This is a genomic window from Streptomyces sp. NPDC015139, from assembly GCF_043079785.1.
GTDB lineage: Bacteria > Actinomycetota > Actinomycetes > Streptomycetales > Streptomycetaceae > Streptomyces > Streptomyces albidocamelliae.
This window is the reverse complement of sequence record NZ_JBIBUW010000002.1, coordinates 842,897-924,647: the sequence shown is the minus strand read 5'-3', so window position 1 is coordinate 924,647 and position 81,751 is coordinate 842,897. Positions and strand designations below refer to the sequence as shown.

69 protein-coding genes, 11 tRNA genes, 1 other RNA gene and 1 riboswitch (1 of these 82 only partly in view) are annotated in these 81,751 nt (G+C 72.5%); of the genes, 46 read left to right on the top strand and 35 right to left on the bottom strand.

Annotated elements, in window-relative coordinates; genetic code table 11:
* Positions 1-300: hypothetical protein (locus ACF08B_RS08745; RefSeq protein WP_392316674.1), on the top strand; the 300-nt coding region annotated here is incomplete at its 5' end.
* 237 nt (positions 301-537) lie between these two features.
* Here the strand turns inward: ACF08B_RS08745 and ACF08B_RS08740 are convergent.
* The gene (locus ACF08B_RS08740; protein WP_093476539.1) at positions 538-1,086 is read right to left on the bottom strand and encodes a MarR family winged helix-turn-helix transcriptional regulator; all 549 of its coding nucleotides are present in this window, start codon (positions 1,084-1,086) and stop codon (positions 538-540) included.
* Between the two features lie 134 nt (positions 1,087-1,220).
* Here ACF08B_RS08740 and ACF08B_RS08735 point away from each other — a divergent pair, with 134 nt between their 5' ends.
* Positions 1,221-2,477, top strand: a complete 1,257-nt coding sequence (locus ACF08B_RS08735) for an MFS transporter (RefSeq protein ID WP_392316706.1) — start codon at positions 1,221-1,223, stop codon at positions 2,475-2,477.
* 72 nt (positions 2,478-2,549) lie between these two features.
* Here the strand turns inward: ACF08B_RS08735 and ACF08B_RS08730 are convergent, their stop codons facing one another.
* Both ACF08B_RS08730 and ACF08B_RS08725 read right to left on the bottom strand, forming a co-directional pair.
* Entirely contained in the window at positions 2,550-4,196 is a 1,647-nt protein-coding gene (locus ACF08B_RS08730; RefSeq protein ID WP_392316673.1) for a SpoIIE family protein phosphatase, read from the bottom strand.
* A gap of 134 nt (positions 4,197-4,330) precedes the next feature.
* Entirely contained in the window at positions 4,331-5,707 is a 1,377-nt protein-coding gene (locus ACF08B_RS08725; RefSeq protein ID WP_392316672.1) for an NAD(P)/FAD-dependent oxidoreductase, read from the bottom strand.
* Positions 5,708-6,084: 377 nt separating this feature from the next.
* On the opposite strand from ACF08B_RS08725, the gene ACF08B_RS08720 reads away from it, so the two are divergent.
* Positions 6,085-6,873, top strand: a complete 789-nt coding sequence (locus ACF08B_RS08720; RefSeq protein WP_392316671.1) for a TetR/AcrR family transcriptional regulator — start codon at positions 6,085-6,087, stop codon at positions 6,871-6,873.
* Positions 6,874-7,177: 304 nt separating this feature from the next.
* Positions 7,178-9,112 carry a sigma-70 family RNA polymerase sigma factor gene (locus ACF08B_RS08715; RefSeq protein WP_392316670.1) on the top strand — a complete coding sequence of 645 codons (1,935 nt, stop codon included), beginning with the start codon at positions 7,178-7,180 and terminating at the stop codon, positions 9,110-9,112.
* A gap of 3 nt (positions 9,113-9,115) precedes the next feature.
* On the opposite strand, the gene ACF08B_RS08710 is transcribed toward ACF08B_RS08715, so the two are convergent.
* Together ACF08B_RS08710 and ACF08B_RS08705 are read right to left on the bottom strand one after the other, a co-directional pair.
* Positions 9,116-12,448 (bottom strand): ATP-binding protein, encoded by a 3,333-nt coding sequence (locus ACF08B_RS08710; RefSeq protein ID WP_392316669.1) that lies wholly within the window; start codon positions 12,446-12,448, stop codon positions 9,116-9,118.
* A 161-nt stretch (positions 12,449-12,609) separates the two neighbouring features.
* The gene (locus ACF08B_RS08705) at positions 12,610-14,685 is read right to left on the bottom strand and encodes an asparagine synthase-related protein (protein ID WP_392316668.1); all 2,076 of its coding nucleotides are present in this window, start codon (positions 14,683-14,685) and stop codon (positions 12,610-12,612) included.
* Between the two features lie 747 nt (positions 14,686-15,432).
* Here ACF08B_RS08705 and ACF08B_RS08700 point away from each other — a divergent pair.
* From ACF08B_RS08700 to ACF08B_RS08685, 4 genes are all read left to right on the top strand, one after another.
* Complete coding sequence (locus ACF08B_RS08700; protein ID WP_093476525.1) at positions 15,433-16,857, top strand: MFS transporter; 1,425 nt, start codon at positions 15,433-15,435, stop codon at positions 16,855-16,857.
* A 58-nt stretch (positions 16,858-16,915) separates the two neighbouring features.
* Positions 16,916-18,133 carry an L-2-hydroxyglutarate oxidase gene (lhgO, locus tag ACF08B_RS08695; protein WP_392316667.1) on the top strand — a complete coding sequence of 406 codons (1,218 nt, stop codon included), beginning with the start codon at positions 16,916-16,918 and terminating at the stop codon, positions 18,131-18,133.
* Between the two features lie 39 nt (positions 18,134-18,172).
* Positions 18,173-18,997 carry a tRNA (guanosine(46)-N7)-methyltransferase TrmB gene (trmB, locus tag ACF08B_RS08690; protein ID WP_392316666.1) on the top strand — a complete coding sequence of 275 codons (825 nt, stop codon included), beginning with the start codon at positions 18,173-18,175 and terminating at the stop codon, positions 18,995-18,997.
* 110 nt (positions 18,998-19,107) lie between these two features.
* On the top strand, positions 19,108-20,421 hold the full coding sequence (locus ACF08B_RS08685; RefSeq protein ID WP_392316665.1) for a PrsW family intramembrane metalloprotease: 1,314 nt from the start codon (positions 19,108-19,110) through the stop codon (positions 20,419-20,421).
* Between the two features lie 53 nt (positions 20,422-20,474).
* On the opposite strand, the gene ACF08B_RS08680 is transcribed toward ACF08B_RS08685, so the two are convergent.
* The 4 genes from ACF08B_RS08680 to ACF08B_RS08665 form a co-directional block, all read right to left on the bottom strand.
* Complete coding sequence (locus ACF08B_RS08680; protein ID WP_392316664.1) at positions 20,475-21,419, bottom strand: aldo/keto reductase; 945 nt, start codon at positions 21,417-21,419, stop codon at positions 20,475-20,477.
* Between the two features lie 67 nt (positions 21,420-21,486).
* Entirely contained in the window at positions 21,487-22,533 is a 1,047-nt protein-coding gene (locus ACF08B_RS08675; RefSeq protein ID WP_392316663.1) for a M23 family metallopeptidase, read from the bottom strand.
* 7 nt (positions 22,534-22,540) lie between these two features.
* Positions 22,541-22,709, bottom strand: a riboswitch (cyclic di-AMP (ydaO/yuaA leader).
* A 333-nt stretch (positions 22,710-23,042) separates the two neighbouring features.
* A tRNA-Met gene (locus tag ACF08B_RS08670) sits at positions 23,043-23,116 on the bottom strand.
* 90 nt (positions 23,117-23,206) lie between these two features.
* Positions 23,207-24,340 carry a dihydrofolate reductase family protein gene (locus ACF08B_RS08665; RefSeq protein WP_392316662.1) on the bottom strand — a complete coding sequence of 378 codons (1,134 nt, stop codon included), beginning with the start codon at positions 24,338-24,340 and terminating at the stop codon, positions 23,207-23,209.
* A 77-nt stretch (positions 24,341-24,417) separates the two neighbouring features.
* Here ACF08B_RS08665 and ACF08B_RS08660 point away from each other — a divergent pair, with 77 nt between their 5' ends.
* From ACF08B_RS08660 to ACF08B_RS08650, 3 genes are all read left to right on the top strand, one after another.
* Positions 24,418-24,978, top strand: coding sequence for a MarR family winged helix-turn-helix transcriptional regulator (locus tag ACF08B_RS08660; protein WP_392316661.1), 561 nt, complete (start codon positions 24,418-24,420; stop codon positions 24,976-24,978).
* 81 nt (positions 24,979-25,059) lie between these two features.
* A complete protein-coding gene (ribA, locus tag ACF08B_RS08655; protein ID WP_392316660.1) occupies positions 25,060-25,707 on the top strand; it encodes a GTP cyclohydrolase II in 648 nt (215 codons plus the stop codon).
* Positions 25,708-25,803: 96 nt separating this feature from the next.
* On the top strand, positions 25,804-26,388 hold the full coding sequence (locus ACF08B_RS08650; RefSeq protein WP_392316659.1) for a TetR/AcrR family transcriptional regulator: 585 nt from the start codon (positions 25,804-25,806) through the stop codon (positions 26,386-26,388).
* A 125-nt stretch (positions 26,389-26,513) separates the two neighbouring features.
* Here ACF08B_RS08650 and ACF08B_RS08645 read toward each other — a convergent pair.
* From ACF08B_RS08645 to ACF08B_RS08625, 5 genes are all read right to left on the bottom strand, one after another.
* Positions 26,514-26,586 (bottom strand) — tRNA-Lys (locus tag ACF08B_RS08645).
* Between the two features lie 99 nt (positions 26,587-26,685).
* Complete coding sequence (locus tag ACF08B_RS08640) at positions 26,686-28,191, bottom strand: amino acid permease (protein WP_392316658.1); 1,506 nt, start codon at positions 28,189-28,191, stop codon at positions 26,686-26,688.
* Between the two features lie 167 nt (positions 28,192-28,358).
* Positions 28,359-30,455, bottom strand: a complete 2,097-nt coding sequence (locus tag ACF08B_RS08635; RefSeq protein ID WP_392316657.1) for a DEAD/DEAH box helicase — start codon at positions 30,453-30,455, stop codon at positions 28,359-28,361.
* 268 nt (positions 30,456-30,723) lie between these two features.
* Positions 30,724-31,239, bottom strand: coding sequence for a hypothetical protein (locus ACF08B_RS08630; RefSeq protein ID WP_392316656.1), 516 nt, complete (start codon positions 31,237-31,239; stop codon positions 30,724-30,726).
* Between the two features lie 99 nt (positions 31,240-31,338).
* On the bottom strand, positions 31,339-31,689 hold the full coding sequence (locus ACF08B_RS08625) for a metallopeptidase family protein (RefSeq protein WP_180361919.1): 351 nt from the start codon (positions 31,687-31,689) through the stop codon (positions 31,339-31,341).
* 116 nt (positions 31,690-31,805) lie between these two features.
* Between ACF08B_RS08625 and ACF08B_RS08620 the strand changes: the two genes are divergently transcribed.
* The 5 genes from ACF08B_RS08620 (at position 31,806) to ACF08B_RS08600 (ending at position 34,199) form a co-directional block, all read left to right on the top strand.
* On the top strand, positions 31,806-33,398 hold the full coding sequence (locus ACF08B_RS08620; protein WP_093696805.1) for a metallophosphoesterase: 1,593 nt from the start codon (positions 31,806-31,808) through the stop codon (positions 33,396-33,398).
* An 80-nt stretch (positions 33,399-33,478) separates the two neighbouring features.
* A tRNA-Glu gene (locus ACF08B_RS08615) sits at positions 33,479-33,551 on the top strand.
* 36 nt (positions 33,552-33,587) lie between these two features.
* A tRNA-Asp gene (locus ACF08B_RS08610) sits at positions 33,588-33,662 on the top strand.
* A 24-nt stretch (positions 33,663-33,686) separates the two neighbouring features.
* A tRNA-Phe gene (locus ACF08B_RS08605) sits at positions 33,687-33,760 on the top strand.
* A 115-nt stretch (positions 33,761-33,875) separates the two neighbouring features.
* On the top strand, positions 33,876-34,199 hold the full coding sequence (locus ACF08B_RS08600) for a hypothetical protein (RefSeq protein ID WP_392316655.1): 324 nt from the start codon (positions 33,876-33,878) through the stop codon (positions 34,197-34,199).
* A 29-nt stretch (positions 34,200-34,228) separates the two neighbouring features.
* On the opposite strand, the gene ACF08B_RS08595 is transcribed toward ACF08B_RS08600, so the two are convergent.
* On the bottom strand, positions 34,229-35,284 hold the full coding sequence (locus tag ACF08B_RS08595; RefSeq protein WP_392316654.1) for an ABC transporter permease: 1,056 nt from the start codon (positions 35,282-35,284) through the stop codon (positions 34,229-34,231).
* A 150-nt stretch (positions 35,285-35,434) separates the two neighbouring features.
* Between ACF08B_RS08595 and hrpA the strand changes: the two genes are divergently transcribed.
* From hrpA to ACF08B_RS08580, 3 genes are all read left to right on the top strand, one after another.
* Positions 35,435-39,391, top strand: a complete 3,957-nt coding sequence (gene hrpA / locus ACF08B_RS08590; RefSeq protein WP_392316653.1) for an ATP-dependent RNA helicase HrpA — start codon at positions 35,435-35,437, stop codon at positions 39,389-39,391.
* A 96-nt stretch (positions 39,392-39,487) separates the two neighbouring features.
* Positions 39,488-39,562: transfer RNA gene (locus ACF08B_RS08585), tRNA-Asp, on the top strand.
* Positions 39,563-39,715: 153 nt separating this feature from the next.
* Entirely contained in the window at positions 39,716-39,907 is a 192-nt protein-coding gene (locus ACF08B_RS08580) for a DUF6274 family protein (RefSeq protein ID WP_392316652.1), read from the top strand.
* A 417-nt stretch (positions 39,908-40,324) separates the two neighbouring features.
* Here the strand turns inward: ACF08B_RS08580 and bldC are convergent, their stop codons facing one another.
* Both bldC and ACF08B_RS08570 read right to left on the bottom strand, forming a co-directional pair.
* Positions 40,325-40,531: a developmental transcriptional regulator BldC gene (gene bldC / locus ACF08B_RS08575; RefSeq protein ID WP_003949541.1), complete on the bottom strand. Its 207-nt coding sequence runs from the start codon at positions 40,529-40,531 to the stop codon at positions 40,325-40,327.
* Between the two features lie 518 nt (positions 40,532-41,049).
* Positions 41,050-41,892 carry a hypothetical protein gene (locus tag ACF08B_RS08570; protein ID WP_093476495.1) on the bottom strand — a complete coding sequence of 281 codons (843 nt, stop codon included), beginning with the start codon at positions 41,890-41,892 and terminating at the stop codon, positions 41,050-41,052.
* Positions 41,893-42,091: 199 nt separating this feature from the next.
* On the opposite strand from ACF08B_RS08570, the gene ACF08B_RS08565 reads away from it, so the two are divergent.
* Both ACF08B_RS08565 and ACF08B_RS08560 read left to right on the top strand, forming a co-directional pair.
* Positions 42,092-43,189 (top strand): Leu/Phe/Val dehydrogenase, encoded by a 1,098-nt coding sequence (locus ACF08B_RS08565; protein WP_392316651.1) that lies wholly within the window; start codon positions 42,092-42,094, stop codon positions 43,187-43,189.
* Positions 43,190-43,509: 320 nt separating this feature from the next.
* On the top strand, positions 43,510-43,761 hold the full coding sequence (locus tag ACF08B_RS08560; protein ID WP_392316650.1) for a DUF3073 domain-containing protein: 252 nt from the start codon (positions 43,510-43,512) through the stop codon (positions 43,759-43,761).
* Positions 43,762-43,827: 66 nt separating this feature from the next.
* Here the strand turns inward: ACF08B_RS08560 and purM are convergent, their stop codons facing one another.
* The 7 genes from purM to purS all read right to left on the bottom strand — a co-directional run bounded on the left by purM (position 43,828) and on the right by purS (position 51,702).
* Complete coding sequence (gene purM / locus ACF08B_RS08555) at positions 43,828-44,895, bottom strand: phosphoribosylformylglycinamidine cyclo-ligase (protein WP_093476489.1); 1,068 nt, start codon at positions 44,893-44,895, stop codon at positions 43,828-43,830.
* A gap of 35 nt (positions 44,896-44,930) precedes the next feature.
* Positions 44,931-46,460, bottom strand: coding sequence for an amidophosphoribosyltransferase (purF, locus tag ACF08B_RS08550; protein WP_392316649.1), 1,530 nt, complete (start codon positions 46,458-46,460; stop codon positions 44,931-44,933).
* Positions 46,461-46,661: 201 nt separating this feature from the next.
* Positions 46,662-47,096: an META domain-containing protein gene (locus ACF08B_RS08545; RefSeq protein WP_392316648.1), complete on the bottom strand. Its 435-nt coding sequence runs from the start codon at positions 47,094-47,096 to the stop codon at positions 46,662-46,664.
* A 56-nt stretch (positions 47,097-47,152) separates the two neighbouring features.
* Positions 47,153-47,950 carry a sterol carrier family protein gene (locus tag ACF08B_RS08540; RefSeq protein ID WP_392316647.1) on the bottom strand — a complete coding sequence of 266 codons (798 nt, stop codon included), beginning with the start codon at positions 47,948-47,950 and terminating at the stop codon, positions 47,153-47,155.
* A gap of 547 nt (positions 47,951-48,497) precedes the next feature.
* A complete protein-coding gene (gene purL / locus ACF08B_RS08535; RefSeq protein WP_392316646.1) occupies positions 48,498-50,756 on the bottom strand; it encodes a phosphoribosylformylglycinamidine synthase subunit PurL in 2,259 nt (752 codons plus the stop codon).
* Complete coding sequence (gene purQ, locus ACF08B_RS08530) at positions 50,753-51,433, bottom strand: phosphoribosylformylglycinamidine synthase subunit PurQ (RefSeq protein ID WP_093476479.1); 681 nt, start codon at positions 51,431-51,433, stop codon at positions 50,753-50,755. Before purQ ends, purL begins: the two co-directional genes overlap by 4 nt.
* Positions 51,430-51,702, bottom strand: coding sequence for a phosphoribosylformylglycinamidine synthase subunit PurS (purS, locus tag ACF08B_RS08525; protein WP_392316645.1), 273 nt, complete (start codon positions 51,700-51,702; stop codon positions 51,430-51,432). The genes purQ and purS overlap by 4 nt, the downstream gene beginning before the upstream one ends.
* Positions 51,703-52,012: 310 nt before the next feature.
* Here purS and ACF08B_RS08520 point away from each other — a divergent pair, with 310 nt between their 5' ends.
* From ACF08B_RS08520 to ACF08B_RS08485, 8 genes are all read left to right on the top strand, one after another.
* A complete protein-coding gene (locus tag ACF08B_RS08520; RefSeq protein ID WP_031164632.1) occupies positions 52,013-52,330 on the top strand; it encodes an Lsr2 family protein in 318 nt (105 codons plus the stop codon).
* A gap of 168 nt (positions 52,331-52,498) precedes the next feature.
* Positions 52,499-52,570, top strand: a tRNA-Gly gene (locus ACF08B_RS08515).
* Between the two features lie 82 nt (positions 52,571-52,652).
* Positions 52,653-52,725, top strand: a tRNA-Gly gene (locus ACF08B_RS08510).
* A gap of 125 nt (positions 52,726-52,850) precedes the next feature.
* Positions 52,851-53,789: an ABC transporter ATP-binding protein gene (locus tag ACF08B_RS08505; RefSeq protein WP_392316644.1), complete on the top strand. Its 939-nt coding sequence runs from the start codon at positions 52,851-52,853 to the stop codon at positions 53,787-53,789.
* A 65-nt stretch (positions 53,790-53,854) separates the two neighbouring features.
* The gene (locus tag ACF08B_RS08500) at positions 53,855-54,664 is read left to right on the top strand and encodes an ABC transporter permease (protein WP_392316705.1); all 810 of its coding nucleotides are present in this window, start codon (positions 53,855-53,857) and stop codon (positions 54,662-54,664) included.
* Positions 54,665-54,695: 31 nt separating this feature from the next.
* Positions 54,696-55,949, top strand: coding sequence for a sensor histidine kinase (locus tag ACF08B_RS08495; protein ID WP_392316643.1), 1,254 nt, complete (start codon positions 54,696-54,698; stop codon positions 55,947-55,949).
* Positions 55,946-56,560 carry a response regulator gene (locus tag ACF08B_RS08490; protein WP_392316642.1) on the top strand — a complete coding sequence of 205 codons (615 nt, stop codon included), beginning with the start codon at positions 55,946-55,948 and terminating at the stop codon, positions 56,558-56,560. The genes ACF08B_RS08495 and ACF08B_RS08490 overlap by 4 nt, the downstream gene beginning before the upstream one ends.
* A 23-nt stretch (positions 56,561-56,583) precedes the next feature.
* Positions 56,584-56,659 (top strand) — tRNA-Gly (locus ACF08B_RS08485).
* A 68-nt stretch (positions 56,660-56,727) separates the two neighbouring features.
* On the opposite strand, the gene ACF08B_RS08480 is transcribed toward ACF08B_RS08485, so the two are convergent.
* The 6 genes from ACF08B_RS08480 to ffs all read right to left on the bottom strand — a co-directional run bounded on the left by ACF08B_RS08480 (position 56,728) and on the right by ffs (position 65,563).
* On the bottom strand, positions 56,728-57,627 hold the full coding sequence (locus ACF08B_RS08480) for a phosphoribosylaminoimidazolesuccinocarboxamide synthase (RefSeq protein WP_392316641.1): 900 nt from the start codon (positions 57,625-57,627) through the stop codon (positions 56,728-56,730).
* Positions 57,628-57,719: 92 nt separating this feature from the next.
* The gene (locus ACF08B_RS08475) at positions 57,720-59,222 is read right to left on the bottom strand and encodes a N,N-dimethylformamidase beta subunit family domain-containing protein (protein ID WP_392316640.1); all 1,503 of its coding nucleotides are present in this window, start codon (positions 59,220-59,222) and stop codon (positions 57,720-57,722) included.
* 279 nt (positions 59,223-59,501) lie between these two features.
* Entirely contained in the window at positions 59,502-61,415 is a 1,914-nt protein-coding gene (locus ACF08B_RS08470; protein WP_392316639.1) for a hypothetical protein, read from the bottom strand.
* Positions 61,416-61,718: 303 nt separating this feature from the next.
* Positions 61,719-62,969, bottom strand: a complete 1,251-nt coding sequence (gene purD, locus ACF08B_RS08465; RefSeq protein WP_392316638.1) for a phosphoribosylamine--glycine ligase — start codon at positions 62,967-62,969, stop codon at positions 61,719-61,721.
* A 134-nt stretch (positions 62,970-63,103) separates the two neighbouring features.
* Entirely contained in the window at positions 63,104-65,398 is a 2,295-nt protein-coding gene (locus tag ACF08B_RS08460; RefSeq protein ID WP_392316637.1) for a DNA polymerase III subunit gamma and tau, read from the bottom strand.
* A 68-nt stretch (positions 65,399-65,466) separates the two neighbouring features.
* Positions 65,467-65,563, bottom strand: an RNA gene (gene ffs / locus ACF08B_RS08455) — signal recognition particle sRNA small type.
* Positions 65,564-65,660: 97 nt separating this feature from the next.
* Between ffs and ACF08B_RS08450 the strand changes: the two genes are divergently transcribed.
* Both ACF08B_RS08450 and ACF08B_RS08445 read left to right on the top strand, forming a co-directional pair.
* A tRNA-Ser gene (locus ACF08B_RS08450) sits at positions 65,661-65,748 on the top strand.
* A 173-nt stretch (positions 65,749-65,921) separates the two neighbouring features.
* A complete protein-coding gene (locus tag ACF08B_RS08445; protein WP_093476460.1) occupies positions 65,922-66,140 on the top strand; it encodes a hypothetical protein in 219 nt (72 codons plus the stop codon).
* A 331-nt stretch (positions 66,141-66,471) separates the two neighbouring features.
* On the opposite strand, the gene ACF08B_RS08440 is transcribed toward ACF08B_RS08445, so the two are convergent.
* The 3 genes from ACF08B_RS08440 to ACF08B_RS08430 all read right to left on the bottom strand — a co-directional run bounded on the left by ACF08B_RS08440 (position 66,472) and on the right by ACF08B_RS08430 (position 71,275).
* The gene (locus ACF08B_RS08440) at positions 66,472-68,406 is read right to left on the bottom strand and encodes a copper resistance protein CopC (protein WP_392316636.1); all 1,935 of its coding nucleotides are present in this window, start codon (positions 68,404-68,406) and stop codon (positions 66,472-66,474) included.
* 111 nt (positions 68,407-68,517) lie between these two features.
* A complete protein-coding gene (locus ACF08B_RS08435; protein ID WP_392316635.1) occupies positions 68,518-69,105 on the bottom strand; it encodes a GNAT family N-acetyltransferase in 588 nt (195 codons plus the stop codon).
* Positions 69,098-71,275: a penicillin acylase family protein gene (locus ACF08B_RS08430; protein ID WP_392316634.1), complete on the bottom strand. Its 2,178-nt coding sequence runs from the start codon at positions 71,273-71,275 to the stop codon at positions 69,098-69,100. The genes ACF08B_RS08435 and ACF08B_RS08430 overlap by 8 nt, the downstream gene beginning before the upstream one ends.
* A 76-nt stretch (positions 71,276-71,351) precedes the next feature.
* Between ACF08B_RS08430 and ACF08B_RS08425 the strand changes: the two genes are divergently transcribed.
* The 5 genes from ACF08B_RS08425 to ACF08B_RS08405 all read left to right on the top strand — a co-directional run bounded on the left by ACF08B_RS08425 (position 71,352) and on the right by ACF08B_RS08405 (position 74,285).
* Positions 71,352-72,074, top strand: a complete 723-nt coding sequence (locus ACF08B_RS08425) for a siderophore-interacting protein (RefSeq protein ID WP_392316633.1) — start codon at positions 71,352-71,354, stop codon at positions 72,072-72,074.
* A 251-nt stretch (positions 72,075-72,325) separates the two neighbouring features.
* Positions 72,326-72,919, top strand: a complete 594-nt coding sequence (locus tag ACF08B_RS08420) for an HhH-GPD-type base excision DNA repair protein (protein WP_392316632.1) — start codon at positions 72,326-72,328, stop codon at positions 72,917-72,919.
* Between the two features lie 66 nt (positions 72,920-72,985).
* Positions 72,986-73,654, top strand: coding sequence for an HdeD family acid-resistance protein (locus ACF08B_RS08415; protein ID WP_392316631.1), 669 nt, complete (start codon positions 72,986-72,988; stop codon positions 73,652-73,654).
* A gap of 130 nt (positions 73,655-73,784) precedes the next feature.
* A complete protein-coding gene (locus ACF08B_RS08410) occupies positions 73,785-74,105 on the top strand; it encodes a hypothetical protein (protein ID WP_392316630.1) in 321 nt (106 codons plus the stop codon).
* Between the two features lie 54 nt (positions 74,106-74,159).
* Positions 74,160-74,285 carry a hypothetical protein gene (locus tag ACF08B_RS08405; protein ID WP_256339545.1) on the top strand — a complete coding sequence of 42 codons (126 nt, stop codon included), beginning with the start codon at positions 74,160-74,162 and terminating at the stop codon, positions 74,283-74,285.
* 21 nt (positions 74,286-74,306) lie between these two features.
* On the opposite strand, the gene ACF08B_RS08400 is transcribed toward ACF08B_RS08405, so the two are convergent.
* A complete protein-coding gene (locus ACF08B_RS08400; protein ID WP_392316629.1) occupies positions 74,307-75,878 on the bottom strand; it encodes a helicase HerA-like domain-containing protein in 1,572 nt (523 codons plus the stop codon).
* 114 nt (positions 75,879-75,992) lie between these two features.
* On the opposite strand from ACF08B_RS08400, the gene ACF08B_RS08395 reads away from it, so the two are divergent.
* Both ACF08B_RS08395 and ACF08B_RS08390 read left to right on the top strand, forming a co-directional pair.
* Positions 75,993-76,289: a type II toxin-antitoxin system VapB family antitoxin gene (locus ACF08B_RS08395; protein WP_004943146.1), complete on the top strand. Its 297-nt coding sequence runs from the start codon at positions 75,993-75,995 to the stop codon at positions 76,287-76,289.
* A gap of 98 nt (positions 76,290-76,387) precedes the next feature.
* The gene (locus tag ACF08B_RS08390) at positions 76,388-77,026 is read left to right on the top strand and encodes a LytR C-terminal domain-containing protein (RefSeq protein WP_392316628.1); all 639 of its coding nucleotides are present in this window, start codon (positions 76,388-76,390) and stop codon (positions 77,024-77,026) included.
* Between the two features lie 190 nt (positions 77,027-77,216).
* Here ACF08B_RS08390 and upp read toward each other — a convergent pair whose 3' ends face one another.
* Positions 77,217-77,852, bottom strand: a complete 636-nt coding sequence (gene upp / locus ACF08B_RS08385) for a uracil phosphoribosyltransferase (RefSeq protein WP_392316627.1) — start codon at positions 77,850-77,852, stop codon at positions 77,217-77,219.
* A gap of 94 nt (positions 77,853-77,946) precedes the next feature.
* Between upp and ACF08B_RS08380 the strand changes: the two genes are divergently transcribed.
* From ACF08B_RS08380 to ACF08B_RS08345, 8 genes are all read left to right on the top strand, one after another.
* Positions 77,947-78,195, top strand: a complete 249-nt coding sequence (locus tag ACF08B_RS08380; RefSeq protein WP_093476450.1) for a hypothetical protein — start codon at positions 77,947-77,949, stop codon at positions 78,193-78,195.
* A gap of 325 nt (positions 78,196-78,520) precedes the next feature.
* A complete protein-coding gene (locus tag ACF08B_RS08375; RefSeq protein ID WP_392316704.1) occupies positions 78,521-79,051 on the top strand; it encodes a hypothetical protein in 531 nt (176 codons plus the stop codon).
* Between the two features lie 65 nt (positions 79,052-79,116).
* Positions 79,117-79,548: a tRNA adenosine(34) deaminase TadA gene (gene tadA / locus ACF08B_RS08370; protein WP_241840762.1), complete on the top strand. Its 432-nt coding sequence runs from the start codon at positions 79,117-79,119 to the stop codon at positions 79,546-79,548.
* A 45-nt stretch (positions 79,549-79,593) separates the two neighbouring features.
* Positions 79,594-79,678, top strand: a tRNA-Ser gene (locus tag ACF08B_RS08365).
* A gap of 198 nt (positions 79,679-79,876) precedes the next feature.
* A complete protein-coding gene (locus tag ACF08B_RS08360; RefSeq protein WP_073887058.1) occupies positions 79,877-80,056 on the top strand; it encodes a hypothetical protein in 180 nt (59 codons plus the stop codon).
* A 10-nt stretch (positions 80,057-80,066) separates the two neighbouring features.
* On the top strand, positions 80,067-80,360 hold the full coding sequence (locus ACF08B_RS08355) for a Dabb family protein (protein ID WP_392316626.1): 294 nt from the start codon (positions 80,067-80,069) through the stop codon (positions 80,358-80,360).
* A gap of 174 nt (positions 80,361-80,534) precedes the next feature.
* Positions 80,535-81,371, top strand: coding sequence for an RNA polymerase sigma factor SigF (locus ACF08B_RS08350; RefSeq protein ID WP_093696842.1), 837 nt, complete (start codon positions 80,535-80,537; stop codon positions 81,369-81,371).
* 360 nt (positions 81,372-81,731) lie between these two features.
* Positions 81,732-81,751 carry the start of an RNA polymerase sigma factor SigF gene (locus ACF08B_RS08345; protein ID WP_093476444.1) on the top strand. Its footprint extends 928 nt past the window's final position, so only the first 20 of its 948 coding nucleotides appear in the window; its start codon is at positions 81,732-81,734; the stop codon falls past the right edge of the window.

The following is an 81,751-nucleotide window of genomic DNA, read 5'->3' as shown; positions in this document are numbered from 1 at the left end:
GTGATGACCGGAGACGGGGTATCAACTAATCTGGCGTTGATTTTTGGCACGCTGTTGAGTTCTCAAGGAACGGTCGCTTCCTTTGTACTCACCCTCTCGGGCTTTCCTCCGGGCTTCCCTTCGGTGTTTCCGACTCTATCAGATCTTTCCGATCCGATTTCCTCGGTGCTTTCCAGGTTCTCGCTTTCGCGTTTCCCTTTCCGGCGGTTCCGACTCTATCAGATCCTTTCGGCGTCTGATCCCCAGTCAGCGGGGGTTGTCTTCCCGGCCCTTGGGCCGTTCCGACGTCTCAAACCTTAGCGGATCCGGCCGGCGATTCCCAATCGGGCGACCGGCCCTCCATTCGAATTGAATTCGGGCGCGCCGAAATCAATCTCGTCAGAGGATCTTGCTGTGGTGTGAGTGCCGCTCGAGGCGGCGGAGTGTTGCCGGTGAACCGTTACGGCTCGCTGACAACCCGAAGAACTTTACGGATCGGCTGGGGGCGTGTCAACCCCCTCCTGTCAAGATCTTTTCTGCCCGGCCGCCCGGCGGGCATCAGTCCAGGTCGCTGAGCCGGCCGCCGGCGTCCGGCTGGGCGTGCTCGACCCTGCGCAGGAGCGTCGTCAGCACCTCGCCGAGGACCGCACGCTCCGAAGGAGTGAGGTCCTGGAGCAGGTCCTCCTCGAAGACGGTCGCCAGACGCATGGCCTCCAGCCACTTCTCCCGGCCCTCGGGCGTCAGCTCGACGATGACCCGGACCCGGTTGGACTCGTCCCTCTCCCGGGTGACCAGCCCCTCGGTGACCATGCGGTCGATCCGGTGGGTCATCGCGGCCGGGGTGAGACCGAGCCGCTTGGCGATGTCGCTGGGGCCCAGTCGGTACGGGGCGCCGGAGAGGACGAGTGCCTTGAGGACCTCCCACTCGGCGTTGCTGATGCCGAGGGCGGAGGTCTGGCGGCCGTAGGCGACGTTCATCCGGCGGTTGAGCCTGGACAGCGCCGACACGATCTTCTCGACCTGGGGGTCGAGGTCCTGGAACTCGCGCTGGTAGGCGGCGATCTGTTCTTCGAGTGTCGGCTCAGGGATGCCGGGGGTCTCGGCCATGGCCGCAGTATGACACGCAGCTCCTTTGCCTTGAAGTCCTTCACTGTGTACTCTTTAGCTTCGAACTTTAGCTTTGAAGTCTTCAGGCTTAACTAGTGAGAGAGGTGAACGTGACCAGGGCGATGGGCGCAGCGATGCGCCGGATCCACGTGGGCAACGCACTCAGCGCATTCGGGCTCGGCTTCACGGTCCCCTACCTGTACGTCTATGTGGCGCAGGTGCGGGGCCTGGGGTCGATGACGGCGGGACTCGTGCTCGCCGTCTTCGCCGTGGCCGCGCTGATCGTGCTGCCGTTCGCCGGCCGGGCGATCGTGCGGCGCGGCCCGCTCCCGGTCCTGCTCGCCGCCCTGGTCTCCGCCGCTCTGGGATCGCTGAGCCTCGGCCTCGCGGGCAACGCCACCGCCGTACTGCTGGCCGCCGCGGCGCTGGGTGCCGGTCAGGCCGTGATGCAGCCGGCGCTGGCGACGATGATCGTGGACTGCTCCACGGCGGACACCCGCTCGCGCGCGTTCGCCACGCAGTTCTTCCTGCAGAACCTGGGGCTCGGCGTCGGTGGACTCATCGGCGGTCACCTGGTCGACACCACGCGCGTGTCCTCGTTCACGCTGCTGTTCGCGATCGAGGCGGCGATGTTCCTCGTCCTGGTCGCGGTGATGGCGACCGTGCGGATGCCGCACTCCCCGCGGATGGAGGACGCGCCCGTGCCGTCGGCGAGGGGCGGGTGGAAGCAGCTGCTCGGGAACCGCGCGATGGTGCAGCTGTCCGTCCTGGGCTTCGTGCTGTTCTTCGCCTGCTACGGCCAGTTCGAGTCGGGGCTGAGTGCCTTCGGGGTGGAGGCGGCCGGGATCTCGACGTCCGCGCTGGGTACGGCGCTGGCGGCGAACACGCTGATGATCGTGGTCGCCCAGTTCGCCGTGCTGAAGTTCGTGGAGCGGCGCCGGCGGTCCCGGGTGATCGCCGCGGTCGGGCTGATCTGGGCCGTGGCGTGGGTCGCGGCCGGGTACGCGGGGCTGGGCCACGGCAGCCAGGAGATGGCCACGGCCGCGTTCGTGTCGACGTACGCGCTGTTCGGTCTGGGTGAGGCGATGCTGTCGCCGACGGTCGCCCCGCTGGTCGCCGATCTGGCGCCGGAGGGCATGGCCGGTCAGTACAACTCGGCGTTCGCCCTGGTCAAGCAGCTGGCGCTGGCGGTCGGGCCGGCGGTGGGCGGGCCCATGGGCGCCTCGCTGCACGCGCCGTACATCGTGACCTTCCTGCTGTTCTCGCTGGGGATCACCGCGCTGGCGCTCCGGCTGGGACGGCGGCTCACGGATGCGCAGGACCAGCCCTGGCTGCGCACCAGCCGCGTCGTAGCCCGGGGCGAGGCGCCGGCGGAGTCGCTGGCCGCCTAGGCGGTGCACAGGCCATACGCGGGCCGTACAGAGAGGGGCGCGGACCGAGATCGGTTCGCGCCCCTTCGGCGTCTAGCCCTTGGGCAGGACGAACTCGCACCAGACCGCCTTGCCCCCGCCCGGGGTCCGTCTGGATCCCCAGCCGGACGCGATCGTGGCCACGATGGCGATGCCCCTGCCGGACTCGTCGGCCGGTTCCGCCCGGCGGCGCCTCGGCAGGTGGTCGTCGCCGTCGGTGACCTCGATGATCAGACGGCGGTCGGTGCGGCGGAGGCGGAGCCGCATGGGCGGGGTGCCGTGCTGGAGGCTGTTGGCCACCAGCTCGCTGGTGGCGAGGACCCCGAGGTCGTGGAGCTCGACCGGGAAGCGCCAGCTCGTCAGCACGCCGGAGGCGAAGGCACGCGCGCGGGGGGCCGCCTCGACGCCGCCGAGGAGTTCCAGGGCCGCGTTGCGGAAGAGGTCGCTCTCGTGGCCCGTACGAGCCGGGTGCTGGAGGACAAGGACGGCCACGTCGTCGTCGTGGTCGGCGGTGACGCCCGCCGAGCGGACCAGCCGGTCGCAGACGACCTGCGGGGTGCCGGTCGCGCCGGCGAGAGCTCTTTCCAGGGCGGCGATGCCCTCGTCCAGGTCCTCGTCGCGGCGCTCGACGAGGCCGTCCGTGTAGAGGACGGCCGTGGCACCGGGGCCGAGGGCGATGGAGCCGGAGGCGTGCATCCAGCCGCCCGTGCCGAGCGGCGGGCCGGTGGGCTCGTCGGCGCGGGAGACCGAGCCGCTCTCGTCGCGGACGAGGATCGGCAGGTGGCCGGCGGAGGCGTACACCAGGCGGCCCTCGTTGGGGTCGTGGACGGCGTAGACGCAGGTGGCGATCTGGTTGGCGTCGATCTCGGTGGCGAGGCCGTCGAGGAGCTGGAGGATCTCGTGCGGTGGGAGGTCGAGGCGGGCGTAGGCGCGCACGGCCGTGCGGAGCTGGCCCATGACCGCCGCCGCGCGCACCCCGCGGCCCATGACGTCGCCGATGACCAGGGCGGTGCGGCCGCCGCCGAGGGTGATCACGTCGTACCAGTCGCCGCCGACCGCGGCTTCGGTGCCGCCCGGCTGGTACGTGGCGGCGATGCGCAGGTCGTCGGGCTGCTCCAGTTCCTGCGGGAGCAGGGAGCGCTGGAGGGTGACGGCGGTCTCCCGCTGGCGGCGCTCGCTGGCGCGCAGCCGTTCGGCCGCCTCGGCGTGGTCGGTGACGTCGGTGGCGAAGACCAGGACCCCGCCGTCGCGGTCGCCGCCCTCGGTGACGGGGGTGCAGGTGAACGTGTACGAGCGGCCGTCCACCGCCTTGCGGGACTTCAGGGTGCGGGGCTTCCCGCTGCGCAGCACCTGGTCGAGGAGCGGGAGCAGCCCCAGTTCGGCCAGTTCGGGCAGCGCCTCGCGGGCGGGCGCGCCGGTGGGCCGGGTGCCGAAGGCGGTCGCGTAGGCGTCGTTGACGTAGGCGAGGCGGTGGTCGGGGCCGTGGAGCAGGGCGACGAGGGCCGGGACGCGGTCGAGGACGTCGCGTGCGGGCAGTTCGTCGACGGCGGGCACCACGGGGGTGTCCTCGGTCGGCTGTTCGGCGCGGGCCGCGGGCACCGCGCCTTCGCCCCGCCGGTCCGCGGAGACCGCGGTCTCGGTCCGCGCCGCGGCGCGGCGCTGCGTTCCGGGGAGCCGGGCGCTCCAGCGCGTGAAGTTCACTGTGGGGAAGGCCTCGTGGGTGCTAGGGCGGGCGGGTGGCCCGTCCGACGTCGAAGGGCAGTCTGGCAGGGAGCGGGCCGCGGCGAAGGACATCCGTCAGACGCCGGGGCGGGCGGTGGAGTTCCTGGGTCCGGTCAGGACGACCCCTTCGGGTCGCCGGAGGGACTGTGAGGAGGCTTTCCACCGGCCGCGAGTTCGAACTCCGCTCGCGGATGTTCGAGGGATCCGAGCGAGACGATCTCCCGTTTGAAGAGCCCGGCGAGCGTCCATTCGGCCAAGACGCGGGCCTTGCGGTTGAAGGTGGGCACCCTGCTGAGGTGGTAGACGCGGTGCATGAACCAGGCAGGGTAGCCCTTGAGCCTGCGCCCGTAGACCTGGGCCACACCCTTGTGCAGGCCGAGGGACGCGACGGAGCCGACGTACGCGTGCGCGTACGTCTCCAAAGGTTCGCCGCGCAGGGCGTGGGCGATGTTGTCGCCGAGGACCTTGGCCTGCCGGACGGCGTGCTGGGCGTTGGGGGCGGTCTCGGTGCCGGGTTCGGCCGCGGTGACGTCGGGGACGGCGGCCGCGTCGCCCGCCGCCCAGGCGTGCTCCGTGCCGTCGACGGTCAGCTGGGCGGTGCACCTGAGGCGGCCGCGCGCGGTGAGGGGCAGGTCGGTGGCGGCGAGCAGCGGGTGCGGCCTGACGCCGGCGGTCCACACGACCGTGCGGGTCGGGAAGCGCTGGCCGTCGCTGAGCACGGCGACGCGGTCGGCGCAGGACTCCAGGCGGGTCTCCAGCAGCACCTGGATGTTGCGGCGGCGCAGCTGGGTGACGGTGTAGCGGCCCAGCTCGGCACCGACCTCGGGGAGGATGCGGTCGGTGGCCTCCACGAGGATCCACTTCATGTCCTCGGGGCGGACGTTGTGGTAGTAGCGCGCGGTGTAGCGGGCCATGTCCTCCAGCTCGCCGAGCGCCTCCACGCCCGCGTAGCCCCCGCCGACGAAGACGAACGTCAGAGCGGCGTCGCGGATCGAGGGGTCACGGGTGGAGGAGGCGATGTCCATCTGCTCGATGACGTGGTTGCGCAGCCCGATGGCCTCTTCGACGGTCTTGAAACCGATGCCGTACTCGGCGAGGCCGGGGACGGGCAGGGTGCGGGCGACCGATCCGGGGGCGAGCACGAGCTCGTCGTAGCCGAGGAGTTCGGCCGCCCTGCCCTCCTCGGCGGTGGCCAGCGTGGTGACGGCGGCGGTGCGCATCCGGTGGTCGATGGAGGTCACTTCGCCGACGACCACATGGCACTGGTCCAGAACGCGGCGCAGCGGTACGACGACATGACGAGGGGAAATCGAACCGGCGGCCGCTTCGGGGAGGAACGGCTGGTACGTCATGTAGGGATCGGGAGTGACGACGGTGATGTCGACCTCGCCCCGCCTGAGCTCGGACTTCAGCTTCCGCTGGAGCCGCAGGGCCGTGTACATCCCGACGTAGCCGCCGCCGACAACCAGAATGCGCGCACGTTCCTTCACCGTCCCATGACGCACCCGGCGCTGTTGTTTGTCCACAGCCCCGGCAGATTGTGTGACCGGCGGCCGGGCGGGCGCGGAGCCGGCCGCGCCGTCGGGGCAGGACGAAAGGGACCAGGTCAGCGGGGACGGACGACAGGGAGCGAAGGTGCGGAATCGGGACGTACATGACCCGTACTCCGATCGGGGGGCGCACTGTGCGGAACCTGCCCCTTCTGAATTGACTCCCTCTCAACTATGTTCGTGTGTCGACGGAGTGTAGGGAATGTGGTCGAACGGGTCCGCGACGGGCGGGTCCGGTCGGGACCGACGCCGGTTCCGCGCGCTCCGGCATTCAGGCGGGGAGTCTCCGGGGGGAGACGTCATTACCGGGGGAACACATGCATGTTCAGGACACGCATTGGTCATCTGCAACCGCTGTCGCGCCGCATGGCGGCGCGATGAGCGCGGCGGGCAACGGACGCGCGGACGGGTCGCGTACGGCGCCGCTGCGCGTGGACGCACAGCGCAATCTGGAACACGTGCTGCGTGCGGCGCGTGAGGTGTTCGGCGAGCTGGGCTACGGCGCGCCGATGGAGGACGTGGCGCGGCGCGCGCGGGTCGGTGTCGGCACGGTGTACCGGCGCTTCCCGAGCAAGGACGTGCTGGTCCGGCGGATAGCCGAGGAGGAGACGGCACGCCTGACCGAACAGGCACGGACCGCGCTCGGGCAGGAGGACGAGCCGTGGTCGGCGCTGTCCCGGTTCCTGCGGACGTCGGTGGCGTCGGGGGCGGGGCGGCTGCTGCCGCCGCAGGTGCTGCGCGTCGGCTCCACCGGTCCGGCCGACTCCGGTCTGCCGGAGGTGCCGGGTGGCCCGGCGGGCTCCGTCGACGCGGCGCGGGTGCCGCAGCAGCGGATCCAGCCCGGGGGCGGTGAACTGCGGCTGGTGACCGACGAGGCCGCGGTGGCCGCCGACGACACCGGGATCGGAGCGCTGCTCGAGGTCGTCGGGCAGTTGGTGGAGCGGGCGCGGGCGGCGGGTGAACTGCGGACCGACGTGTCCGTGTCCGACGTGCTGCTCGTGATCGCCACGGCGGCACCCTCCCTGCCGGACGCGGCGCAGCAGGCGGCGGCGTCCGCGCGACTGCTGGACATCCTGCTGGAGGGACTGCGGTCCCGGCCGGCGTGACAGCCGCGGGGCGCGCGCTCGGGGCGCGCGCCCTGTCCGCACGCCCCAAGTCGCACGCGCCGTTCGCAGCGGCGCCGGGAATCCCGTCCGCCGTCCTCGCCGTCCGCGGCCTTCGCGGTCGGCGCGGGTGGCGGAACGGGTTTCGCGGGGATCGGCAGCTCGTTCGAGTGGGTTTCTGCAGGAGCTGCTGACAAGTCCGCTCGGACGAGTGGATGGGGTGTGACGACGGCCCTCGGGTGGGGGGCCGTGTGTCACTCTGAGCCGGTGACGGGATGGGCTGGGCCGGTGTCGGGGGCTTTCCGCGATGAGCGTTGACGGGTGGGACGAGTCCCGCGGTGACGGTGACGCGGAGACGGCCGGGCTGACCTCGCCCCAGGTGCCGAGTCAGGGTGGCCGTGCCGCGAACTCCGGTGTGCCGGACGGCAGGAGCGTGCCGGCCGACGAGAGCGTTCCGGCCCAGCGTGGGGGGAGCGTCCTGCCGCCGCCCCGGGACGCACCGCCCGCCGACGGTGAGCTGATCGCGCGGATGCGCGGCGGTGACGACTCGGCGTACGAGGAGCTGTACCGCCGGCACGCGGACGCCGTGCGCCGGTACGCGCGGACCTGCTGCCGGGACGGGCACACCGCCGACGACCTCACGGCCGAGGTGTTCGCCCGGATGCTGCAGGCCGTGCGGGGCGGGTCGGGACCCGAACACGCCGTCCGCGCCTATCTGCTGACCTCCGTACGACGGGTCGCCGCGCACTGGACCAGGTCCGCACGGCGCGAGCAACTCGTCGACGACTTCGCCCTCTTCGCCCAGCAGGCCGCCCAGGCCCCCGAGGTGCCGGACGGCACGGCGTCCCTCGGTTCCCTCGGCGCCGACGTCCGCGCGATGCACGACGCCGAGCAGTCCCTGGCGATGCGGGCCTTCCGCTCGCTGCCCGAGCGCTGGCAGGCCGTGCTGTGGCACACGGAGGTCGAGGACGAGTCGCCGAGCGAGGTGGCCGTCCTGTTCGGGCTGGACGCCAACGGCACCAGGGTGCTGGCCAGCCGTGCCCGGGAGGGCCTGAGGCAGGCCTATCTCCAGGCCCACGTCAGCACCACCCTCACCGACGACGAGGAGTGCGCCCGCTACGCCGACCAGCTCGGCACGTACGCCCGCCGGAAGCTGCGCATCCGCGCCGAGCGGGGCCTGCGCAAGCACCTGGAGGAGTGTGCCCGGTGCCGGCTGGCGGCCGCGCAGATCGAGGAGGTCGCGAGCGGTATCCCCGGTGTCGTCCCGGTCGCGGTCATCGGCTGGTTCGGTGCCGCCGGGTACGCCAAGGCCCTGGGGATCGTGGCCGGCGGCGCGGGCGTCGGAGCCGCGGGTGCCGCGGCGGCGGCCGGGTCGTCCGGCGGAGCGGGCGGCGCGGGGGCCGGGGCGGTGGCTTCCGAGGGCCTCGGTGCGCCGGTGAAGGCGGGCATCGCGGCGGGTGTGGTCGCGGTGACCGCCGCGGCGGTGGCGCTGGCCCTGGTGAACGACGGCCGTCCGGCGAAGGAGGTGGCCGAGCCGTCGCCGCCCCCGCCCGTGATCGGGTCCGGGGCGCCGGCGCCCACGCCCACCCGGACGCCGAAGCCCCCGAGGAGGAATCCGGCACCGGTGCCGGCGGTGCTCGTCCCCGCGCCGACACCGACACCGACCCCGACGCCCACCCACGCGACGGCGCACAAACCGGCGCCGCGGCCTGCTCCCCCGCGCACGCCGACACCGGCACCGCCCGCGACACCCACGCCGAGCCCGACACCCACACCGCCCCCGACACCCGCTCCCCCGCCGGAGCCCGTCGTCTACGAGTTGAGCGATCTGCGCTACGACGTCCTCGGGGACGCCAGCCGGCCGGAGATCGTGCTGCGCGGCAGCAGCTGGGTGTGGCAGCGCCACGGCATGTGGATCGGCGGCGAGCGGTACGCGCGCGGAGCGACCGTCCACGGCCGGTCCTCCGTCACCGTCGCCCTCAACCGCCGGTGCACCGCCTACGACGCGCTGGCCGGTGTGGACGACATGACGCTCGGTCTCGGCAAGGTGTCCTTCTCGGTGTACGCCGACGGGGTCCGGCTGTGGCGGTCGGGCACGGTCGGGGGCCGCGACCGGGCCGTCCCGGTCCATGTGGACCTGACCGGGCGCAGGACCGTCCGGCTCGTCGTGGAGCCGCACCGCGACGTCTTCGACAAGGCCGCGCTGGCGGACTGGGCGGAGTCCCGGTTCACCTGCGGGTAGCCATCACCCCTGGCCCGGGGCGACCGCGGCCGCCTTCCCGTCCAGCTCGCGCAGCACGTCCGTGACGTCCATGGTCGCGCCGCGGGCGCACTCGGCGGCGAAACGCCCGGCGGTCAGGGCCGTGCGGGCACCGGCGTGCACCCGGGCGGCCTCCCCGCGCTCGGGCTCGGGACGCGGACGGCCGTCGCGCCAGTGGTCGGCGGCCGCGAACAGCCGGAGCGCGCCCGGCAGATCACCGAGCCGGGCCAGCAGACCGGCACCGATGTCCACCAGACCCGCGGTGATCGACTCGGCGCAGCGCAGGTCCACGGCCTCGCGCAGCGCGTCGGCGACGACCGGCAGTCCGTGTTCCGGGCCCGACTCGGCGGCCGTGACGAGCGCGTCGACGGTCCGCAGGGCGGCCACGAACTGCGGTGGCGGGGTGCCTCCGCGGGTCACCGCGAGGGTCGCCTCGTACAGTTCGCGGGCCCGGCCCGGCAGGCCGTCGTGCAACGCGATGTGGGCGCGCATCAGCAGCGCGAAGGCGCGGGACTCCGGCACCGCGTACCGGTCGGCCGCCGCACCGGCCTCCTCCAGGGTGGCCAGCGCGGTGTCCCGGTCGCCGGAGCGGTAGGCGATCTCGGCGAGCCGCGCCATCAGGAACGGCGACTCGGCGTACGCGCCCACCTCGTAGGCGAGCCGCAGCGCCTCCTCGTACTCGGTGCCGGCCTCGTCGAACCGGCCGCGCGCCATGGCCGCCTCGCCCGCCGCGCTGCACACCTGGGCCCGCATCCAGCGGTCGCCGACGCGCCGGCTGAGGACCCGCAGCTCGGCCAGGTCCTCGTCGACGCCGCGCAGGTTGCCCGGCGAGTCGACGGCCACGTGGGCGCGGTACATGAGAGCGACCCCGATCTCCCAGTCGCCGCCGTGCCTTCGGCAGTTGGCCACGGAGGCGGTCATGTCGGGACCCACGTCCGCCGGACCGCCCAGGTAGTAGGAGGTCAGCGGCCAGACGATGCCCGGAAGCCGGGCGGCCTGCGGACCGCCGTGCTCGTAGGCGGCCCGTACGCGCGCGATGTACTCCGCGGCCCGCTCGTCGGTCGCGAGGTTCTCCGCGCTCGACTCCGACGTCAGGAACAGGTCGAGCATGCGCAGGTCCATGCGCAGCTCCCGCAGGGGATGCCCGGACTCGCCCTCGGGGGCGGCGAGGAAGGCGCCGACCGGGTCGGCGGACTCCGCCCGTGCCGTCAGCTCGCTCCCGGACGCCGCCGCGGGCGCGCCGTCCAGGGCCACCCCGAGGCGGAGCACCCCCCGGACCCGGGCGACGGCCTCCTGGCGGTAGTTGCGCAGCCACCAGAACCAGCCCATGGACAGGGCGATCGCGCCGGCCTCCGCCTCGTCGCCGGCCCGCGCGGCACGGTCCAGGGCCGCCCGGATGTTGTCGAGTTCGGTCTCCAGGCGGGAGATCCACGGCAACTGCTCGGCGGACCGCAGCAGGGGCTCGGCCTCCCGCACCAGCGCCCGCACCCACGCGCGATGCCGGCGCTCGGCCGCGGTCCGCAGACCGGGGACCTCGGCCGCGCGCTCGGTGGCGTACTCGTGGATGGTCTCCAGCATGCGGTAGCGCATACCGGTCGCCGGGCCGTCGTCCGCCGGGCCGTGCGGGGCGGCCACGACCAGGGACTTGTCCACGAGCGCGCCGATCAGGTCCGGCGCCGGGCCGGTGCACACCGCCTCGGCGGCGGCGAGGTCCCAGCCGCCGGCGAACACCGACACCTCGCGCAGCACCGTGCGCTCCCGCTCGTCCAGCAGCTCCCAGGACCAGTCGACGACCGCGCGCAGGGTCTGCTGGCGGGGCAGGACCGTGCGGCTTCCGGTGGTGAGCAGGCGGAAGCGGTCGTCGAGCCGGTCGGCGATCTGCCGCGGGGTCAGCAGCCTGAGCCGGGCGGCGGCCAGCTCGATGGCGAGCGGCAGCCCGTCGAGACGGCGGCAGATCTCTCCCACGGCGTCGGTGTCGGCGAGCACCGCGCCGGCGTCGGGACGGACGGCCTGCGCGCGCTCGGTGAACAGGCGGTGGGCCTGCTCCGGGACGAGGGGTTCGACCGGGCGCACCGACTCGCCGGGGACCCCCAGGGGTTCGCGGCTGGTGGCGAGGATCGTGAGCCCCGGGCAGTGGGTGAGGAGGGTCTCGGCGAGGGCGGCGGCCGCGCCGATGACGTGCTCGCAGTTGTCGAGGATCAGGAGTCGGCTGCGCGGGGCGCAGTACTCGATCAGCTGGGCCGTGGGGTCGGCCGGTCCGGTCGCCAGGTCGTTGGCGAGCAGCACGGTCTCGCGCAGACCGAGGGCGCTGACCACCGCGCCGGGCACCGCCTCGGGGTGGTCGAGCGGGGCCAGCTCGACCAGCCATGCATGGGAGAGCCCCGCGGCGGCCTCCTCGGCGAGGCGGGTCTTTCCCGAGCCGCCCGGTCCGGTGAGCGTGACCAGGCGGGCCCTGTGCAAGTCGGAACGAATGGCCGTCAGTTCCGGTTCCCGGCCGACGAAGGAGGTCAGACGGGGGCGGAGGTTGCCGGTGCGCTCCGGGGGCTGGGCGGGCGCGGTCGCCGCGGCCGGCTTCGGCGGGCGGTGGTCCGGTCGCGGGTCCGGCCGGTCCAGCAGCGAGGCGTGCAGCGCTCTGAGTTCCGGGCCGGGATCGGTGCCGAGGGCGTCGGCGAGGGTGCGGCGGGCGGCCTCGTAGGCCGTGAGGGCGTCGGCCGGGCGGCCCGTGTCGCGCAGGGCCCGGATGAGGAGGGCGTGCAGCGGTTCGTCGTACGGGTGCGCCGTGGTCAGTTCCCGCAGTTCCGGTACGGCGTCCTGGGCTCGGCCGAGGTCGAGGGCCGCGGCGGCGCGGGCGCGGGTCGCCTCCAGGCGCAGGGCCTCCGGGCGGGTGGCGGCGGTGCGGTCGGGGAGGTCGGCGAGGGCGGGGCCGTGCCAGAGCGCGAGGGCACGGGTGAGGGTGCGGTGCGCGGTGGCGGGGTCGCCGTCGGCGAGGGCCTTGGTGCCGGTGTGGGCGAGCCGTTCGAAGACGTGCAGGTCCACGTCCTCCGCGGTCGCCTCCAGGCGGTAGCCGCCCGGGGCGGAGGCGATCGCCCGCCGGCCGAGGGTGCGTCGGAGGCGGCCGACCAGGGCCTGGAGGGCGGCGGGGGCGTCCTGGGGCGGGTCGTCCGCCCAGATCTCGTCGATGAGGGTTTCGGGGGTGGTGGTGCGGCCGGCGCGGAGGGCGAGGGCCGCGAGGAGCGTGCGGAGGCGTCGGCCGCCGACGGGCAGGGGGGTGCCCTGGTCGTCGGTCGCCTGGGTCGGGCCGAGGATTCTGTACCGCACCCGGTCATTGTGGCGGTGCGGTCCGGGGTGGGGCACGGGGGATTCGCCGGCGGGGCCCGTGCGGGGTGCGGTGACCGCGTTCCCGGGGGTGAGCGATCCGGACGGGCGGCCGCGGCGGATCCGCGGGCCCCACGGGGTGGAGGCCGGGCGGGCCGGACGGCTCACGCCCCCGACGCCAGCGCTCCTCTGCGCGGCTGGATCCCGGAGGGCACCGCGCGGGCGCGGGCCGGGGTGCCGGTCCAGCAGGTGCCGCGGCGGGACAGGAGGCGGCGCAGCCAGAGTTCGAGGGAGACCAGGTCGGCGAGGCCGTCCAGGGGCAGGGGTTCGCCCGCCGCCGCCGCGCGCAGCGCCTTGCGGACGACGCGGGCCTCCACCAGCCCGGCGTCGGCCAGCAGCGGGGTGGAGAAGAGGTCCAGCAGCGGGTCGGTCTCGACGCGCAGGCCCACGCGCGCGGCGGCGGACGAGGCGTGGGAGGGGGCGCCCCAGCCGGGCGGGAGGTCGGTGACCCCGGCGCCCTCCAGGACCGTGCGGAGGATGGCGGACCGGGCGCCCGGCTGGACGCGCAGGGCCTCCGGCAGGGCACGGCAGGCGCGGACGACCTGGTTGTCGAGGAAGGGCGCGTGCAGGCGCTGGGAGCGGATCTCGGCGGCCTGTTCGAGGACGCGTAGATCGGCGGCGTACCGGGCGAGGGCGGCACGCGCGCGGTGTTCGCCGGGGCGGCGGTCGGGTCCGGAGGCCGAGCGTTCCGCCGCGCTCTGCAGCAGAACCGATACTTCAGCCAGTGCCTCACCCGTCAGCCACCGGGCGGCCGGCCCGGGTCCGGCCCAGGTCAGCGCGGCGAGGGACGCGCCGACCGCCCCCTCGGACTCGTCGAAGCGGCGCCGCATCAACCGCTCCGCCAGCTCCTCCAGGCCGGCCCGGTAGGGGGTGCGGGCGAGGCGCCGGGCCGCGCCGTACACGCGCGCGGGGACCAGCACCGAGCCGTCGGCCCGGGCGAGGGCGGCGACCGGCCGGACCAGATGGCGCCGTCTTCGGTCCATGAGGAGGTCGGCGAGGCGGGCGGGGTGCGCGTCCAGGACCTGCCGGGCGCCGTGGCCGGTGAAGTGGTCGGCGCTGCCGGCGGCGAGCCGGGCGCGGTGCCGGAACGCCGAGACCAGCGAGGGCCCGGGCTCGTCGGTGAGGGGGCCGTCGAGTTCGGCGTACGGCAGGGTCTCCTCGCCGCCGGTGACCACGACGTGGTGCAGCCGGGGATTGGCGGCGAGCGTGCCGGCGCGTTCGACCTCGGCCTCACGGCCGGCCACGGCCAGGTCGTTGAAGGTGACGGCGACGAGCCGTTCGCCCGCGCCGGTGCCGTGGCCGAGGAGCGTGCCCGGTCTGCCGGGCAGTCCGGCGGCCAGCAGCGCGAGGGTGCCGGAGGCCGGTCCGCCGGACAGGTCGGCGCCGATGCCGGGCACCGGCATGCCGCGCGCGGCCCGCCGCTCGGCGGGCCCCATGCCGGGCACCGGGCCGGGATCGAGGTCGGGCACGTGCCGCGGCGCCGAGAGCCGGGTGCGGACCGCCTCCACTAGGGCGTCCCGTACGGCGTCGACCGCGCGGTCGGGGTCGGCCGGGGGTGCGGCCACGGCGAGGGAGGCGACCGGCTCGTACCCGGTGACCTCGCGCACTCCGGCGCGCAGCACCAGCGCGTGCCCCGGCGGGATACGCCGCACGCCGTCGTACGGGGTGGTGTCGCGCAGCGCGGCCGGTACGTCCGGGGCGGCGAGCAGGGCGGCCAGGTGGCCGAAGTCGAGGTTGGCCTCGATGAGGTCGGCGAGGGGCAGTGCGGCGGTGGCGTAGGCCGTGCCGCCTGCCCAGGGGGTGTGGAACACCGGCCGGGCGCCCGCGAGATCGCCGCAGACGGTGATGCGGCGGCCCACCTGGACGACGGCCGTGTAGCTGCCGGACCAGGTCGTCAGATGGCGCAGTGCGCCCCCGCGCGCGGTGACCAGGGCGCGGCGCAGTTCTTCGTCGGTGGCGCCGCAGATGCCGAGGACGGCGATCCGGTTCTGTCCGTCGGCGTGCACCAGGCGCACCTCGTCCGGACGCCAGTCGCCGACGGCCCACAGCGGGTCGGGGTCGCCCCACAGCAGTTGGGAGCCGACCGGGTGCAGGGTCTCGCCGTCGTGGCCGAGGGCGCCGGCGGTACCGAGCCCGGAGGTGCCCGCGGCGGTGCTGCTCCACCCCACCAACCACCGCATCGACGCCTCCACAGGCTGTGGACCACCAGTGCACCGTACGAACCGGGTCCCCATGCTGCCATGAAGAACGCGCTGTGGAGGGGCGGTGGCGCCGCCTTCGATCGAGGGAAAATCCGCGGGGCACGACGCGGGGCACCGGGCGGGAGACATGGTCACCGGGCGGGGAGTTGGCGGGTGCGGGTCCGGCCGGGTCGCGTGACGCCCTGATCATCGCGACTTGAATGCGCCCCCGGTACGCTCCCCCAAAACGCCCTTCGCGCCCTCAAGTTGCATGGTGGGAGCAGGAATCAACCACGACGCGCAGGGTCGATTTTCGGCCAAATCCCGGGATCGCCAACGGATATGAGCACGCTCCGTACAGGCCTGCGGAGCGCGCGGCGGAGCGTTCACGCGCACAGTCCGGGAGGCGGGCATCGCCTCCCGGACCGGTCCGCCACCCGCGGGGATGTAGGTGGCGGTGTCCCCCAGCCCACTGGATCCAGTACAGCGGGCCGACCCACGCAGGACCCATGGAACCGCTCCCCGGATGGCCGGAGAAGAGCGCACGGGCGGGCGCACGGCCACACGCACGGGGGCACGCGGCGACAGGCCGTGCACGGTGCGTACATGCCCGCACCTCCGTACCGACCACAATCCCGCCATCCGGAACAAAGCCCCTTAACGCTTGGGATCCGGCGAACTACGCTGGGTTTACGAATGCCGCGTGGTTATGCCAGCGCGGCAGCCGTCTGTGTCGAGGGGTGGCGCATGTCCAGGGAGCAACGCGGGCCGAACGAAAAGCTCGGCGCCGTTCTCGCCCTCGCGGGAATCAGCAACGCAGGACTCGCGCGACGCGTCAACGACCTTGGCGCTCAACGCGGGTTGACTCTTCGCTACGACAAGACCTCCGTGGCGCGCTGGGTGTCGAAGGGCATGGTGCCGCAGGGTGCCGCGCCCCACCTCATCGCGGCCGCCATCGGACAGAAGCTGGGCCGCCCGGTGCCGCTCCACGAGATCGGCCTGGCGGACGCGGACCCCGCACCCGAGGTGGGCCTGGCCTTCCCCCGGGACGTGGCACAGGCGGTGAGGTCGGCGACGGAGCTGTACCGGCTCGACTTCGCCGGGCGCCGCGCCGGCGCGGGCGGCATCTGGCAGTCGCTCGCCGGATCGTTCGCGGTGAGTGCGTACGCGACGCCCGCCTCACGATGGCTGATAACCCCCGCCGACAGCTCGGTCGCGCGGGACACGGACTCCACCGAGGGCTCCGGCGCACCGATCAAAGTCGGCCACAGCGACGTGCAGAAGCTGCGGGAGGCCGCCGAGGACGCCAGGCGGTGGGACTCCAAGTACGGGGGCGGGGACTGGCGTTCGTCGATGGTGCCGGAGTGCCTGCGGGTGGAGGCGGCCCCGCTGCTGCTCGGCTCCTACTCCGACGAGGTCGGCCGCGCCCTGTTCGGCGCCTCCGCGGAACTCACCCGGCTCGCCGGGTGGATGGCCTTCGACACCGGGCAGCAGGAGGCCGCGCAGCGGTACTACATCCAGGCACTGCGGCTCGCGCGCGCGGCGGCCGACGTCCCACTGGGGGGCTATGTGCTGGCCTCCATGTCGCTCCAGGCGACGTACCGGGGCTTCGGCGACGAGGGCGTCGACCTGGCGCAGGCCGCGCTGGAGCGGAACCGGGGACTGGCGACCGCGCGCACGATGAGCTTCTTCCGGCTGGTGGAGGCCCGGGCGCACGCGCGCGCGGGGGACGCGCAGGCCGCGGGCACCGCGCTCAAGGCCGCCGAGGGCTGGCTGGAGCGGTCGCGGGAGGGCGACAACGACCCCTCCTGGCTCGGCTTCTACGGCTACGACCGGTTCGCCGCGGATGCCGCCGAGTGCTACCGGGACCTGAAGGCACCCCGGCAGGTGCGCCGCTTCACCGAGCAGGCGCTGTCGAAGCCGACGGAGGAGTTCGTGCGGTCGCACGGGCTGCGCCTGGTGGTCTCGGCCGTCGCCGAGCTGGAGTCCGGGAACCTGGACGCCGCCTGCGAGCAGGGGGTGCGGGCCGTGGAGGTGGCCGGGCGGATCTCCTCGGCGCGGACCACGGAGTACGTGAAGGACCTCCTGCACCGGCTGGAGCCGTACGGGGACGAGCCGCGAGTGGTGGAGCTGCGGGAGCGGGCCCGGCCGCTTCTGATGGCACCGGCATAGCCGACACCGGGGCGTTTGAACGCGTTGTCAGTGGCGCAGTGCACTATCGAGGTGGGAGGTGGTGCAGGTGCGGCAGGGCGCGTACGACTGCGACGTGCTGGTGATCGGCGGGGGCATCGTCGGGCTGTCCACGGCGTATGCGATCACCCGGGCGGCGCCGGGTACACGCGTGACCGTGCTGGAGAAGGAACCGGGACCGGCCCGCCACCAGACGGGGCGCAACAGCGGGGTCATCCACAGCGGGATCTACTACCGCCCGGGCTCGCTCAAAGCGCGGTACGCGGTGCGGGGCGCCGCCGAGATGGTGAAGTTCTGCGCCGAGTACGGCATCGCGCACGCCGTCACCGGCAAGCTGATCGTCGCCACCGAGCGCGAGGAGCTGCCCCGGCTGCACGCGCTCGTGCAGCGCGGCCGGGAGAACGGCATCCCGGTGCGGGAGCTGGGTCCCACCCAGATCGCGGAGTACGAGCCGGAGGTGCGCGGCCTCGCGGCGATACACGTCGGCACGACCGGCGTGTGCGACTTCGTCGGGGTCGCGCGGCAGCTGGCCCACGCGTCCGGCGCGGAGATCCGGTACGGCGCGCGGGTCGTACGGGTGGACCGGCGGCCGGAGCGGGGCGTGGCCGTGCTCACCGCGAGCGGGGAGATCGTCCGCGCACGCGTGCTGGTGAACTGCGCGGGGCTGTACTGCGACGAGGTGGCGCGGCTGACCGGGGACGAGCCCGGGGTGCGGATCGTGCCGTTCCGCGGGGAGTACTACGAGCTGGCGCGGCCGGAGCTGGTGCGCGGGCTGGTGTATCCGGTGCCGGACCCGGCGTTCCCGTTCCTCGGGGTCCACCTGACCCGGGGCATCGACGGAGGCGTGCACATCGGTCCGAACGCGGTCCCGGCCCTGGCCCGGGAGGGGTACGACTGGGGAGTCGTCCGGCCCCGGGAGCTGGCCGGCACCGTGGCCTGGCCGGGGTCCTGGTCGATCGCCCGGCAGCACTGGCGGTACGGCGCGGGGGAGCTGCACCGCTCGCTGTCGAAGGAGGCGTTCCTGAAGGCGGTGCGCAGACTGCTGCCCGCCGCCGAGGCCGGTGACCTGGTGCGGGCGCCCGCCGGGGTGCGCGCGCAGGCGGTGCTGCGGGACGGGACGCTGGTGGACGACTTCCTGATCCGCGAGGGGACGCGGGCCGTGCACGTGCTCAACGCACCGTCCCCCGCGGCGACCGCCTCGCTCCCGATCGGCCGGGAGGTGGGACGGCGGGTGCTGGATCTGCTCGGTTCGCTGTGAGCGGGCGTGCCCGCGGGGCCCCGTAAAATCTGTCTCACTGTGTCTGACTTCCTCAACGCTCCCGAAGCCCCCTCGCCGGCCGCGCACACGCCCGGTGTGTCCGTGCGGCACACCCGGGCCAAGGGGGAACCGCGGTTCCCCGACGGGCCCAAGGCCGATCCGGCCGGGTCGCACTTCGAGCGGCGGATCCGCAGCTTCCAGCCGCGGCGCAGCCGGGTGACGGCCGGGCAGGCCGACGCGCTGCAGCGGCTGTGGCCCAAGTGGGGACTGGACATCGACGGGCAGGGGGTCGTCGACCCGGCCGAGCTGTTCGGGAACGCCAACCCCGTCGTGCTGGAGATCGGTTTCGGGATGGGCGAGGCCACCGCGCAGATGGCCGCCGCCGACCCGGACACCAACATCCTCGCCGTCGACGTGCACACCCCGGGGCAGGGCAACCTGCTCAACCTCGCCGACCACAACGGGCTGACCAACGTCCGGGTGGGCAACGGCGACGCCATCATCCTGCTGCGGGAGATGCTCCGGCCCGACTCGCTGGACGGGCTGCGCGTCTACTTCCCGGACCCCTGGCCCAAGAAGCGGCACCACAAGCGGCGGCTCATCCAGCCCGAGTTCCTGGCGCTCGCGGCGACCCGGCTCAGGCCCGGCGCGATCGTGCACTGCGCGACCGACTGGGAGCCGTACGCGGAACAGATGCTCGAGGTGCTCAGTGCGCACCCCGACTTCGAGAACACGCAGGCGGAGGGCGGTTACTCGCCACGTCCCGAGTTCCGGCCGCTGACCCGTTTCGAGGGACAGGGACTGGACAAGGGACATGTCGTGAACGATCTGCTCTTCCGGCGCGTACCGCACCAGGATCGATAGTCGCCGTCGACGACAGCTCGGGGCGGGGCCGACGGCCGGGGCGGCCGGTGCGGCCTCCGGTCCGGTAATCCGCTCCAGTCCGTCGTTCCGTGACCGTTAGGGTCGATGCCGTGGCCACCAGTCCTCCGTACCCCACTCCCCCCGCGGGCCCCGTTAACGGGGAGCTCCGCCACCCGCACTGGTGGCAGCGCGGATGGGTGCGGTACGGGGCGCTGATCACGCTGCTGGCGCTGTCCGGGCTGGTGATCCTCGCGCTCGTGCGGCGGCAGACCGGCACGGAGGGGTTCCTGGTGGGCCTCGGGCTGGCCGTGCTGCCGGTGCCCTGGCTGACGGCCGCCTTCCGGTGGCTGGACCGGGTGGAGCCGGGTCCCTGGCGGAACCTGGTCTTCGCCTTCGCCTGGGGGGCGTGCGCGGCGGCGCTGATAGCCATCGTCGCCAACAGCTTCGCGACCAAGTGGATAGCGACGTCCACCGCGGATCCGGCCGGCGCCGACACGCTCGGGGCCACGGTGATAGCGCCGATCGTGGAGGAGTCCGCCAAGGCCGCCGCCGTGCTGCTGGTCTTCCTCTTCCGCAGACGGGACTTCACCGGGCTGGTGGACGGCGTGGTGATAGCCGGGATCACCGCCACCGGGTTCGCGTTCACCGAGAACATCCTCTACCTGGGCACGGCCTTCGGGACGGACCAGCTGACCGGCGGCCGCGGTGTCGCGTCCGTCACCGCCGCCACCTTCTTCGTGCGCATCGTGATGTCCCCGTTCGCGCACCCCCTGTTCACCGTGTTCACCGGCATCGGCTTCGGCATCGCCGCGCTGTCCGGGGAGCGGCAGCACCTCAGGCGGGTGCTGCTGCCGGTGTGCGGGCTGCTGCTCGCGATGAGCATGCACGCGTTCTGGAACGGGTCCTCCACCTTCGGCCCGCTCGGGTTCTTCGCCGTCTACGGCGGCTTCATGGTGCCCGCCTTCGCCCTGCTGACCTGGCTCGTGATCTGGACGCGGCAGCGGGAGCTGCGGACCGTGCGGGAGGAGCTCCCGGCGTACGTGCTGGCCGGGTGGCTGGGACCGGCCGAGCCGTACGCGCTGGGGTCGATGCGGGCGCGGCGGATGGCCCGCGACTACGCCCGGCACCACTTCGGGGGTCGGCCCGCGGCACGGACGGTGGCCCGGTACGAGGCGTACGCGACCTCGCTCGCGTTCCTGCGGCACCGCGGACGGCAGGGGCGGGCCCGGGCCGACTTCGTCGTACGCGAGCGGGAGTTGCTGACCGAGCTGTGGCGGCGCCGGGAGATGGCACGGCCGGCCCTGGAATACGCGGCGCGGACGCTGGCGCCGGCGGCCCGCCCGCCGTACGGCGCCCCGGCACCCCACTGGTACGCCGGCCACCCGGCGGGCCCCTACTCGGCGTACAACCCGTACCGCACCTGAGCCCCCCCCCGGCCGGCAGCCCGGTCCAGCGGGGCCGGCCGGTCGGGGCGGTGTCAGGCCGACGCGTCCGTCAGTTTCTTCAGGTCGTCGTCCGTCAGGGTCAGGTCGGCGACGCCCAGGAGGGCCGGGAGCTGGTCGACCGTGCGGGCCGAGGCGATGGGGGCCGTGATCGTCGGCTGGGCGGCGAGCCAGGCCAGGGCGACCGTGGCGACCGGGGCCCCGTGGGCGGCGGCGATCTCGTCCAGGGCCGCCAGGACCCGCCCGCCGCGCTCGGACCGGGCGTACTTCGCGCCCGTGCCGGCGCGCGGGCTGTCGACGGTCGTACCCGGGCGGTACTTGCCGGTGAGGAAGCCCGCGGCGAGGGAGTAGTAGGGCACCGCGGCCAGGCCCTCGCGGGCGGCCAGGTCCTGCAGCGGGCCCTCGTAGGTGTCGCGGGAGACCAGGTTGTAGTGCGGCTGGAGGGCGACGTAGCGGGCCAGGCCCTCGCGGTCGGAGAAGTCCAGGGAGGCCCGCAGCCGCTCGGGGCTGATGTTGGACGCGGCGATGTGCCGGACCTTGCCCGCCCTCACCAGCTCGTCCAGCGCGCCGATGATCTCCTCGACCGGCACCTCGGGCTTGTCGAAGTGCGTGTAGTAGAGGTCGATGCGGTCGGTGCCGAGGCGGCGCAGGGAGGCGTCGGCGGCGGCCTTGATGGTCGCCGCGGACAGGCCCTGGTACTCGGGGTGCTGGCTGACCTTGGTGGCGATGACGACGTCGTCGCGGTTGCCGCGGGCCTTGACCCACTTGCCGATGATCGTCTCGGACTCGCCGCCGGCGTTGCCCTCCACCCAGGCGCTGTAGCTGTCGGCGGTGTCGACGAAGTTGCCGCCCGCGGCGGCGTAGGCGTCGAGCACGGCGAAGGAGGTCTGCTCGTCGGCGGTCCAGCCGAAGACGTTGCCGCCGAGGGAGAGGGGGAAGACCTCGAGGTCGGAGGAACCGAGTGTGCGCAGAGAAGTCATGCTCCAAGTCAACGCCGACGGCGAATGATCTCTTCCGCCGTCGGCGCCGAGTTCCCGCGAACGGGTGTCAGGGGGTGAGGCCCTTGCCCCGCAGCCAGGCCATGGGGTCGATCCCCGTGGCGTCGCCGCCCGGGTGGACCTCCAGGTGGAGGTGCGGGCCGGTGACGTTGCCGGTCGCGCCGACCCGGCCGATGAGCTCGCCGGTGGAGACCTTCTGGCCGACGGAGACGCTGATCGAGGACTGGTGGCAGAACCACAGCTCGGTGCCGTCGTCCAGGGTGAGGACCGTGCGGTAGCCGTAGGAGCCGGCCCAGCCCGCCTGCGTGATCGTGCCGCTGTGGATGGCCTTGATGAGGGTGCCCGTGGGGGCCGCGAAGTCGAGGCCGGTGTGGTAGCCGGAGGACCACATCGAGCCGGCCTGGCCGAACGTCGAGGTGATCGTGTACGAGGACGTCGGCAGCGTGTACTGCTTGGCCAGCTCGGCCAGCCGCTTCTCCTCCGCCGCCTTCTTGGCCTCGGCCTCCGCCCTGGCGGCCGCGGCCTCGGCCTTCTCCTTCGCGGCGGCGGCCTTCGCGGCGGCTTCCTTCTCCGCCTTCGCCGCCGCGTCGGCGGTCAGCTTCTCGGCGGTGGCGAGCCTGGCGGCGGTGGCCTTGCTCTCGGCCTGGCCCTTCTGCTGCTCGGCCTGGGCCATGATCCGGCTGCGCAGGGCCTCGCCCGCATCGGTGTCCTGCTCGCTGCCGGCGGAGGTCACCCCGACGTCGCTGAGTCCGGTGGCCTCGGAGGTCTTGGCGGAACCGTCGTCGAAGAGGGAACCGACGCTCGGCAGGTCCGGCAGGGAGATGGAGACCGGCGGCTTGCCGGTGTTGGCGCTGGCCATCCCGCCCGCGCCGACCGCCGCGATCACGCCGACGCCGAGGACGGTGGAGCTGCGGGCGAACCCGCCGCGCTGCTTGGCCACGCGGTGCCGCCCGCGGACCGGGGTGAGGGACTCCTCGGTGGGGTTCCACTCCTCCCAGGGGCCCTCCTCGGCACGGTAGGAGGCGTAACCGAAGGTCTCGCTCTCACGCTGAGCCGGTATGAACGGGGCTTCTGGGGCAGGCCGGTTGGACGCCACGCGGGCGCGCTCCTTTCCTTCCTCCGCCTACCGGGTTAGCTGACGGGTTCGGAGCAGGAAGGTCTCCTACGCGCGTATACCTGGCGTGGACTCGAGGAGTTCACATCAGTAGCCGCGTGATTCACCCCAGGGTGGTGGTTCCCCGGTTCCCTTACGGGATTCGGCGCGTGCGCACGGAGCCGTCGCGGGTGACGGCTGGGACGACCGCGCTGCGTTATCGAACGTTAATAGACCCGCGGGGCACTTTCCAAGCCGTACGGCTTGATCATTAACGTTTTCCGCCGCGGACTTAACCGCTGCCATCCCTGCAAACCGGGCGAGTTGGCCGCGATTCAGGAGTCACAGAAGTTTTGATGGTGACTCAGATGTCATGCGCTCGGCGCTCGACCGGTCACTGTCGGTGAAGTGCCGCGAGGTCCGCCCGTCACCGGGGCCCGAGGTGGTCGGCCGGGGCCGGGAAACACTCAGGGCCGGGATCCATGAACTGGATCCCGGCCCTGAGCCTTCAGTAGCGGGGACAGGATTTGAACCTGCGACCTCTGGGTTATGAGCCCAGCGAGCTACCGAGCTGCTCCACCCCGCGTCGTTGTGTCTTCAGCATACGTCATGCACGGGACCAGGAGCCAATCGGTTTCCCGGGGCCCCTTTCCGGCGCGCCGCGGGGCAGGGCCGGTCAGGCCGTCAGGTGGGAGTTCGGGGCCTTGGCGAGGGCCTCGAACTCGGGGAGCACGACGACCTCGGCTCCGCCGTCGCGCAGGACGCCCGTGCCGTCGGCCGCGGCCACGAAGGTGTCCGGCTCCCGCCAGGCGGTGACCACCCGGCGCGCCCCGGACCGCAGGATCAGTTCGGCACAGGGGGCGGGCCGGGAGGCGCGGCGGGCGCAGGGTTCCAGGCTGCTGTAGACGGTGGCGCCGGGCAGTCCCGGGTCGGCCGGGTCGACCTTGGCCAGGGCGGCCTCCTCCGCGTGGACCACGGGGTCGCCGCCCTCCCGGGAGTGGCCGCGGGCGAGCTCGGTGCCGTCGGCGCCGACCACGACCGCGCCGACGCTGAACGCGGTCTCCGAGGGCGGGCACTGGGCGGCGAGCTCACAGGCGGTGCGCAGCCAGCGGCGGTCGGCGGCGGTGGGGACCGGGCCGGTGCCGGGGGCGGTGGGCTCGTACCGCATGAGGACGACGTCCTCGATCCGGCGGGTCTCGACCAGGCGCAGCCGCCCGCCCTGGTACTCCCCGGGGCCGAACAGCCGCGGGGCCGCCGGGTCGCCGACCAGGAGCGGGGCGAGGACCAGCTGGAGTTCGTCGGCGAGACCCTGCGTCAGCAGCTGGGTGTGCACCCGGCCGCCGCCCTCGACCATGAGGCGTTCGACCCCGCGCACGTCGTGCAGGTGCTCCAGCAGGGCCCGCCAGTCGAGGTCGGCGCCGAGCGCGACGACGTCCGCGGTGTCCCCGAGGAGGCGGGAGGCCACCTCCGCGCCCTTGTCGGTCGTGCAGACCAGCTTCTCGCCGCCGGTGTGCCAGAAGTGGGCGTCGGGGTCGAGTTCGCCGGTGGCGGTGACGGTCACCTTCAGGGGGTACGCGGGCCGGCCGGACGCCACCCGGGCGGCGCGCCGATCGGCGGAGTTGACCAGCAGCCGCGGGTTGTCGGCGCGGATGGTGCCGGCGCCGATCAGGATGGCGTCGACGGAGGCCCGTACCGCGTCGACCCGGTCGAAGTCGGCCGGGCTGGAGAGCAGCAGCCGCTCGGGGCCGGTGTCGTCCAGGTAGCCGTCGAGGGAGACGGCGGCGGACAGCAGCACGTACGGCAGGGGCATCGGCGCACTCCCTCACGGTGACCCGGCGCACCTCACCGGATCTTGGTTCAACTTTGAAACAAACTTACACTGGCAGCATGACGACCCGCTGGCTCACCCCCGAGGAGCAGCGCGCCTGGCGCGCCTACATGGCCGCCTCCCGCCTCCTGGAGGACGCGATCGACCGTCAGCTCCAGCAGGAGGGCGGCATGCCCCACCTGTTCTACTCGGTGCTGGCCAACCTCTCCGAGGCGCCCGAGCGGCGGCTGCGCATGACCGACCTCGCCGAGACGCTGAAGATCACCCGCAGCAGGCTGACGTACGTGGTGACCCGGCTGGAGCGGGACGGACTGGTGCGCCGGGAGGACTGCCGCTGGGACAAGCGCAGCAGTCTCGCGGTGCTGACCGACGCGGGGACGGCCGTGCTGGAGCGTACGGCACCCGGGCACGTCGACACGGTGCGCGCCACCCTCTTCGACCGGCTCACGCCGGAGCAGGTGGGGCAGCTGGAGGAGATCTGCACGGGGATCGCGCGCGGGCTCCAGGGGGCGGACGACGAGCGGCCGACCACCGAGGACGTGCCGTGGCGGCGACGGTCCTCGTCCTGCTCGGGGCCCCAGCCGGAACCGCCGGCGGGACGCTCCCGCGAACATCGTTGATTTAACTTTGAAACATGCGATAGGGTCCCGGCCGAGCGTCTGCTTCAAATCTGAAGCAGACGGGACGAATCGGAGGCTCGCATGCCCGACACCCCCGCCGCCACCCCGCGCGCCCGCGTCCGGGTGCCGCTGCGCTTCCCCGACGGCTACAGCACCGACGCGGAGCTCGTCACCTTCCACGGGCTCGCCGACGGCCAGGAGCACGTCGCCGTCGTCCTCGGCGACCCCGGCCCGGTCCCGCTGGTGCGCCTGCACTCCGAGTGCCTGACCGGCGACGTCTTCGGTTCGTCCCGCTGCGACTGCGGCCCCCAGCTGCGCGAGGCCGTCGAGCGCATCGCGGAGCGCGGCGGTGTACTGCTCTACCTCCGTCAGGAGGGGCGCGGCATCGGCCTGTACAACAAGCTCGACGCCTACGCCCTCCAGGACCAGGGCCTCGACACCTACGAGGCGAACGCCGCCCTCGGCCTCCCGGAGGACGCCCGCGACTACACGGCCGCCGCGCAGATGCTCGCCGCTCTCGGCATCGGGGAACTGGACCTGTTGTCCAACAACCCCGACAAGGCCGGGCAGTTGCGCGCCCTCGGCGCCGTCGTCCGGGACCGGGTGCCGACCGGTGTCTTCACCACCGCCCACAACGTCCGTTACCTCCGCGCCAAGGTCCTGCAGACCCAGCACACGCTGCCCCTGGCCGAGCTGCAGGAGCGGAACGAGCTGAGCCCGGCGGGATGAGCCGAGCCGGACGGGCGCCAGGAGCCATGGACAACTTCAGGTGCAGTACTCTGCCCGCAGTGGTGTAGGCGTGTACCGCACAGGGAGTCGTGAGCCATGGTGAGACGGAACGACCAGCGGCGCGCCGCGCTCGTCGACGCCGCGATCGAGGTGCTGGCCCGGGACGGCGCCCGGGGGCTGACCTTCCGGGCGGTGGACGCCGCGGCCGCCGTGCCCGTCGGTACGGCGTCCAACTACTTCTCCAGCCGCGACGACCTGCTCACCCAGGCCGGGGCCCGCGTCTACGAGCGGCTCCAGCCCGACGAGGCCACCGTCGCCCGCCAGCGCGACGCCGGCCGTGACCGGGAGACGTACACGCGGCTGATGCGCGAACTCGTCGGCCGTGTCGCCTCCTTCCGCACCGGCTACCTCGCGCTGCTGGAGCTCCGGCTGGAGGCCACCCGCCGCCCGGAACTGCGCGCGGTCCTCACCGAGCGCGTCCGCGCGGACCTCGACGCCAACGTCGCCTACCACGAGGCCTCCGGCCTGCCCGGCGACGCGATGGCCGTCAAACTGCTCTACCTCGCCCTGAACTGGCTGATCGTCGAGCAGCTCACCCTGCCCGACGTCCTCACCGAGGCGGAGCGGGAGGAACTGGTGGCGGCGGCGGTCGAGCGGATCGTCCGGAGTACGGCGCCCTGACCCGGCCGCGCCCGCGCCCGGTACCGGGAGGCACCCTTCGGGAAAAGACGCGGCGCCCGGGCCGGCCGAAGCCGAACCGGGCGCCGCGTCGCAGGCCAGAGGGCATGAAGCCCGCCTGCGGACCGTAGGCCCTGTGGGACTCGAACCCACAACCAATGGATTAAAAGTCCACTGCTCTGCCAATTGAGCTAAGGGCCCCGGCGATGTTGCTCGTCCGAGCATAGCCGGACGCGGCCGGGTCTCCGATCGGGTATCGGCGACCCGGCCGCGTCGGACGGGGACGGAGCGGCAGGTTGGTCACTTTTCGACCGGCTCCAGGGTGGGGGCCGGGGTCCGGTTGAGGAACCAGTGGCGTGCCGAGGCCAGCCACCAGGTGGCGGCGAAGCCCAGGACGACGAGGACGGCGACCGGGGCGTAGTTGAAGGTCTTCCCGGTGACCGGGGCGACCTGGGGGAGCATGAACAGGATCGTGATCGCGGCGACCCAGACGACCGAGACGACACCGATCGGCTTCGACCAGCGGCCCAGGTGCCAGGGCCCGCGTTCGAAGGCGTCGCCCTTGCGCACCCGCAGGAAGGTCGGGATGACGTACGCGATGTAGAGGCCGATGACCGCGATCGAGGTCACCGCCGCGTAGGCCGTCGAGTTGATGAGGTAGGGCAGGCCCAGCGCGAGCGCGCCCAGCGCGGCCAGCCAGACCGCTGCCACGGGGGTACGGGTGCGCGGGCTGACGGTGTGCCAGACGTGCGAGAAGGGCAGCGCGCCGTCGCGGGAGAAGGCGTAGATCATACGGCTGTTGGCGGTGACGGAGGCCATGCCGCAGAAGAGCTGGGCCCCGATCACCACCAGCAGCAGGAGCTTGCCGGTGGTGGCGCCGAGGGCGTCGAGCAGGATCTGGGCGGGCGGTGCGCCGGTGGGCGAGGCGAGCTCGCGGTCGTAGGACTGGATCGCGAAGGTGAAGCCCAGCAGCAGGACGAAGCCCGCGATCCAGGACGTCCAGATGGAACGGACGATGCCCTTGGGCCCCGCCGTGGAAGCGTCGTGGGTCTCCTCCGTCATGTGGGCCGAGGCGTCGTAACCGGTGAAGGTGTACTGGGCCATCAGCAGGCCGAGCAGGACGACGTAGAGGCCGCTGCCCCAGCCGGTCTCGTTGACGAAGTGCGTGAAGACGAACGACGCCGACTGGTGGTGGTCGGGCACGAACGCCAGTGCGCCGACGATGACGGCGACCCCGAGGACGTGCCACCACACGCTCACGCTGTTCAGGAAGGCGACGATGCGGACGCCGAAGGTGTTCAGCAGGCCGTGCAGCACCAGGATCGCCGCGAACAGCAGGACCGTGCGGCCGGGCGTCACCTCGAAGTCGAACTGGAGGTTCAGGTAGGCGCCCAGGAAGGAGGCCGCGCCGAAGTCGATGCCCGCGGTCACCGCGACCTGGCCCAGGACGTTGAACCAGCCGGTGAACCACGCCCAGGCCGCCGCCGAGCGCGGGGGCGCGAGGCGGTGCGCCCAGAAGTACAGGCCGGCCGAGGTCGGGTAGGCGGAGCAGATCTCGGCCATCGACAGACCCACGAAGAGGGTCATCAGACCGACCGCGACCCAGCCCCAGGTGATCACCGCGGGGCCGCCGGTGATCATGCCGAAGAGGTACAGGGTGAGGCAGCCGGACAGCACCGAGATGATCGTGAAGGAGACGGCGTAGTTCGAGAACGCCGACATCCGGCGGGCGAGGACCTGGGTGTAGCCGAGTTGGGCCAGTCGTTCCTCGTCCGACGGCCCGCTCGCGCTCGCGTCATCTGTCATGCCCCCAGCAATTCCCTCGCCGGGGGCGTGACATGCGCCACTCCTGGTACCGGTGTGGCCCGAAGGGGCCCGTGCGGCCCCACCGGCCGCCGGAGACCGGTGCCCGGACACGCGGAAGGGCCCGCACGACCGGAGTCGTACGGGCCCTTCCCTCAGCTCACTCGGCGTCAGCCGTTGCGCTTCCAGCGCGGCTTGTCCTCGCGGCGGCCGAAGGAGCCGGTGCCGCGGTGGTCGTCACGACGGCCGAAGGGGCGGTCGTGACCACCGGAGCGGAAGCCCGGGCGGTCGTCGCGGCGGTCGCGGTTGAACGGACGGTCGCTGCCCCGGTGCCCACCGCGCTCGTCCCGGCGGAAGCCGCCGCGGTCGTCACGGCGCTCGAAGGAACGACCACCACGGTCGCCACGGTCGTCACGACGCTCGAAACCACGGTCGCGGTCCCGGTCGAACGGACGACGGTCGTCACGGCGCTCGAAGGAACGACCACCACGGTCGCCACGGTCGTCACGACGCTCGAAACCACGGTCGCGGTCCCGGTCGAACGGGCGACGGTCGTCACGGCGCTCGAAGGAACGACCACCACGGTCACCGCGGTCGTCACGACGCTCGAAGCCACGGCCACCACGGTCACCGCGGTCGTCACGACGCTCGAAGCCACGGCCACCACGGTCGCCGCGGTCGTCGCGGCGCTCGAAGCCACGCCGCTCCTTGCGCTCGTACGGCGCCGAAGCCGCCGGACGCTCCTCGCGCTCGGCCGCCTGCTCGACGGCCGCGGCCGCCTCGACCACGGCCTCCGCCGCGGCCGCCTGGGCCTCGGCCACCGCGGCCTCGGGGTCCTCGCCGCGCTCGCGGGCGACGCGGGCGACCAGACGGTCGGCCTCCTCGCGCAGTTCGGTCGCACGGCGCTGGGCGCGCTCCAGCTGCTTGGTGAGCTGGGCGACGTCCCGCTCGGCCTGATGGGCGGCGTTGCCGGCGGACTCGGCCTGGACCTCGGTCATGGAGCGGGCGCCGGTGATGTCGGCGACCTCCGGCTCGAAGGCGGCACCGCCCTGGATGATGTGGCGGCCCGCGTCGACGCCGGCGTCCTCCATGAGGCGGAAGATCTGGCGCCGCTGGTGCGGCAGCGAGAGGGAGACCACGGTGCCGGTGCGGCCGGCGCGCGCGGTACGGCCCGCACGGTGCAGGTAGTCCTTGTGGTCACCGGCCGGGTCCACGTTCAGGACCAGGTCGATGCCGTCGACGTGGATACCGCGGGCGGCGACGTCGGTGGCGACCAGGACGTTGACGTAACCGTCCTTGAAGTCGGCCAGGGTGCGGGTACGGGCGCCCTGGGTCATGCCGCCGTGCAGCGCGTCGGCCTTCACGCCGGACTCGCGCAGCTGCTCGGCGACGCGGTCGGCGCCCAGCTGGGTGCGGACGAAGATGATCGTGCGGCCCTTGCGGGAGGCGATCGCGGCCGTGACCGGCGCCTTGTCCTTGGGCTTCACGATGAGGATGTGGTGCGACATGGTCGTCACCGCGCCCTGGGCCGCGTCCACCTCGTGGGAGACGGGGTTGTTCAGGTAGCGGTCGACGAGGGTCTGGATCTCGTTCTCCATGGTCGCGGAGAACAGCATCCGCTGGCCGCCGGCCGGGACCTGGTCGAGCAGCTCGGTGACCTCGGGCAGGAAGCCCAGGTCGGACATCTGGTCGGCCTCGTCGAGGACGGTGATCTGGACGTCCTCCAGGGAGCAGGCGCCGCGGTTGATGATGTCGCGCAGGCGGCCCGGGGTGGCGACGAGGATGTCGACGCCGCGCTCCAGGGCGTAGATCTGGTTGCCCATGGACGTACCGCCGCAGACGACCTTCATCTTCAGGCCGAGAACGTCGCCGTAGGGCTGGAGAGCGTCGGCCACCTGCATGGCCAGCTCGCGGGTGGGGGTGAGGATGACGGCGCGGGGCCGCTTCTTCTCGGTACGGCCGCCGGCCAGCGTGGCCAGGGTCGGCAGACCGAAGGAGAGGGTCTTGCCGGAGCCGGTGCGGCCCCGGCCGAGGATGTCCTTGCCGGTCAGGGCGTCCGGGATGGTCGCGGCCTGGATCGGGAAGGGGGTGGTGACGCCGTTCTGCGCAAGCTTGCGCACTACGCCCTCGGGGAGGCCGAGGTCGGCGAAGGTGGTCTGGGGGGTGGTGTCAGCGGCCTCGGGGGCCTCGGTGACCTCGGACGTCACGTCTACGAGCTCGTTCTCGTTCTCGGACACGACGAACTGATCAGTACTGGACACGGACATGCGAATGCGAAACCTTCCGGAGTCTCTTCGGCACGCGCCCGTCAACTCCGTGATTCGCTCACGACCGCCTCAATGCGGTCCGCCACGGCAAGGGAGAGTACGCGCCACACGGCGCGCTCTGTGGTGGCGCCGGGCAAATGGGATCAAACGATCTACCACCATACGCACCCCCCACCCCCGAAGGCAAACCGATCTCAGGAGACGCCCGCCACATCGCCTCTCGCCCCCGGCGCCCGCGGCCTCCTCGCCCGTCGGCCGCACGGGACCCTCATGCGAAGGCGGCGCCCGCGGCGGGCGCCGGCTCCCGCTGGACCAGCTGCGGCCCCGTCTCCTCGTGCGCCGAGGAGGACGGCTCGGCCGAGGGCGGTTCCGAGGCGGGCGGCGGCGGGGTGGAGGCGGGCGGCGGCTCGGGCGGGGCGGAGGTGGGCGGCGGCGTCGGCTCCGCCCCGGTCGGCGCGGGGTCGCCGGGCTTGACCGTCTTCCCCGGCTTCGCGGGCGCGGTGGTCGTACGGTCCGTCCCGGACGGCGTGGCCGAGGCCGACGCCGACTTCCCGTGCTTCGCCTTGCCGCCGTGCCCGTGCTTACCGTCACCCGCCCCGCCGTCGTACCCGAAACCGCCGGAGCCGCCGCCCGGATCGCCGTTCGGGGCCCCGCCCCCGTGCTGCCCGGCGGAGTGGGAGGGCCGGGCGGGCCCCGCGTCGTCGCCCACGCTGACACAGCCGGCGGCAGCGGCGACGGTCAGCACCGCGGCGGCCAGACGGGCGGGTACGTACAAGGGGCGCACGGCGGCCACCTCCGGGGGCGGGAAAAAGAGTCAACCTCCCCAACTCCCGCCGCCCGCAAGAGGACACGCGCCGCGTTCGAATCGGCGCTCAGCCGTGGCTCACCCGTAGCCCAGGGCGTGCAGCCGCGCGTCGTCGATGCCGAAGTGATGGGCGATCTCGTGCACCACGGTCACCTCGGTCTCCGCGACGACGTCCTCGCGGGACTCGCACATCCTGAGCGTCGGCCCCCGGTAGACGGTGATCCGGTCGGGCAGCACGCCCGCGTACCACTCGCCCCGGTCGGTCAGCGGGGTCCCCTCGTACAGCCCGAGCAGCTCGGGGTCCTCGGCGGGCGGTTCGTCCTCGACGAACACCGCCACGTTGTCCATGAGCCGCGTCAGCTCCGGCGGGATCCGGTCCAGCGCCTCGGCGACCAGTTCCTCGAACTCCTCGCGCGTCATCTCCAGCACAGGGCCATTGTCCGGTACGGAAGGCCGGATCGCGGGGCCCGTGCACGCGCGGAGGAAGTGGCGGACGCGTGCCGGGGCGCCGCATACCGCCGCGGGGACATGGGCATACGGGTCCAATGGCCCGCGTCCCCGTCGCAGCCCTGGACCGCATGCTGAACCGCACCCCGAACCGCACCCGCCGCCGCGGCGGGAAGCAGCCCGCCCTCGAACTCGCCGCCCGCCCACGCCCCTGGCTCAGCGCCCTCGGCCTGACGACGGTGGTGCTGATCGGCGCCTGGCTGGGCCTGCTGATCGTCGGCAACGTCCGGGCCCCGGTCGGCCCGATGAACACGACGATGGCACTGCGCCCCTCGCTCACCGGCGGCACGAAGATCAACATCTCCCCGCTGGGCGCGCTGACCCTCGACAGCCACGTGGCACCCGTCCGCCTGGACGTGAACGTCGACCAGCTGGACCCGCTGCGCTCGCAGGCCCTGGTGGACCACCCCGAGCGGCTCTCCGGCCTCCAGGACGAGGTCACCGACGACGTCGAGCACGGCACGCTCGACCTGGCCGTGCGCTCGTGCGTCGCCGTCGTCACCGGCGCGACCGCCCTCGGCCTCGCCGTCTACCGCCGTCCGCGCCGCGCCCTCGCGGCGGGCGGGCTGGCCCTGGCGCTGCTGGCCGCCTCGGGCGCGTCGGCCTACGCCACCTGGAACCCGAAGTCGGTTCTGGAGCCGAAGTTCTCCGGCCTGCTGAGCTCGGCCCCGTCCGTGGTCGGCAACGCACGCAGCATCGTCACGGAATTCGATGTCTACCAGAAGGAGTTGGCCCGCCTGGTGACGAACGTGACCAAGCTCTACGACGTCACGTCCACGCTCCCGGCCTACCAGCCCGACCCCTCCACGATCCGGGTCCTGCACGTGTCGGACATCCATCTGAACCCGGCGAGCTGGAAGATCATCGCCTCGCTGGTGAAGCAGTACCGGGTGAACGTGATCGTCGACTCCGGCGACACCATGGACCACGGCGCGGCGGCGGAGAACGGCTTCCTCGACCCGATCGGCGACCTGGGGGCGCCGTACGTCTGGGTGCGGGGCAACCACGACTCGCGCACCACCCAGCGCTATCTGGAGCGCATCAAGAACGTGCACGTCCTGGACGACGGCCGGGCGGAGACCGTCGGCGGGCTGCGCTTCGCGGGCATGGGCGATCCGCAGTTCACCCCCGACCGCTCGGCGGTGCCCGGCGGGGACAGGTCGGAGGAGCTGGCGGGCGACCGGCTGGCCAGCGCCCTGCGGGACCAGCGCGCGTCCGGCACCCCGGCGGACGTGGCGATCGCCCACGAGCCGGCCGCGGCCCGCGAGACCGACGGCGAGGTGCCGCTGGTGCTCTGCGGCCACCTGCACCACCAGGGCACCGAGATGCTGAAGTACGGCACCCGGCTGCGCATGGAGGGCTCGACCGGCGGCAGCGGACTGCGTGCGGTCGAACGGCAGTACCCCGCACCCATCGAGGCCTCGATCCTCTACTTCGACCGCGACAGCAAGCGCCTGCAGGCCTGGGACGCGATCAAGCTGGGCGGCCTGGGACTCACGACGGCCGAGGTCAGCCGCCACCTCGCGGACGAGAACGGGATCGGGGCGTCCCCGGACCCCACACCGTCCGGCACCCTGTCCGGCACGCCCTCGGGCACGCCCTCCGGTCCGGCGTCCCGTCGGGCCCCGTAAACCGTTTTGGCGATCCTCCCCGCCATCCCATATGCTTCTCACGTCCCCGACGCGCTGAGAAGCGCCCAGGCGGGCCGATAGCCCTCATCGTCTAGCGGCCTAGGACGCCGCCCTTTCAAGGCGGTAGCACGGGTTCGAATCCCGTTGGGGGCACGCAAGATCGTGTGCGACACTGTTGCACACACGCTTGGTCCTGTGGAGCAGTTTGGAGTGCTCGCCACCCTGTCAAGGTGGAGGCCGCGGGTTCAAATCCCGTCAGGACCGCTGAGGTTTCACGTGAAACCTCGTGGCTGGGTAGCTCAGTTGGTACGAGCGTCCGCCTGAAAAGCGGAAGGTCGCCGGTTCGACCCCGGCCCCAGCCACCGCAGCGAAACCCCCTTCCGGGTTACCGGAAGGGGGTTTCGTCGTCTCCGGGACGGCGCTACGTTCAGGCTGATCGGACCGGATGTGTCCGTGGATGGTTGCCGGGGGGAAGAGATGAGCCGGGACGACGAGGCCAGAGCCATTCGGGAGACCGAACTGGAGAAGGACCGGGCGCGCTACGGGCTGCTGGCGGTCCTCGTCAGCAATCTCGCGATCGCCGGGGTCGCGATCTTCGGCGTGTGGCGGCTCGACGGCGACAAGGCCGTGATCGTCGGTGTGCTGACCGCCGCGTTCACCGCGGTCAGCAGCATGACCACCGCCTACCTGGGGATCAAGGCCATCTCCAACACCGCGAAGACGATCGCCCTCGGTGACGCGGCGGCCCGCCGGCACGCGGAAGCCGTCCCGGCGGCACCGCCCGCCCCGCGCATCCCCTAGGCCGGCGCACCCCCCAGGCCGGCGCGTCCCTAGGCCGCGTGCGCCGGGCCGCTCGGCCGGCCGCCCGGATGCCGGTGCCGCCAGATCAGGAAGACCGCGCAGGAGACGAGCGCCCAGCCGGCCAGCACCAGGAACGGGAAGGCGTGCTGGTGCCCGCGGAAGTACACCGCCGTGTGCTGGGCGTTCACCGACGCGCCGGGCGGCAGCCAGCGTCCGACGAGGCCGAGCGGGGACGGCAGCAGCGGCCAGGAGACGGCACCGCCGGACGACGGGTTGCCCAGCAGCACCATCAGGCCCCAGGTCGGCAGCATGGCCCAGCGCCCGACGAGGGTGTTGAACATCGTGAACACCATGCCGGAGGCGAACATCGTCAGGGAGAGGATCGCCCACGACTGCGCGAACGGCAGGTCGAGCGCCCCCAGCAGCCAGTCCACCACCGCCGCGATCACGAACCCGCCGAGTACGGCGTACGCGGCGGTGAACCCGATGCGTTCCATGGGGTTCAGCGCCCGTGCGTGCACGCTGAGCTGGATGGCGCCGACGAAGCCGATGATGACGGCCGCGAGGGAGATGTAGAAGATCGCCAGTCCTCTGGGGTCGCCCTTCTGCAACGGCTTGAGATCGTGGACCACCACGGGCGTGCCGGTGGCCCTGCCCACCTTCGGCGCCGCCTCGCCGAGCAACTGGGCGACCGACGCCCCGGACGCCGAGGACACGTCCAGGGTGATCGCCCGGCCGACGGGCGCCTCGAACACCGCGAACACCTTCTGCTCGTCCACCGCGCGCACCGCGTCCGCCCTGTCGCCGTACTCGCGCAGCCTGAGGGAGGTGTCCAGGGCCTGCTCCATGGCCCCCACGAACCGCCGGGCCGTGGGATCGCCGTAGGGGCCGATCACCGCCGTGGGAATGCTGTGCGGGGTCGGGTTGGCCATGGCGTACGTGTAGGAACCGGCGAAGAGGCCGGCCGCGGCGGCGATGAGCAGCAGCAGGACCGTCGCCGGGAGGAAGGGGGACGCGCGGAACCGGGCGAAGCGCTCCGCGCCGGTGGGCGGCCGACCGTGCTCTCCATGCGGCGAATCGGGCATACCGGATACTTTCCCATCGCCGCGCGGTGCTCGCCGGGTGCGGGCCGCCCCAGGCCGGACGGCCGGTTCACCCTTCTCCCCCGTCGGTGGCGCCACCCGCGGTCAAATCGTTCGCCTCTCTTTTGGCCGAGGTGAGATCCTGGACCGCGTATGTCTACGCATCCCGCCCCCGCCCTCGGCCCCCTCGCCCCCCGTCTGACCGAGCTCTCGCTGCGCGACGCGCATCGGCTCGGGCGGCGGCTCGAGGGCGCGCGCAAGATCCGTAAGCCGGAGGCCCGCGCCACCGTCATCGCCGAGATCGAAGGCGAGATCGGCAAGGCCGAGGCCCGGATGGCCGAGCGCCGCTCGCGCGTGCCCGCGGTCACGTATCCGGAACAGCTGCCCGTCAGCCAGAAGAAGGACGAGATCGCGGCCGCCATCCGCGATCACCAGGTCGTCATCGTCGCCGGTGAGACCGGGTCCGGCAAGACGACGCAGATCCCGAAGATCTGCGTGGAGCTCGGCCGTGGCGTCCGCGGCATGATCGGCCACACCCAGCCCCGCCGGATCGCCGCCCGTACCGTCGCCGAGCGGGTCGCGGACGAGCTGCGGACCCCCCTCGGCGAGGCCGTCGGCTGGAAGGTCCGCTTCACCGACCAGGTGAACCCGGACGCCACCTTCATCAAGCTGATGACGGACGGCATCCTGCTCGCCGAGATCCAGACGGACCGCGAGCTGCGCGCCTACGACACGATCATCATCGACGAGGCCCACGAGCGGTCCCTCAACATCGACTTCCTGCTCGGCTACCTCGCCCAACTGCTCCCGAAGCGGCCGGACCTCAAGGTCGTCATCACCTCGGCGACCATCGACCCCGAGCGCTTCTCCCGGCACTTCGGCGACGCCCCGATCGTCGAGGTCAGCGGCCGCACCTACCCGGTGGAGGTGCGCTACCGGCCCCTCCTCGAAGAGGACTCGGACGACTCCGACCGGGACCAGATCACCGCCATCACCGACGCCGTCGAGGAACTGATGGGGGAGGGGCAGGGGGACATCCTCGTCTTCCTCTCGGGCGAGCGGGAGATCCGGGACACGGCGGACGCCCTGGAGAAGAAGAAGTACCGGTTCACGGAGGTACTGCCCCTGTACGCCCGGCTGTCCCACGCCGAGCAGCACCGGGTGTTCCAGCCGCACACCGGACGCAGGATCGTTCTGGCGACCAACGTCGCCGAGACCTCCCTCACGGTCCCCGGCATCAAGTACGTCATCGACCCCGGCTCCGCCCGGATCAGCCGCTACAGCCACCGCACCAAGGTCCAGCGGCTGCCCATCGAGCCGGTCTCGCAGGCCAGCGCCAACCAGCGCAAGGGCCGTTGCGGCCGCACGAGCGACGGCATCTGCATCCGTCTGTACTCCGAGGACGACTTCGTCGCCCGCCCGGAGTTCACGGACGCCGAGATCCTCCGTACGAACCTGGCCTCCGTCATCCTCCAGATGACCGCCGCGGGCCTCGGCGACATCGAGAAGTTCCCCTTCATCGACCCGCCGGACCACCGCAACATCCGCGACGGCGTGCAGCTGCTGCAGGAGCTCGGCGCGCTGGACCCGGCCCAGAAGGACGCCCGCAAGCGGCTCACCGACACCGGCCGCAAGCTGGCCCAGCTGCCCGTCGACCCGCGTCTCGCCCGCATGGTGCTGGAGGCGGACAAGAACGGCTGTGTCCGCGAGGTCATGGTCATCGCGGCCGCGCTGTCCATCCAGGACCCGCGCGAACGCCCGGCCGACAAGCAGGCACAGGCCGACCAGCAGCACGCCCGCTTCAAGGACGAGACGAGCGACTTCCTCGCCTACCTGAACCTGTGGCGGTACGTCCGCGAGCAGCAGAAGGAGCGGGGCTCCAGCTCCTTCCGCCGGATGTGCAAGCAGGAGTACCTGAACTTCCTGCGCATCCGCGAATGGCAGGACATCTACACCCAGCTGCGCACGGTCGCCAAGCAGATGGGCATGCACCTGGAGGAGCACCCGGCGGGTGCCGAGGCCCCCGCCGACCGCGTCCACGTCTCCCTCCTCGCCGGCCTCCTGTCCCACGTCGGGATGAAGGACGTGAAGGACGGCAACAAGAACGAGTACCTCGGCGCCCGCAGCGCCAAGTTCGCCGTCTTCCCGGGCTCGGCGCTCTTCAGGAAGCAGCCGAAGTTCGTGATGTCGGCCGAGCTGGTCGAGACGAGCCGGCTGTGGGCACGGGTCAACGCGAAGATCGAGCCCGAGTGGGTCGAACCGCTCGCCGGCCACCTCCTGAAGCGGACGTACAGCGAACCGCACTGGGAGAAGGACCAGGCGGCCGTGATGGCCTACGAGAAGGTGACGCTGTACGGCGTCCCGATCGTCGCCCAGCGCAAGGTGAACTACGGCCGGATCGACGCCGAGGTCAGCCGCGAACTGTTCATCCGCAACGCCCTGGTCGAGGGCGACTGGCGCACGCACCACAAGTTCTTCGCCGACAACCGCAGGCTCCTCAGCGAGGTCGAGGAACTGGAGCACCGGGCGAGGCGCCGGGACATCGTGGTCGACGACGACACGCTCTTCGACTTCTACGACCAGCGGGTGCCCGAGCACGTGGTGTCCGGCGCCCACTTCGACTCGTGGTGGAAGCACAAGCGGCACGAGCAGCCCGACTTCCTCGACTTCGAACGGGAGATGCTCATCCGGGAGTCGGCGGAGGCGGTCACCAAGGCCGACTATCCGGACTCCTGGCGGCAGGGGCAGCTCACGTTCCGGGTGACGTACCAGTTCGAGCCGGGCGCGGACGCCGACGGTGTCACCGTGCACATCCCGCTCCAGGTCCTCAACCAGGTCACGGACGAGGGCTTCGACTGGCAGATCCCGGGCCTGCGCGAGGAGGTCGTCACGGAGCTGATCCGCTCCCTGCCCAAGCCCGTGCGCCGCAACTACGTGCCCGCCCCGAACTACGCGAAGGCGTTCCTGGAGCGGGCGGTGCCCCTGCAGGAGCCGCTGACCGTGACGATGGCCCGCGAGCTCAAGCGGATGGTCGGCGTGCCCTTCGAGGCGGAGGACTTCGACTGGGCCCGGGTCCCCGACCACCTGAGGATCACCTTCAGGATCGTCGACGAGCGGCGCCGCAAGCTGGCCGAGGACAAGGACCTGGAGGCACTGAAGCTCTCGCTGAAGCCGAAGGCCCGCAAGGCCCTCTCCCAGGCCGCGGCCGCGACCGCGTCCCGGGAGGGCGGCGAGTCGCTGGAGCGCACGGGCCTGACCGACTGGACGATCGGCACGCTCACCCGCGTCTTCGAGACCCGCAGGGCCGGCCAGCCCGTCAAGGCGTACCCGGCGCTGGTGGACGACGGCGACACGGTCTCCGTCCGGCTCTTCGACACCGAGGCCGAGCAGGCGGAGGCCATGTGGAAGGGCACCCGCCGGCTGATCCTGCGCAACATCCCGGTGAACCCGGCGAAGTTCGCCTCGGACAAGCTGACCAACCAGCAGAAGCTCGGCCTGTCGGCCAACCCGCACGGATCCGTCCAGGCACTGTTCGACGACTGCGCGATGGCCGCGGCGGACAAGCTGATCGGCGACTTCGGCGGGCCGGCGTGGGACGAGGAGTCGTACCGCAAGCTGTTCGACAAGGTGCGCGCCGAGATCGTGGACACGACGGTCCGCGCGGTCGGCCAGGTGCAGCAGGTCCTCGCCGCCTGGCAGGCCTGTGAGCGGCGCCTGAAGGCCGTCGGCAGCCCGGCGCTGCTCGCGAACCTCACGGACGTGCGCAAGCAGCTGGACGCCCTCGTGAAGCCCGGCTTCGTGACCTGGGCGGGCATACGGCGGCTGCCGGACCTCATGCGCTACCTGGTGGCCGCCGACCGGCGCCTCCAGCAGATGCCGACCGGCGTCCAGCGGGACACGACCCGTATGGAGAAGGTCCACGAGATGCAGGACGAGTACGCCTGGCTGCTGGAGCAGCTGCCCAAGGGCCGCCCGGTGCCGCGGCAGGTCCTGGACATCCGCTGGATGATCGAGGAGCTGAGGGTCAGCTACTTCGCCCATGCCCTGGGCACGGCGTACCCCGTCTCCGACAAGCGGATCGTGAAGGCGATCGACGCCGCCGTACCGTAGCCGAGCGCTCACAGGGGGTGAGTTCGACCAGGCGGGCCCACCTCCTGTACAGTCTGTCTCGCAGCGCAGGACGGCAAGTCAGGCGCAGCGAAACCTGGTCCTGTGGAGCAGTTTGGAGTGCTCGCCACCCTGTCAAGGTGGAGGCCGCGGGTTCAAATCCCGTCAGGACCGCAAGAAGAGGGCCCTCATCCGCCAGTCGGATGGGGGCCCTCTCGCATGCCGCTCACCAACCGGCGGAGCCGCTCGCGGCCTTGACGGCGTCACATTCGCTCGGTACCCAGGGAGCAGGGCCCGTTCTTCCCGTGCGGCCCCTGGAGGTGGCGTATGGCGGCATCGGCCAGGCACGAGACACGGGCGCTCCTGAGGGCGCATCTGTCGGCCGCCTCGTCCTACCGGCACTTCACCCGCCACTGCGCCGTCTGTCATCGCCTGCTGCGCCTGGCGATGGACGCCGGCCCCTGCCCCCAGGACCTGGACGACGAGCCGGCCGAGGACGAGAGCCCGCGTAGCGCCTGAGATCCGTCTCCTCTAACCCACCCGTGCCACGGGCGACAAGCGGACGCGCGTGTGACGGGAGTCACCGCATGAGTTTTTGAAAGGGCGGTACTTACCCCCTTCATACAACTGGTCAATTTAATATGTGCAATTGCACCGCCCCCAGGGGTCGCGCACAGCGCTTCCGACACCCCTCCCCAGACTCCGACAAGGCCGCTCACAGAGTGCCCGCACAGCCCGCGACCAGCGCACAAAAAAGATCGCGCTGGACCCGGCGGAGTCCAGCGCGATCTACGACGCACCCTGTGTGGCTGCCTACAACGTTCTCTTCGGCTTGGGCGTGGGCCCTGTTGGGGCAGGTCCCGCGTCGCTTGTAGCTAGGGTTCGGGCGCCGCGACCAGTTGGGGGACCAGCCGTTTTGCCCGGTTATTCAGTTGTTCAGGCCTCGCTGCGCTGCTGCGGGATGCCCGCGAGCAGTGCGCGGACCTCGGCCTCGCGGTAGCGGCGGTGCCCGCCGAGCGTACGGATCGAAGTGAGCTTGCCGGCCTTCGCCCACCGCGTGACCGTCTTGGGGTCGACACGGAACATGGTGGCGACCTCAGCCGGGGTCAGCAGCGGCTCGGCATCAGGGGTGCGAGCGGTCATGAGCGGCCTCCTCGGGAGAACCGAACCTTCTCGGTTCTTTCCTCTAAATTCTGCACCTTGACCCGCGTTGCCCGAAATGGCGGACGCGAGTCGAGTCGGTTATAGGACGAACGGCTTGTCCTCGGCACTACAACTACACCATCTGTCCAGCCGCGTCGGCCAAACCGATGGAATTGCCCTCCCAGGTGTTCATCAGCGACGGAAGCCGATGGACCATGCCATAGCGGACAGTCACGCCACTGTGACGATCAGTCACAGGGCGATCAGGAGTCATCAGACCCCCCAAAGCGTGCAATGCTGAGAATCCGCCCATGATGGAGCATAGTTGGACGGACAGAGCCCTCCCCGGACTCCTTGTCCTATTTTGGCATGAGGGGCGGCAAGTGGCGCAAGGGCCGCGTAAGTGCCGTCCATCACCCTTGGGACAAAAGTCCAGATCGGGACCAACATCCCGTCAGATGGTCATGTGTCGTAGACCGTACGTCGTTCGACGGCGTTCGAGCCGTGACGTACGTCACTCAGTTCGCGGAACGCCGGTCCCGTGCCGTCCGCCACCGCTCCACGAGCCGCCCGTAGGCCGCTCCGGCCGCCACCCCGTCGCCCCGCCGCAGCGCCTCGATGCCGTCGGCCACGTCCGCCGCCGAGTGGTCGTCCTCCAGCTCGCCGGCCGGCAGCACATGCACCAGACCGCCGTAGTCCAGCTCCACCAGCGAGCGCGGGTGGAACTCCTCCAGCCAGCGGCCGACGTCCAGCAGCCCGTCGATCAGCGGGCCTTCCTCGACGGTCTCCTTCAGCGTGCGCAGGGCCCGCGCCACCCGGCGGCGGGCCTGCACCATGGGCGTGCGGTAGCGCAGCATCGGGGGCGCCTCGGCGGTCCCCTTGTCGTACCGCCGCTCCTCGTCCCCGACCAGGACGAACCAGTTCAGCGGGATCTGCCAGGTCGCCGTGCGGATCCACGGGCGGGCGTCGGGGTTGCGGGCGAGCCAGCGCTCGTAGTCCTGGGCGGCCTGCCGGCGCACCACGGGCGGCAGCACCGCGTCCAGCACCGGCGGCGGCAGCTCCTCGCCGAGCTCGTCCAGGGCCAGCCAGCCGCGCAGCCGGGTCCGCCAGGGACACACGCAGGTCACCCCGTCGACCTCCGCCACGAAGGCGTCGCCACTCTCGTGCACCGGTACCGCGATCGGCGGGGTGGGCAGCAAGTCCGCGAGGGAGCGCCGCAGTTCGTCCTGGTAGGACGGGCGGTCGGCGCGGCGGGCGTAGCGCTCCCAGTGGCCGCGTTCCGGCTCCGGGAAGGCGCCCAGCGGCTCGTACACGCGCAGGTACGCGGCGTAGGGGACGACCACGGAGGACACCTTGGGCACGCCTGCTCCCTCCCCATCGGACCCGGCTCGAAACCCAGGCGAATCGTGCCACGGTCATGCGTGCGCGAACGGCGCGGGAGAGTGATCCTGAACACTGCGCGGATGGTGGTCGTGCCGAGGCTCTACTCTCATGCCAGCACCCCGCCACCCGCACGGGGGCTACGCCCCACCCGCCGCTACTTACACAGGAGTCACCACAGTGACCGACGTAACCGGCGCACCTGCTGATGTCCTGCACACCCTGTTCCACTCGGACCAGGGAGGCCACGAGCAGGTCGTGCTCTGCCAGGATCGTGCGTCCGGCCTCAAAGCCGTGATCGCCATCCACTCCACCGCTCTGGGCCCGGCCCTCGGCGGCACCCGCTTCTACCCGTACGCGACCGAGGCGGAGGCCGTCGCCGACGCCCTCAACCTGGCGCGCGGGATGTCGTACAAGAACGCCATGGCCGGTCTCGACCACGGCGGCGGCAAGGCCGTGATCATCGGCGATCCGGAGCGCGACAAGACCGAGGAGCTCCTCCTCGCCTACGGCCGCATGGTCGCCTCGCTCGGCGGACGCTACGTCACCGCCTGCGACGTCGGCACCTACGTCGCCGACATGGACGTCGTGGCCCGCGAGTGCCGCTGGACCACCGGCCGCTCCCCCGAGAACGGCGGCGCCGGCGACTCCTCCGTGCTCACCGCCTTCGGCGTCTACCAGGGCATGCGCGCCTCCGCCCAGCACCTGTGGGGCGACCCGTCCCTGCGCGGCCGCAAGGTCGGTGTCGCGGGCGTCGGCAAGGTCGGCCACCACTTGGTGCGGCACCTGCTCGACGAGGGCGCCGAGGTCGTGATCACCGACGTGCGTGCCGAGGCCGTGCGGCGGATCCTCGACCAGCACCCCGAGGGCGTGACGGCCGTCGCGGACACCGAGGAGCTGATCCGGGTCGAGGGGCTGGACATCTACGCCCCCTGCGCCCTGGGCGGCGCCCTGAACGACCTCTCCGTGCCGGTGCTCACCGCGCGGGTGGTGTGCGGCGCGGCCAACAACCAGCTCGCCCACCCGGGAGTGGAGAAGGACCTCGCGGACCGCGGGATCCTCTACGCGCCGGACTACGTGGTCAACGCGGGCGGGGTCATCCAGGTGGCCGACGAGCTGCACGGGTTCGACTTCGACCGGTGCAAGACGAAGGCGGCGAAGATCTTCGACACCACGCTGGCCATCTTCGCACGTGCGAAGGAGGACGGGATCCCGCCGGCCGCCGCGGCCGACCGGATCGCCGAGCAGCGGATGGCCGAGGCCCGCGCGGCTCGCTGAGCCGGACCGTGCGGGGACCCCGGACGGGTGTCCGATCGCACAGGTGAGCGGTACCCGTCGGCGGGAAGTTGGAGAGAACTCTCACTTCCACCGGCGGGTCGCTCCCCGATAAGTGGTTAAAATCGCCACTGACCAGCGAGGACAGGGCACCTCGAAGGTCCAGGGCACACGCGCGTGCTGCGGGCGACGTACCGTATGGGCGCGGGCTCAGGTACCGTGGAAGCCCTACGGACCGGCCTCTCTGCGGAGGGTCCGTTCCGGATCATGAACGCGTGTCAGACTCTGGGGCCGTCGAGCCCCGTCACCGAGGGGGTCGAGCCATGGGGCGCGGCCGGGCCAAGGCCAAGCAGACAAAGGTCGCCCGCCAGCTGAAGTACAACAGCGGTGGGACTGACCTGTCACGTCTGGCCAGTGAACTGGGCGCATCGACTTCGAACCAGCCGCCGAACGGCGAGCCGTTCGAGGACGATGAGGACGACGAGGACGATCTCTATTCTCGGTACGCCGACCTCTATGAGGACGACGACGAGGACGAGGACCAAGGTCCCTCACAGCACCGTCGCGGCGCTTGACCCAGTACTGAGCACCTGCCCGGTCGGTGGCACTGCCACCGACCGGGTTCTGTGCTACCCGCAGATTCAGCCGGCGTAGTCGCCGACCAGCTCGGCGCCCGTCTCCCGGTCGCCCCGGTCGGTGATCTCACCGGCGACCCACGCGTCGACACCCCGGTCGGCCAGGGTCGTCAGGGCCACCTCGGTGGACTCCTGCGGGACGATCGCCATCATGCCGACGCCCATGTTGAGGGTCTTCTCCAGCTCCAGGCGCTCGACGTTTCCGGTCCGGCCGACCAGGTCGAAGATCGCGCCCGGGGTCCAGGTGGAACGGTCGACGGTCGCGTGCAGCCCGTCCGGGATCACCCGGGCCAGGTTGGCCGCGAGGCCGCCACCGGTGATGTGACTGAAGGCGTGCACCTCGGCGGTGCGGGTCAGGGCCAGGCAATCCAGGGAGTAGATCTTCGTGGGCTCCAGCAGCTCCTCACCGAGGGTGCGGCCGAGCTCGGCGACCTCCGCCTCCAGGGCGAGGCCCGCGCGGTCCAGCAGGACGTGGCGGACCAGGGAGTACCCGTTCGAGTGAAGCCCGGAGGACGCCATGGCGATCACCGCGTCACCCGTGCGGATACGATCCGCGCCGAGCAGCCGGTCGGCCTCCACCACGCCCGTGCCGGCGCCGGCGACGTCGAAGTCGTCCGCGCCCAGCAGGCCCGGGTGCTCGGCGGTCTCGCCGCCCACCAGGGCACAGCCGGCCAGCACACACCCCTCCGCGATGCCCTTCACGATGGCCGCGACGCGCTCGGGGTGGACCTTGCCGACGCAGATGTAGTCGGTCATGAAGAGCGGCTCGGCGCCGCACACCACGATGTCGTCCATGACCATGGCGACCAGGTCGTGCCCGATGGTGTCGTAGACGCCCATCCGGCGGGCGACGTCGACCTTCGTGCCGACGCCGTCCGTGGCGGAGGCGAGCAGCGGGCGCTCGAAGCGCTTGAGGGCGGAGGCGTCGAAGAGTCCGGCGAAGCCGCCGAGGCCGCCGAGGACCTCGGGGCGCTGGGTCTTCTTCACCCACTCCTTCATCAGCTCGACGGCGCGGTCGCCCGCCTCGATGTCGACGCCCGCCGCTGCGTAGCTGGCACCAGTTGTCTCAGACATGACTGTGAGAGCTTTCGTGTCGTACTGCAGGGGTGTTACGGGCGACGGATCGCGTCGGCCGCGGCCGTGGCGGCGGGACCGGCCGCCAGCTCGGTCTCCAGCAGCTGCTTGCCGAGCAGCTCCGGGTCCGGCAGCTCCATCGGGTACTCGCCGTCGAAGCAGGCGCGGCACAGGTTCGGCTTGGCGATCGTCGTCGCGTCGATCATGCCGTCGATGGAGATGTAGGCCAGGGAGTCGGCGCCGAGGCTGGTGCCGATCTCCTCGATGGTCATGCCGTTGGCGATCAGCTCCGCGCGCGTGGCGAAGTCGATGCCGAAGAAGCAGGGCCATTTCACGGGCGGGGAGGAGATCCGGATGTGGACCTCGGCGGCGCCGGCCTCGCGGAGCATGCGGACCAGGGCCCGCTGGGTGTTGCCGCGGACGATCGAGTCGTCGACGACGACCAGACGCTTGCCCTTGATGACTTCCTTCAGCGGGTTCAGCTTCAGGCGGATGCCCAGCTGGCGAATGGTCTGCGAGGGCTGGATGAAGGTCCGGCCGACGTAGGCGTTCTTCACCAGGCCCGCGCCGAAGGGGATGCCGGACGCCTCCGCGTAGCCGATGGCGGCGGGGGTGCCGGATTCCGGGGTCGCTATGACCAGGTCGGCCTCGGCCGGGGCTTCCTTGGCGAGCCGGCGGCCCATCTCCACACGGGAGAGGTACACGTTCCGGCCGGCGATGTCGGTGTCCGGACGGGCCAGGTACACGTACTCGAAGACGCAGCCCTTGGGCTTCGCTTCCGCGAATCGGGAGCTGCGCAGGCCGTTCTCGTCGATGGCGACGAACTCGCCCGGCTCGATCTCCCGCACGAAGCTCGCGCCGCAGATGTCGAGGGCGGCGGACTCGGAGGCGACCACCCAGCCGCGCTCCAGGCGGCCCAGGACCAGCGGGCGGATGCCCTGCGGGTCACGCCCGGCGTACAGGGTCTGCTCGTCCATGAAGACGAGGGAGAACGCGCCCTTCACCTTCGGGAGCACCGCGTGCGCGGCCTCCTCGATGGTCAGCGGCTTGCCGTCCTCGTCGACCTGGGCGGCCAGCAGGGCCGTCAGCAGATCGGTGTCGTTGGTGGCCGCGACCCGGGTGGTGCGGCTGTTGTTGTCGTTGGGGAGTTCGGCGACCATCTCGGCGAGCTGCGCCGTGTTGACCAGGTTGCCGTTGTGGCCGAGCGCGATCGAACCGTGCGCGGTGGCACGGAACGTCGGCTGGGCGTTCTCCCACACGGAGGCACCGGTGGTCGAGTAGCGGGCGTGTCCGACCGCGATATGACCCTGGAGCGAACCTAGAGAAGTCTCGTCGAAGACCTGGGAGACGAGGCCCATGTCCTTGAAGACGAGGATCTGGGAGCCGTTGCTGACCGCGATTCCCGCGGATTCCTGACCCCGGTGCTGGAGGGCGTAGAGCCCGAAGTACGTGAGCTTTGCGACCTCTTCACCCGGAGCCCAGACGCCGAAGACGCCGCAAGCGTCCTGGGGGCCCTTTTCGCCGGGAAGCAGATCGTGATTGAGTCGACCGTCACCACGTGGCACGCCACCGAGTGTAGGCGAGATCGACCACTGGTCCGAATTGGGGATGCGCGGCCCTACCGGTCCGGGCTCAGTCGATCACCTTGTCGGATTCTACGTATCCGCAGGTCAGAGCGGTGTCGCGAGAAATCGGCGGGGTCCCGGACACCTCCCGCGAGGCGGCCCGGGTCCCCTTCGACTCGTTTGTGAGTGAGGTGTCGCACATCATTCGGGTGCGCCGCGGCTGAGGTGGACACGGTCGCCGTCGCCGTCGGTGAGCGTCAGCTTCGCGTCCTCGGTCCGCGCCGTGAGCGTGCCGGTGGTGAGGGTCCGGGCGAGGGCGCGCTCGAAGGCCATCCGCTCCGGGCTGCAGGCCATCCGCGTGGTGCGCAGGTCGCCGAAGGTGATCCGGTCGCCGTTTACGGTGGCGCGGGCGCTGAACTGGTTGCAGCCGAGATTGCCGGCCGCCTTCCCGTTCTCCTCCACGCGCAGGCGGGCGGAGGCGGGCGCGTGCCGGGTCGTGTCGCCGACGGTCAGGCTGTCGACCCGCCAGTCGATCCCGGTCACCGGCTGCTGGACGCTCACCGCTCCACTCTCCGCCCTCCCGGTCCCACAGGCCACCACGAGCGGGACGAGCACGGCGGCCGCCGTCAGGGTCATGCGCTGCTTGTACCGGTTCATACGGGTTCGACGGATCGGCGGTACGACCGGTTCCGCTACGCCAGCAACGGCAGCAGGTCCCCGATGTCCGCCCGCTCCCCGCTCGCGCTGACCTTCGCCTCGGCGAGGGCGTCCTTCCAGGCCAGCCGCCCGGTGGCGAGCCGGATCCAGGTCAGCGGGTCGGTCTCCACGACATTGGGCGGGGTGCCGCGGGTGTGCCGGGGCCCCTCGACGCACTGCACGACCGCGTACGGCGGCACGCGCACCTCGGTGGAGCCGCCCGGCGCCTTCACGGCGAGGGCGTCGGCGAGCAGCCGGGTCGCGGCGGCCAGGGCCTGGCGGTCGTGGGGCACGTCGAGTCCCGCGACGGCCGCGGTGAGGTCGTCGGTGTGGACGACGAGTTCCACGGTGCGGGTGACGAGGTAGTCGTCGAGCGGCATCGCGCCGGCGCTGGTCTCCAGCAGCCGGCCGCCGGGGTGCTCGTCGAGGAGGGCCCGCAGGCTGCGGTCGACGTCGGCGAGGTAGGCGTCGAGGTCGGGGTGGTCGGCGGCGAGGCGGCGGGTGAACTCGTCGATGGCCGTGGAGTCGGCGGCGGTGGCGAAGGGCCACTCGACCACCGTGACGTCCTGGCGGGGCGGCGCGGGCAGGTCGAGCGCGCGGTGCACGGCGGTGAGCGCCATGCCGATGTGCGCGACGAGTTCCCGTACGGTCCAGTCGCCGAGCCGGGTCGGCAGCGCGAGCTGGTCGGGGCCGAGGCCGCCGACGGCCTCCCGGACGTTCGCGAACTGCGCGAGGACCGCGGCGCGGGTCCGGGCGGGGTTGTAACTGCGGGCACGCTTCTTGGCCGGTGGCATGCCGGTGAGCCTATGCAGGCCCGCGCCCGCGCCGCGAGCGAATACGACCGCGCGGGCCGGGCCGGGCCGGGTCGGGCCGGGTCAAGCCAGGCCGGGCCGGGTCAGGCCAGGCCGGGCCCGCCCAGGCAGGGCGAGGTCAGGCCGGACCAGGCAGGGCGAGGTCAGCCAGGGCCAGGTCAGGCAGGGCCAGGTCAGGCAGGGCCTGGCCAGACGAGCCAGGCCGCACCGCAGACCGGACCGGACCGCAGACCGGGCCGGACCGCAGACCGGGCCGGACCGCAGACCGGGCCGGGTCGGGTCGGGTCGGGCCAGGCAGGCGCAAGCCGGACAAGGCCGGGCAGGGCCAGGCCGGATCAGGCAGGCCAGGCAGGGGCAGGGCCTGGCCGGACGAGCCAGGCCGCACCGCAGACCGGGCCGGACCGCAGACCGGGTCGGGCAGGGCCAGGCCGGGTCGGGCCGTGGACCGGTGTTGGTGGATCGCGGCGGCCGGCATCGGCGAAGGCCCCGTCCGATGTCGCGGACGGGGCCTTCGTGCAGCGGGCGGGACTTACGCCAGCAGTGCCGGGATCGTTGCCTCGTGGGCCTCGCGCAGCTCGGCGAGGGAGAGGGCGAACTCGCCCTGGATCTCCACCGCGTCACCGTCCACGACACCGACGCGGGTGGCCGGCAGGCCGCGCGCACCGCACATGTCGTTGAAGCGGACCTCCTCCGAGCGCGGCACCGCGACGACGGCGCGGCCCGCCGACTCGGAGAACAGGAACGTGAAGGCGTCCAGACCGTCCGGGACGATCAGCCGCGCGCCCTTGCCGCCGAGCAGCGCGGACTCCACGACCGCCTGGACCAGGCCGCCGTCGGACAGGTCGTGCGCGGAGTCGATCATGCCGTCGCGGGAGGCGGAGATCAGGATCTCGGCCAGCAGGCGCTCACGCTCCAGGTCGACCTGCGGGGGCAGACCGCCGAGGTGGTCGTGGACGACCTGGGACCAGGCCGAGCCGCCGAACTCCTCACGGGTGTCGCCGAGGAGGTAGAGCAGCTGCCCGTCCTCCTGGAAGGCGACCGGCGTACGGCGGGCGACGTCGTCGATCACGCCGAGGACGGCGACCACCGGGGTGGGGTGGATGGCCGCCTCGCCCGTCTGGTTGTAGAGCGAGACGTTGCCGCCGGTCACCGGGGTGCCCAGCTGCTGACAGGCGTCGGCGAGACCGCGGACGGCCTCCGCGAACTGCCACATGACGGCCGGGTCCTCGGGCGAGCCGAAGTTCAGGCAGTCGGAGACGGCGAGCGGCTTGGCACCGGTCGTGGCGACGTTGCGGTACGCCTCGGCGAGGGCCAGCTGGGCGCCGTGGTACGGGTCGAGCTTGGCGTACCGGCCGTTGCCGTCGGTCGCGATGGCGACACCGAGGCCGCTCTCCTCGTCGATCCGGATCATGCCGGAGTCCTCGGGCTGGGCGAGGACGGTGTTGCCCTGCACGAAGTGGTCGTACTGCGAGGTGATCCACTTCTTCGAGGCCTGGTTCGGCGAGGCCACGAGCTTGCGGACCTGCTCCTTCAGCTCGGCCGAAGTCGCGGGCCGGGGCAGCTTGTTCGCGTCGTCGGCCTGCAGGGCGTCCTGCCACTCGGGGCGGGCGTAGGGGCGCTCGTAGACCGGGCCGTCGTGGGCGACCGTGCGCGGGTCGACGTCGACGATCTTGCCGCCGTGCCAGAAGATCTCCAGGCGGTCGCCGTCGGTCACCTCACCGATGACGGTGGCGATGACGTCCCACTTCTCGCAGATCTCCAGGAAGCGGTCGACCTTCTCCGGCTCGACGACCGCGCACATGCGTTCCTGCGACTCGCTCATGAGGATTTCCTCGGGCGAGAGCGTCGAGTCGCGCAGCGGGACGTCGTCCAGGGTGACGCGCATGCCGCCGGAGCCGTTGGAGGCCAGCTCGGAGGTGGCGCAGGACAGACCGGCGGCGCCGAGGTCCTGGATGCCGACGACCAGCTTCTCCCGGAAGGCCTCCAGGGTGCACTCGATGAGGAGCTTCTCCTGGAAGGGGTCGCCGACCTGGACGGCCGGGCGCTTGGAGGGCTTGGCGTCGTCGAAGGTCTCGGAGGCGAGGATCGAGGCGCCGCCGATGCCGTCGCCACCCGTGCGGGCGCCGTACAGGATGACCTTGTTGCCCGCGCCGGAGGCCTTCGCGAGGTGGATGTCCTCGTGCCGCATCACACCGATGGCACCGGCGTTGACCAGCGGGTTGCCCTGGTAGCAGGCGTCGAAGACGACCTCGCCGCCGATGTTGGGCAGGCCCAGGCAGTTGCCGTAGCCGCCGATGCCGGCGACGACGCCCGGCAGGACGCGCTTGGTGTCGGGGTGGTCGGCCGCGCCGAAGCGCAGCGGGTCCACCACGGCGACCGGGCGGGCGCCCATCGCGATGATGTCGCGGACGATGCCGCCGACACCCGTGGCCGCGCCCTGGTAGGGCTCCACGTACGAGGGGTGGTTGTGCGACTCGACCTTGAAGGTGACCGCGTAGCCCTGGCCGACGTCCACCACGCCGGCGTTCTCGCCGATGCCGACGAGCAGCGCGTCCGACTCGGGCGCCTTCTCGCCGAACTGGCGGAGGTGGACCTTGGAGGACTTGTACGAGCAGTGCTCGGACCACATGACCGAGTACATGGCGAGCTCGGCGCCGGTCGGGCGGCGGCCGAGGATCTCCACCACCCGCTCGTACTCGTCCTTCTTCAGGCCGAGTTCGGCCCAGGGCAGCTCGACGTCGGGGGTCGCGGCCGCGTGCTCGACCGTGTCCAGAGGCGTCCGGCTCATGCGTTGACCAGCTTCTTGAGGATCGAGGTGAAGAACGGCAGGCCGTCGGTACGGCCCGTACCGATCAGCGGCTCGACGGCGTGCTCGGGGTGCGGCATGAGGCCGACGACGTTCCCGGCCTCGTTGGTGATGCCGGCGATGTCCCGCAGCGAGCCGTTGGGGTTGACGTCCAGGTAGCGGAAGACGACCCGGCCCTCCGCCTCCAGCTTGTCGAGCGTGTACTCGTCGGCGACGTACCGGCCGTCCATGTTCTTCAGCGGGATGTGGATCTCCTGGCCCTGGCGGTAGTCGCCGGTCCACGAGGTCTCCGCGTTCTCCACCCGCAGCTTCTGGTCGCGGCAGATGAAGTGGAGGTGGTCGTTGCCGAGCATGCCGCCCGGGAGGAGGTGGGCCTCGGTGAGGATCTGGAAGCCGTTGCAGATGCCGAGGACCGGCAGACCGGCCTTCGCCTGCTCGATGACGGACTCCATCACCGGCGAGAACCGGGAGATGGCGCCGGCACGCAGATAATCGCCGTAGGAGAATCCGCCGGGAAGGACGACGGCGTCGACCTGCTTGAGGTCCTTGTCCTTGTGCCAGAGGGCGACCGGCTCGGCGCCCGCGACACGGATCGCGCGCTGGGTGTCCCGGTCGTCGAGACTGCCCGGGAAAGTGACGACGCCAATACGAGCGGTCACTTCGCGGCCTCCGCGACTTCCGCCGTGTCTTCCACCTTGACGATGAAGTCCTCGATCACGGTGTTGGCGAGGAAGGATTCCGCAAGATCGTGGATGCGGGCGAGCACGGCCTCGTCGACCGGCCCGTCAACTTCCAGTTCGAAACGCTTTCCCTGACGTACGTCCGAGATCCCCTCGAAACCCAGGCGCGGCAGCGCACGCTGGACCGCCTGGCCCTGGGGGTCGAGGATCTCCGGCTTGAGCATGACGTCGACTACGACGCGTGCCACTGGCACTCCCGGTGTGTGGTGCTGAGCAGGTTCCTTCAGACTACCCGCACAAAATTTCTACGCGAGTAGAGTTGTAGGAAACTACGTGAGGCGCATCACGATCGGGTGTCGGAGCGCGGCACCCGAGAAAAGTTCTGGGAAAGTTCGGGAGACCCTCCGCGGCGCCTATTGTGCTCGGACACGCGGACGGATTTAGTCGGGCTTCACTTTGCATTGCCGGGCACTGTACAAATGAATTGGCAATAGCCGATACTCGGCACGTCAACGCCGGTGAGCTGTATCGACGTGCCGCACGAAGGGACCGATATTCGTGGCGCAAAAGGTCGTGGTCACTCTCTTTGACGACATCGACGGCTCGGAAGCGGCGGAAACGATCGCCTTCGGACTCGACGGCAAGTCGTACGAGATCGACCTGAACGAAACCAACGCCAAAAAACTGCGCAAGGCGCTCGCGCCCTACGTCGAGGCCGGCCGCAAGCGGTCGCGGTCCGGCAAGGCGTACAAGCAGACGGAGGTCGCCCCCGACCCGGCTGCCGTCCGCGCCTGGGCCCAGGCCAACAAGATGGACGTCCCGGCCCGGGGACGCATCCCCAAGAAGGTCTACGAGGCGTTCAGCGCCGCGCAGTGAAGCCCGCGAAGGGGCAGCCCTCAGGGTCCGTCAGCGGGCCCTGGGGGCTGTGCACTTGGGGGGCGGGCGGGGTCGTCGGGGGAACCGACTTGCGCTACCCCCCTGCTGATCAGCTAATGTCTGGGACACGCCGAGGGGCGAGGCCGAAAGGGCGGATCCCGAGGACACGCGGGTGTAGTTCAGTAGTAGAACATCCCCCTTCCAGGGGGAAGGCGCAGTGTGCGATCCCTGTCACCCGCTCTGGCACCGGCCGTGCCGACCACGCTTGTGGATCAGGTAGGCTGGTGCTCGCACCGATCGGTGGGAGCCGGTCGGGAGCAGTGCGGACGTAGCTCAGTTGGTAGAGCGCAACCTTGCCAAGGTTGAGGTCGCGAGTTCGAGCCTCGTCGTCCGCTCGGGAAAAAGACCCCGGTCCATCGGACCGGGGTCTTTTCGTGTCCGCCGCGCCTCTGACATTTGTCATGCCGGGCGATGACACCGCGCACTGCCGGACCGCTCGCGACGCCGGGACGCTGGTGTCATGGACACAGACGAACGCGAGCACGTGATCGAGGTCACCGACCTCAGGCGCGTCTACGGGGGCGGGTTCGAGGCCGTACGCGGAATCAGCTTCTCCGTGGCACGCGGGGAGATCTTCGCCCTGCTGGGCACCAACGGAGCCGGCAAGACCTCGACGGTCGAGCTGCTGGAGGGACTCGCCGCGCCGGCCGGTGGCCGGATCCGGGTCCTCGGCCGTGATCCGTTCCGCGAACGGGCCGCCGTACGCCCCCGCACCGGCGTGATGCTCCAGGAGGGCGGCTTCCCCTCCGAGCTGACCGTCGCGGAGACCGCCCGCATGTGGGCGGGCTGCACCAGCGGGGCCCGTCCGGAGGCGGAGGCGCTGGACCTGGTCGGGCTCGCGGGCCGGCGGTCGGTGCGCGTCAAGCAGCTGTCCGGCGGTGAGCGCCGCCGGCTGGACCTGGCGCTCGCCCTGCTCGGCGACCCCGAGGTGCTCTTCCTGGACGAGCCGACCACCGGCCTCGACGCGGAGGGCCGCCGGGCCACCTGGGAACTGGTGCGGAGCCTGCGCGACGCGGGCACGACCGTGCTGCTCACCACGCACTACCTGGAGGAGGCCGAGGGCCTCGCCGACCGGCTCGCCATCCTGCACGAGGGCCGTATCGCCGTCTCGGGGACGCCGGCCGAGGTCACCGCGGGGCGCCCCTCCCGGATGTCCTTCGAACTGCCGGACGGCTACTTCCTCGGCGACCTGCCGCCCCTGGCCGACCTCGGCGTCTGCGGGCACGAGTGCGACGGCAGGGTCGTACGGCTGCGCACGACACGGTTGCAGCGGACCGCCACCGGGGTGCTGACGTGGGCCGAGCGGGCCGGGGTCGAGCTGGGCGCGCTGGACGTGCGGTCGGCCTCACTGGAGGAGGCGTTCCTCGGGATCGCCCGGGAGCGGGAGGCGGCGGCGTGAACGGGACCGGAACGGAAACGGGGGGCGGCCGCGTGCACGGTGTCCGCACGGAAGCGGCAGGCGGTCTGGGGGGCGGAGCCGGTGCGGCGGACCGCGGGGCTCTCGCGGCGTTCAAGCCGTCGGCGCGGCGGCTGCGGGCGCTGGGGCGGGCCGAACTCACGCTCCTCGGCCGCAACCGGGGCGCCGTCTTCACCGCGCTGGCCGTGCCGCTCGCCCTGCCGTTCACCGTGCGCCCGGCACTCGACCAGCTGGACCTGGAGAAGGAGGGCCTGAGCATCGGCACGGTCCTGCTGACCGCCGCCATCGGCTTCGCCTTCCTCTTCGCCGTCTACACCTCCCTGGTCGGCGCCTACGTCGCCCGCCGCGAGGAGCTCGTCCTGAAGCGGCTGCGCACCGGCGAACCGTCCGACACCGAGATCCTCATCGGCACCGCCCTGCCCGCGACCGCCCTCGGCCTCGCCCAGGCCCTCGTCCTGAGCGTCGGCTGCGCCGTGCTGCTGCACACCGGGGCACCGAAGGCGCCGTACCTGCTCCTGCCCGGGGTGCTGGCCGGACTCGTGGTCAGCGCCGCGCTCGCCGCGCTCACCGCGTCCTTCACCCGGACCGCCGAGAGCGCCCAGGTGACCGCGCTGCCGCTGGTGTTCGTGTCCATGCTGGGCTCCGGGATCACCGTCCCCACGGAGTTCATGCCCGACCGGCTCGCCTCCCTCTGCGAACTCCTGCCCCTGTCCCCGGCGATCCGCCTGGTCCGCGGCGGCTGGACGGGCCAGTTGACCGCGTACGAGGCGCTGGGTGCCCTCGCGACCGCGCTGGCCTGGACGATCGTGGCGGTGTTTGCTGTACGGCGGTGGTTCCGCTGGGAGCCGAGGCGCTGAGGAACGGGGGGACGCGCGGATGCTGAGGCGGATGCGGCGGTGGCAGCAGCGGCACTGGCGGGAACGGAGCAAGGCCGAGCGGGTCGAGCTGTACACGGTCGTCACCTGGTACGTCACCACCTGGTTCTTCTCGCTCTGCTGGCTGCTCCTGCCGCTGCTCGGCGGGCTCGGCCACCGGCCCGTGGCGGTCGTGCTCGGTGGGCTGCTCGTCGTCGTGGCGGTCCTTCAGTGCGCGGTCTGCAACCGGCTCACCCGGCCCGTGCTCGACCACTACCTCGGGCGCGCCGAGCTGCCGGCCCGTGCCCACCGCACCCCGGGCGTCCTGCTGGGCCTCGCCCTGACGCTGATCGTCACCCTCTCCGCGCTGCACGCGGCCGACCCGATGACCGTCCGGCTGGCGATCGGCGCCTGTCTGCTGCCGTTCGGGCTGCTCTACGGACTCACGGTTCCCGTCCGGGTGTTCCTGCGCCGGTCGGCGGCGCTCGCGGTGGTGCTCATGGGCCTCATCGGGCTCACCGACCGCAGCGCCGCCGGCATCCTCGCGACCGGGCTGATGACCGCCTTCCACACCCTCTTCTCGCTGCTCGCCTGCCGCTGCGGCGCCTGGACGCTGTCCGTGCTCTGGGAGGCGGAACGGGCCCGCGAGGCCGAGGCCCGGCTGGCCGTCGCCGAGGAGCGGCTGCGGTTCGGCCGGGACCTGCACGACGTGCTGGGGCGGAACCTGTCCGTGATCTCCCTCAAGAGCGAGCTGGCCGTGCAACTCGCCCGGCGGGGACGGCCGGAGGCCGTGGAGCAGATGATCGAGGTGCAGCGCATCGCGCAGGAGTCGCAGCGGGAGGTGCGGGACGTCGTACGCGGCTACCGCGAGGCCGACCTCGGCGTGGAACTCGCGGGAGCGCAGGGAGTGTTGTCGGCGGCCGGGATCGACTGCGAGGTGCGCGCGGAGTCCGCGGAGCTGCCGGCCGAGGTGCAGTCGGCGCTCGGCTGGGTGGTGCGTGAGGCGACCACCAACGTGCTGCGACACGGCGACGCGGGCCGCTGCACGGTGGGGCTTCGGGTGCGGGAGGGGCATGTGGTGCTGACGGTGGAGAACGACGGGGTGGCCGCGCGCGCCGCCGTCCCGGGCGGCGGTGGTTCCGGGCTCGCCGGGCTGCGGGAGCGGCTGGCCGCCGTGGCCGGGACCCTGGAGGCGGGGGTGGTCGACACGGACCGGTTCCGGGTGGTGGCCGAGGTGCCACTGAGAACCGACGGGTCCGTGGAGACGAGAGTGAGTGTCACGTCATGAGCGGTGCGGTGCGGCTCTTGCTCGCCGACGACGAGCATCTGATCCGGGGCGCGCTGGCCGCCCTGCTCTCCCTGGAGGACGATCTGCTGGTCGTCGCGGAGGCGGCGAGCGGACCCGAGGCGCTGGCGATGGCCCGGGCGCACGAGCCCGACGTGGCCGTGCTCGATCTGCAGATGCCCGGCGCCGACGGTGTGAAGGTCGCCACATCCCTGCGTGCCGAACTGCCGGGCTGCCAGGTGCTGATCGTCACCGGTCACGGGCGGCCCGGACACCTGAAACGGGCACTGGCGGCCGGTGTGCGCGGATTCGTCCCGAAGACGGTCAGCGCCCAGCGGCTCGCCGAGATCATCCGGACCGTGCACGCCGGAAACCGCTACGTCGACCCGGAGTTGGCCGCCGACGCGATCTCCGCCGGTGACTCCCCCCTGACCGCGCGGGAGGCCGAGGTGCTGGAGCTGGCCGCCGACGGGGCGCCGGTCGCGGAGATCTCCGAGCGGGCCGCGCTGTCGCCGGGGACCGTGCGGAACTACCTCTCCTCCGCCGTCACGAAGCTCGGCGCGGAGAACCGTCATACGGCAGTACGTCTCGCACGGGAGCGAGGTTGGGTATAGTTGCTCTCGCGCCACGGCGCAGTGCGGACGTAGCTCAGTTGGTAGAGCGCAACCTTGCCAAGGTTGAGGTCGCGAGTTCGAGCCTCGTCGTCCGCTCCATGGAGAAGCCCCCGGTTCCGGCCGGGGGCTTCTTGCGTGTCCCCCGGCTCGCGCCGGGGGCTCTTCCGCTACGCCCAGGCGGTGCCCGTCAGCCGCTCGTAGGCCTCCACGTACTTGGCGCGGGTGGCGTCCACGACCCGCTGCGGCAGCGGCGGCGGGGGCTGCTCGCTCCTGCGGTCCCAGCCGGACTCGGCCGAGGTCAGCCAGTCCCGGACGAACTGCTTGTCGTACGACGGCTGCGGGCGGCCCGGCTGCCACTGGTCGGCCGGCCAGAAGCGGGAGGAGTCCGGGGTGAGGACCTCGTCGGCGAGGACGAGGGTGTCGCCGTCGAAGCCGAACTCGAACTTGGTGTCCGCCAGGATGACGCCTCGTTCGCGGGCGATGTCCCGGGCGCGCGCGTACACGGCCAGGGTGGCCTGGCGCAGCTGGGCGGCCGTCTCCGCGCCGACCTGGCGGGCGACCTCCTCGTAGGAGACGTTCTCGTCGTGCTCGCCGACCTCCGCCTTGGTGGCCGGGGTGAAGATCGGGGCGGGCAGCTCGGAGCCGTCGACCAGGCCCTCGGGCAGGGCGAGACCGCAGACCGTACGGGACTCGTCGTACTCCAGCAGTCCGGAGCCGGTGAGGTAGCCGCGGGCCACGCACTCCACCGGGACCATCTTCAGCGACTTGCAGATCAGGGTGCGGCCCGCCCAGTCGGCGGGGGCGCCGGCCGGCAGCTCGGTGCTGATCACATGGTTGGGGGCCAGGTCGCGCAGCTGGTCGAACCACCACAGGGAGAGCCGCGTGAGGACGCGGCCCTTGTCGGGGATCTCGGTGGGCAGCACCCAGTCGTAGGCGGACATGCGGTCGCTGGCGACCATCACGAGGTCGCCCGCCTCGTTCTGGTACAGCTCGCGCACCTTGCCGGTGTGCAGGTGCACCAGGCCCGGAACCTGCGGCGGCTCGGGCTTTTCTACGAATCCGGACACGGTTCCTCCCCGTGGTTCTGTCCAAGTGCCTCGATTCTCCCTTATCGGGGCGATCGGTTTCGGCCAGGGGGTGGGCGGGGGTCCGCCGGTGCTCAGTCGCGCTTGCAGATACGGTCCAGCAGGTTCGCCGTGGCGCGCTGGACACGGGGGTCGACGTGGCCGGGCCGGTCAAGGGCCGGGGACCAGGCGAAGGTGCCGGAGGCGAACACCCAGGCGCCGGAGGGGGCGCGGTAGAGCGAGGTCTCCTGGTGGCGCTGGGCGCCGTCGCCGTCGGTGTAGGGGGAGTGGGCGAGCAGGACGCGCTCCTCGTGCTCGGGCAGCGGGGTGCGCGGGAAGTACCGGTCGGCTTCACCGGCGACCAGGCCCTCGATGCCGTCGCCCTCGTGGGCGCCGGTCGCCTCCCACAGCCAGTGGTCGGCGTTGCGGACGATCAGCGGGTGCGGCTCGGGCACCCGGCCCGCGTACTGGATGCCGACCACCTGCTGCTCGGGGCGGTCGATCTCGCGCCACAGCACCGGCTTCCCGGGGCCCTTGCGCTTGCGGCAGGTCAGCAGCCGGTCCGGGACACCCGACGGCGACGGCCCCAACTCGACCTGCCAGTACATGGTGTTGGCGGAGAGGAAGACCAGTGAGGTGCCCCGGTCGCGGGCGTCCTCGACGGCACGGCGCATCGGCACCGACCAGTACTCGTCGTGCCCGGGGAAGACCAGGCCCCGGTAGCGGGCGGGGTCGACGCGGCCGGCGTGCAGGTCGCGGGCGTCCGCGTAGGCGAGGTCGTAGCCGTAGCGCTCGGCCCAGCGGATGAAGTCGTAGGCGTGCCCGACGTGCAGGGGGAGGCCGGCGCCCGCGTACGGGCGGTCGAAGGAGATCGTGGTCGCCGCGTCGGCCTCGCCGAGCAGCCGGCCCCGCTCGTCCCAGGCGTGGTACAGGCTGGCGCCGGTACGGCCGTCCTCCGGGTAGAGGTTGTACGCCTGCCAGGTGATGTCCGGCAGCAGCAGGAGAAGGTCGGCGGGGTGGTCGTCGCGGACCGTGAACGGCACGTGGGAGCGGTAGCCGTCGGCGGTGGTCAGGACCGCCACGTAGGCGCCGATGCTCCAGTGCGAGGGCACCTGGAGGCGCCAGGACAGCCACCAGTGGTGGCAGGAGACCGTGCGGTCGGCGGCCAGCGGCGGGGACTGGACGATGCCGGACAGCCGGGGGCTCGTGGTGATCTTGGCCGCGCCGTCGCCGCCGTAGTGGCCGATCCGGTAGATGTCGACGCTGAACTCCTGCGGCGGGTCGACCGTGATGTGGAAGTCGATCGCCTGGCCGGGCGTGACCGCGCCGGTGGAGGTGAAGCCCTTGATCTGGCGGTGCACGTCGTCCGCGGAGCGGGGCCCGGGAACGGCCGAACGCGGCGCGGGCACTCGGCCCCTGCCACCGGCGCCGGTGGCCTGCTGCGGGCTCGGGTCGACGTACCAGGGAACGACGTGACCCGTGTCGTCGAAATAGGTCTCACTGCCGCGCAGCCAGGGCACCGGGCCCTGACCGAAGGGGTCCGTGACGGCGTGCGCGAGCGCTCCGGACTCCCAGCGGCGGATGTGCTCCGAGGCCATGGTCGCTCCCCTCCCTCGTGCCCCCGTGTCCTGTCCCGGTGGTGCGCGCTGTGCCAGTCGTACCGGGCTCGGCCGTGCTGTCCCGGGCCGTGCCGTGTGCGGTCGGTCTGTCGTATGTCGCAAGCCTTTGCCAAAGGCGTGGTCTGTCCCAGCACATCACATAACGCACGGGCCCGGTCACTAGTCGTTGCGAATTGACCTGAAGTGGAAGTCGCGTCTCCGGTCCGGTGCGCGGGACGGCGACGGCCGACGGCGGTGCGACGCGGGAGACCGTGCGGGTCAGACGAGCCGTACGGGCTTCTCCGGGCGTATCCCGGACGCGGTCAGCCAGGCCCGCAGCGGGCCCGGGTCACCCTCCTCGATCAGGCTGAGCACCTTCGGTCCGAGGTCGGCCGCCCGCTCCCCGCCGAGCAGCAGGGACGGGCCGTCGAGCCAGTCCAGGGCCGGAAGGGCGCCCGCGGTGTCCACGGCCGCGCAGCACACCATCGCCGTCACGTGGTCGGCGAGCAGTTCACGGCCGGTGCGCGGGGGTTGCAGGGGGAACAACGGCAGCCCGCCGTCGTCCCACAGGGCGCTCTCGGGGCTCTGCCCGGCGGCGGTGGCCCCCTTCGGCACGAGGGCCTCCTCGCGGGCCAGCTCGGCACTGATCCCCGCGGCGAGAGCGGCGCTGCGCTCGGTACCGGGATCGGCATCGTCCTCGTCGCCGAATCCGAGGTACGGCTCGGGCGGGTCGAGGATGTCTGCGGTGTCTGCGGTGTCGGAGGCGTCCTGGACACCGGGGGCCTCGGCCGTGCCGGGCGCGACGGCCTCGTCCGTGGGGTTCGCGGCGTCCGCGCGCGTGCCGCCATGGGTGCCGCTCCGGGGAGCCACCGGACCGGCGGTGTCCGTGCCCTGGTCGTCGGGGGCGGTCGGTTCGGCGAGGTGGTCGAGAACCCGGGCCAGGGTGGGGCCGCCCGGTTCGGGGGTGTGGGGGCCCGGGGCGGGGCGGACGCCCAGGGTGTCCAGGACGCGGTGCAGGCGGGCCGCGTCGGCGCGCCAGGTGCGGTCCACGACCTCTTCCGGATAGGCCTGCCAGTCCACCGGGGCCCAGTCCGGCCCGGCCTCGGCCGGGCCGCCGTGGAAGAGGCGCGCGGCGAGCAGCGAGGCGGCCTCGTCGATCGTGCCGGGCTCCTCCAGCAGATCGCACGCCGGCCGCTCGCCGAGCCGGGAGGCGAAGCCCTCCGCGAGACGGTCGCGCCGGGACAGTTCGGTGAGGGCCGCCACCACGCCCGCGTCCAGCCGGGCCGGCCAGCGGCCCATCCGCCAGGCGGGCAGCGCGACCCGGGTCAGCAGCCGGTCCCAGCCGGCGTAGGCGAGGCCCACCTGCTCCTGGGCGACGATCCGCAGGCCGTAGTCGACGGCCTGGGCCCGCTCGGCCGCGGCGGCGGCCACCCCCCGCTCCATCTGCGTCGCGTGCTCACGGCAGCCGCGCAGCAGCAGCCGCGAGACCCAGCCGAGCATTGCGCAGATCCCGCGGGTGAGCGGGCAGCGGCCCGAGGTCGAGGCGACGGCGACCGCCGCGTCCAGCCCGCGCACGAAGCGGCGGGCGGCCGCTATGTCCGGGTGGGCGGAAGGGCCCGTGCCGGCGATGACCGGGGCGAGGACCGCGCGCAGCTCACCGACCCGCATCCACCACAGGAACGGAGAGCCGATGACGAGGACCGGGGCCACCGGGGCACGGCGCCGGGAGCGCCGGGCGGGGCCCGCTATCTCGTCCGGCGCCGGGCGCGACGGCGGACCGTGCGCCGCATGGGCGCGGTCCTCGAGCCAGCTGTCGCAGTCCGGCGTCAGCGCTATGGAGGAGGGAGCCGGCACGTCCAGGCGGTCGGCGAGGTCGCGCACCATCCGGTACAGATCGGGGGCGGACTCCTCCGCGATCGGCACGGTGGGGCTCGTCGCCGGGCGGGCGCGGGCGACGACCAGGCCGATGCCGACGGCGGCCAGCAGCACCACCACCGCGAGCACGCCCACGACCCAGCGGGCGGCGTCCCAGCCCTCGCCGACGAGATGGTCCGTCGCACCGCCGGCCAGCAGGATCACCGCGGCGGCCGCGGGCAGCAGGGCCACGCCCAGTGCCCGGCCGCGGACCCGCAGCACGGCCAGGGCCCGGGAGCGCGCGGCCTGCGCGCCCATCTCCACACCGATTCCGGTCACGTGCCGACCTCACCCCCTCCCCGTCGATGCCGTGCTGTCCTGGACTTGCTCACTCCCCCACTGTGGCACCCGCCACTGACATCGCAATGTCGGTGGGCCAAGTGCCGGAACGCTTGCGCGGCACCCTAGTTGGGGCCTCGGCCCCCGTCAGCCGGATGGGGGATTGCTCACTCGATGGAATGGCTTTGGTCAGAGCTGCATGACAGAAAGCAAAGATCGGGCCCCGGATTCCGCTTCCGGGGCCCGACGAGGTCGAGAGTGCGCGCGACCGGCGCGTTCGGGGGCTTCGCCCCGGCAGACGCCCTACTCCTGGGCCGCCTTCGCCGCGATGTCGGTGCGGTACTGCGAACCGTCCAGACCGATCCGGCCCACCGCCCGGTACGCCCGCTCGCGCGCCTCGGTCAGGTCCGTGCCGGTGGCCGTCACGGACAGCACGCGTCCGCCGGCGCTGACGACCGCGTCGCCGTCCCGCCTGGTCCCGGCGTGCAGCACGTACGCGTGCGGGGCGTCCTCGGCGGCCACCTCGTCCAGTCCGGTGATGGGGTCGCCGGTGCGGGGGGTGCCGGGGTAGTTGTGCGAGGCCACGACGACGGTGACGGCCGCGTCCTCGCTCCAGCGCAGGGGCGCCAGGTCGGCGAGGTTGCCGGTGGCGGCGGCCATCAGGACGCCGGCCAGCGGGGTCCTCAGGCGGGCCAGCACCACCTGCGTCTCGGGGTCGCCGAAACGGGCGTTGAACTCGATGACCCGGACACCGCGCGAGGTGATCGCGAGGCCCGCGTAGAGCAGTCCGGAGAACGGCGTACCGCGGCGGCGCATCTCGTCCACGGTCGGCTGCAGCACGGTCTGCAGCACCTCGTCGACCAGCTTGGGGTCGGCCCAGGGCAGCGGCGAGTACGCGCCCATGCCGCCGGTGTTCGGGCCCTCGTCGCCGTCCAGGGCGCGCTTGAAGTCCTGGGCCGGCTGGAGCGGGACGACCGTCTCGCCGTCGGTGACGGCGAACAGGGAGACCTCGGGGCCGTCGAGGAACTCCTCGATGACGACGCGCTCGCAGGCGGCCGCGTGCGCCTTGGCGGCCTCGACGTCCGAGGTCACGACGACACCCTTGCCGGCGGCGAGCCCGTCGTCCTTGACGACGTAGGGCGCCCCGAAGGCGTCGAGGGCCTCGGCGGCCTCCTCGGCGGTGGTGCAGACGTAGGAGCGGGCGGTCGGCACGCCGGCACCGGCCATGACGTCCTTGGCGAAGGCCTTGGAGCCCTCGAGCTGCGCGGCCTCCCCGGACGGGCCGAAGACGGGGATGCCGGCGGTGCGGACGGCGTCGGCCACACCGGCGACCAGCGGGGCCTCCGGGCCGACGACGACCAGGTCGGCACCGAGGCCGGTGGCCAGGGCGGCCACCGCGGCGCCGTCGAGCGCGTCGACCGGGTGCAGCTCGGCGACCTCGGCGATGCCGGCGTTGCCGGGGGCGCAGTGCAGCGCGGTGACGTCGGGGTCGAGGGACAGGGAGTGGCACAGGGCGTGTTCGCGGGCGCCGCTGCCGATGACGAGGACCTTCACGGGGGTCAGCCTACTGGCAAGGTCGCCGAAGGCCGGGGGCCGGTCGATCTGTGCGTTCCTACCAAGAGGTGCGGTGCGGGTGCGCCGGCCGCTGTGCCCGGACGCCGCGCGGACCCCTCGCCGGTCCCCGACGGCTACTCGTTGGAGAACTCCTCCATCACCGTCGCCCCCAGCTCCCGCACGATCAGTTCGTGACCCGAGAGGGCCGACTCGTCCAGGTCCGGGTCGTCGTCCTCGGGGATGTCGTCCTCGAGGGACACGGGGGGCGGTTCGGGCGCGGCCGCGGGGCGGGGCGCGGGTCTGGACGCCGCCGCGGTGCCGGACGAGCCGGACTGCGGGGCCGCCGACGGCTGCGGGGCCGCCGGCTGGGGAGCCGCGGGACGGGGGGCGGCGGGGGCGCCGTAGCCACCGCCCTGGGTGGGGGCGCCGCCGTAGCCGCCGCCTCCGCCGAAGCCCGACGGACCGCCGGGCGCCGGGGCGGAGCCGCCGCCGGACGGGTCGACGACCGCCTCGATCTTCCACTGCACGCCGAACTGCTCGCTCAGCGCCTGGCGCAGCACGTCCTCGCTGCCGCTGCTCGCGAAGTTGTCGCGGGCGCCGGCGTTGACGAAGCCGACCTGGAGGGTGGTGCCGTCGAAGCCGGTGACCTGGGCGTTCTGGCTGAGCAGGATCCAGGTGAAGCGGCGGCGGTTCTTGACGGCCTCCAGGATGTTCGGCCAGAGGGCCCGGGGGTCGACACCGCCGGACGGGGCTGCCGGGGCGGCGGGCGCCGGGGCCGCCGGCGCCGTCGGTGCGGGGGCCGGCTGGTGCTGCGGCTGGGCGGGCGCCTCGGGCCGGGCGGGGGCCTGGTCCTGCCGGTTGCCGCCCGCCGCGGCCGCCGTGGGCCAGCCGCCGGGGCGCCGCCCGCCGCCGGCGGAGGCGGCGGTGGGCCAGGCACCCGGTGCGGCGGCCGCGGGGGCGGTGGACACGGCCGGCGCCGGGGCCTGGGCGGCGGGCGCGGGAGCATCGGGGGACGCGGACGCGGCAGGCGCCGGGACGGGGGCGGCAGGTGCGGGGGCCGAAGCCGCCGCGGGGGCTGCCGGGGCAGGGGCCGCGGGGGCGTCCCCGGGGCCGGCGCCCCGGACCGCCGCGCGTGCCGCGGCGGGGCCGCCACCGGACGGTACGGGCACTCCGCCGCCGGGCGGTACGGGCGGTACGGGCGCTCCGCCGCCGTGGGTCTCCGGGCCGGGCACGTAGCCCATGGCGGGCGCGCCGGCGCCGCCGGAGAAGGCGACGCCGCGCTCCAGACGGTCGAGGCGGGCCATCATCGACCGCTCGTCGCCGTAGGCGGCGGGGAGCAGGACGCGGGCGCAGATCAGTTCGAGCTGGAGGCGGGGCGAGGTGGCGCCGCGCATCTCGGTCAGGCCCTCGTTGACGAGGTCGGCGGCCCGGCTCAGTTCGGCGGCGCCGAAGGTCGAAGCCTGGGCCTGCATGCGCTCCAGGACGTCGGCGGGGGCGTCGATGAGGCCCTTCTCGACGGCGTCCGGCACGGCGGCGAGGATCACCAGGTCGCGCAGCCGCTCCAGCAGGTCGGCGACGAACCGGCGGGGGTCGTTGCCGCCCTCGATGACACGGTCGACGACCTCGAAGGCCGCCGCGCCGTCTCCGGTGGCGAAGGACTCGACGACGGAGTCGAGGAGGGATCCGTCGGTGTAGCCGAGGAGGGAGGTGGCCATGGCATACGTCACACCCTCTTCCCGGGCGCCGGCGAGGAGCTGGTCCATGACGGACATGGAGTCACGCACGGATCCGGCGCCCGCGCGGACGACGAGCGGGAGCACGCCCTCCTCGACGGGGATGTCCTCCCGCCCGCACACCTCGCCCAGGTAGTCCCGCAGGGTTCCCGGCGGGACCAGCCGGAACGGGTAGTGATGGGTACGCGAGCGGATGGTCCCGATGACCTTCTCCGGCTCGGTGGTCGCGAAGATGAACTTGAGGTGCTCCGGCGGCTCCTCGACGACCTTCAGCAGCGCGTTGAAGCCGGCCGACGTGACCATGTGGGCCTCGTCGATGATGTAGATCTTGTACCGGCTGGCGGCGGGCCCGAAGAAGGCCTTCTCGCGCAGCTCACGGGCGTCGTCCACACCACCGTGGGAGGCGGCGTCGATCTCGATGACGTCGATCGAGCCCGGGCCGTTCCTCGCCAGGTCCTGGCAGGACTGGCACTCTCCGCACGGCGTCGGGGTGGGCCCCTGCTCGCAGTTCAGACAGCGGGCCAGGATGCGCGCGCTGGTGGTCTTCCCGCACCCACGCGGCCCGCTGAACAGGTACGCGTGATTGACCCGGTTGTTCCGCAGCGCCTGCTGCAGCGGGTCGGTGACATGCTCCTGCCCGATGACCTCGGCAAAGGTCTCCGGGCGATAGCGGCGGTACAGCGCGAGAGACGACACGCATACGAGGTTAATGGCGTCCACCGACAACGGGTCCCGCCCGCGGGCCCGGGGGACGACCCCGGAAACACAAGGGCCCCCCACGCACCCGCCAGAGCCGACCTACCCTTGCTGCCTTCCGGCCCTGGGGGAGTTCAGTCAGATAGCGCCGCGTGAGGGGCTGCGCCCACAGTACCCGATTGCGGCCGACGGTCAGTACCCCGATGACGGCCTGCGGGAACGGGTTCGCGAGCACCCTCCTCGGTCATGTAATGTTTCCGGCGGAGGATTCGCCTAGAGGCCTAGGGCGCACGCTTGGAAAGCGTGTTGGGGGCAACCCCTCACGAGTTCGAATCTCGTATCCTCCGCCAGTGCCTCACCGGGCACGATGTCGAAGGGCCCCACTGTTCGCAGTGGGGCCCTTCGACGTTGTGCGTCTGCGACCCGCTGAGCGACTTTCCGGAGCATGACTCCCGTCACATGCATGTAGCGATCTGTGCCGACGGCCACAGCGAACCGCACACACGAAGGCTCATACTGAGCCATGACACCTGCTACGCCGAAGCGTCATCTGCCTACCAGCCCCTTCAAGGCCCCGGTCACACCGGCTCCCAAGCACTTTGCTCTGGGTGATCAGGTCACGCACGACATGTACGGCCTCGGCCGAGTGATCGGCATCGAGGACGGGATCGCGGCGCTCGTGGATTTCGGCTCGGCGCAGATGCGGATCTGCAGCCCGTACGCCAAGATGACGAAGCTGTAGGACCGCTGTGCCCGGTCACGGCACACCAGGCCCTCACGGGGCCTGCAACGAAAGAGAGTTCTCTCATCGATCCAACGTCGCTGTTTTCCGCTCTGGAAGGGCAACCCCCCTGCTCCGCGGCAGCATCGCCGCCCCCGGCGACCAACCCGTTCCAGGCCGCTGACTTCGGGGAGGACGAGACCTGGCCGCTGGAGGACACACCGGAGCCCGCCCCGGGCGTACGTGCGGCGCGACGCACGGCCGCTTAGCTCCGCCAGCCCGGAGGGCCGGACCGCGAAAGCGGCCCGGCCCTCCGGCGTTTCGTACGCCGGGAGCGGTCCGGCGGCGGTTCCTAGTTGGTCACCCGGACCGGGGCCGTCACCGTCACCTGGTCGAGGTCCGAGATCCGTACGGTCACCTTCAGGGTCCAGGTGCCCGGGATGGGCAGGGCGAAGGAGTCGGCGGCCCAGTAGCCGCCGCGGTCGGTGACCTTCGTGTCCAGGGGGCCGACCCGCTGGGCGGGCAGGGTGAGGGAGACGCGGAGTTCGGGCACGGCGGCCAGGCCGCCGTCGGGGCCGTAGACCACCGCCTGGACGGAGTTCCGGCCTACCCGGCCCGGGTCGAGGGTGATCTGCACGTTGCCGGTCCCGCCGGGGGCGCCGGTGTCGAACGGGACCGTGGTGACCGAGGCCGTCGGGATGCCGGTCGTCACGGCGCCGGTCCGCGCCGCCTCGGTGGCCGCGCGGCCGGGCAGGGTGCTGGTCAGGAGCGTCGTCAGGACCAGGACCACCACGCCCACGGCGGCCTCGGCCAGCACCGAGCGGCGCAGCAGGTGGAAGGCGGTGGCGGCGGGGGGCGGGGGAGCGGGCGGTCGCGAGGCCCCGGCCGTGGCCGGTTCGGGAGCGTCGGCCGGCACCCCCGCCTTCGTCGCCGCGGCCTCCGGGCCCCGGGCGGGCACCGTCGTCCTCGCCGTCGCCACCTCCGGCGTGCGGGCCGGCACCGCCGCCCGCTCGGAATCCGCGCGCGCCGCCGGGGTCGCCCCGGTCAGGCGGTTCGTCCAGGTCCGGGAGCAGGCCGCCGCCAGGAGCAGGGCGGTCACGGCGGCCAGCTTGGCCAGCAGGGTGCGGCCGTACGTCGTGTCCGTGAGCGCCTGCCAGGAGCCGAGGCCGCGCCAGGACTGGTAGACGCCGGTCAGGACGAGGACCGTCACGGAGGCGAGGGCCATCCGGGAGAAACGGGTGAGGACCGGGGCGGCGGCGGACTCGATCCGGCGCAGGGTGCGCAGGAGGGCGACCAGACCGCCGAGCCAGGCGGCCATGGCCAGCAGGTGCAGGGTGGCCGAGGTGATCGCCAGCGGGACCTGGAGGCCCGCCGAGGCGTGCTCGGCCGCCGACCAGGTGACGGCCAGGGCGGTGGAGAAGAGCGCGGTCGCCGCCAGGGTGAAGCGGCGGGGCAGCCTTCTGCGGCGGGCCCTGAGGAGCGCCACGACGGCTCCGCCCAGCAGCAGGAGGACCAGCCGGGCGAGGAGGAGGGCGCCGGGGCGGGTCGTCGCCGTGTGGGTGAGCGCGGAGACGGAGAGGGCGTCCGCCGGGGAGGTGCCCTGCTCGTACGGCGACCGCAGCAGGAGCAGGGCCGCGGTGGCTGCGAGGAGGGCCCAGGCGGCGGCGAGGGCCGGGGTGCGCAGCGGTGCCGCCGTGGGCGGCCGGCAGTACGCCACGAAGGCGGCGATGCCCAGCAGGAGGGCCACGGCGAGGTAGGCGAGGTAACGGGCCATGTCGTACAGGGCCGTCGTCGCGGGGTTCTCGGTGCGGTCCGGTACCGGGCTCGCCGTCGTCGCCGTGCGTTTGCCGACCGAGAAGGTGAGGGCGCCGGACACCGGGTGGCTGTCGGCCGAGACGACCCGCCAGGCGACCGTGTAGGTGCCGGTGGCCAACTTGGCGGGGAGGGTGACACGGGCCGTCTCGGAGCGGCCCGGGGCGTGGTCGGCGGTGCCGGTGCGCAGACGGTGGTTCTCGGGGTCGTAGACGCGGAAGGAGTCGGTGAGCAGGCCGACCGACTCGGTGAAGGTGAGGGTCAGGTGCCGGGGTGCCGTTTTGAGGACGGTGCCGTCGCCGGGGTCGCTCTCGCGCAGGGCCGCGTGGGCCGAGGCGGGAGCCGCCGTACCGAGCAGCACCAGCAGCAGGCCCGCCCCCAGCAGCGTCAATCGCCGCAGCCACCGGATTCCGTCGCGCACCTCGCCCCTCCCGACCGCCCGCCTGCCGTCCGCCCGCCGCCCCGCGAGCGACATCGGCCCGCGGGCCTCCCTGTAGGTACGCAAGGATCGGCCGGGGTGCTCACCGGATGCGCCGGGCGGTCACCCGGCGGTCCGCCACCGGTGCGTCGGGGCCTTCGGCCCTCGTCAGACCGGGAAGGCCGTCTCCCGTTCCAGGAAGGCGAGTTGGGCGTGCTTCTCCGGCAGGTACACGTCGGGGATGTCCACCTCGGGGAGGACGACCACCGGTCCGGGGGCGAAGCCCTGGCGTGCGAAGCGGGCGATCGCCTTGGTGTTGCGGACGTCGGGGTCGACCACGATCCGCCGCCGGTCCAGGGTCAGCAGGACGTACGACGCGATCGCGGTCAGCAGGGCCGCGGTCCAGCCGGGGTGCGCGCCGTCGGCGCCGGCGGGGGCGAGCAGGAGGTGCACGCCGAGGTCGCCGGGGCGTACGTCGTAGCACTCTCCCACCCGGTCGGCGGCCGGCTCGTAGGTCTGGAGCAGGGCGGCCGGTGCGCCGTCCTTGGTGACCAGGTGGGCGTGGTGGGTGTCGAGGGCGGCCATGTGGGCGTAGATCTCGGCGACCTGGGTCCTCGTGAGGCCGTTCATGCCCCAGAAGACGGCGCGTTCCTCACTCACCCAGGCGTGGATCACGTCCGCGTCCGCCTGCGGGTCGAGGGGGCGGACGCCGACGGTTCCGTAGCCGTCGATGTGCTGTTCGTGGAGGTCAGTCATCGGTTTCCTCGGTGCGTTCCAGAAGGGTCCAGTCGGTGACGACGGGGGCGAGTTCGCCCCGGAGCCACAGGGGGAGCTGGTCGTGGTGGTGTGCGGCGCCGGGGACGCCGTCGGCGCCGAAGGGGACCACCCAGCGGCTCCTCGCGCGGTCGGACAGGTCCCAGACGTAGCGGGCGGCCGGGCCGCGGGCCGCGCGGTCGGTGAGGCCGGGGACGGCCGAGGTGCACAGCACGCAGTCGTGGTCGCCGCCCAGTCCGGGTTCGGCGTACGGCTCCCCCGGCCCGTACGGCCCCTCCGGCTCGCCCGGCTCGTACGGCAGTGCGCGCCAGGGGGCCAGGCGGTGGGTGTCGGACCAGGCGCCGGCGGGCGGCTCGGCGGCCACTTCCTCCAGCGCCGTGCGTACGACGGCGGGGCGGTCGACGCCGTACAACTCCTCCGCGCGCAGCAGGTGTTCGAGGGCGAAGCCGACGCGTGGGACGAGGGCCAGCCACGGGAGCAGGACCTCCGGGTAGGCCGGGGGCTCGGCGAGCGGGGCGAACACCGGGTCCGCGGCGAGGTGGCGTACGACCGCGCCGCGCACGGCCGCGAAGGCCGCCGCGTCGGTGCTGCCGGCGTCCATCCGGCGGTCCCAGGCGAGCAGGCGGTCGCGCAGGCGGGCCGCTTTCGGGGTGAGGCCGTCGAGGGCGGCGAGGTGGTCCAGGAGGGCGCCGGCGGAGCCGAGAAGGGTGTCGGTGTGGATCTCCGCCATGCCGTCGGCGGTCCAGGTGCGGCGCGCGTCGAGGAGGGTGTGGATGCGGTCGGCGCGGTGCGGCGGGGCGAACTCCACGCCGAGAGGGGTGGCGGGTCCGCGCTGGTTGGCCATCACCGCGACACCGTCGGTCAGTCCGGCGTACGGCGTCTCGTGCGTGCCGTGCCATTCGTGGCCGGGCCGCCAGGCGGGGACGGGGTGGACGCGGTTGGCCGCCGCGCGGTCGGGGACGCGGCCGGCGACGCGGTGCAGGGTGCCCCCGGCGGTGTCGGCGGCCTGGACGACGTTGACGGGCTCGGTCCAGGCGTCCAGGGCGCGGTCGACGTCGGTGACCGTGCGGGCGCGCAGCAGGGGGAGCAGGGCGCCGAAGCCGAGGTCCCCGGTGACGCGGGGCGGGTAGCGGAGGGCGAGCGCCTGGGCCTCGGCCCCGTCGGGGACCGTCGTGCCGGCCGCGATACCGGTGCCGGTGCCGCCGTACGCGGCGACACCGGCGTCCAGACCCTCCGGGCCGCCCGCGATCACCGGGCCCCGGTCCGTCTCGATCACCTCGATCTCGACCGGGGACTCGCCCGCGATCTCCACGGTCTCCGTGTGCCGCGCGGCCCGGTGCCAGGTCCCGTCCGGTCCGAGCGCCTCGACTCCGGCCCCGGTACGGCGCAGACGCTCGCGGTACAGGTCCTGGTAGTCGGCCATGGCGTTGGTGATGGCCCAGGCGACGGAGCCGGTGTGGCCGAAGTGGGCGATGCCGGGGACGCCCGGCACGGCGAGGCCGACGACGTCGAACTCGGGGCAGGCGAGGCGGATCTGCTGGTAGACGCCCGGGTCCTCGATGAAGCGGTGGGGGTCGCCGGCGATGAGGGCGTGGCCCGTGGCGGTGCGCTCGCCGGAGACCAGCCAGCCGTTGCTGCCCGCGGTGCCGGGACCGTCGGTGGCGAACAGGCCGACGGACCCGGGGCCGAGGTGGCGGATCGCCTGCTCGCGCCAGAGCTTGGTGGGGAAACCGGCGAACAGGATGTGCGTGGCCAGCCAGACACCGAGCGGGGTCCAGGGCCGCCAGTGGCCGGGGGTCAGGCCGGTGCGGGCGAACGCGGGGTCGCGGCGGGCGCCGGTGGCCAGGCCCGCGTTGACGCCGTCGGCGTACGCGCGGACCCAGTCGGCCGTCTCGGGGTCCTGGTGTTCCAGCGCGGCGAAGCAGCGGCGTGCGGTGTCGTCGAGGCGGGCCCGGCGGGCGAGGACGTCCCAGGAGAGGGCGCCGGCGCCGAGGAAGGAGGCCGACGTGCCCTGGGCCCGGTGGCGTTCGACCTCCAGCTGCCAGGCCCGGTCACGGGCGGTCACCCGGCCCTGGGCGCGGGCGAGTTCACGGGCGCTGGACGCACGCAGATGGGGAATGCCCCAGGCGTCGCGGTAGGTCTCGGTGGTCACCCGGGAGCCCTCCTTCGCTTTAGGTTAGCCTTGCCTAACTATTGGTGGGGAATCGTACGCGAACCGTGGAGGGGTCATGGGGCAGGGGCGGGGCTGGGAGGGCGCGGTACTCAAACTGCTGCGTGCCAAGGACTTCGTGCTCACGGTCACGCAGGCGGAGGACGTCACCGCGGACTACCGGCGGCTGCGGCTGAGCGACGGCGGGCTGCTCGCCGCGACCGGGGTCCACCCGACGATGTGGGTACGGCTGTGGTTCTCCGCCGACGGCCGACCGCACCAGCGGGCCTACACCCTGGTCGACCCGGACCCGGCGGCCGGCACCTTCGCCCTGGAGTTCGCGCTGCACGAAGGCGTCGCCTCCGACTGGGCACGGGCGGCACGGCCCGGCGACACCATCGAGGCCACCGTGCAGGGCACCGGCTTCCAGCGGCCCGACCCCGCGCCCTCGCACCTCGTCGCGATCGGCGACCCGGCCTCCCTGCCCGCCGTCAACTCCCTGCTCGGGGCGCTGGGTTCCGCACCGGCGACGCTCTGGTTCGAGGGCGGCCTGGACGGTCTCCCCTCCCACGCCGACCCGGACCGCCACGAGATACGCCAGGTCCCGCGCCGGGACGCGGGCGCCCACCTGGTGGAACGGGTCCGCGCCGAACTGCCCGCCGTACTCGCCGCGACCCCCGACCCGTACGTCTGGATCGCCTGCGACACCACGACGACCCGCGCGCTGGTGTCGTACGTCCGCAGAGAACTGGGCGTCCCGAAGCAGCGGCTGCACGCCCTGGGCTACTGGCGCGCGGACTGACCGCAGCACCAGGCGACGGATGACCGCAGAGAGGGGCAGCCCAGGCCCAGGAGTGACCGACGGCCCTGGGCCACACCCGCCACGCGGGGGAAGCGTGCACCGAGCGCACGAGCCGAACACGCCGATCGAGCGAGTCCGAACCCGGGCCCCGGGGCCATCGGACGCGGCGCTCCGGGCGTACCGGGCGCACGGCGTGCGCCCCGGGCAGGGGCGGGCGCGCGGGCCGGGCGGGGGCGGGGGATCATCGACCCATGGACGTCACCGTGCATCTCGCCCAGGATCCCGAGGCCGACGCGCTGCTCGGGCGGTCGCCGCTCGCCGCGCTGGTGGGGATGCTGCTCGACCAGCAGGTGCCCATGGAGTGGGCGTTCAAGGGGCCCCGGACCATCGCCGACCGGCTCGGCACCGCGGACCTGGACGCGCACGAGATCGCGGCGATGGACCCCGAGGCCTTCGCCGCGCTGCTCTCCGAGAAGCCCGCCGTCCACCGCTACCCCGGCTCGATGGCCAAGCGCGTCCAGCAGCTGTGCCAGTACCTGACCGAGCACTACGACGGCGACCCCGAGGCCGTGTGGCGGGGCGTCGCGAACGGGGCCGAGCTGCTGAAGCGGCTGGAGGACCTGCCGGGGTTCGGCCGGCAGAAGGCGCAGATCTTCCTCGCGCTGCTCGGCAAGCAGCTCGGGGTCGCTCCCGAGGGCTGGCGGGAGGCCGCGGGCGCGTACGGTGAGGCGAAGTCCTTCCGGTCCGTCGCCGACATCACCGGGCCGGAGTCACTGGCCAAGGTGCGCGCGCACAAGCAGGAGATGAAGGCGGCGGCGAAGGCCGCCAAGGCGGCGGGCGGCTGAGGGGCCCGGTAAGCCGGGTGGCCCACCCGAGTGGCGGAACGCCGTCACGCGTTCGCAGCATGGACCATGACCGAGGCACCGAACAGCGGCCCCGGATGGGGTCGCGAGTACGACGACCGGCACGTCCACGCGGGACACCCGCCCGGCGCCCGCCATGAGCCCGAGCCGGCGTTCGAAGGCCCCCTCCACGCCCTGTCGCAGGCCGCCTGGCAGGTCGTCCTGCTGACCGGCGTCGTCTCCCTGATCCTCGGGATCCTGGTGCTGATCTGGCCCGGCCCCTCCCTGCTCGCGGCCGGTGTCCTCTTCGGCCTCTACCTGCTGATCAGCGGAGTCTTCCAGCTGGCGGCCGCCTTCGGCACACACAGGACGACCTCCCTGCGCGTGCTGGCCTTCATCAGCGGCGCCCTGTCGATCCTGCTCGGCCTGTTCTGCTTCCGCGGCCCCATGGAGTCGGTCCTGCTGCTCGCCCTGTGGATCGGCATCGGCTGGCTCATCCGCGGCATCACCCAGACCCTGGCCGCCGCCCACGACTCCCGGATGCCGGCCCGCGGCTGGCAGATCTTCCTCGGGATCGTCACCTTCCTCGCGGGCGTCGTGCTCATCGTCTCGCCCTTCGAGTCCGTCGCCGTGCTCACCCTCGTCGGCGGCATCTGGCTGATCGCGGTGGGCGTCGTCGAGATCGTCACGGCGTTCCGCATCCGCTCGGTCGCCCGGCAGGTGCCGCAGAACGTGTGACCGGCCGCCGCCCGGACCGGTCCGGTGAACGCCCCGCCCGCGTCAACCGGGCGCCCCGCCGGTACGCCGAGCCAGCGAATCCGGCGCACGAGGTGCTGCGCTCCCCCTCCGTCCCGGGGAGACACCCGATGTGAGCAGGACCGCGAACACCCCGGAAGGCCGTGCCTGGCTGCGGGTGCTCGTGCTGCTCCTCGCCCTGTGGGTGCCCGGCGCCCATGTGCAGGCCCTCGCGGCCCCGTCGCTCACCGCGGCCGCCGAGACCGCCGAGCACGAGGTCCTCGACACGGCGCTGCGGCCGCCCGCCCGCGCCGTCCACCGGGCCGACGTGCCCGAACGTCCCGCGCCCCTGCCCGACCCGGCGCCCGCCCGGCCCGCCGCACCCGTGCGCCACTCGGTGCCGGGGACGCCGTACGCCCCGTCCCTGCTGCGCACGGTGGTCCTGCGCTGCTGACAGACCCGCGCCCCCGCACAGGTCAGTCGGCTCGACGCAAGGAGCAGCACCGTCATGCCCATGGATCCCTACGCCGTCCTGCGCGCCCTGCTGCGCGCCGAGGCCAGGCGCACCGCCACGGCCAAGCCGGACCACCGGCGGCCGGAGGCCCAGCGGCCACCCGAGCAGCGGGACCGCTGAGCCGCGTCCGGCGGGGGCGGGCTACCGCCTCCGCCGGGCCGTGCCGAACAGGGAGCGGGTGATCTCGCGGCCGATCTGGGTGCCGACCGAACGGGCCAGGGACTTGAACATCCCGCTGCCCACCACCTGCTCGACCAGCGACGGCTCCTCCTTCGGGGCCTTCGGGGCCTTCGCGGGCGCGGACGCCGGGGCCTCGGGCGGCGCCGGCCGTGCGCGCAGCCGCTCGAACGCCGACTCGCGGTCCACAGCCTGTGCATAACGGCCGTAGAGCGAGGAGTCGCGGACCGCCCGGTCCAGTTCGGCCGGGTCCACCGGGCCCATCAGGGACTCCGGGGCCCGCAGCCGGGTGGCGGCGACCGGGGTGGGGGCGCCGTTCTCGCTGAGGACCGTCACCACGGCCTCACCGGTGCCCAGACCGGTGAGCAGCTCCTCCAGGTCGTACGCCGACCTGGGGAAGGTCTGCACGGTGGCCTTCAGCGCCTTCTGGTCGTCGGGGGTGAAGGCGCGCAGGGCGTGCTGGACGCGGTTGCCGAGCTGGCCGAGGACGTCGGCGGGCACGTCCTTCGGGGTCTGGGTGACGAAGAAGACGCCGACGCCCTTGGACCGGATCAGCCGCACGGTCTGCGTGATCGAGTCCAGGAACGCCCTGGAGGCGTCGTCGAACAGCAGATGCGCCTCGTCGAGGAAGAAGACCAGCCGGGGCCTGTCCGCGTCGCCGATCTCGGGCAGGTCGTGGAAGAGGTCGGCCAGCAGCCACATCAGGAACGTCGAGAACAGCTGCGGCCTGTCCTGCACGGCCGGAAGTTCGAGGACGGAGACGACGCCCCGGCCGTCCTCGGCCGTACGCAGGAAGCCGGCCGTGTCGAACTCCGGCTCACCGAAGAAGTCCGCCATGCCCTGCGCCTCGAACGCGGTCAGCGAACGCAGGATCACCCCGGCCGTCGCGTTCGACAGGCCGCCGATGTCCTTCAGCTCGGCCCGGCCCTCGTCGGAGGTGAGGAAGGCGACGACCGCCCGCAGGTCCTTGAGGTCGACCAGCTCCAGGCCCTTGGTGTCGGCGTAGTGGAAGATCAGGCCGAGGGACTGTTCCTGGGTCTGGTTGAGCCGCAGCACCTTGGACAGCAGCACCGGGCCGAAGCTGGTGACCGTGGCGCGCACCGGGATGCCGTGACCGAGGCCGCCGAGCGCGAAGAACTCCGCCGGGAAGCCGGCCGGGGCCCACTCCTGGCCGACCTCGCCGGACCGCTTCCGCACCCGGTCACCCTCCTGCCCCGGCCGCGCGATGCCGGACAGGTCCCCCTTGATGTCCGCGAGGAACACCGGCACACCCTGCGCCGACAGCTGCTCCGCGATCAGCTGGAGGGTCTTGGTCTTGCCGGTGCCGGTGGCGCCCGCGACCAGACCGTGCCGGTTCACCATGGGCAGGGGGATGCGGACCGGCGCGCCGGCGTGGCACCGCCCGTCCCACAGCAGGGCCCCCAGGTCGAGGGCGGGGCCGGTGAACGCGTAGCCGGAAGCGATCTTCCGCGCCTCCGCGGGGAGTGCGTCGGCCCCCTCAGGGGTGGCGGGCGGAGCGGTCTCGCTGTCACTCATCGCAGGCCCCTGTTCCCGGTAATAGCCCGTTTGGGCGTTTTGCGGCATCTTTTCAAGCGTCGCACTCCGCCGCCATGGCTGCGCCCGGAACGTCTTGACCGGTAGGCTTTCCGTGTGATCTTCAAGCGCATCGGAAACGGCCGGCCGTACCCCGACCACGGCCGGGAAAGCACCCGGCAGTGGGCGGACGTCGCGCCGCGCCCGGTCCGCCTCGATCAGCTCGTGACCACCAAGCAGCAGCTCGACCTGGAGACACTGCTGGCGGAGGACTCGACGTTCTACGGCGATCTCTTCGCGCACGTCGTCAAGTGGCAGGGCGACCTGTACCTGGAGGACGGCCTGCACCGCGCGGTCCGTGCGGCCCTCCAGCAGCGCCAGGTGCTGCACGCGCGCGTGCTCGAACTCGACTGACCCGGCGCGACACGGCCGTTGGCCCTTTCGGGTTCCGCTGAGCGGCATCGACTGATCATCTAATAGGCATCGCCGCTCGGGCGCACTACGCTGCGCCCATGAGCATGCTGACGCCCCCCGGCATGGGCGGCAAGTACCGGATCACGGGGGACAAATACCCTCGGATGCGCCCTCCCCGGCGCCGGGCCAGGCTCGTGGCCGCCGTGGTGGCGTCCGTCGCGGTGCTCGGCCTGGTCGGCTGGGGCACCCTGCAGCTCATCGACGTCTTCACCGGCGGCGGCAAGAAGTCCACGGCGTCCGGTACGAAGACGGAGTGCCGGACCAAGGCCGCCGCGGCGGCCCGGGTGAAGGACGTGCCCGCACCGGGCGGGATCACCGTGAACGTCTACAACGCCACCGCCCGCAGCGGGCTCGCCAAGAAGACCGCGGACGAGCTGAAGAAACGCGGCTTCAAGATCGGCGACGTGGGCAACGCGGCGAAGGAGTTCGACAAGAAGATCAAGGGCACGGGGATGCTCCTCGGTCCCGTCACCGCGCAGGACACCTCTCTGCCGGTGCTCGCCACGCAGCTCGCCGACGCCGAGCGCCGCACGGACGCCGGGCGCAAGGGGGTGGCCCTCGACCTGATCATCGGGGACGCGTTCAAGGAGCTGGCCAAGCCGGCGGCGGCCCAGCAGGCGCTGACGGCGCTGACGGCTCCCGCGGATTCGGCGGATCGCCCGAAGAAGGCCTGCTGAGCCCTGCGGGGCTTGGACGGGGACTGCGCGTCGTTCTTCGAGTGCCGGCCGGACGTGGCTCGTCGCGCAGTTCCCCGCCGCGCCCTGCGGGGCTCTCAGCGGGGAAACCGCGCGCCGTTCTTCGAGTGCCGGCCGGACGTGGCTCGTCGCGCAGTTCCCCGCGCCCCTGGCGGGGCGCTGGTCGGGGTGGTTACTCGGCTGCGCCGTACAGGCGGTCGCCCGCGTCGCCGAGGCCCGGGATGATGTAGCCGTGCTCGTTGAGGTGGTCGTCCACCGCCGCCGTCACGACCGTCACCGGGGTGCCCGCCAGCTCGCGCTCCATGAGCTCGACGCCCTCGGGGGCGGCGAGCAGGACCACGGCCGTCACGTCGTCGGCGCCGCGCTTGATCAGCTCCCGGATCGCCGCGACCAGCGTGCCGCCGGTGGCCAGCATCGGGTCCAGGACGTAGACCTGGCGGCCGGAGAGGTCCTCGGGCATGCGCGTCGCGTACGTGGAGGCCTCCAGGGTCTCCTCGTTGCGGATCATGCCCAGGAAGCCCACCTCGGCCGTCGGCAGCAGCCGCACCATGCCGTCCAGCATGCCGAGCCCGGCCCGCAGGATCGGCACGACCAGCGGGCGCGGCCGGGCGAGCTTGACCCCGGTGGTCCTGGCCACCGGGGTCTCGATGTCGACCGCCTCGGTGCGCACGTCCCGCGTGGCCTCGTAGGCGAGCAGGGTGACGAGTTCGTCGGCCAGCCTGCGGAAGGTGGGAGAGTCCGTGCGCTGGTCGCGCAGCGTGGTGAGCTTGTGGGCGACCAGGGGGTGGTCGACGACGTGGAGACGCATGCCCACAACGGTACCTGCGCCCCGCGCTCCATCGTGCTGGCGTCAAACCGCCCATAAGAGGGAAAGTGGGAGGGACGGACTGGGGTGGTGTGACGTGCCTGATCTGCCTGATCTTCCCGAGGACGCGCCCGGGAACACCAAGGACTCGGCCGCGCCGGCGACACCCGGCGCCCGGGTCCGCGATCGCACGGCACCCGAGACGGACGCCGAGCGCCGGCGCCGGCGCGCCCAGTTCCTCCGTGATCTCGCCGAGGCCCGTGAGCTGCGCGCCCGGGTCCAGCCGCGACGCGCCAAGGCCGCGCGCCTGCGCCACGCGATGCGCATGCGGACGTTCCGCTGGTAGGGAGGAAAGCCGTGAGCTGGACCCGGTAAGGAAGTTGGCGCCGCGGAAGATCCGGGCCCGCGCCGACGTCTCCGAGGCGGGGCGTGCGTGAGCGCTTCGCAAAGCCGCGTACGATCCGCAGGTGGCGGCAACGAGCGCGCTGCTGAGTCGATGACCGATCCACGATCGAAACAGCCAGACACAGGGAGCCGAAGACGTCCCCTGAACGCCTTGTTTCTGCCACGATTCCGAGTGGGTGGGGCTCGGAGCCCAGGCTCTCTCCACCCACGTACCTCCGCCGGGGGGACCCCCAACCGGCACGCCTATGACCAGTGGGAGAGTCACGGTGTACTTCGCCGCACTGCTCGCGCGCACCGAAGACGGGTGGGAAGCGAGCGACACAGAGCTCGACGATGTGGAGACCCTGTCGGATCTGGCCGACCTGGCCCGGGAAGCCTCTCCCGACGAGGACACGGTGCTCGTCCTGATCGAGCAGGAGGACGCCTGGTTCGGCGTCGTCCGCGTGGACGGCGAGGACGACCCTCGCATCTACGTCTCGGACGCCGCCGCCGCCCAGCGCAGCGCCTACGGTGAGCTGCTGCTCACCGACGAACTGCTCGGCCGGGAGCCCGGCGCCGACGACGGCCCGGACCTGGACGCCCTCGACCTCGACGGCACCGAGGACGGCGAGTCCGAGGAGAACGACGAGGAGGGCGGCGGCGACGACGCGGTGCCGCACAGCCCCGTGGGCGACAGCCAGATCCTGGACGATCTCGGGATCGGCGAGAAGGAGCTGCGCATCCTGGACGCCGAGGACGCGCTGAGCACCATCGCCGAGGCGCTGGGCGCCTCGGAGGTGCTGGAGACCGTCCGCTGACCGGCCGGGACGCCCACGTCACGACCGGCCCACCGGACCCCGTGCGCGACCCCTGGCACCCCGCGATGCGACTCGCCCTGGACGAGGCCGAACGGGCCGTCCGGGGCGGGGACGTGCCCGTGGGCGCCGTTCTGCTGTCCCCGGACGGCGGGACGGTGCTCGGTGCCGGGCACAACGAGCGCGAGGCCACCGGCGATCCCACGGCCCACGCGGAGGTGCTCGCGATCCGGCGGGCCGCCGCCCGGCTCGGGGAGTGGCGGCTGACCGGTTGCACGCTGGTGGTCACCCTGGAGCCGTGCACGATGTGCGCGGGCGCGCTCGTCCAGTCCCGGGTGGACCGGGTCGTCTACGGCGCCCGGGACGAGAAGGCGGGCGCGGCCGGCTCCCTGTGGGACGTGATCCGCGACCGTCGGCTCAATCACCGGCCGGAGGTCGTCGAAGGCGTTCTCGCGGCCGACTGCTCCCGTCTCCTCACGGAGTTCTTCCGGGACCGCTGAATACCGATTTCTGACCACGCCCCACCTTGCTGTAGGGTCTCCCTCGGTAGCGTGTCCGAGCGGCCGAAGGAGCTCGCCTCGAAAGCGAGTGTGGCGCAAGTCACCGAGGGTTCAAATCCCTCCGCTACCGCTGGAAAAAGGGCCCCGTCGCAAGACGGGGCCCTTTCCGCGTTCCGGACGGGAACGCGGGGCCGGGGCTCCGCGCCCCTCTCCGCCCCGTCCGGCAAAAAGCCCGGGGCGGCAGGCGGTTGGCCCCCTCAAAAGGCGTGAAGGTTACACTCGCCGCCGGCAGCAGGGCACACGGGACAGAGGGACAGGGGAGGCCGCGGTGGCGGTGAACGCCAAGAAGATCGCCGTGTACGTGCTCGTGGTCTTCGCGCTGTACTTGATCATCACGGACCCGGCCAAGGCGGCCGACTACGTCCAGATAGGCTTCGAGGGCATTTCGGACGCGGCGAAGGCCATCGGCGACTTCATGACCTGGGTCGCCAACGGAGGAAAGAGCTGAGGTAATCCCCATGATCCGCCACCTGGTCCTCTTCAAGCTCAACGAGGGCGTCGAGCGCGACGATCCGCGGGTCGTGGCGGGCGTGGAGGCCTTCCGGGCCCTCGGCGGCCAGATCGAGGAGCTGCGCTTCTGGGAGTGCGGCTGGAACATCAGCGACCGGCCGATCGCCTACGACTTCGCGATCAACTCGGCCGTCGAGGACCCGGACGCCCTCAAGCGCTACCTGGAGCACCCGGCCCACCAGGCGGGCGTCGCGCTGTGGCGCGAGTTCGCCACGTGGGTGATGGCCGACTACGAATTCTGACCTCTTCCGCGCAGCAGCCCCCCGCCGTTCCGGCGGGGGGCTTTCGTGTGTCCAGCGCCTCAACTTGTCGGAGTTTACCCACAACACGGCGTTATGCGGTGCTTGCACACAGTGCACATGTCTTGTGATGCTATGACCGCTTTTGACGGATGATTGACCGATGAAGAGGTGGCGTTGACCGTGTCGGCCAGTACTGCGCCGCCCCAGGAGGAGGCGCCCGCTGAGGCGCCTCCGGCTCCAGAGAAGCGCCGTGGCGCCGACACCCGTGCCCTGACCCAGGTGCTCTTCGGCGAGCTGAAGGAGCTGGAGCCGGGCACGCCGGAGCACGACCGGGTACGGGGGGCGCTGATCGAGGCGAACCTCCCGCTCGTGCGCTACGCGGCCGCCCGCTTCCGCTCCCGCAACGAGCCGATGGAGGACGTCGTCCAGGTCGGCACCATCGGCCTGATCAACGCCATCGACCGCTTCGACCCCGACCGGGGCGTGCAGTTCCCGACCTTCGCCATGCCGACCGTCGTCGGCGAGATCAAGCGGTACTTCCGCGACAACGTCCGCACCGTCCACGTCCCGCGCCGGCTGCACGAGCTGTGGGTGCAGGTCAACAGCGCCACCGAGGACCTCACCACGGCCTTCGGTCGCTCGCCGTCGACCGCCGAGATCGCCGAGCGGCTCCGGATCAGCGAGGAGGAGGTGCTGTCCTGCATCGAGGCGGGACGCTCGTACCACGCCACCTCCCTGGAGGCCGCGCAGGAGGGCGACGGGCTGCCCGGACTGCTGGACCGCATCGGCTACGAGGACCCGGCCCTGGACGGCGTGGAGCACCGCGACCTGGTCCGGCATCTCCTGGTCCAACTCCCCGAACGGGAACAGCGAATCCTTCTGCTGCGCTACTACAGCAATCTCACCCAGTCTCAGATCAGCGCGGAACTCGGCGTCTCCCAGATGCACGTCTCGCGGTTGCTCGCCCGTAGCTTCCAGCGGCTCCGCTCGGCGAATCGCATCGACGCATAGGCCGCGGAGTCCACCACCGTCGGACCGGTGCACGGCGGGTGTTCGGCCGGTGCATGGCGGGGCGCACGGGAGCACGGCCCGAACAGCACTGCATCGCAAACCCGAGCGAGTGGTAACCGGCGCGAGCGAATCGCTCACCAGGGCTGTTGCCGACAGTTGTGTCCCGAAAAGCCGTCAGACCCCTTCTTTCCAGGGCCGATTCGTCACTCAGGTGTCGACATGTCACTACAGCGCGTTGCCGACATGTGACATTCTGCGGGAAGAGCGTTTGCCGGGGCTCCGGCTCCGGTATTCAGGTGAAGGCTGCGTTGCTCGAAAGGCAGCACCGCCGCGACCGTCCCGCGACCCAAAGGGGGTGGCATGTCCGCAGACAAGGGCAG

Coding starts and splice junctions, on each gene's coding strand:
- ACF08B_RS08620 (WP_093696805.1), top strand. CDS start 31,806: ATGGCCCGCGTCCCCGTCGCAGCCCTGGACCGCATGCTGAACCGCACC.
- ACF08B_RS08400 (WP_392316629.1), bottom strand. CDS start 75,878: ATGAGTGACAGCGAGACCGCTCCGCCCGCCACCCCTGAGGGGGCCGAC.
- ACF08B_RS08560 (WP_392316650.1), top strand. CDS start 43,510: ATGGGGCGCGGCCGGGCCAAGGCCAAGCAGACAAAGGTCGCCCGCCAG.
- ACF08B_RS08405 (WP_256339545.1), top strand. CDS start 74,160: ATGCCCATGGATCCCTACGCCGTCCTGCGCGCCCTGCTGCGCGCCGAG.
- ACF08B_RS08705 (WP_392316668.1), bottom strand. CDS start 14,685: ATGCGGTGGTTGGTGGGGTGGAGCAGCACCGCCGCGGGCACCTCCGGG.
- ACF08B_RS08445 (WP_093476460.1), top strand. CDS start 65,922: ATGACACCTGCTACGCCGAAGCGTCATCTGCCTACCAGCCCCTTCAAG.
- ACF08B_RS08495 (WP_392316643.1), top strand. CDS start 54,696: ATGCGGCGGTGGCAGCAGCGGCACTGGCGGGAACGGAGCAAGGCCGAG.
- ACF08B_RS08420 (WP_392316632.1), top strand. CDS start 72,326: ATGGACGTCACCGTGCATCTCGCCCAGGATCCCGAGGCCGACGCGCTG.
- ACF08B_RS08680 (WP_392316664.1), bottom strand. CDS start 21,419: ATGACTTCTCTGCGCACACTCGGTTCCTCCGACCTCGAGGTCTTCCCC.
- ACF08B_RS08640 (WP_392316658.1), bottom strand. CDS start 28,191: ATGACAGATGACGCGAGCGCGAGCGGGCCGTCGGACGAGGAACGACTG.
- hrpA (WP_392316653.1), top strand. CDS start 35,435: ATGTCTACGCATCCCGCCCCCGCCCTCGGCCCCCTCGCCCCCCGTCTG.
- ACF08B_RS08390 (WP_392316628.1), top strand. CDS start 76,388: ATGAGCATGCTGACGCCCCCCGGCATGGGCGGCAAGTACCGGATCACG.
- purM (WP_093476489.1), bottom strand. CDS start 44,895: ATGTCTGAGACAACTGGTGCCAGCTACGCAGCGGCGGGCGTCGACATC.
- ACF08B_RS08735 (WP_392316706.1), top strand. CDS start 1,221: ATGCGCCGGATCCACGTGGGCAACGCACTCAGCGCATTCGGGCTCGGC.
- ACF08B_RS08715 (WP_392316670.1), top strand. CDS start 7,178: ATGAGCGTTGACGGGTGGGACGAGTCCCGCGGTGACGGTGACGCGGAG.
- ACF08B_RS08600 (WP_392316655.1), top strand. CDS start 33,876: ATGAGCCGGGACGACGAGGCCAGAGCCATTCGGGAGACCGAACTGGAG.
- ribA (WP_392316660.1), top strand. CDS start 25,060: ATGCCCGACACCCCCGCCGCCACCCCGCGCGCCCGCGTCCGGGTGCCG.
- ACF08B_RS08425 (WP_392316633.1), top strand. CDS start 71,352: ATGGGGCAGGGGCGGGGCTGGGAGGGCGCGGTACTCAAACTGCTGCGT.
- ACF08B_RS08540 (WP_392316647.1), bottom strand. CDS start 47,950: ATGCCACCGGCCAAGAAGCGTGCCCGCAGTTACAACCCCGCCCGGACC.
- bldC (WP_003949541.1), bottom strand. CDS start 40,531: ATGACCGCTCGCACCCCTGATGCCGAGCCGCTGCTGACCCCGGCTGAG.
- ACF08B_RS08660 (WP_392316661.1), top strand. CDS start 24,418: ATGACGACCCGCTGGCTCACCCCCGAGGAGCAGCGCGCCTGGCGCGCC.
- ACF08B_RS08650 (WP_392316659.1), top strand. CDS start 25,804: ATGGTGAGACGGAACGACCAGCGGCGCGCCGCGCTCGTCGACGCCGCG.
- ACF08B_RS08595 (WP_392316654.1), bottom strand. CDS start 35,284: ATGCCCGATTCGCCGCATGGAGAGCACGGTCGGCCGCCCACCGGCGCG.
- ACF08B_RS08355 (WP_392316626.1), top strand. CDS start 80,067: ATGATCCGCCACCTGGTCCTCTTCAAGCTCAACGAGGGCGTCGAGCGC.
- ACF08B_RS08720 (WP_392316671.1), top strand. CDS start 6,085: ATGCATGTTCAGGACACGCATTGGTCATCTGCAACCGCTGTCGCGCCG.
- ACF08B_RS08435 (WP_392316635.1), bottom strand. CDS start 69,105: ATGACTGACCTCCACGAACAGCACATCGACGGCTACGGAACCGTCGGC.
- ACF08B_RS08580 (WP_392316652.1), top strand. CDS start 39,716: ATGGCGGCATCGGCCAGGCACGAGACACGGGCGCTCCTGAGGGCGCAT.
- ACF08B_RS08415 (WP_392316631.1), top strand. CDS start 72,986: ATGACCGAGGCACCGAACAGCGGCCCCGGATGGGGTCGCGAGTACGAC.
- ACF08B_RS08700 (WP_093476525.1), top strand. CDS start 15,433: ATGTCCAGGGAGCAACGCGGGCCGAACGAAAAGCTCGGCGCCGTTCTC.
- ACF08B_RS08475 (WP_392316640.1), bottom strand. CDS start 59,222: ATGGCCTCGGAGCACATCCGCCGCTGGGAGTCCGGAGCGCTCGCGCAC.
- ACF08B_RS08440 (WP_392316636.1), bottom strand. CDS start 68,406: ATGTCGCTCGCGGGGCGGCGGGCGGACGGCAGGCGGGCGGTCGGGAGG.
- ACF08B_RS08505 (WP_392316644.1), top strand. CDS start 52,851: ATGGACACAGACGAACGCGAGCACGTGATCGAGGTCACCGACCTCAGG.
- ACF08B_RS08635 (WP_392316657.1), bottom strand. CDS start 30,455: ATGTCCGTGTCCAGTACTGATCAGTTCGTCGTGTCCGAGAACGAGAAC.
- ACF08B_RS08490 (WP_392316642.1), top strand. CDS start 55,946: ATGAGCGGTGCGGTGCGGCTCTTGCTCGCCGACGACGAGCATCTGATC.
- ACF08B_RS08545 (WP_392316648.1), bottom strand. CDS start 47,096: ATGACCCTGACGGCGGCCGCCGTGCTCGTCCCGCTCGTGGTGGCCTGT.
- ACF08B_RS08740 (WP_093476539.1), bottom strand. CDS start 1,086: ATGGCCGAGACCCCCGGCATCCCTGAGCCGACACTCGAAGAACAGATC.
- ACF08B_RS08665 (WP_392316662.1), bottom strand. CDS start 24,340: ATGCCCCTGCCGTACGTGCTGCTGTCCGCCGCCGTCTCCCTCGACGGC.
- purL (WP_392316646.1), bottom strand. CDS start 50,756: ATGAGCCGGACGCCTCTGGACACGGTCGAGCACGCGGCCGCGACCCCC.
- tadA (WP_241840762.1), top strand. CDS start 79,117: ATGCGACTCGCCCTGGACGAGGCCGAACGGGCCGTCCGGGGCGGGGAC.
- upp (WP_392316627.1), bottom strand. CDS start 77,852: ATGCGTCTCCACGTCGTCGACCACCCCCTGGTCGCCCACAAGCTCACC.